Below are 106,865 nucleotides of genomic sequence, written 5' to 3'. Positions count from 1 at the left end.
GCACTCAGCGAGGCGCTGTCGGCTCCCTGGACGCGTTGGGCGTCCTGTGGTGGGACGTTGACGATGAGATCGGTCTCGCCGCCGAGGAGCTGGTTGACACGCGTACTCGACTCGCCCGCGGCCGTGATTGTGAGCGACTGGGCCGGTGCCGGCTCCTTCCAGTAGTCTTCGTAGCGGGTGTACTGAACGCTGACGTCCTGCTGATAGTTCGCGAGCATGAACGGCCCCGTCCCGTTCATGTGGGTGTTGATGTACCCCGAGTCGTGGTCCTGAATCCACTGACGCTGGACGATGTCACAGTACGTGGCGAACTGCTGGAAGACGATGGGGTTGATACCGTCGGAGGTGACCTCGACTGCCCGCTCGCCGTCGACGGGGGTCGCACCCGTGACGCCCGCGAGCTGGTCGCGCTGTGGGCTCGTGAGGCCACCGACGTCGTCCTTGACGATGCGGTTGATGGAGAAGGCGACGTCCTCCGGGGTGAGCGTCTCCCCGCTGTGGAAGGTCACGCCATCGCGGATGGTAAATCGAACCCGACCCGGCTCGACGCGCTCGTAGCCCGTCGCGAGTTGCTGCTGGATGGCGCCTTCCTTGTTCCTGCTCAGGAGCCCCTCGTACGACTGGAGGACGATGTTGTCGGTCGGCGTCTCGCGGTGGTCGTGTGGGTCGAGCCCGGAGTCCATCTGGCTCTGCGTGATGGTCACGGAGGTCTTGTTCCCCTGTGGGACGATAGTGTAGGCGTCGATTCGCTCGTCGCGCCGTGCCTCCCACTGGACGTCGGTGCTGACGCCGTAGACGCTGTACTGCCGGTTGAGGAACACCCACGGGGCCTCCTCGTGGAGGAGGAGGTTCGCCCGCTGGAGGTACTCCTCGCGCGTCTGCGGTTCGGGGCGGTCGGTCCCCTCGCCATCGCCGGACCCGTTACCGTTCCCGGACCCGTTGCCGTTCCCGGACCCGTTGCCGTTCCCGGACCCGTTGCCGTCACCGTCGCCGGCACAACCCGCGAGCGACGCTGCCGCGGCGGCACCGCCCGCGAGTCGGAGGAACGACCGCCTGTCGAATTCGTCGTCTGCCATGTCACGTCATCCCCCAGCGAGCCTAATAAAATAGTCGGGTTCCGTACCACTGGTTCGCCCACTACTGGTTCGTAAGGAAATAGCTCAGGGGTTCGAATCGGCTGGCCGACTACACCGGCCGGTCGAACTCGTCTGCGAAGTCCCGCTGGTCGCGGTACTGGTCGACGAACTCGCGCACGTCGAACTGCAGCATCTGCTCTTCGAACTCGGTCATCGCGCCGTCGTCGCTCGCGTGGCTCACGGCGTGTTCCATCAGTTCGACGAGCAACTCGACGACCACCTCGTGGAGCCGTCGGGAGTCGAAGTCGGCCGCCCAGACGAGGGCGAACCCGACGTGCCCGTCCTCGCTCGCGTCCACGCTGACGACCTGTTCGGGGAACTCCTCCAGTACCATCCCCATGACGTGCATCGTGTCGAACTCCGACTCCGTGGTGGTGTCGACCGCCTCGCGGAGCACCGCCACGAGGTCCTCGGGCACCCACCGCGACAGCGGGTGCATGTCCATCACGACGGCGTGGCGCTCCCCGCAGGGACACTCGTAGTCGCGCATCCCCATGTCGAGGTCGTGGAGGTCGACGGTCCGACCGCACGGGAGCGACAGTTCGCGGGGCGACCCGCCCGGCACGCGCGGCTCTGCCATACACGGGAGTTGCGTCGTCGCGCGGTTAAGTCGTCCGCTCTGGGACGCCCGTCAGGGGAGCAGTTCCTCCCACTCCTCGCGCTCCGCCTCCTCCCGGCCGAGGCCCCGCAACTGCCGGAAGGCGTCCGCAGCAACCGCGCTCGCGTACACGGAGACGGCCGCCCCGGCGACCAGTTCGACGACGCGGGTGGTCACCGGCGCGAACAGCCCCGCGACCCCGCCGACGAGCGACCCCACGAAGAGGTCGACGACGAACAGCCCCGCCGCGAGGCCGAGTACGGACAGCGGGGCGTCGAGCGCGAGCGAGACGCTCGACCGGAGCGCCCCGACCACCGACTCGTCCTCCCAGGCGACGAACTGCCGGGTGAAGAAGAACACCACCGCGACCAGCAGCGCCGGCAGGACGAGCGCCGCCCCGAGCACCAACAGGAGGCCGACGACCAGACTGGCGAGGACCCCGGTGAGCGTCGCTCGCCCGAGCCGTCGCGTCGGCTCGTGGAGCCCCGTCGCCGCCTCGGCGACGAACGTCCGGTCCGCGACGATTCGCGTCGCCTCTAGCGAGACGGCGACGGCGACGATGACCCCGCCGGCGACGGCGGGCGACACCGGCAGCGCGAGGGGCTGGGTCGACACCGTGGCGAGCATCGCCTCCGCGAGGTCGGGCCGGCCCGCCTCGCGGAGCGTGGTCACGACGCCGTCGACGAACGCGCTGTCGGCCAGCGAGAGCGCGAGCCGAGCCGTCGCTGCCGCGTTCAGGACGCTGAGGGCGGCGAAGGGGACGAGCAAGAGGAGGCCGCTCGGGGTCGCCGCCCGCTCGGCCCCCCGGCGGAGAGCCGCGCCGACGTCCAGACTCACGGCCAGTCGTCGCGCTCCTCGCCGCTGGCCGTGGTGGGGGTGTCCGGTTCGCCGAGCGTCCAGTCGGCCGCCTCGGCCGCGTCCTCGATGCCGAGGAACTCCCAGCCGACCTCGTCGGCCAGTTCCGCGTCCTCCTCGGTCGTCCCGACGAAGACGTGCCGGTCGGTGTCGAACTGGCGCTTGACGTTCTCCAGGCTCTCGCGTTTGCCCCGCGGCCCGGAGAAGAAGTCCTGACGGATGCGCTGTTTGCGCGTGAAGTTCGTCACCACGTAGGTGGGCTTCTCGCTGACGACGCCGACGTACTTGCTCCACTGTCGCGCGTCCGAGAACACCGAATCGGGTTCGGCCAGTCGCTTCAACGCCTCCAACTCGAAGGCGAGGGTCATGTCGCTGGAGCCGCCACTTTGCATGGTCGTTCCTTATACGCCCGCCGCTAAACCGCTTCGGTCCCACCGTTTACTGCGTTCGCGCGCGGGCGACACGCCTCGCTATCGCTCGTCGGCCCGCGAACTCGCTTTCCCCGCGGTGGGGTCGCTCGCGGCACCGCACTAGCTCGTGGAGTTCAGTAGTAGATGGCGTGCGTGCTGTTAGCAGTACTCGACGGTCCGGGAACGGGGGACCCGATATCAGGCCGCCTTACGCGACCGGGAGGTCTCCTCTGCGTCAGTCGGACGCTCGGACTCGTAGGTGTTGATGCCGAGCGCACGGTTGAGGGGGCACTGTTGGGTGGCGCCGGTGACGATGAGCACGAGGCTGACGAGACCGAACAGCGCGGCGACGATGCCCGTCGACAGGGGGCCGACCGCCAGACTGAGGTAGCCTGCGAGGGCGGCCAGGGAGACAGTACCGAGGACCGGACCGATCACGAGGCGAGCGATACGGTCGTACCCGCCGACGTTCTTTTCCATAGTAATCAGACAGTAATGGCGCTCTGAGGGGATAACACCTCCGCGCCCGCCGTCCTGTGACGAGCGATGCACACGCCGCACGCGTCTGACGGCCGTGTCACACTGACCCACTACGACCGAATCCGACACGCACGCGCGGACCACGACCGCTCTGCCACTCGTCCTCGAACCGCTCGGGTCGGGGCGGGCGCTGGCGGGCGTGCGAGAACGAGAGACGGAAGACGGGAGAACGGACGCCGGTTACTGTTCGGCTTCGATCGGTTCGAACTTCTCGAGGTCGATGGTCTCCTCCAGCAGGAACTCCTTCTTGTCGCTCACGTCGACCTGGTTGCGCGCGAGCTTCTTGAGCTTCGACTGCGGGGCGAGGTCGCCGATGAGGACGCCACCGACGACCTTGCCGTCCTTGATGGCGACGCGGCGCCACTCGGTGTCGGAGTACTTCTGCTCGACGGAGTCGTCGCCGAGGGTGGGGTGGCCAAAGGAGAGGAACGGGAAGTCGAAGTGCGTGATGGAGTACGAGGAGACCCACTCGAAGGTGGCCTCCTCGACGTCAGCACCCATGTCTCCGACCATGTTGCGCCCGGCGATGGAGCCCTGTTCCTTCGCGGACCCCCACGCGCCGTTCTGGGCCTGGTCGCCGAGGATGACGTCGTAGAAGTAGGTGAGGTCGCCCGCGGCGTACACGTCCTCGGTGTTGGTTCGCATGTGTTCGTCGACGACAATGGAGCCGTCGTCGGTGCGTTCGATGCCCGAACCCTGCAGGAACTCGGTGTTGTAGTTGAGGCCGATGGCGACGCCGACGAAGTCCGCGTCGTAGTAGTCGGCGTTGGGGTCCTCGACGCCGACGACCCTGCCGTCCTTTACGTCGAAGTGGTCGACGCCGCTCTCGAAGACGGGCGTGACGCCGTTCTCCCGGAGCGCGTCGTGGATGATTTCGGCGCCCTCCTCGCTGAGCGCGTAGCGCCACCAGGCGTTGCCCCGCATGAGGTAGTTGGCCTCGACGTCCTGCGCGCCGCAGATGGCCGCGAGGTCGATACCGAGCAGACCGGCACCGATGACCGCGCCCGTGTCGGCGGCTTCGGCGTGTTCGCGGATGCCCCGCGCGTCCTGAAACGTCCAGAAATGGTGGATGCCTCGCGCGTCGCTGCCGGGGACGGGGAGTTGTGTCGGCGTCCCGCCCGTCGCGATGAGGAGCGTGTCGTACTCGATGGTCTCGCCCTCGTGGGTGTGAATCTCGTGGGCGTCCGTGTCCACGCGGTTGACGTGGGTGTTCAGCTTGAGGGTGATGTCGCGCTCCTCGTACCAGTCCTCCTCGTGGATGGAGATGGGACCGGCGGGCATCTTGCCCTTGGCGAACTCCTTGATGAGGATGCGGTTGTAGAGGGCCTCGCCCTCGTCGGTGATGACGGTGACCTCGGCTTCGGCGTCGGCCTCGCGGATGGTCTCCGCGGCCGAACTCCCGGCGATGCCGTCGCCGATAATCACGTGCGACGCGCTCATGTTCCGAGGGTTGGATTCCCCCCTTAATGTGGGTTGCTATCTGGCGAACACGACACCCCGCGGGGGGCGTTCTGACCGCCCGCTACCAACATTGAAGGCCGTTCCTCCCCAACGCTCTGCCGATGAAAATCCGCCAGAACGTGCGCCACTGGGCCGCGAAGAAGGCGCTGACCACGCCGGTCGTGGGCGAGTTCGCCAACCGCAAACTCGTCGACCTCCACACCAGGATATTCCTCGGGAAGGCCGACGAGGCCCGGCAGGAAGAGCGCCGAGAGCACCTCGACGCGTTCTTCGACGCCACGATGGATGCCTACGTGGCCGCCCTCGAAGCCGGCTACACCGAGGCGCAGGCCCGCGAGGTGACTCACATCCAGGCCAACTTCGACTTCTTCAACCACGGCTGGACGGAGATGATGGAGATTCCCGCCGGGGAACTGGAGGACCACTACCGCCGCTACGAGGAGTTCTTCAAGCACTACGACGTGACCATCGACGACCCACTCGGCGCGTTCGCGCCCGTCAGCGGGGTCCCCGAGGCACCCACCACCCCCGAGAAACTGGAGGAAGGCGAGTTCGAGAACGCTGTCGCCGGCTTCGCGGACGACGTGTACGTCGAGGACGCGGCGGGCCAGATGTCCGTCGGCGGAGACACCGAGGAACCCGACGTGGACGTACGCGACGCCCCCGGCATGGGCGAGTACGACGACGATGAGGGCGCGAACGCGGACGACTGAGTATCGTTCCTCCACGGGGGACAGTCCCGAAACGTTATCGCACCGCCGACCGTTCGACCGTGCACAGCGATGGCTACGGGGTGGCTGCCCTCGGCGCTCGCGTCCCTCCTCTGGGGTGCCGTCGTCTGGGGTCTCGTCGTCGGTCTGCCGGCCAGGGCGTACCACGCGATGCGCCACGGCGGCGTCGAGCAGGTACCCGCGTGGGAGCGTCACTTGACCACCGCGGTGGGTGGGTCCCTGTTGCTGGTCTTCGCCGCCCAGACGGGCGGACGTCTCTCCGAGTCACTGATACATCCGCTCGCGGCCCTCGCACTCGGCGTCGTCCTGTTCGCCTACCCCGAGTATCGACTCAGCGGGGCCGCCTGAGGCGGGTCAGTCCTCAGCCTCGACCGACTGCCGAGGCCGGTCGTCGACGATGCCGTCCGCGACTTCGAACCCCGCCTCGACGGCGCCGTTGAGCGACCGTTCGGGGTACTGCGCCCGCGAGGCCATTCCCGCGTAGTACAGTCCATCCGCGACCGCCTCGCTCAGGTCGTAGGGCACGACCATGTCGAGGTAGCCGCGTTCGTACACCGGTGCGGTCCGGGGGTTGCGGGCGATTCTGACCTCCTCGACCGACGAGCGGTCGAAGTCGGGAAAGAGGTCGGCGATGCCGTCCAGCCACAGTTCTTCGACCGCCTCGTCGTCCATCTGCCAGAGGTCCTCGTCCAGCGACTGGACGTAACTCGCGACGTACAGCAGGTGGTCGCCGCCGTATCGCTCGGGCGGCACGAAGTTCGTGTGCTCGATGAGCGCCCCGAAGGGGGCGTCGTCGGCCACGTTGAGCCAGTAGGTGTCCGTCAAGGAGTCGTCCATCGTGACGACGGCACAGACCGACCCCTGAAAGTCGATGTCGCAGTCGTAGCCCGTCAGACCCTCGAGGACGTCCGGCATCGCGGCGACGACGCAGGCGTCCACGTCGTGGCGCTCGGTCCCCCCGGGCGTCTCGACAGTCATCGACTCGACGCGCTCCCCGAAGGCGACGTCGGTGACGCGAGCGTCTGTGACGACGTTCTCGCGACCCACCGCGTCCGCGAGGGCGTCGACGAAGGTAGCGAACCCGCCCTCGAAGTAGCCCAGTATCTCCCCCTTCGTCAGGTCGCGTTCGCCCCGGAACTTCACCCGGCCGAGGAGCCACGCCGCGCTGACGTCCTCTTTCCGGGAGCCGAACTTCGCGTCCAGCAGTGGTTCCCAGAAGTTCTCGTAGACGCCGCGAGTGGTGTGGGAGAGCAGGAACTCCCTGATGGGAACGTGTTCGAAGTCCTCGATGTCCTCGTAGGCGTTGAGGCGGGGTCGCCCCCCGCGCACGTCGACTTCGAACATCAGCATAGCGAGGCGGAACTTGTCGTACAGCGAGAGGTGTGGGTAGGCGAGAATCTGCCACGGGGTGTCGAGGGGGTGGACGACGCCGTCGACGTAGTAGGCGTTCTTGCCGACGCGCCACTCCACCCGGTCGCCGACGCCGACGTCCTCGGCGAGGTCGACGATGGTCCGTTCGTTCTTCGAGAGGTGGTGGTAGAACTGCTCGATGGGGTCGCCGCGCGTGGGGTAGGTGGCCGCGAGGCCGCCCACCTCGCTTCCGGCCTCGAACACTCGCACCTCGTGACCCGCACGCTGGAGGCGGTAGGCCGCCGCCAGTCCCGCGACGCCGCCGCCGACGATACCGATCATCGTCTTCCGTTCAGCGACCGCCCGGATGTGCCTTCCGCTCTCCGGCGGTCGCTGGGGCGCGGCGCTGAAGTTCCAGTCGCTAGCTTTTTCCGGGTTCTCTCGAAAGCGGGGGCAATGGTTACCGTCCGGGCGCCGGCGACGAGTGCGAACCTGGGTAGCGGGTTCGACGTCTTCGGCGTCGCCCTCGACCGCCCGGCGGATATCGTCAGCGTCGAACGCGCCGAGGAGACGACCATCGAGGTCACGGGCGTCGGCGCACGCTACATCCCCGAGGACCCGGAGCGAAACACGGTGGGTGCGGTCGCACGCGCCCTCGACGCCCCCGCCCACATCGAGGTCGACAAGGGCGTCAGACCCGCCTCGGGCCTCGGGTCGTCCGCCGCGAGTGCAGCGGGCGCCGCCGTCGCCCTCAACGAACTGTACGACCGCGGGTACACGCGCGAGGAACTCGTCCCCATCGCGGCGAAAGGGGAGGCCGTCGCCTCCGGCACCGCCCACGACGACAACGTCGCCCCCTCCATCCTCGGCGGGTTCACCATCGCGACGCCCGAGGGCGTCACGCGGGTCGACTCGGACCTCTCGCTGGTCGCCTGCCTGCCCGACATCGTCGTCTCGACGCGCGACGCCCGGAAGGTCGTCCCCGAGACGGCCACGATGGACCAGGTCGTCGACACCGTCGGCCACGCGGCCACCCTCGTCGCGGGGATGTGTCGCGGGGACCCGGACCTCGTCGGCAGCGGGATGGACGACCCTCTCGTGACGCCCGCCCGCGCTCGCCTCATCGACGGCTACGAGGCAGTCAGGGAGGCGGCCCTCGACGCCGGGGCGACCGGCGTCACCATCAGCGGTGCCGGTCCCGCCGTCCTCGCCGTCTGCCGGGACCGCACCCGGCGGACTGTCGCCGAGACGATGGTCGACGCGTTCGTCGCGGAGGGCGTCGACGCCCACGCCTACCAGACGCGCGTCGGCGCGGGCGCGACGCTCTACGACTCCTGAACGTACGACTCCAGAACGTACGACGCTCGAACGATTCGCGGACTACGCCGTCAGGAGTACGCCGTACGCGCCGCCGAGGATCGGCCCGTAGGTCATCGCGCCGACCACGCCGAACTCGACGAACGGTCCGCCACCGACGGCCAGCGCGAGGACGTACACGAACACCGCGAGCAGTCCGTAGGCTGCCCCGAGGCCGACGCCGACGGTGGCGAGCGCGGAGCGTTCCATCATCGGTTGCAGGGCGGCCCGCAGGTGGTCGTTGCGCGACGTCAACTGGATGGCCGTCGCCACGAAGTCGTTGATGCTCCGGGCGGCGACGGCCGCGAACCCCGCACCCAGACCGAGCGCGAGCGCCAGCCAGACCGCCCAGCCGACCGACAACGCCTCGGCCCCGACGAGCGCGCCCACCGACCGCAGACGCACCGGCCCCCCGAGGACGTAGATGAGCGCCCCCGAGACGAACCCCGCGACCGCACCCGCCGCGACTGCCGCCGCCACCTCCCGCCGCTCTGGTCGTGTCATGTGCTGCCACTCCACTGCGAGGTGGATTAACCTTGTCAAACGATGGTGAACGTTCCACGAGTGGCCGAACGCTTAAGCGAGGGACGCACATCGGAACGGGACACCGTATGGCACACCGATTTCCGAGCGAGGAGTGGATTCAGGCGTGGCAGGAGGCCGTCAACGACGACGAGGTGTACGGCGAGAGGGCCGCGGGGTGGGGCGTCGACTTCGACGGGGACATGCTCTTTCATCTGCAGGCCGACGACCGACTGCCCGAGGACCGCTACTTCTTCGTCGGACTGGAGGACGGCGCGGCCCACGACTGCCACGCGGTCGAGGACCCCGAGGCGGTCGACTACGGCTTCGTCCTCCGGGGCACCTACACCGACTGGGTCCGCATGACCAGCGGCGAGGTCGGTGCCATCGACGGCCTGATGAGCGGCGTCTTTGAACTCGGAGGTGACATGCAGAAGGTCCTCCGGTTCAGCGACGCCGCGGCGCGACTGGTCGACCTCGCCGCCACCGTCGACAGCGACTACGCCTACTGACCGTCCCGCCGCGCGCCCGGCGCTCCCCGATTCACCTCATCGTCGAGTGACCGCGCCATCACCCTGAGTCCGGGGTCTCCGTAGGTTCGGGCGTCGGCGTTGCAGTCGGTGTCGGTGTGGGAGTCGGCGTTGGCGTTGCAGTTGGTGTCGCAGTGGCCGTTGGTGTCGGTGTCGGCGTAGGTGTAGCGGTCGGAGTCGGTGTCGGGGTCGGTTCAGGCGTTGGGGTGGGTGTCGGCTCCGGAGTTGGCGTCGGCGTCGTAGTGGGAGTCGGGGTCGGCGTTGGGGTGGGCTCCGGTGTCGGTGTTGGTGTCGGCGCTGGCGTCGGCGTGGGAGTTGGTGTCGGCGTCGGCTCCGGCGTGGACGTCGGAGTCGGCTCCGGGGTGGGTTCAGGCGTTGGGGCAGGTGTCGGCTCTGGGGTTGGCTCGGGCGTCGGCTCTGGAGTTGGTTCGGGTGTCGGCTCCGGGGTTGGCTCGGGCGTCGGTTCAGATGTGGGCTCGGGCGTCGGTTCAGATGTCGGTTCAGGCTCCGCTGTCGGGTCCGTCGCCGGCGAGTCCGGGGACGTCGCGGGCGGCGACCCGGTCTCTACCGTCGTCGGGGTGGAGGTGGTCCCGTCCGGATCGGTGTCGGGCGGGTCGGACGCGGGCGGGTCGGTCGCCACCGGGGTGTCGGCGACGGTGTCGGTCCCGTTGGTCGGGCCGGGGTCGCCGGGGCCGGCCAGCAGGTCGCCGACCGCGCTGTAGGCGAAGTAGACCCCGGGGACGACGACGAGCAACACGCCGACCAGCACGACCGCCACGAACGCGTAGTCGTCAGAGTCCATCGTCGAGGTGCCTCCGCGTCTCGTTCACGTTCCCACACAGACCGGGGCTCCCCTTATACCCGACCCAACGGCCTCAAATTCGTGATTTTCCCACGACGAGACGTCCACGGAGGCGTCCCGACCGCGGGTGCGGGGCCCGCTGGACTGGACAAGCGTTATTGTCCGTCACCCAGATTGATGCACTGAGTGTCCCGAACGTCCCCCAACGAGCCGTGTACGGTGTTGATGTACCCGGACTACTCGGACAGCAACACCTACCAGCAGAAGCTCCGAGACGGGCTGACCGACCGCGGGTACGACGTCCAGCTGTGCCGACAACGAAACCCCCTTCCCCTGCTCGGTGCCGTCGTGGCACACGGGCGCCCGGACGTGTTCCACGTCCACTGGCTCCACCGCTCGTTCGTCACCGACTCCTCGGTGTTGACCTTCCTGCTCGGAGTCCGCCTCCTCCTCGAGATGGCCGTCCTCCGGGCGCTCGGCGTCAACGTCGTCTGGACGGTCCACAACCTCACCGACCACGAGGGCCGGTCGCCCCGCACCGAACGCGCCGTCCGGCACGTCGCCTCTCGTCTCTGTGACCGCATCATCGTCCACTGTCGGGCCGCCCGCGAGGCGGTATGCCGTTCCTACCGCCTCCCGCAGTCCGTCGAGGAGCGCATCGACGTCGTCCCGCACGGGCACTACGTCGGGAGCTACACCAACGACGTCTCGCGCGCCACCGCCCGCGACCAACTCGAGTTCGACGACGAGACCGTCTTCCTCTACTTCGGCCTCATCCGGTCGTACAAGAACGTCCCGGAGCTCGTCCGGACCTTCTCGACCATCGACGACGAGGACGCCCGACTGCTCGTCGTCGGCAACCCGTGGACCGACGACCTCGAGGCGGAGATTCGCGACCTGTGTGCGGCCGACGACCGCGTCCACCCGGTGCTGGAGTTCGTCCCCGACGACGACATCCAGCTGTACATGAACGCCGCGGACGTGACCGTCTTCCCCTTCTCCGAGGTGCTCACCTCGGGGACGACGATGCTGGGGATGTCCTTCGGGCGGCCCGTCGTCGCCCCGCGAGAGGGCTGCGTCGGCGAACTCATCGACGACGTGGGCGGATTCGCGTACGACAGCGCGGACCCGAACGGCCTCCGAGAGGCGCTCGTGGCCGCCCTCGAGGCCGACCTCGAGGGGATGGGCCGGCACAACCGCGAGAAGGTCGACCGCTTCGACTGGGGGACCGTCGCACGCAAGACCGACCGCACCTACCAGCGCGCCGGCTGTGAGCGCAACGAGTCGGTAACCCCGACGGCGCCGCGTTAGTAACCGCATATTCTTACCCGTTCCACTCCCTCGTCGGGACGATGGGATACACCGTTGCTATCATCGGCACTGGGGCGGACCCCGAGAAGAAAGACCGCAGTGGCTACGCGATGGCGTACCGACACGCACCGGGCTACCTCCGACTCGACGACTGCGAACTGGTCGCCTGCGCGGACATCGTCCGCGAGAACGCCGAGGCGTTCGCCGACCGCTTCGACATCCCCGAGGAGCACGTCTTCGAGGACTACGAGGCGATGCTCCGCGAGGCGCGCCCCGACATCGTGAGCATCTGCGTGCCCCCGAAGTTCCACGCCGACATCACGGTCGGCTGTGCCGAGAGCGGCATCCCGAAGGCCGTCCACTGCGAGAAACCCATGGCGACGACGTGGGCCGACTGCAAGCGGATGGTCGAAGCCTGCGAACGGAACGACGTCCAGCTTACCATCGACAACCAGCGCCGCTTCGGCGCGCCCTTCCGCGAGGCGAAGGACCTGCTCGACGACGGCACCGTCGGCGACCTCGTGCGAATCGAGTGGGCGGAGGACAACCTCTTCGACGCCGGCGTCCACGAGTTCGACCTCTGTCGGTACTACACCGACGACGCCCACGCCGAGTGGGTACTCGCGGGCGTCGACACCAGCGAGGAGAACGTCTGGTTCGGGTCGCGAAACGAGAACCACGGCCTCTCGCAGATCAAGTACACCAACGGCGTCTACTGTCTCGCCGCCACCGGCGACGGCATGGGCATGATCGGCTGTTACATGCGCCTCATCGGCGAGGACGGCGTCATCGAACTCGGCGTCGAGGACGGCCCCGCCCTGCGCTACCGCACCGACGGGAGCAAGTGGAAGACCGTCTCGACGAAGGACACCATCCACGCGCCCGACTACTCGCTGTTCCAGGCGGGGCTCCGGAAGGTCGTGAAGAAGGCGCCGTTCGTCTCGGACCGCACCATGGCCCGCCCGTCGTTCTACGAGCGGGCCATCGAGGAGGTCGTCGCCGCCCTCCGCGAGGACCGCGAACCCGAAATCTCGGGGCGCAACGCCCTCGCCGGGACCGAGCTGACCTATGCGTCCTGGGAGTCCGCGCGCCGCCGCGGGCGCGTCGACCTCCCGCTCGACATCGAGGACAACCCGCTGGACACGCTGTTCGGTGACGAGGACGACTCGGAGGGCGAGGCGGAGACGGTCGCTACGGAAGACTGACCGTCAGCAGGCTGTCGTTCTCTTCTTCCTCTCCCTCCGCTTCGTCGTCGTGGTCCTCACGCTCCGAGGCCGGGTCGTCGCTGTTTCCCCGTCCGCTGTTGTCGCTCCCGCTGATGTTCCCGTCACGGGGCGTCTCCGTCTCGGTGGGTGTCGCCGTCGCCGTCGCCGTCGGCGTCGGCTCCGGCGTGGGCGTGGGAGTCGGCTCTGGTGTCGCCGTGGGCGTCTCGGTGGGTGTCGCCGTCGCCGTGGGGTCCGGCGTCGGCTCCGGTGTCGCCGTCGGTTCGGGCGTCGCTGTGGGCGTCGCCGTCGGCTCCGGCGTGGGTTCCGGCGTCTCGGTGTCCGGTTCCGTCGTCGCCCGCTCCGTGGTCGACGGCGCGGCCGTCTCCGTCGCGTCGGTGGTCTCGGCGGACGTCGTCTCCGTCGCGTTGGTCAGGTCGGTGGAGTTGTTGCCCGGCGGCCCGGCGGGGGCGTCGGTGCCGGCCAGCACGTCGCCGAGCCCGGTGAGCGCGAAGTAGCCGCCGGGGACGACGACCAGTGCGACGCCGAGCAGGACGACTGCGAGAAATCCGAGGTCGTCTCTCTGCATGAGCTGGTCACGAGGACGGACTCACCGACCTTAGTTAGCCGACCGAAAAGCTCGGGAGATAGACGGAACGGTCGCGAAACGGTCGAAACGGTGTCGAACTGTCCGATCAGACGCCGCGGCCCTGGAGTTTCTCCTCCTCGGGCATCCCGGTGTTCGACTGACCCTTCATGCCGCGGCCGATACCGGTCGCGATCTCCGCGAGTCGCTCGGGGTCGTCCCAGTTGTTGACCGCCTCGACGATGGCCGACCCCATCGCCTCGGGGTCCTCCGCGCCGAAGATGCCGGACCCGACGAAGATACCGTCACAGCCGTGGTGCATCATCAGGGCGGCGTCGGCGGGCGTCGCGATGCCACCGGCCGCGAAGTTGACGACCGGCAGACGCTCCATCTCGGCCGTCTCGTGGACGAGATCCGCGGGTGCCTCGTGTTCGCGCGCCCACTTCTCGCGCTCCTCGAAGGTCTTGCCGACCAGTTCGCGGATGGCCGACTTGATGGCCCGCTGGTGGGTGACCGCCTGGTTGACGTCGCCGGTGCCGGCCTCGCCCTTCGTCCGAATCATCGCCGCGCCCTCGTCGATGCGACGGAGGGCCTCGGGGAGGTTGCGCGCGCCACAGACGAACGGGGCGGTGAACTCGCGCTTGTCGATGTGGTACTCGTTGTCCGCCGGGGTGAGCACCTCGCTCTCGTCTAACATGTCCGCGCCCGTCGCCTCCAGAATCTGGGCCTCGGTGGTGTGCCCGATGCGGCACTTGCCCATCACGGGGATGGACACCTCGTCGATGATCTCGCTCAGGGCCGCCGGGTCGGCCATCCGGGCGACGCCGCCGCGCTTGCGGATGTCCGCGGGGACCGCCTCGAGGGACATGACCGCCACTGCGCCCGTGTCCTCTGCGATGCGGGCCTGTTCGCGCGTGACGACGTCCATGATGACGCCGCCCTTCTGCATCTTCGCGAAGCCTCGCTTGACGAGGTCCGTCCCGCGCTTCAGTTCCTCGATGTCCGTCTCGTCGCTCATATCCCCTCGTCAGGACGGAACGCACTTAACGCGTGTCCTTCCGTCGTCGTCCGGTTCGCGACCGGAACCCTCCGCTCCGACCAGCAGGGTTTTGCCGCCGTCTTCCGACGCTCCCTCATGGCATCAGACGGCGCGCCGGGGGGCCGCCTCGCCGCCCTGCTCGACGGGCCGCTCCCCCCGCGCGAGTCCCTCCCGTGGTACGTCGCCCCCCTCCCGGACGCGCTGGAGGACTTCGGCCTCCGCCTCGCGTACCTCATCGCGGGCGTCAACATCGTCGGCACCGCGTTCGGTTTCTGGTACTACGGCATCCACCCGTTCTCAGACCCCGTCGTCGCCGGGCAGTTCGCCCGCACCCCCACCTACATGTGGCCGTTCGTCCCCGACAGCCCCGTCGCCACGCTGTTCATCGGTCTCTCGTTGCTGGGCTGGCGACTCGGCTGGGACGCCCCGTGGTTGGACGCACTCGCCTTCTATGGTTGTATCAAGCTCGGCGCGTGGACGCCGTACGTCCTCACCGTCTTCAGCGCCGACTTCCTCGCCACCACCGAACTGTGGCTCTACGCCTTCCTCTTTACGAGCCACCTCGCGATGATCGTCGAGGCCTTCCTGATCCATCGCTACAGCGACTTCCCCGTCTGGGCCGTCGCCGTCGCCCTGTTCTGGTACGGGCTGAACGACCTCGTGGACTACTTCGTCCCCGTCGCCGGTCTCCACCACACCGGTATCCCCACCGAGTGGACCGGGTCGGGCTTCGACCACACCCTCCCGGCCCACGAACTTGCCGCCGCCGGTGCCGTGGTCCTCACCCTGCTGGCGACGTTCCTCGCCCTCGCGACGCGCGTGAAGAAACTGGAGAACCGGTCGACGGGCCAGTAGCGAAGGTGGTGCGGGGATGCGGGGGACTCAGCGCTCGTCGCCGTCCGCGTGCGAGCGCACCCACAGGCTTCCGATTCGCGACAGGCGCGTCCGGTAGGACTTTCCATGCTCTTCCTGTTCGATGTACCCCTTCCCGCCCGGGCCCAGTCGGTCGACGTTGTAGATAACCTTCGACCGGAAGGAGTCGGTGTACTCCTCGCCCAGATCGCGGGCGAGCGTCTGGGCCAACTCGGAGACGGACTCGAAGACGCCGTGCTCCCCGAGGGTGAACAGGATGAGTTCCTCGAAGGGCTTGACGTTCGAGAAGGAGGCGACGGGGAGTTCGACGACGTGACCCCCCGCTATCTCCTTCGCGCCGATGGTCGTCCCGCGCTCGTCGAACTCCGAGAGCAGGTCACGTGCGCCCTCCAGCCACTCGTCGACGCGCTCCGAGTCGACGCTCGAATCGCGCACCTCCGCCAGCAGGTCCAGTCCCTCCCGCAACTCCTCGGCGAGTTCCGTCTCGAGGTACTTCTCGGGGACGGTGTAGTAGGTGTGCAGGCGGTCCCGGTCGCTCTGTCGCTCGACCATGATGGAGTGGGCGGCAGTAGCGAACGCGAAGGAGACGGTGCGGGGCATCGAGGAGACGTTCACCCACACTTCCCCCTCCTCGCGCCCCTCGCGGTCCAGTTCGGCGTTGACGAGGTCGTACGCCTGCTCGAAGGCCGTGTCGTAGTCGTAGACGTCCTCGATGACGAACCGCTCCGTCTCGGCACCGAGGAGGTTCCGGAAGTCCTTCTCCAGTTTCGTCGCGAGGTTCCGCGAGTACTCGACGTTGGCCTCGCTGCCCACCGCGCCCTCCAACAGGATGACGCGGTCCACGTCGAGTTGGTCCCGGACGAGCGGGGCGATGAGCCGGTCGTAGTCGAACCCGACCGGGACGATGTGCGTCTGCATACGTGACATGGCGGTCTGGTACTTATAAAAAGTACCAGACGCCGGACCACTCAACCACACATTACCGATGTTTGCCCCCGCGCCGTCGCGGGCTTCTGAGGAATCGATGTAGGCTGGTAGCTTAGTTTTTTGGCTGAGACGACCTGCCCCCACACCATTTGACCGTTATCGCACCGCGACAAGCTTGTCAAACGTGGTGAGCAACTGGCGGGCGTACCAGTTGGTTAGCTCGTTTGATAACCCATTTGAACAAGACGGGCACCCCCGGTCACACTCTTCAGCACATGGTCGGGCCACCGGCCTACGATGACAGTGGGGCCGGGGATTGACCCTTGGCCTTCCCTGCGCGCGGAACTATTAATTGGCCCTCGAAAATCCGACACCGGCCATTAGTCCTACAGACTATATTTATGTATTCCTCTAGCACACCATCTCTTACCTTGGCATTTATGAACCTCTACTAGTCATCGACTCATACAACAATGGCCACATGTCCACCCCCAGCGAACCCCTGTATGAGGGAGGCTGGCTATTGGAACGTACGTAACTGAGCATTGATGTACTCAGATGATGATAAAGCCTCCCCACCCCCTTTTGACACGAAGCGGATGCGTGCGTGCTCTGTAGTAGGTGACTCCGAGACAAAATTTCCAGTTTCAGCTACCAGTAACACGCTCATGATTTTGAGAATGTTGACGAGAAGTTGGGGGGTAGATAACTGCTGCTCAAATCTGCGGTGGCAGTACGGTAGCTGGAATGTGAGAAAGGAGTGAGCGACGTACTATTGTGGTGACGGTGGCGAAGTCGCTTGAGCGCATCTCTTGTTGTGTGTTATTATAGACGGGCAGGGTACAGACCAAAAGTGTAATGGTGGATTGTAACCCATGTCGAGAAAATTTTATTTGAAGGTAAAATTTCCGTATCGCTGGCAACTACTGGTTCAGTGATTCCTTGAGAGCCGTTTTGAGCAATTAGTAGTCAAAATATGATGTTTGGTACTAACCTAAGTAAGAAATACAATAGCGGCTAAACTGAGGAATCCTCAGCGATTTCAGGAATGCCTCAGTTCTGCCCATGTTGGTTGTAGAACTAACGCCATGGTCGTGACGATTCCCTACATTCCATCAGAAGTCTACGTAGACGTTTCTTTAGACGGTTTACGTAACCTATATTCCATCAGAAGTCTACGTAGACGTTTCTTTAGACGGTTTACGTAAGATTCTAAGTAAGACGGGCACCGGGTACCTGCGTCTCGTGCGGTGCGGTGCTGTTGCGGTGTTGTGCGGTGCTGTGCGGTGTGTTGCGGTGCTGTGCGGTGTTGTGCTGTTGCGGTCGCGTGCGTGGTTGCTGTGCTGTACGGTGCTGTGCGGTGCGGTGCTGTAGCCGCTGCTGGAGTCGTCTGGAAAAATTTGTTAATTCACACAGGCTGCACGAAAAGATGTTGTTTGTAAATTTCTATACATGGGTGCCATTCCCATGGACAGTTCAATTTCCCCAACGATTGGCACAGATTCGTTCATGAAATCATGATTCACAAAAATTCATATGTTGGCAAGTTGTTCATGGTAGGCAGCATCGACACGCGCCACGGCTTACCATGCAAGCAGGCTGACAAATTGTGTGCGTCACTGGTGCGGCAGAGTGTACCAAGTGTCTGCCTGCCCGTCACGAACAGATGTATGCGTCACTTGCTGCTTAGCGGAAAGCGAAAGCCCGCGTAGCGCCGGAGGCACGGGCACGAACGTGTAGGTGGGTGGGGATGTCGTCCGTCCAGTCACGTCTATAGCACACGGCGAGGCGTCTTACCAAACAACTTAATACATGTATCTTAGTTTATAGTACATACCATGCGCCAACTTAGCATGGACTCGATAAGCGAACAGGAAGCCATGTCAAGAAGTGACTCTGGTGAGCAGCCGCTATTCATACCCGATGAAACTCCGGTATTCTCAACAGACCCATCAAATATTGAGTATACATGTTACAACTGTGACAACGGCTTAGCTGAAGTATTTCCAAATTTTCACATACTTGCTACTATTCAGTGTCCTGACTGTGACTCGTACAATGAGTTTCCTCATAGCGCATAACAGTACTGTAGTCTCTCAGTGTATTTCATGGCTCTGTTGGGAGGCAATTCTGAGAGGGCTTCAAATCGGACTCACTGCCGTAATTGGACTTGTTGCACCATTGTATCCCCGGTTCTCACGGTATAGGCGTCAAGCGACAGATGGAATAGACACGCTGGAAGAAATCGTATTCAAATCCGGGTCGGTACGGGTAGGCGTAATCGAGACGGGAGAGGACGGATTCAAGGAGTTAGTAGAAGCGGTTGACTCGTATTATCCACTCTCAGGCGAGGTTCAGCGTATCAAGGTAGCAGTTGGACATCCCAAGTCGATAGAGAATCAACTAAATATGGAACTTGGGGCAATGGTTGGCCCTAATGCTATTGTGTTCGCTGAGTACAAAGACAGCGTAGAGCGAGAACACGATATAATCACATTCCACCCGTTTGACCCGGCCCAAACCCTGAAACTCACAGAACTACGGCGGTGGGTCCAGTCACGAACGCGGGACAAAGGTAATGCAATCGTAGTTGCGGCTACCCTTCTCTGGACCGTGGTATCAATGACTGTCGTAATTTGGCTATAAGCACTTCTCGTATAACGTTGTTAGCACACAGAACTGACGTTCAGGCAGCAGGGCTGGTCTACGCTGGTGGCTTTGACCAGTAGGGGCCAAGACAGGAATGCGAGCAGAGTGGGTGGCTGCTAAGCGGTGGCGGTATAGTGAAAGCTCACGCAGTCGGGTGAGCAAGACTGTGGGAGAGTATAAGCGGAGGTATCGGTAATGCCGAAATGTTTGATATACTGCTATATTAGACGTTTGAATGTACTGTCAAAGAGTACGTTCTCATGAATTAATGTTATCACAGATACCAATGAATCCGAGTTATGAACGTAAACAGACTTGCCATAGACACAATCCACCCGGTTCGAGGTGGTGCTATTGTCTGACTCCGATTCTGATTACTCTAAAATGTCGAAGGTGGATATGGAACGCGAGTACACGTCCTCAAAACGACCGTGGATGCTCTATATCCAGTACATTCTCTACGGGTCGTTCACAGTTAGTCTGGTTTTGGGCACTATTGGCCTCGGACTGTTGGGAATCATTAGTTTAGCAACTGTCTCTGGAATAGGAATTGCAATGTTCTTCGCATATGGCATTATATTCTCTCTTTCACTTGTACTGTCTTTCTACGTGGGAAAACATGTCGTGTCACGATTAGAAGCGCACCGCTTGTAAAAGAGATACAGAGCTGGCAAACTCGTCGTCAAAAGAATGTATGAGCCCTGCCCGTCTTGCTCAGGTTAGTGTGCTACAGCCCGTCCAAATACCCCCGCCTTTGCTCCACCTTCACCTCCTCTGACCGTCTATCGTAGTGCGCTTCCAGCACATCGGGACTCACGTTCATGCGGTCACTGACCACTTCCACCGGCACATCCTCGGTCAGATGGTGGGTGATAGCTCCTCGTCGCCATGCGTGTGGGCTACGTGACGATGGACACACGGACGGGGCCTTCTCAGGTGGGGTGAGAGCTTGGCAACTGTCCATGTCCCGACCATGCGGACACTCGCCACCGTTGAACTGACACGGGTGAGTCCACTTGTAGCAGGTTTCTCGAATCGTGGACTTGGACACCCGTCCGAACTGCGTGGTGAACAGCGGTTGCCGACCATGGTCGTCGGCAACTTGCTTGCGCGTGTGGTCTACGTAGTCGTTCAGCACTTGGCAGGTGTCCGGACTGAGCGCAATCAATCGCTCTCCCTTCTCTTTGTTCTTGAGGGGCGTGCCTTCTCGGTGGACAGCACGTAGCCATGCGTTTTCCGGGTCGTAGTCCTGCACGTCGAACGCCCGCACTGTCCCTGAGCGTGCCCCACATCGCCATAGGACGGTTAGTAGTGCGTGGTGCATGGAAGCGTGCTGGAATCGTCCGAGATGCGTCAGGACGTCTTCTGCTTGCTCCTTGGCTACCAGCACGTCACGTTCCCGGTCCCCTTGGCTCAGCGATGGGGAGAGTACCTTGTTGTGCAGGTCGGTTACCACCGCGTCGATGGATTCACAGAAACGGATGAACGACCGTAGCGTGTCCATCTGTCCCTTGAGAGAGACGGGTGCGAGGTGGGTTGCTCGGTCCTGCTTGAACTGTAGCAGCTTCCTCCCGGTTAGGTCGTTGAGGTTGCCGACGTCTTCCCGCTCGCACCACTCGGTGAAGTGACTCAGCTTGTATTCGTAGGACGAGAGGGTTTCCGCAGCAAGTTCGGCTTGCCGGTCGGTCAGGTAAAGCTCAACTGCCGTGTCGGGCGCGATTGGTTCGAGGGTTGCGTCGGTGTTTGCCATTAGCAGACTCCGAAACCCGCGCGGAGCGCAGCGGGGCGATGAGCCGGTCGTAGTCGAACCCGACCGGGACGATGTGCGTCTGCATACGTGACATGGCGTCGTGGTAGTAATAAAAAGTGCCAGACCCCGGACGACCGATACGCTTGACCCGGGACGCCGGGTGTGCCCCTTATGAACGACCAGGTAGACGACTCGGCGCGAATCGTGGACTCGGAGATCGGGGAGTCGGAGGTCCGCGAGTTCGTCACCGTCCACGACTCGACGGTCGGCGACGGCTGTGGCATCTACGAACGGACCTCCCTGAAGAAGAGCACCCTCGGCGACCGCGTGGTCGTCAACGCGGGGACGTACGTCGAGAACGCCAAAATCGGCGACGAGGTGCAAATCGGCCCGAACTGTAGCGTCGTCGGGGTCACCCATCCCCTCGACGAGGACGGGATGGCACACGGCAACGACGTCTTCGAGCGAGTCGTCCTCCGCGAGGGGGCGTTCGTCGGGGCGGGGTCGGTCGTCGCGCCGGGCGTCGAACTCGGGGCCGACAGCGTCGTGGCGGCGGGTGCGGTGGTGACCGAGGACGTCGGTCCGGGGAAGGTGGTCGTCGGGTCGCCGCCGAACCAGCGGGTCGTGGATTTGGACGCCTGGCTGTAGTGCCAGTGTAGGGGGCCATCCTATCGACTCGCGATACGCGACGAGAGCGTCTACTCCACTTCCCCCGCTCCCTCCGAAGGTGACCGAGTCCCGACCCCCGTGCTGACGGCTGGCCGCGCCTCGTGCGCGGCCGACGGAGTCGGGTAGGCGCGGTGCGGAACCTGGCGGAGTGAAGGGGCGTGACGGGAGGACGATGCACGGCTCGGCAAGCACTGGAGCGAGTGACGTGCGGGAGCGAGTGAAGCGCGCAGCGAGCCGCGCGAGTCGTCCCGTCGAGGGTGGGTGTTCCATACCGGGCTTACTCGTGCAACACCGAAATCTGCGGCTCCCGACTGACAAACCCTTTAGCCGAAACCGTCCCAGACACGCGCATGGAGAGTCTCAATCGGATGTCGTTGGAACTCGTCGACGAGGCGCTCGACTTCCTCGACGAACTCGCCATCGACGCGTTCGAACTCGACAACGGCGCGACGGTGATCGACTTCGGCGTCGACGCGATGGGGGGAGTCGAGGCGGGCATGTTGCTCGCCGAGATCCAGTCGGCGGGCCTGACGAGCGTCGCCAGTTCGGTCCGCCGACTCGCGGGCACCCCGCGGACCTACGTGAACGTGACGACCGACCACCCCGCGCTCTCGCTTTTGTGCGCCCAGAAGGCCGGCTGGGAGGTGTCGGTCGACGGCTACGAGGCACTGGGGAGCGGTCCGGCGCGCGCCCTCGTCGCCGAGGAGGAGGAGTTCGCCCGCATCGGCTACGCCGACGAGTTCGACTTCGCCGTCCTCGCCTTAGAGTCGGACGAACTGCCCACCGAGGCGACGGCCGAACACGTCGCCGACTACGCGGGCGTCGACGTGGGGAGCGTCTTCCTGCCCACCTACTCGACGGCGAGCATCACGGGGAGCGTGGCGACGGCCGCTCGCGCGGGCGAACTCGCCGCCTTCCGCCTCTCGGAACTGGGCTACGACCCCCTCGACGTCCTCTCGGTGAGCGCCGCCGCGCCCGTCGCGCCCGTCGCCGCCAGCGAGGAGGGCGCGATGGCCCGGACGAACGACGCCCTCGCCTACGGCGGGGAGGTCCACCTCGTCGTCGACAGCGAGTTCGACCGCTTCGACGAGGTGCCCTCGACCGCACGCGACGAGTACGGCACGCCGTTCGCCGACCTGTTCGAGCAGGCCGACTGGGACTTCTACGACGTGCCCGAGAGCGTCTTCGCCCCCGCGCAGGTCACTATCGACGTGGCCGGCGGGGACACCTACACCCTCGGGGCGGTAGACGAGGAGATGTTGGCCGACTCCTTCGGCCTGCGGTAGTGGGGGAGCGATGAGGTTCAAGGTCGTCCCCGAACCGCGCCCGCTGTCGTTCCTCGGACGGGCACGACTGGCGATGCCGCTCGTCCCCGGCAGCGAGGACGACTGCTGTGCCCGCCTCGTGGCGGACACGGACCTCGCCTCCCGGGACGCCGCCCGCGAGTGGATAACGTTCATGCAGGCGCTCGGCCTCGTCGCGGAGACCGACGGCCAGTACTACCAGACCGGCGAGGCCCCCGAGGACGTGGACCTCGCGCGCGCGTTCCGCGAACGCGTCCACCCCGTCGAGGCGGTCCTCACCGTCCTCGACGGCGCGGACGACCCCCTCGACGCCGAGGCGGTGTTCGACCGCGTCGTCGAGGAGGTCCCACAGTGGGAGCGCTCGCGGCGCACCGACTGGACGGACGTGTGGCGCGAACGGGTCGAACGAGTGCTGGAGTGGGCGGTCACCTTCGGCCTCGCCGAACGCGTCGGCGGGGACGAGGAGGCACACTACCGACCGGTCGAGGATGTCTGACTCACCCGTCCGCGCGGTCACGTTCGACCTCGACGGCACGCTCTGTACCTACTGCCGGAGCCCCGGCGAGGTCCTCGCCGTCGCCTTCGACCGGGTCGGGGTCGACCCCCTGTTCCCCGTCGAGGCGTACTACGAGCGCTTCGACGAGTTCGCCGAACGGGCCAACGGGATGGCCGACCTGCGCGAGCGGTGTTTCCGGGCGCTCGCGGCCGAACGCGGCTACGACTCGGAGACGGGTGCGGCGGTGGCGCGCGCGTTCGCCGCCGAACGCGACCACCGGGACGTGGTCGCACTCCCGGGCGCGCGCGAGGTGGTCGAACGGTTGGAGGGAGCGTACCGACTCGGCGTGGTGACGAACGGGCCGACGGACGCACAGCGGGCGAAAATCGAGGGGGTCGGACTGTCGGACGCCTTCGAGGTGGTCGTCTGTGCGGGCGGGGAGATACCGGCCAAACCGGCCGTCGAACCGTTCGAACGGGCGCTGTCGGCGCTCTCCGTGGCCGCGGGCGAGGCGGCCCACGTGGGCGACAGCGCGGCGGACGTCACGGGCGCGAACCGCGCCGGCGTCCGCTCGGTGCTCGTGGGCGACCCGTTCGAGGGGGGACCGACGCCGACCGACCGCGTCGACTTGCTCGACGCGATACCAGCGTGCTGGTCCTGAACGGCGTGTCTCGGGCGTCCGGTCTCAGACCGCCCGGCCGTTGATGCCGGAGGTGCCGACGGACAGCGTCCCGACGACGATGAGGAGCGTCCCGAGGAGGCCGACGACGACCTGTGCGGCCGTGGCCATCAAGACGAACGCGAGGACGGCGATGAGGACGGTGCCGAGGAGCAACAGGAGGCTCCCGCCGCCGACCTTCGTCTTGTCCGAGAGGTTCCTGTTCAGGTCCATGACCTGTTCCGAGACGTTCGACAGTACCATGGTCCCCCTTAGGAGTTCGACGTATTAAACCGTCGTGTTGCGATTTTGTGCAACGGTAGCTCCCCACAAAGCCGAGCGTCGAGGGGGGTCGAGTATTCCCCGTCGAATAACCGTCCGCCCCGACGACTAGTCGCCCGGCAGGACCTTCGTGATGGTGCCCACGCCCTTCGACTGTCCCTCGCGGAAGACGAAGCGCTGGCCCGCCTCGACGTGGTACGGGCGGAACTTGAAGCGAACCCGGGCACGGCCCGTGTCGCCGGGCAGGAGGTGGCCCTCCTCGGGGTAGACGGCCGCCGCCTCGCTCACCGTCTCGACGTGGACGACGGGTTCGTACCCCTCGCCGATGCGCGTCGGGTGGTTGAGCACCATCACCTCGGCCTCGAACTCCCAGACAGCGCTCGGGTCGGCGTCCCGCGGAAGCAGGACCATCCCGCGCTGGAGGTCGGCCTCGCGGACCCCCTTCAGGGCGATGCCGACGATGCGGCCCGCGCGGGCCTCGTCGACCCGGTGGTAGTGCATCTCGATGCTCCGCACCTCCACCTCGCGGAACCCGCCGTCCGCCATCGGCCCGACGAGCAGTTCGTCGCCCGCGGCGACGGTGCCCGACCGAATCGTTCCCGAAGCCACCGCGCCCACTCCCGTCACGGAGTAGGTGCGGTCGATGTACATCGAGAACGCCCCCGCGCCGTCCGCGGTCTTCGGCAGACGCTCGAACAACTGGTCGAGGACGTCGAGGCCCTCCATCGTCACGGCGCTGGTCGTCACGATGGGGACGACCTGTTCCGATATCTCCTCGATGGCCGTATCGACGCCGTGGCGCTCGATTCTGAGGGGGGTGCGGTCGGCGTTCCTGAGGAGGCGCTCGACCTCCCGCTCGACTTCCAGCAGGCGCTCTTCCTCGACCATGTCCGCCTTCGTGATGGCGACGATGGTGGGGAGGTCCGTCGCGAGCAGGATGCCGAGGTGCTCGCGAGTGGTCTTCGTCGGGCCGTCGTCGGCCGCGACCACGAGGAGTCCGTAGTCGAGTTTCTGGCCGACCAGCCCTCTGATGGTGGTGCGGAGCCACGGTTCGTGGCCCACGGTGTCGACGAACGAGACGAGGCGGTCGGCCTCCTCGACGACCCGTGCGCGGTCCTGCTTCCGGTGGGGGTTGAGCGTGTGGACCGGGCCGTCCTCGTCGAAGCCGTACACCCCGTAGGAGAGGTCCGCCGAGAGGCCGCGTTCGACCTCGTGGGGTTGCACGTCGAGGAAGCCGCGAGTGCCCCCTTCGCCGTCGTCTGGTTGGCCGGTGACGAGCGACCCGACGAGCGTGGACTTGCCGTGGTCGACGTGGCCCGCCGTGCCGACGACGATGTGCTGGTCGTCCACGTCGAGCATCGCCCCCTCGCGGACCGTAGCGACGCCGACGATACCCCGGTCCGCCCCGCCGTCACGACCGGGGACGCCCCACGTCTGGACGTCCTCGATGTGCGCGCCGGCCTCCTCTGCGAGCAGAGAGAGCACGTCCATGGACTCGGAGAACTCCGCGGGGGGGATACCGGCGAGGCCGCCGTCGTCGGTGACGCCCACGACGTAGGTCGCCTCCCCGTCGCCCGAGAGGACGCGGTGGCGCAGTTGCGCCGCGAGGCTCTCGAGACGACCGTCCGCGAGGTGGAGGTCGCGCGTGAGTCGTTCCTTGAACTCCACGCTGCCACCCTCCTGCTCGCCGCGTTCGAGCGCGCGCTCCAACACGGCCCGGTCAGGGCTCATTGGGACTCGGTAGCAGGCCACCCCGTAAAAGGATTCCCGACCGTGAGCACTATTGACACGCTAGGGTCAGTCGGTGTTCGGTCCCTCGGTCGGTTCGGCGGACTCCGGGGACTCCGCCGTGCTCGCGAGGTAGATGCCGACGAGCATCACGCCGCCGCTAGCGAGGAACTCCCAGCCGACCTGCTCGCCGAGCAGGAGTGCCCCCAGCGCCACCCCGACGACCGGTTGGGCGAAGAAGAACACCGCGATGGTGCCCGCGTCGGTGTACTCCATGCCCTTGTACCAGAGGTACCACGCCGCCGCCGTCCCGAACACGCCGAGGTAGCCCACCGCCGCCACGAGTGGGAGCGTGACCCGCACGTCGAACGCCCCGGGGAGAAACAGGACCTCGCCGAGGGCGAACAGGGCGAACAGCGGCATCGAGCACAGCGTCGCGTACGTCGCGGCTTCCAGCGCCGAGTAGCGCCGTATCAGCGGCTTCCCGTAGACGGTGTAGACCGCGAACGTGAGACTCGCCACCACGAGCATGCCGGACCCGAGGAGGCTCCCGCCGGCGTCCGCGCCCGAGCGCGCGAGGACGAGCGCGAACGTCCCGACCGTCGCGAGCGCCATCCCCGCCGCGCCGCGCACCGATAGCGACTCGCCGAGGACGGTCACCCCCAGCGCCAGCGTCGCCACCGGCGTCAGGATGGTCACGAGCGAGCCCTGCCCCGCGGAGGTAAGCGCAGTCCCCAGGTACTGCGTGGCGAGGGAGACGGCGACCCATCCCCCGAGCGCGGCGAACGACACCCATTCGCGCCGGGAGAACGACCGCCGGGGCTTGGTCGCCCGGACCACCGCGTACAGGACGGCGCTCGCGACGACCATCCGGAAGAACGCGAGCGTCAGCGGCGGGACGGCCTCGAACCCCCACGCGCTGACGACGTAGAGACCGCCCCACAGCACCGCCGCCAGCAGGGGGGCGAGGGCGGCGACGCGCTCACGCATCCCGGAGGGAGTCGAGGGCCTCGAGGAACCCGTCGCCGTAGCTCCCCTCGGTGACGTGGTCGGCGGCGGCCTTCGCCGTCTCGTCCGCGTTCGCCACCGCGACGGCCGTCCCCGCGAGTTCGAACGCCGCGGCGTCGTTCTCGGAGTCACCGACGACGGCGAACTCCTCGATACCGACGCCGAGACGGTCGCACACCGCCCGCAGGCCCTCGCCCTTGTCGACGCCGGGGCTGGTGACGTGGTAGGCGTAGCCCGTGTCGAAGACGTGCATCCCGTGGGCGGCGGCGAGTTCCTTCAGCGGTTCGAGCGGCTGGTCCAAGTTGACCGCCAGCTCCGTCTCGCGCCAGCGGTTCGTGAAATCCACCTTCCCGTACCCCACCTCGTGGCCCAGTTCGCGGTACTCCTCGACGACTCGCTGTGCGGCCTCCCGGTCGCCGTGGAACTCCAGTTCGTCGTCGTCCGCGAGGTACACCGCGCCGCCGTTCTCCGCGATGACGCGGACCGGGATGCCGAGGAACTCACAGAGGCCGACGGGGTACGGCAGGGCCTTCCCGGTGGCGACGACGACGGGTTCGGGCCACTCGCGGATGGGGTCGAGGACGCGCGGGTCGAGCGCCCGATTCGAGTCCGTGAGCGTCCCGTCGATGTCGACGGCGAGTGGCGGGGTCATGGTGTGGACTCCACGCGCCGGGCGCTTCAAGCCACCCGTTTTCGACCCGTTGGCTCACTCGCTCAGGCGCTCGTAGGCTGCGTTGACCCGCTTGAACTCCTCTTCGCTCCCCTCGGGCGTGTCCGGGTGGGCCGTCTTCACCCGCTCGCGGTAGGCGCGCTTGACCGCCCTCTGGTCTGCCTGCGGGTCCAGCCCGAGGATGTCGTACGCCTCCAGTCGGGTCGGCCCGCTCGCGGTCTGCGGTTTCCGGCGATCCCGCTGCCCGCTCGCTCCGGCGCGCCCGGTGCGGCGCCGGCCCTCGGGTCCGCCCACGCGCTCCCGACGCGCCCACTCGCTCGCCGGGTCCCACTCCTCGCGGGGGCCCGCACCGAACCCGCCGCGCCCGCCGCCGTTCGTCCGCGCGCGGGCGCGAGTCGTGTCGTCCACGCGGGCGGCCCCCTCGACGCTGGCGTAGACGCGTTCGACGAGTCTGCCCGACGCCTGGTACCACATGAAGTAGGTGACGACGCCGAACGGGACGGCCAACAGGAGGAGCAACGGCTCCACGACGAGGCCGAGGACGGCGAGGAAGGCCGCCAACGCCCCGAACACCGCCCCGAGCATCGCGACCAGCCGCGAGCGATTCACGCCCGTTCTAGTGGTGCCGCCGCCCTAAACCTCTCGCCGTACACTACGGAACACCGACGGCGGACCCCTCGGGTGCAGGCCGTGTCCTTAACAGCACTCCTGTGCTATCTGATGACATCATGAGCGTCTCGGGACTCTGTGAACTCTGCCAGACGAACGAAGTCGTCGACGGCTGTGATCGCTGCGGGCGACTCGCCTGCGAGGTGCACTTCGACGAGGAGACGGGCCTCTGTACGGAGTGCCTCCAGGAGGTGAAAGGCACCGGCGGCGAGGAGCGACGCCGCGACCCGGACGGCCCGGACGGGGTGGACACCTACCAGTTCTGACGACCACTTGCGGTCGCAACCCTTCGGCAAATATCTCCGCGGCACCATCGCCCGGGTATGGCTCCGACCACGGACGGCGGCCGGCGGACGGTGAGCGAGTTCGTCCCCTGTGGCAACTCCGGGGAGTTCAGCGGCTGTCGCAAACCCGTCCGGCTGACGCTGCGCCCGGACGGCGACGGGGGCGTGACCGTCGTCGACTTCGAACCGTACCGGGAGACGGTCGTGTGTCACGCCTACGTCTGTGACGCCTGCGGCCGGAGAGAGGAGTCCGAGGCGGCCATCCTCGACCACCTCGCGACCCACGGCGAGGAGTGAGCGGTGAGCGGGCGGCGGTGGAGCGTTACTCGCCCGCTCGATAGCGGTTCAGACGGTCCTTGAGTCGCTTCGCGGCCTGTCGCGCGGCGGCGTCGAAGCTCTCGCCCTCGCCGGCGAAGATGATGCTCCGCGAGGAGTTGACCAGCCCCACCCCGTCGGCGAGGCCGAACTCGACTGCGGCCTCGGCGTCGCCGCCCTGTGCGCCCACGCCGGGAACGAGGAAGGGCAGGTCCGGGACGAGTTCGCGCACGCCTTCGAGTTCGTCGGGGGCCGTCGCACCCACGACGAGGCCGACGTTGTCGTTCTCGTTCCACTCGGCCGCACGCTGGGCGACGTACTCGAACAGGCGCTTGTTCGGGCCGACCTCGAGGTTCTGGAAGTCAGCGCCGCCGGGGTTGGAGGTGCGACAGAGGACGAACACGCCCTTGTCCGCCCGCGAGAGGAACGGTTCGAGGGAGTCCCGCCCGAGGTAGGGGTTGACCGTGACGGCGTCCGCGTGGTCCAGCAGTTTCGCGTACTGCCGGGCCGTGTTGCCGATGTCGCCGCGCTTGGCGTCCAGCAAGACGGGAACGCCCTTCCCCTCGGCGTAGGCGACGGTCTCGCGCAGGGCGCGCCAGCCGTCGCTGTCCTCGTAGAAGGCCACGTTCGGCTTGTAGCAGGCGGCGTGTTCGTGGGTCGCGTCGATGATGCGGCGGTTGAACGCCCACCGGGGCAGGTCGTGGTCCGCGAGGTGGTCGGGGATGCGCTTCGGGTCCGGGTCGAGTCCCACCGAGACGACGCTGTCGACGCCGTCGATTCGCTCGGCGAGTCGGTCGAAGAAGGGGGCGGCCATTGGGGTCGCTGATTGCGCTACCCGTTAGAAGGTTACTATCGGTCCCCGGGGGCGTCGTACTCCCCCCGCTCCTTGCGGGCGGCCCGTTCCCGGAGCACGGAGGGGGTCCGACAGACGCCCTCCGCGCCCGCCGCCTGCGGGACGACGCAGTTGTTGCAGTTCCGGCAGGCCGCCCGCGCGTCCGGGTCGGCGAGCAACCGGGCCGCCAGGCGCGGTTCGGCGTAGAAGGGACGTCCGACGCCCACCATGTCACAGGCCTCGCCCAGCAGGCGGTCCATCTCCTCCCGTCCGCGGACCCCGCCCTCACAGAGGACGGGCACGTCCACGCGTCCGCGCACCTCGCGACAGAACTCGGCGTTCCACGCCGCCTCGAAGGGCGTCCGCCGGGTCGCGACCCGAGTGAGGAACTCGACGAGGCGCGCCCGGCGCGGCCCGCCGAAGGCCGCGGCGTACCCCGACTGGAACGCGGGGGCCTCCCACGCCCGGTCGGGGAACCGCCCGCGGACGATGCTCGCGTCCCAGAACGTCGAACTCTCGACGGGCACCACCGCGTCGTACCCGTACTCGGCCAGTCGCTCGGCGAGGCGCACTCCGTCCGCTCGCGAGAGGTACGTCCGGACGAACGGCGGTCGGTGGGTCTCCGCGGGCACCTTCGTCAGCAGCGGCACGTCGCCCGCGCGCTTTCGGACCTCGTCGTGGACGACTTCGAGGAAGCGCGCACCGTCGGCGAACTCGTCGTCACGCCGGTTGTAGTACGGCGAGCAGAACTGCTGGATGAGACCCATGTTCGCCCCCGCGAGGTGGACGCCGTCGTAGCCCGCCGCGACGGCGTGGTGGGCGGCGCGCCCGAAGTCCGCCGCGAGGTCGTACACCTCGTCGGTCGAGAGGACGTGCGCGTCGAGGGAGAGGACGCCGGCGGCAGAGAGCGCCCGGAGGGTGCGCGGCGGGCGGGAGACGGCCAGTTGCCGAAGCTCCGGGTGTTCGCGGCGGTACCCGTGGTGCCACGTCTCCAGACTGCGCAGGCCGCCGTGGTCCAACTGGACGACGATGCGTCCGCCGTGGTCGTGGACCGCCTCCGTGAGCGGGCGGAGACGCATCGCGCTCTCCCGGTCGTGGAGGCGTGTCATGTTCGGAGCGACACAGCCACCCTCAGGTCTGACGACGGCCGCCCCCTGGAAGACGAGGCCGCACCCGGCGGCGACGGTCGGGACCAGTTCGTCGACGAGGGCGTCCGCGGCGTCGGGGCCGTCGCCGGCGCATTCCAGCAGCGGGGCGCGATAGAGGCGGTTCGGGACCCGAAGGCCCCCTACGTCGAGGGGGGTGTCGAGCGCAATCGACATTGCGGGTGGCACGAGATGGACGGGTAAATACGTGTGCGGTCAGGCCGCGTCGAGTGCCGCCAGCGCCGCCTCGAAGACCGGGAGGACGCGCTTGACTTGCCCCGTGTCCTCGACGAACACGAGCGTTCGGGGGGGTTCGACCGCCTTCGGGCGGACGCGCAGGTCCGCCTCGCCGCCGGCCTCGGCGGCGACCGACTGGGCGCGCCGGAACTCGACGCGGCCCCGGTCGTCGTGGACGTAGACGTCCGCGAGGTGGTCGCCCCCGCCCTCGGCCTCGTCGTCCCCGTCTCCATCCTCCTCGCCGGCGTGGACCGCGTAGGCGAACGCGCCGAACTCACCCGGTTCGAGCGTGTCGGCGTCCCGCACGTCGCGCAACGAGCAACGTGCGAGCGGGCCGTCCTCGCGAGCGACGAGTTCGCTCGCCAGCAGTTCGGCGATGCGTCGGCCGTCCGCGCCCGGCGTCGACTGTGTCACGCGACCGGGTAGCCCGTCGCGGCACATCGACCTGTCGCTCGGAGTCGCCGGTCCGCAGGTCGTGTAAACAGTTTTGGGTGTGTGGTTCCCACTCACGATCCCGTGACCGTCGGTTTCACGCCGCGCGGGGGAGCCACACCACATGACTTCGACAGAATCCGTACTCGACCACCACCTGCGGGCGTTCGGCGCACAGGACATGGAGGAGAACCTGAAAGACTACGACGAGGACTCGGTCCTCATCACCCACGACAGCGTCTTCCGCGGCATCGACGAGATAACGGGCGCGTTCGAGGCGTTCTTCGAGGAGTTCGACGACCCCGAGACGGAACTCACCGTCGACCGCAAGGTCATCGAGGGGGACGTCGCGTACATCACCTGGCACGCCCGGACGCCGGAGAACGACTACGAGTTCGCCACCGACACGTTCCTCGTCAGGGACGGGACCATCGAGGTCCAGACGCTCGGCGCGGTGGTCTCGCCGCGAGAGTAGCCGCCCCGCTCGTCCGTCGACCTACCCCGAGAGCTCCTCGCGCGCCCGTCTCGCGTGGTCGGTCACGTCCACGCCGCGGCGGTGGGCGTAGAGGACGGCGGCCGCCTCGATGGTGACGCCGAGGTCCGACTGGAGGGCGTTGATGCCGGCGACCGTCTCCTGTTTCGACTCTCCGGTCTCCACGACGGCGTCGAGAACGCGCTGGAACGTGGTGCGCGTCTGGATGACCGACTCGTCGGGCCGGAACTCCTCGGGGACCACCTCGTCGTCCGGGTCGAAGGTCACTGCGAGTTCGCCGTCCTCGCGCGCGAGGAGGCCCTCGCTCACCGCCACGTCGACGAGGCGCTTCGCCTGGTCGGGAGAGAACCAGTCGCGGTCGAGCGACAGCGCGACGACGAACTCGCTCTCGGGGATGCTGTCGCGGCCCTTCGCGCGGTAGGGGGCGGCGACGGCGCTGCGGAGACTCATCCACCGGGAGCGGCGGCGCGCGGGGCATGAGTCTGTCGGACCGCATCGAGCCTTTCAAGTACTTCTCGCGGCCACGTACCCGTATGAAATTCCAGGGACGCTCCCGCACGAAGCGCACCGGCGGTCGACGCCGGCCCATCCGCAAGAAGCGAAAGCACGAACTCGGCCGGCAGGCGACCGAGACGCGCGTCGGTGACGCGAAGCTGAAGGTCGTCGAGACGATGGGCGGCAACACGAAGGTCCGCGCCATCCAGCAGGACACCGCCAACGTCGCCACCGCGGACGGCGTCGTCAGCGCCACCATCGAGGGCGTCACCTCGAACGACGCCAACCCGAACTACGTCCGCCGGAACATCGTCACGCGCGGTGCCATCATCGAGACGAGCGAGGGCACTGCCCGCGTCACCTCGCGCCCCGGTCAGGACGGCCAGGTCAACGCCGTCCTCCTCGACGACGAGTAAGCGACCTCACCACTACTCTCGACGCCGACCCGGAGCGACTGCCACGCCGGCCGCGTCGCTCGGGGGCGGGTCGACCGCGAGAATCGAAGCGTGACCGCGGAGGCGAGTCCGCGCTACGGTTTGGGGGCGGCCTTCTGCATCGCCGTCTCGGCGATGTTGCCGCCGTAGTCGGCACTGCGCGACAGGGAGTCGACGACCAGCCCGAGTAGCTGTGCCTGCTGTGGGTCGAGTTCCCGGACCTGCTTGTCCACCTCGCGGGCCTGCCCGTCGATGACGTCGACGCGCTCGCGGGCGCGGTTCGCGAGTCGGGAGGCGGCGTCGGCGTCGTCCTCGAGGAGGGCGTCCATCGCCGTCTCGGCGACGTCCTTGGCCTCTTCGAGCAGGTCCTCGAGGGCGGCGGCGGCTCCCTCGGGAATCTCGTCGAGTTCGAGGGCGAGTTCGGCCACCTTCGTCGCGTGGTCCGCGATGCGCTCCAGTTGGCGGGCGCTGGAGTGGTAGTCGAAACACGTCTCGCGGGGGAGACCGACTTCCGTGGCCGTCGAGGGGTCCCGCAGGACGCCTCGGAACACCCGCGAGGTCATGTACCAGAGGCGGTCGACGTCGTCGTCGCGCTCGATGACGTCGGTCGCGAGGTCGTCGTCGTCCTCGACGAGGGCGGTGATAGCGTCCTCCAGCATCGAGAGGGCGACGAGGCGCATGCGCGTGATGGCGTTGACGATGGAGAGTTCCGAGGAGTCGAGCAGGTCCTGCAGGATGACGTGCTCGCTGGTCTCGCCGATGACCTCCAGACCGACGAGGCGCTGTGCGCCGTTCCGGATGGCACGGCGCTGGGCGGCCGTCACGCGCGCCGTCTCCAGGTTGATGATGTCGAAGCCGCTGACGTACATCGTCACGACGGCGCGCATCAGCTCCTCACCCTCGAGGTCGGTGATGTCGAGGGTGCCCTCCGTCCGGTCCTCGTCGCTGCGCGGGGTCAACAGCAGCGAGTCCTCCTCCGGGTAGAACTCGACGACGCTCCCGGCGCTGATGCCGTTGTCCGTCGCCCACGTCTTGGGCAGCGACACCGTGTACGTCGAGCCGCCGGTTACCTGGACTTTCCGCGTTTCCATGACCGACGGTCGCAATCGCGGGGCAATAAAAGAACCCATTTCTATATACTACGCCGGTGTCTCCTGTCCGTCGCGGCCCGAGCCCTCACCGCTCCCGTCCGGCGTTCCGGTGGTCCGTGGGCGGGTCCTATGCCGGCGACGATGCGACCGGTTGGAACCGGCTGGCTCGCCGAACTCCCGACGATCTATTGTGACGAACGTTGTCACGTATCTCAATCAGTAGCGTGGGGATAGGTATTTGTGTCTCGGCCGTCCGTCACCTCGTATGCACTCGATTCGTGGGGTGGGTCGCTGATGGCCCGCAACAGCTACCAGGAGATGCTGGTCGAACTGCGCGAGAACGTCCTCTACATGAGCGAGGTGGTCGCAGAGCGCCTCCGTCTGGGGCTCTCGGCGCTCGAACAGAAGGACCACGACCTCGCGCGAGAGGTCATCGAGGGCGACGACGAGGTCAACCAGTTGTACCTCGACCTCGAAGGGGACTGTATCGACCTGCTGGCCCTCCAGCAACCCGTCGCCAGCGACCTGCGGTTCATCGCCTCCTCGTTCAAGATCATCACCGACCTCGAACGGGTGGCCGACCTCGCGACGAACCTCGGGGGGTACGCCGAGGAGGCCGACCAGGACGTGTTCCCGGAGGTCGACGTCCAGGAGATCGGCGACGCCACCCTCGCCATGCTGGAGGACGCGATGAGCGCCTACGCCGAGGAGGACGCAGAGGCCTGTTTCGCCATCGCCGAACGCGACGACGACATCGACGCCATGTGCGAACGCGCCTCCGGCATCGTCGTCCGCGACCTCATCGAGACGGAGTTCGACGACGGGGCCGAGGAGGGCGACATGGAGGCCATGCTCCAGGACGTCTCGCGCCTCCTGCTCATCATCCGCGACCTCGAACGCGTCGGCGACCACGCCGTCAACATCGCCGCGCGAACGCTGTACATGGCCGAGAACAGCGACGAACTCATTTACTAGGACCCCCCACCTTTTTCTTCGTCGGGTCGCGCGAAGCGCGACCACTCCTCGAAAAATCTGGACCAAAAAGGCCGGTCCTCCGTGCGCGTAGCGCACGGAGGACCGGTGAACCGCTCGCTCCGCTCGCGGACAGTCGTGTTCGATAGCCAGAGGCCACTAGAAGCTCAGTCAGCGTCCCCGAGCGAAGCGAGCGATTCACGCGGAGGCGGGTCGAGACGCGACAGCGCGAGACCCACCGGAGCGCAGTTTTTCTGCGCGTTTTTGCAAGGGAGTCGACCGATCGAGGGAGGCCCCGCAGGAAAAAGAGGCGCAGAAAAACGGTGGAGGTGTCTATTGGAAGCCGATGCGGCCGCTGGACTGGCGTTCCATCCCGCGCTGGCCGCCGCGGAACTGGTCTTCGATCTCCTCGTAGTACGACCGCAGGTCGTCGTTGATGGTCGGGCGGACCGACTCCATCGCGCTCCGGAAGTGACGCATCTCGACCTCGTCGGCCTCCTCGTCCTCGCGCAGGGCCTCGATTGCGGCCTCGCGGGCGATGGACTCCAGATCCGAACCGACGTACCCCTGCGTGACCTCCGCGAGTTCGCGCAGGCTCACGTCGGGGGCCAGCGGCGACTTCTTCGTGTGGATGCGGAGGATCTGTTCGCGGCCCTCCAGTTCGGGTTCGCCGATGTAGACTAGCCGGTCGAAGCGACCCGAGCGGATGAGCGCGGGGTCGATCATGTCCGGGCGGTTGGTCGCGCCGATGACCATCACGTTCTCCATCTCCTCCAGCCCGTCGAGTTCGGTGAGGAGCTGGTTGACTACACGCTCGGAGACGTTCGAGCCGACGTCGCCGCCACGGCCGGGCGCCAGCGAGTCCAACTCGTCGAAGAAGATGACGGTCGGGGCGACCTGCCGGGCCTTGCGGAACGTCTGGCGGATGGCCTTCTCGGACTCACCCACCCACTTCGAGAGCAGTTGCGGGCCGCGCACCGAGATGAAGTTCGCGTTCGTCTCGTTGGCGACGGCCTTCGCCATCAGGGTCTTGCCCGTCCCCGGCGGGCCGTAGAGCAGCACCCCGGAGGGCGGGCTGACGCCCATGCGCTCGAAACGCTCGGGGGAGTTCATCGGCCACTCGACGGACTCCTGAACCTGCTGTTTGGCGTGGTCGAGGCCGCCGACGTCGTCCCACGATATCTTCGGGAGTTCGACGAGCACCTCGCGCATCGCGCTCGGGTCCACCTCGTTGAGCGCACCGCGGAAGTCCTCACGCTTGATGATCATCCGGTCGATGAGGCTCGGCGGGATGTCCTCCTCGTCGAGGTCGATCTCGGGGAGGTACCGGCGCAGCGCCTTCATCGCCGCCTCCTTCGTGAGACTCTCGATGTCCGCACCCACGAAGCCGTGGGTCTCGTCGGCGAGGTGGTCGAGGCTCACATCGTCCGACAGCGGCATCCCCCGGGTGTGGATCTGGAGGACCTCCTTCCGGCCGTTCTCGTCGGGCACGCCGATCTCGATCTCGCGGTCGAACCGACCCGGACGGCGGAGTGCGGGGTCGACGCTGTCGACGCGGTTCGTCGCGGCGATGACGATGACCTGCCCGCGCGATTCGAGGCCGTCCATCATCGTCAGCAACTGAGCGACGACGCGGCGTTCGACCTCGCCGGTGACGTCCTCGCGCTTGGGCGCGATGGAGTCGAGTTCGTCGATGAAGATGATAGACGGCGACTCCTCGCTCGCGTCCTCGAATATCTCACGAAGCTGTTGTTCCGACTCCCCGTAGTACTTCGAGATGATCTCGGGGCCCGCGATGGAGAAGAAACTCGCGGACGTCTCGTTGGCCACGGCCTTGGCGAGGAGGGTCTTGCCGGTGCCGGGTGGGCCGTGGAGGAGGACCCCCTGTGGCGGCTCGATGCCCAGTTTCTTGAATATCTGGGGGTGCTTCATCGGCAGTTCGACCATCTCGCGGACGCGCTGAATCTCGCCCTGGAGACCGCCGATGTCCTCGTAGGTGATGCCGCCGCCGGTCTTCTCGAACCCGCTGATTGGCTCCTCGCGGAGTTCCACCTCGGTGTCCTCGGTGACGAGAACGACGCCCTCGGGGTCCGTCTCGACGGCGATGAGCGGGATGGCCTGTCCCGGCGAGCGCATGAACGGGTGGTTCGTACTCGACATGACAGGCACGATGTCGCGTTCGACGACCGGGCGCTTCAGAATCTGGCGCTTGACCATGCCCGCGGCGTCGCTGCCGAACTGGACCGACGCCTCCTCGGGCGGCGCGAGGACGAGTTTCTCGGCTTTCGTTGCCTCGGCCTTCCGGATGGTCACGCGCTCGCCGATGCCCACGTCGGCGTTCTGGCGCGTGAACCCGTCGATACGGACGGTGTCCGTGTTCCAGTCCTGGCGGTCGGCGCGCCAGACCTTCGCCGCGGTCCGGTCGCCGCCCTCTATCTCGATGATGTCGCCGGGGCTGAGCTTGAGATGCAACAGCGTGTCCGGGTCGAGGCGCGCGATACCGCGGCCCGAGTCGTTCGGGTACGCCTTCGCCACCTCCAGTTGAACTTCGTTCATGCGGGGTTGCCTAAGACTCCGACGGCGCCGGACATATCCCTTTTGCTCATGTCTGACACACGTACGCGGCGACGGGCCCGTTCTCGGCTCCCGCCGGTACCCGAACGTCCAGTGTGACGAGACTGTCCCCCCGATAACTGCACGCACGTTCGGGTCCTCCGCCCCCGGACGGCACGGACGGCCGCGACTCGTATCGAACTCCCTCGACGCCGGGTTAAACGACCGTTCATGCGAGCGTCAACCCACATCCGTCCGCCCGCCGACGGGGTTGGCATGTCCGAGCACGGCGAGTGGTTCCCGTCGGCGGAGTGGCTGGAGGCCTACGGGGAGACGCTGAACGACGACGAGACGTACCGGACGGAGAGCGAGGGGTGGGGCGTCGACTTCGAGGGGGACTTCCTCTTCGCAATCACCGACCTCCCCGTCGAGGAGCGGACGGTGGGGGACCTGCCGGAGGCGCTCTCCGCCGCCGTCCGGGAGTCGCTAGAGAGCCTCTCCGAGGCGCGGTGTCGTGCCCTCCGTCAGTCGGCACCACCCGCCTTCGAGGCGCGACTCGACGCGGCCTCGGGCGACCCCTGTGACCGCCTCGCGGCGGCGTTTCTCTCGACGCCCCTCGCCGAGTGCCCGGACGTGACGTGGCCCGCCCTCCGCGCGGAACTCTCGGAGGACGTCCGGACCCTGCTCGACCAGTTCGACCGGTACGTCCACGGGGACACCGTCTACGCCTATCTGGACCTCCGCGACGGGACCTGCGAGGCCGTCGAGGTCCTCGAGTCCCCGTCGGCCCGTGACCCCGGGTTCGCGCTGACCGGCCCCTACGAGGAGTGGCTGGCGCTCGTCGAGGGCGAGGACGTCCTGGAGTCGGTCCTCGGCGACGACCTGTCGCTCGACGGGTCGGTGACGACCGTCATGTCCTACGCCGGGGCGGCGGAGGCGATGGGCGACGCGGCCGGGCGCGTCGAGACACGGGCGCTGTTTTGAACGGCCTCGTATCGGCGGCCCAACCCCCAACCGTCGCAGCACGCTGTGTGTACCCGTATGTCACAATCGAGCGCGCCGCAGTTTCGGGGCCAGCGCGTCGACACCGGGAGCAAGTGGTACGACCTCTTCCAGAAGGGCGTCGAACTGGGGACGTGGAACGTCGAGCGCCTCTTCGAGGAGGTCGGGTTCGAGGAGGACCGCGAGGTCTGGCAGTCGCTCGACGACCGCGAACGCGACCAGATCCGCTACCTGCTGTCGGGCTTTCTCGACGGGGAACGCGAGGTCGCCGGCGACGCCGCGACGAACCTCCAGCGCATCATGGGTGCGCCCTGCCTCGAGGACAACGAGGCGAAGGAGATGTACATGACCATGCTCACGCTGACCGAGCACAAGCACACCCAGTTCATCGACGTCTACATGCGCGAGGTGATGGACGACCGGGACAACTACGCCGAACTCGACCCGCGACGCGGGACGCGCATCCCCATCGTGCAGGCGACGGGCCTCGGCGAGGTGTTCGAGAACCAGGGCCTCCAGACGGCGAAGGCCGCCCAGACGCTCGACCCGGTGGACATCGCAAAGGCCGCCACGGTCTACCACCTCAACGTCGAGGGCATCCTCGCGCGCGTCGGCGGGTTCGCCATCAACCGCCTCTCGCAGGAGGCGTACCTGCCCCTGCTGAACCACGGGTTCAAGTTCGTCAGCACGGACGAGGGCCGCCACATCACCCACGGCGTCGAACTCCTGAAGGAACTCGTCGCGAAGGAGGAGGCCGGCGAACCGGAGTTTCAGGGCGTAAAGCGGGGCATCGTCCGGACGCTCCACCACGACGTGCCCTACATGGCGGATTTCGCGTACATGTTCACCGACGCCGTCGGCGACCCCCTCGGTCTCGACATCGACGACATCCTCCTGCGCGGCGGCCATCTCATCGACGGGATGTACAACGAGACGCTCGGCCTCGACATCGACTACGTCGAGATGCTCGACCGGGTCAACGACCGCTATCAGGAGATACGCGAGTGGGACCTGGAGGACGTCGTCGAGGAGGAGGAGTCGCACTACCGGCGCCGTCGCGGCGTCGCGACCGACGGGAGGGGGGACCGATGACGGCCGACCGCGACCTGCGGGAACTCTCCCGCGGGGCGTCGTTCACCGCCTCGGAGGAGGAAGTCGAGGCGGCCATCGAGGAGGCCGCCGACGAACTCGACCAGTCCTTCGAGGAGGTCCGCGAGAACGTCGCGTACATCATCGACTCGACGTTCGAGGAGGAGGGCGTCAGCACCTCGTTCAACGAGATGGTCAGCGGGGCCGGCCTCGACGACGACACCGAGAGCACGGGCGACCCCCGACTGGAGGCGCTGAAGATGTACAAACTCCGCCAGCGCCTCTGAGTCACGATGCCCACCTACGACGTCACTATCGACTGGGAGACGGGCGGGACGGCGGCCCTCGCGGTCGACGACGACGAGTACGTCCTCGACGCCGCCGAGGCGGCGGGCCTCGACCTCCCGTACTCCTGTCGGGAGGGCAACTGCACCACCTGCGTCGGCGAACTCGTCGAGGGCGAGGTGGACCAGAGCGAGGGGATGGCCCTCGAACCGGACCAGCGCGAGGACGGCTACGCCCTGCTCTGTGTCTCCTACCCCCGCTCGGACTGCCGCGTCCGGGCCGGCGAGGGCCTGCAGGAGGAGGCGCTGGGTCTCGACCTCTTCTAACCGCACGGCTTTTCGCCGGCGCGACGCGACGTCTGCCATGCACACCCTCGCGTTCGACGGCCGGATGGGCGCAAGCGGGGACATGCTCCTCGGCGCGCTCCTCGCGGCGGGGGCCGACCGTGACGCCCTCGCGCCCGTCGAGGCCGCCCTGCCGGTCCGCTACGACGTGACCGAGACGGTCAAAAACGGCATCAGCGCCACCCGCGTGGTCGTCCGCCTGACCGACGGGGACGACGGTTCGCACGGCGACGGATCACACGACCACGGGGACGCCCACGGCGACCACGAGGACCACCACCACGACCACCCGCACGACGACGACCACCCGCACGACGACGACCACCCGCACGACGACGACCACCACGACCACCACCACCACGGCCACCCGCACGACCACGCCGAGGGGCACGGACCACAGCGAACGTACCGCGAGGTGGTCGACCTCGTGGAGGGGATGGGCCTGCCCGAGGCGGTCGAGGCCGACGCGACGGCGACGTTCCGAATCCTCGGCGAGGCGGAGGCCCGGGTCCACGACACCGACCTCGACGACACTCACTTCCACGAGGTGGGCGCGGACGACGCCATCGCGGACGTAGTCGGCGTCTGCCTCCTGCTGGCGGACCTCGGTATCGAACGGGTCCTGACCACGCCGCTCGCCACCGGCGGCGGGGAGGTGTCGATGAGCCACGGAACCTACCCGGTGCCCGCGCCCGCCGTCCTCAACATCGCGGCGGCGGCGGCCGACTGGGACCTCCGCGGCGGGCCGGTGGAGGCGGAACTGCTCACCCCGACGGGGGCGGCCATTCTCGCGCACTTCGCGGAGGGCGTCCCGACCCTTCCGACGCTCTCGGTCGAACGGGTCGGCTACGGTGCGGGCGGATACGACTTCCCGGACCACCCGAACGTCCTCCGTGCGGTCCTCGGCGAATCCGAGGGGAGTCTGCGCCGCGAGTCGGTGCGGGTACTGGAGACGAACGTGGACGACGTAGCCCCCGAGGTACTGGGGAACCTCCACGACTCGCTCGCGCAGGCGGGCGCGCGCGACGTCTCGGTCCTACCGACGACGATGAAGAAGTCCCGCCCCGGCCACCTCGTGAAGGTGGTGGTGAGAGCCGAGGACGCCGAACACGTCGCCCGGCGCCTCGCCGAGGAGACGGGCACCCTCGGCGTGCGCGAGACGGGCGTGCGCCACCGGTTCGTCGCGGACCGCGCCTTCCGGACGGTCACCGTCGACGTCGGCGGCGAGTCGTACGACGTCTCGGTGAAACTCGCGAGCGACACCGCTGGAGAGGTGTTCGACGCCAGCGCGGAGTTCGACGACGCCCTCGCCGTCGCTCGCGAGACGGGCCTTCCGGTGCGAGAGGTGATGCGCCGGGCGGAGGCCGAGGTGGACCGGACCGACGGCGAGGACTAGTCCAGTCCGGCGAGGAACTCCCGCATCGCGTCGGTCAGGCGGTCGCCCGCCTCCTCGGCGACGTAGTGACCCACGTCGTCCAGTTCGACCGTCTCGCACTCACGAAAGAGCGCCTCGAACGTTCTGAGTGCCGCCGCGTCGAACGCGGGGTCCTTCATCCCCCAGACCAGCAGCGCCGGGTGGTCGGCGATGGCCCATCGGCGCTCCCACAGAGAGCCGAGCCAGTCCGTCTCGCCGACGATTTCGCGGGGGAACACCCACGTCCCGGTTCGGTCTGCCGGGTCGTCGTGCGGGTGGCGGTACTGCGCTCGGACGCGTTCCGGGAACCGCGAGCGGTCGGCGAACGCGAGTGGCATCACGACGCGCGTGAAGGCGTCGTAGCGCTCACAGAGCCGTCGGCCCAGCGGCCCGCCCGCCAACCACGAGAACGCCCGACTCCACAGGCGGTCGTCCACGGGCCACACAAACGTGTTCTGGACGACGAGCGCCCGGACGTTCTCTGGGTTGTCGAGGGCGTACGAGAGACCGATGGGGCCGCCCCAGTCGTGGACGACGAGAATCAGGTCCTCCAGTCCCAGTTCCTCGACGAACTCGGCGAGGACGGCGGCGTGGTCCTCCGGGCGGTACGGGAACTCCTTCGGGTCGGGTTTCTCCGACAGGCCGAACCCGAGGTAGTCCGGCGCGACACAGCGGTACTCCCCACCGAGCGCGCGAATCGGCTCACGGTAGAGGAACGACCACGTCGGGTTGCCGTGGAGGAAGAGGAGCGTCTCCCTGCCCCCGTCGGCCGGCCTCTCGTCGACGTAGTGGACGCTCCCCGCCGAGAGGCCGACGCAGTGCGTCTCGAAGGGGTACTCGGTGCGGTCGACCCAGGAGGTGTCGCCGTGGGCGTCCGCCGTCGGTGCGTCGCGAGTCGCGTCCGGAGCTGACATACCGGTGATAGTACCGCGAGGGCGATAAGCTACTCCTCGTCTTCGGCCATGTCTCCATCGACCGGTCCGTCGTTCCGGTGTTCGTCGAGTGCCTCGTCGATGCTCAACTCCCCGCGGGCGACGCGGCGGGCCAGTCGCTCGTTTATCGTCCGGTTGTCGTCGCTCCGTTCCCGCGAGCGGGTCTTGATAACTTGAATCTCCCCCGCCGTGGGTTCGATGGTCCGCCCGTCGATGCGCTCGCCGGGTTGGCGGGCGATGTTGACCGCCGCGAGCACGTCGCCCATGCCGCGTGCCCCGGCGCCGAGGTACGGCGTGGTCCCCGTCTCGTCAACGAGTTCGACGGGCACGTCCGACAGGTCGTCGATGATGCGCGCGCCGTTGAGGCGTGCCCCGTCACCGACTCTGACCACCGGGTCGACGGCGTCCGCGAGTTCCCGCCGGACCACCTCGCCCGCCTCCGAGAGCGGCACCTGGAAGGCGGCAACGACGACGCCTCCCGAGAGGACGGCGATGCCGGGCCGTTCGCCGGGGTCGACGCCGATGACCACGCGGCCGCTCTCCCCGCGGAGGACGGCGAGCGCTGCCTCCACCGCCCGGCGGGGGTCGTCCGGGTCCGCGCGGACCACGTCGACGGCCAGTTGCTCCTCGTGGACTTCGTCGTCCGCGCCGGTGACGAGGAGCGTCGTCTCCTCGGGCAGGTCGTCGTCGACTTCGCGGGTCGTGAACTCGACCCCGCGGTCTCGCAGTTCGTTGACGACCCCGTGGTAGACCTCGAAGTCATCGGTGGCGACGACGATCACACCACACCCTTCCACGCCGTCCGGTTTAGCTGTCTCGCCCGCGGGCTGGAGGGGCGCTCGACGAGTGGCTCAGGGCTCCTCGCTCGCGACGAGGCCCTCGTCGGCGATGCGAAAGCGCACCGTCCCGCCCGCGGGCTTCGAGCGGTGTTTCTCCAGCGTCGCCCGGCGGTTGCCCCCGCGGAAGCGTTCGAGGCGGAGGACGACCGCCGACCAGTGGGCGAGGGTGTGCCCGCCCAGCCCCCGCGTTCGGTCGCTGTCGGGGTCCGAGTACACCTGATTGGTGATGACGACGGCGAGGTCGTGGCGGCGCGCCAGCGAGAGCAGGTGGGTCACCTGCCGGACCACGTCGCGGAGGGCCGCGCCCTCGTCGTCGTTGTCGCGTTCCAGTCGGTAGAAGCCCGTGGCGCTGTCGAGGACGACGAGGTCGACCTGCGAGGCGACCCCTTCGGCGTCCTTGACGGCCTCGGCCTGCTCCTCGAAGTCCAGCGCCTCGCTGATGATGAGGCGGGAAGCGAGGTCGTCGACGGCCGCCTCGACGTCCCCGTCGTCCCCGCCCTCGCCGTCGCCGAAGGCGTCGCGTCCGGCGTCGCCGCGCTCGGCCCGGACCTGCGCGCGCGCGAGTTGCTGGAAGCGGTCGACCGACAGCCCCTCGGTGTCGATGTAGAGGGCCTGCCCGCCCGCGGCGGCCACCGAGACGGCCGCCGACAGGGCGACGTTCGTCTTGCCGGAGGCCGGCGGGCCGTACACCTGACTGACGGCACCGCGCTCGAACCCGCCGCCGAGGAGGTCGTCTACCGGCCCACAGCCGGTTGGGATGGCGTCGCTCACTACCGGGGGGTCGGTCGCCATCGGATAAAAACGTCCGCGAAACCCCACCGATTTACCGTCGGCTCCCTCCGGGGGGACATGGACCCGCGCCGGACGCTCGCCCAACAGATCGCCGGGGAGGTCGTCCTGAGCGACGACCCCGGCGGGACGCTCCGCAAGTGGCGCACCGACTTCGACGTCGCTCAGACGACCCTCGCCGACCGCCTCGACGTCTCCCCGTCGGTCGTCTCCGACTACGAGAGCGGCCGCCGGCAGAACCCCGGCATCGGCGTCGTCAGACGCACCGTCGACGCCCTCCTCGACATCGACGAGGAACGCGGCGGCGGTCGCATCCGTCAGCACGCGCGCGTCCTCTCGGCGGGGTTCGAGAGCGACGTGGTGTACGACCTCCAGGAGTACTCGACGGGGATCCCCCTCGCGCGACTGTACGACGTCGTCGGCGCGACGGAGGTGTCGCCGGGCAGTGCCACGACGGTGGCGGGCCACACCGTCATCAACTCCATCGAGGCCATCACGCGCCTCTCCAGCGAGGAGTTCTACCGCCTGTACGGCCAGTCGACGAACCGCGCGCTGGTGTTCACCGGCGTCACCCGCGGGGAGTCCCCGCTGGTCGCCCTGCGCGTCGTCACGCCGACGCCCACCGCCGTCGTCCTCCACGGACTCGGTCCGGACGACCTCTGGGAGTACGCCCCGGAGATGGCGCGTGCCGACGGCTACTCGCTTGCCGTCGCCGACGGCGACCTGAACGAGATGCTGGACGCGCTTCACGACGTGGCGTGAGGGGAGTCGTCGTGCTGAAGATGGCTAGGTGCCAAAATAATCGGTTGACACTGCGTTTGAATCGGTGTGAAAAAGCGAGAAATCAACTGCCTATGGCGAGCTGCTGTCCTCCGTTGTCAGAATCGAACGCTCACCCGCTGAAAAGAACACTAGCTACACACAGCCGCTGCTCACCGCGCTGCACGCACACAGAACCGCTCTCAGTCAGTCCGGGGGGTCCCACCCGTAGTACTTGTCAGTCACCGTGAGGAACAGGTTCGCATCAATCGTCGGTTCGTACGTCGCATACTCGCCCTTCAACGCGAGCGTCACCAACAGGTCGACCAATCGCCACACGTTGTACAGCACACACGCGAACACGAAGTTGAAAAACCGGTACTGCTGGCGCTTCGACGTCGTCTGCACCATAAAGTGCTTTAGCTTCTTGAAGCCGTTCTCAATGCCCCACCGATGTCGATACCAGCGGACCGTTCGCGCTGCCATCTGGATGAACGACATCCCGTCCATCTCGTTCGGTCCCTCGCCTTGCTCCGTGACTGCCGGATGACTCGTATCGAACACGACGATATCCGACTCCTCTGCTGTTCCAACAATCTCACTCGCCCGTTCGTCTTCATCTTCACAAATCTCTGCGAGAACCTCACCGACCGGCGAAAGACGCGCCTCGTCATGCCCCGAGGTCTCATCGTCATCAAGAGCGACGCCCCATCGGTTCATCAGGTCGTCTCTGATAGCAGAGGAGTCTCGCTCTGACTGCGCAGTGTCCCCATCGCAATCGTCGTCAGCGCCATTCTCGTTCTCGTCTGCGTCCTCGTCGACCGTCGATTTCGGAACGAAAATCTGCTTTCGCGTGGGCATGCCCTCCGGGGTCTCACGTTCAACAACGTGAATATCGATGTTGTTGCGTTTCATCCAGCGAATGATTCGCATCTCCTCACCGTTCGCGTGGAGTTTCGCGGGGTTCAGATTGTGAACGCCATGTGCCGCGCAGACATCCTTGACACCGTCTGAATCGAACTCGCTGTCCATCAGCACGAGTTCCACCCCGTCGGTGAGGTCCAACGCGGTCGTGAGAAGTTCGTCGACGATTTCGGCTTTCGTCTGGCCCTTCACCCGGGGAATCACGTCAAGGATAATCGGGACATCGAATCCGATGATTTTGATGACCGCCCACTGGAAGTAGCGTTTCAGGTCCTTGTATCCGAGAATCTCGTCTTCGTACCCCTCGATATCACCGAAAAATTCGCGCCCTTTTGTCACGTCGATAGCGACCCAGAGCTTGCCGACGAGTTCGGAATCGTAGCGCGCGAGTCGTACGATTTCCCGGGCCGTGTTCTGAAACATCGCTCGAATCCCGGCGATAGTGAGCTTCCCTATCTGGTGACGGTGTGAGGAACCGGTCGGGGGTCGCTCGTGCCGCCGGTCTGTAGCGGCAAGGAACGATTTGTGCCCGCTTTCGGCGTACATGTCCTCGCGGCTCCCCATGTACGCATGCTGTTCGAAGTACCGATTTTCGTGAATCTGCCAGTTCGGACCGCGGTTGAGGCTGAACTCTTGTGTGATGATTGGCTTGGCTTGCCCCCACACCTTCTCAAGCGTCTCGACATGCAGCTCCGCTTTCGTTTGCTTCCTGCCCGTCTGTTCGACGGGTTGGAATGCCTCGTGAGGCACGGGGATACCGTGGTCACGCGCGATAACAACAACTTCTGAGAGGACCGCACGGCAGACCGCTTTCGTCACCTCGGGCAGCGACTCGTTCCACAGCTCCCACAGTCGCGACTGTTTCATCGGAGCGGCGTCGAGCGTTCCATCGTCTGCTGGTTCGACGAAGCCATACTGGTAGGCGACCTCCGGGTTCGTTTCGAAGAACTGCGCGAGTCGCTTCTCCCGCCAGCCCTTCGCGAGTCGGAGGACGTGTGCTCTCAGTATCGGTTCGAGTGGCCCGGTGTTGCGATGCCACGGCGCTCGGTCGTCGGGCAGCGAGTCGTTGAACACAAGCTCGCCGATGAGGTCTTCAAGCGTCGAAGTCCCCTCGGCTGGATGGTCGTACCAGAGACTGACTGAGAACGGTGCGTCCTCGTGTGGCACCGACACGTACAGGTCGTAGCAGATGTCGAACGAGTGGTCATCCACCTCGTACGCCCAGACCTCAGCCTCCTCACGAGCCTGCGACTCGTCTGTGACCGCAGGGCGTGACTCATGAGGGGGGTCTGACTCTCCGTGTCTCATCGCGCGTTATTAGAGCAATCTATGCTCAGTTTCTGAGTTAAGTGTCAGCGTCTGGTTTCCGCGTTTCCATCAAAAAACCACTCAAACGTCCCCCTATTGAATCTAGGGTGTCAGAACTGTCTCTCGGGCGAGGTGACGTATGGTCCAATGTATACTCAGTTCCTGACTCAACTCAGCAGTTATGCCTGCCGCTGACAAACTGAGGGTCGTATGCCCGACCCTACTCTTGAGTATCTCGACCGCAAAGGTGCTATCGAGCTGTTATGCGAAGTGAAGCCCGGGGGGTCCCGGTTCTCAGAATTGGATGACGCACTGCCTGTGAGTCACCAGACGCTTTCCCGGCGATTGGAAGAAGGGCGCGACGCGTCGTTACTCGAACGGAAAGCTATCAGCGGCCACCGTGGGACGACACACACGCATTTGCTCACCCCTCGGGGAGCGAAGCTTCGGCTCTGGTGGGAGGAACGGGGCCTGACCGCGAGTTACCAGTTGTACAAGAAAGCCCGCCAACAGTTTCTCGATGAGGCCGCAGCCATGCGCGATGAACTGGAGGGTGACGACGATGACACGACGCCGCTGGTCGCAGACGAACCGACGACCTCCTTCGAGGTGGAGTTCCACCGTGGCTTCGGAACGAATCAGGATTCGAGCGGCTGAGTGAACGCCCGACACGACCAATTTGTCTCGCAACCTTACCGGTACGGTGAGAGCGCATGCGGTCTCGCTTCGCTGCGTCGACCCCCTACCGGTCTGGAGGACTGAGGTTCTTCATACGGAAGTCGGACTTCGCGACGAACCGCCCCGCCAGTAGCGCGAGGTCACGGGTGCGTTCGATGTCCGCGAGGTTGTGCAACAGCAGGTCGAGCCACTCACCGCAGTCGTGGGCCGCGACCGCGCTCCCGCTGTCGTCGAATGGGTCGCAGTCCTCCTCACCCACGAGTGCATCGTACACCCCGACGAGGTCACCCACGTCGCCCGTGTGGAACCGGTCGACGATGGTCATCGTATCGGCGAACGCCATATCAGGGAATGGCCAGTCGACGTCCCGGCGCACGCATGCCGAGCGGACGAACGGGAGGTCGAACCCGCCGCGCCACGTCTCGCCGTTGTACGCCGTGAGGTAGTGGCGGTCGCCGTTCAGATGCTCACTGGTGAACGCGTCGAGCCCGCGGAGTAGGTCGGCTTCTGAGTGGTAGACGGCGACGCGGACATTGGAGTCCGCGGCGTGTTCGAGGTCGGCTTCGAGCCGGTCGGAGGCTGCCTCGCGCCCCGTGGTGTTGAGTGCGAGCCACGACCCGAGCGGGAGCGCGATGCCCGCGACGGTCACGACCGCGCTGGGGTCGAGGCCGGACGTTTCGATGTCGAACGCGATGGGAGTCAAGTCACCCATACCGGAGCAGGAGATGGACTACGTGATACGAGTAGGTGTGTAGTCGCCGTTTTTCCGCCCGGGCCGCTGGGTTACCGCGGTGAACGGCGAAACAGGCCGCCGCATCGATTGCCGGTATTGTTAGACTTAGAGCGTGGGTGTATCAGTGGCACGTAGCCTTGAGACAATCTGAGTTGGTCTCATCATACAGACTCGGGAAAAAGACTACAAGTAAGAACTCTAATTTCAGTGATGTGAACCTCGCATACCTGCTCGCGTTTGGTCTGCTTGTCGCACTGCCTGTCGGCGCATTCGTATACCGAGATTCGGCATCGCTCGACGAAAGAAGCCGACTCCCGTGGGCACTGGGAGCGGCCCTCGTCACCGGAGCTGGGGCAGCATTGTCGTTCGCCTACTCCAGCCAGTTGGTCTTCGCCGCAACTCACATCGTTCGAGGTGAGGCCGCAGTCACAAATCCGTGGACGGTTCCGTTCACCTACGTAATGTTGAGTGCACTCCTCGTCGTCCTGACTATCGCCGGATACCGGTTCGGCGTCCGCGCGACCGCGAAGCCAAGTAGAAACGCTACATAGTCTGGTCTGTTGGGTGGGGAACGACCGCTCAACCTGTGTTTTGGCACGGTTCCCGCGATGGACTCGCGGCACAACTCAGGCAGTTACGTCACTCCGAATTAGCGTGAAATCACACTTGCTCGTCGATGCCGATAATGATTGACAGAGAGTGTGGGTCTATCAGTTTGTTACCGTGCTGACTCGGCGTTATCGGTGGGGTCTTCGGTAGAATTGGTCTCTGCTGTCGAACATCCAGAGGGGTCATCCAATCGTTGGAGGAACGTGATTTCGTCGCCGTCTTGGTCGTACCCTCCGACTCGACCCGTGAGTTCGACCACGCGCGACGGTTCGAATGTCTCTGCAAAGACGACTGTAGCCCATCCGTCGGACGACTCGTGCCGGGCACGAACGACGTACGGCCCGTTCGTGTTCTGGCAGGACCACGGAACCGACTCAGAGTCAATAAATTGCTCGTCACGCCCATCAAGCTGGACGGATTCTTCCGTGACTACTGTTCCTGCTGCTTCTATCTGCGCTGTTACAGTATGCGGGTTCGTATCCTGATTCTCGATAGTGAGGGCTGCGAGTTGCGCATGGCGTTCCCCGCCAATAACATCCGAGAGTGCTGAACAACCGGCGAAACTACTGGCAGCGACTGCGCACATTGTTCCAAGGACGGTTCGACGAGAGGGCATGACTTTCAGTTAGTACTGGCAGCGAAATATGTTGTGCAACGACTGGTACACTCGCGGCACGTGTCTAACAGTTGAATCAGACGAGTCACGGTGAAAGAAAGAGGTGGCAAGTATCGGAAACCCGGAAACGACCCCATCACGCTCTTAGCACGACACACCGTACCACGCGCGCATGATACGCGACGCACGGGTGCTCCAACCCGAGTTCGTCCCACGGGACGTCGTCCACCGCAACCACGAGGTGACGACGCTCTCCGCCGCACTCGACCCCGTCACCGACGACCGCGAAGGCGAAACGACGTTCCTGTACGGGCCGTCCGGCGTCGGAAAGACGTGCATCGCGAACGTCGTCACAGAGCGGCTGAAGGCGACCGTCCCCGACCTCACCGTCCAGTACGTCAACTGCTGGGAGGACTACACCCGCTTCAAGACGCTCTACCGACTACTCGAAGGGCTCGACCAGACCTTCGATATCCACCGCCAATCGACACCACGGGACGAACTGGTCGAACGCCTGCGCGAGCATACCGACGCGTACGTCGTCATCCTCGACGAGGTCGACCAGCTCGACGATAAGCGCGTGCTGTACGAACTCCACCGGACGTCGGGCGTGACGATGGTGCTCATCGCCAACCGCGTCGAAGAACTGTTCGACCCGCTCGACGACCGCCTCGCCAGTCGCCTCCGCACGGCAGTTCAGATTCATTCGCGCGCTACACCGTGGATGAACTCGTCTCCATCTTGGCCGACCGCGTCCTGTGGGGACTGCGTGACGGGGCGGTCTCGGATGGGCAACTCGAACGGATAGCCGACGCCGCCGCGGGGGACGCGCGGGTCGGGCTCGAAGTCCTACGGATGGCCGTCGAACGGAGTGAACGGGAGGGTCACGAGACGGTATCGAACGCGGTCATCGACCGGGTCGTCCCTGAGGCGCAGTCGGTCGTCCGCCAGCGCAACGTCGAGACGCTCACGGACGACCAGCGGGTCGTCTACGACATCATCGCCGAGCGAGAGGAAGTCGCGCCTGCCGAACTGTACGACGCGTACCGCGGGCGCGTCGACGACCCCCGGTCCGAACGGATGGTCCGCAACTATCTGGCGAAGATGGTCCAGTACAACCTCGTCACAGCGACCGGGCGTGGCCAGCAGCGACGCTACCAGTGCGTGTGAGCGGGATGACAGCCACTTTCTTTCATACCGGTTCGTCGTGATTCAGCTGTTAGACGTGTGCCGCGAGTGTATCACTGTAGGTTGGAGCCAGCAGAAGGTACTTGTCACGTGTGAACAACTCCCTGTATGAAGCGCCGTGCCCTCCTCGCAGTGCTCGGTACGACTGCGACTGCTGGCTGTTCGACCGTCTCGGGACTGTTCGGCGGCGAGCAGCACGTCGGCCTCGGTGGACTTGAAGTCGGGAACTGGGACGATGAGCCACACATCATCACCGTGCAGGTCGATGCTGACGGCGAGACGGTGCTCGACCGAACGCTGGAGACCGAAGCCATTGGCGAGAGTGTCGTCGACGGTGGGGGACTCCCCTGTGTCTGGCGCGACACGACCGGACCGTACGTCGTACGGGCACGCCATGAGTCGTCTGATGGGTGGGTCGAGACAGCTCTCGACGACGGACGGTACCAGTCGGGCCTCGTCAAAGCCTCCGTCCGTGTCGGATACCCCGACCAGAGCAACGAAATCGAAGTGCTCTGGCTGATGGGCGACGTGGAAGACTGTCGGGCCGTCACGCCGACCACTACTTCTGGCTGAGCCGAGACGAGTGGTCGTGATACACACGCTCTCTGTCTAACAAAAGCGGCAATTCATGCACCCTCGGTTTGCTAGTCTCTCTCACCCGTCACCGCAATCACTCGGTACGGGCGGCCTGAGCGACCGACCACCGAGTTGTTGAAGCGCGAGGCGAACGAGCGACTCGCCGATGTTCGGCTTGTCTGACCCCATTATATCGAGTGAGAGCACTCGCATGTCGTTGTAGGTGGCTGAGTGACCATGTCGCGCGTCAGTTCGTTCGGCGTGATTGTGTCCCCCGAATAGTCGATTGTGTGTCAGTGTCTTCGCAGTCGTCAGTTCAGTAGTTCTGACGTGAGGGCACAACACGCCAATCCAAGCAATTATTCGCTACATCGCCATCTTCAGAAGTCGTGGATTCGATATCGCGATAAGCAGTTTATTACACGTCGGCCTGGTCGCCCAGACGCGTCGCTGGCGGGGTGAGGAGTTCGAAAAACGACGGGTTCGGCCTACTCGATCTGGTCGCGGTACTCGTCGGGCGAGAGGAGCGATTCGAGGTCGGCCTCGCTCACGTCCTCCAGTTCCAGCATCCAGCCGTCGCCGTAGGGGTCGTCGTTGACGAGTTCGGGTTCGTCGAACAGCGCCTCGTTGACGGTCGTGACGGTCCCCGACACCGGGGAGTAGAGGTCGGAGACGGCCTTGATGGACTCGATGACGCCGAACTGCCCCTCCCGGTCGAGGGCCTCGCCCTCGTCGGGGAGTTCGACGAACACCACGTCGCCCAGTTCGTCCTGTGCGAAGTCGCTGATGCCGATTCGGGCGGTCCCGTCGTCGTGACGGACCCACTCGTGCGTTTCCAGGTAGTACAGGTCGTCGGGTATCTCGAAGCTCATTTGAACGGTGTCTCGGTGATTCGGGCGCTCTTCTGCCGGCCGCGGACGACGACGCGTATCGCCGTCCCCGGGTCCGTGTACTCGCGGGGGACGTACCCTAGACCCACCGGCTTGTCGAGGGTGGGGCTCATCGTGCCGCTGGTGACCCCCCCGATGACCATCCCCTCGTCGTTCGTGATGTCGTAACCGTGGCGCGGGACGCCGCGCTCGGTGAGTTCGAACCCGACGAACCGCTCGTCGGGGTCCCGCGCGTCCGTGAGTGCGTCGCGGCCCACGAACTCGGTGTCCAGTTTCACGACGAAGCCGATGCCGGCCTCGAAGGGGGTCCGGGGTTCGTCGTCGGGGTCGAAGTCCTGTCCCGAGAGGAGGAACCCCTGCTCGATGCGGAGGGTGTCGCGCGCGCCCAGCCCACAGGGCTGGCAGTCGAACGCGTCCCAGACCGTCTCCGCATCGTCCCACGGCAGGAGGAGTTCGAAGCCGTCCTCGCCGGTGTAACCCGTGCGGGCGGCGAGCAGGTCGACCCCCTCGACGGTGGCCTCGGCCACGTCGAACCGGGCGACGTCGCGGACCTCTTCGCCCGCCGCGCGCGCGAGGAGGTCCTCCGCGTCCGGCCCCTGCAGGGCGAACATCGCGTAGTCCTCGGTGGCGTTCTCGACGGTACAGTCGAGGCCCCACTCGTCGCGGTGGGTCGTCCAGCGCTCGTGCATCTCCGTGTCGTGGCCCGCGTTCGGGACGAACAGGTAGGCGGTCTCGTCGTCGGCCTCCGGTTGCCGGTCCGCCGGGAGACTGTAGACGACGGTGTCGTCGAGGACGACGCCTCGCTCGTTGGTGATAGCCGAGTACTGTCCGTCGCCCGGCGCGAGGCACGTCACGTCGTTGGTGGTGAGTCGCTGCATCAGGCGCGTCGCGTCGGGGCCGGAGACGACGATTTCGCCCATGTGCGAGACGTCGAAGATGCCCGCGGCCTCGCGGACGGCGACGTGCTCGGTCCGGATGGAGTCGAACTCCACCGGCATGTCCCAGCCACCGAACTCCGTGAACTTCGCGCCGCGGTCCGCGTGCGTCCCACGCAACGGCGGCTTCCGAAGGGCCATACCCGTCCCCTCGGGTGGAACGACGTAATAATTGGGTATTCGCGCGTGCGGGGGTTGCGCGAGGTGATAAACCGAATGGCGCAATACAGAATCAGGAGTGCCCCGACGCGGGTGGCGGAACCGAGTCGGGGTCCGACCGCTCTCCTCGATTCACCAGTCGGCGGGGTGGTCCTCGGCCCTATCGTCTCCGACGAGGGACGTCGACTCCTCTCCCGGGGAGACGCCGACGTGCGCGCTCTGTGCCTCGTACCCGCCTCCCAGAAGAGAGTGACAGGCGACCGCTACCGCCCGATGGTTCCTGTCCGCGAGGTAGGCGGGGTCGTCAGTTGACTCCTGAACGACGACGAACGCACCCGTCTCGTCACCGAAATCGTGTCCATCGGCCAGTTCGCGGACGTCGGTGACGCCCTTCGGGACGTCCTCGTTCAGCGACTCGACGTCGTCGGCGCTCGCGATACGTTCGGCGACGCTCCTGACGTCGTTGTCGCCTGCGACGCCGCGCCACCCCTCCCCGTCCGGGCCCTCGACGACCACCAGTCCTCGGAGTTCCGCCTCGGTGAGCGTGAGTCGGTACCACGCGAGGTCCCGTTCGAGGAACACCGACTCGGCGAGTCGCTGTGGGTCCTCGAGCAGTTCGGCCAGTTCCTCGACCGACCGGTCGTCCAGGTCCACCTCGTCGATATCCTCTACCGACTGCTCGTGTCGCACCCACTCGCGCAGGACGTCCTCCGGGGGGACCTGTTCGACGGGTCGGTCGCGGTCGTCGACTTCGAGTGGGTGAATCTCGGTCACCCGTGGAGCTTCTCCACACCGCATTAGCAGACTCGGCGTGGCTCAGGCCGGGGGGGCCGGTCGGCCACCTGTATCACGGACGGCGTTCGAGCAGGGGCGGGGGTCGGCTCAGGAAGTGGACGCACATTCCGCTGCCCCGAGGAACGACTCCATCCAGTCGTAGATGTCGTGTTCGCGCACCTGGCGGCGCAGCGAGCGCATCCGCCTGCGGCGCTCGTCGGCGGGCATCGTCAGCGCCGTCTCGAGGCTCGCCGCCAGCGACTCGGGGTCGAAGGGCGTGGTGGTGAGGACGCCCCGGTCCGCGAACCCCTCCGTCGCGCCCGCGAGGTCCGAGAGGACGAGGACGCCGTCGTCGTCCACCTGAGCGGCGACGTACTCCTTGGCGACGAGGTTCATCCCGTCGCGGACGGGCGTGACGAGGCCGACGTCGCTGTGGCGGTAGAGCGCGGCGAGTTCGTCCTCCGAGTACAGTTCGTCGGTGTAGACGACCGGCGTCCACTCGTCGGTGCCGAAGCGGTCGTTGACGCGGTCGATGGCGTCGAACACTTCCTCCTGGTGGCGGGCGTACGCCGGGATGGACGACCGGCTCTCAGAGCCCTTCTGAACGTAGGTCACCTCGCCACGCCACTCCGGGCGCAGTTCCCAGAGCTTCTCCAGCCCCGCCAGCCGCCGGGGGATGCCCTTCGTGTAGTCGAGGCGGTCCACGCCGAGTGCAACCGTCGTCTCCGGCGCGATGCCGTGCTCGCGCCGGAAGCGCTCCCAGAACTCGCCGGTCGCGGCCGCGGCCCGGCGTTCGATGTCCTCCGCGTCGACGCCCATCGGGAACGCGCCGACGGTGGTGACGTGGCCGTCGTACCGGACGCGGTTGCGCCCGCGGGCGACGACGGCGTCGTCGAGTTCCGCGTCCACGCAGTCGAGGAAGTTGTCGCGGTAGCGCTCGGTATGGAAGCCGAGGAGGTCGTTCGCCAGCAGGCCGGCGAGGACGTCGCGGCGCTGCGGGCAGGTACGGAACACGTCCGGGGCGGGCCACGGGATGTGCCAGAACTGCATGAGGGAGGCGTCCGGTCGCCGCTCGCGGACCATCCGGGGCGCGAGCGCGAAGTGGTAGTCCTGAAACCACACGCGCGGGTCGCTCCCGGACTCCTCGACGACGGCGTCCGCGAAGGTCCGGTTGACCGCCCGGTAGTCCCGCCAGTCGGCGGCGTCGAACGTCATCTTCCCCGTCGCGGCGTGACAGAGCGGCCAGAGCGCCTGGTTGGCGTAGCCGCGGTAGTACCCGGCCACCTCGTCGTCGGTCAGCCAGAGTCGCCGGAGCGTGTAGGCGGGGTCCTCCGGCGGGACGCCGACGCGGTCCCCGTCGTCGACCACCTCGCGATCGGCGTCGCCGTCGCCCCAGGCGACCCACGTCCCGCCGGCGTGCCGCATCACGGGATCGAGACCGGCGGTCAGCCCGCCCGCTGGCCGGTCGACGACGACGCGGTCGCGCTCCCCCTCCCCGTCCTCGTAGTCGTGTCGGTACGGCTGCCGGTTCGAGACGACGGTCAGGCCGTCGAGCGTCGGCGGGCGGGCCGCCTCAGCCTCCCGTCCCCCGACCTCGGGTCCTCGCATTACCGGAGTCGAAGGGGGGCGCACACCTGACGCCTGAGCCTGCGTTCGCAACGCCACTCCGAAACGCGAACGCACCGACTCTTCGGGCGGTTCAGCGCCTCTTCGTGGGGAACAGTGGTCGGGAGGGCGAGCGGCTCCAGACGGCCGACCGTCGGTCGCGTCAGTTCCTCACGAGCGGGGGCGGCTGTTCGCGACGAGCGCAGCCCGGTAGCCGTCTCCTCGGGCCGCACTCGACGTTCCGTGTACGGTGTCCTCGACGTCGGGGCCTATCGGGGACTCGCCGTCCCGCGTCTCTCGACAGAAGTGGGGCGCAGGCCTCTCGGACGGCCTGCTACGCTCCGGACGGCCCGCGGGCGGTTTCGCTCTAGCTCTGGAACGGTTCGTCGTCGCGGTGGTTGTCGATGTTCTCCTGTTCCGCCGCCTCCTCCTCGCGCATCTCGGACTTGCGCTCGGCCTCGTCCTCGGCGGCCTCCTCGCGGGCCTCGCGGGCGCCCTCGTTCTGGAGTTCCTCGGCCTCGTCGATGTCCTCGGCCTCCTCCTCGTCTTTCTCCTTTGCGAGTTCGACGTCCCGTCCGTGTTCGTCGTCGTCGGACATATCGCGTCGTACTCGACCCGACCCAATATGGCTGGTGGTGGCAGCGGCAAGTACCGCTAGTCCATCATGGCCCGTCGGTCGCCCTCCGCTTCCACGTCGAGGCCGAACTCCTGGGCCTGCGAGCGCCAGAACTCGGCGTACCCCTCCTCGTCGCGTTCGACCGTCGTCTCGCCGTTCCGGACCTGTTCGAGTTTGAGGTTCACCTCGTTGAGCAGTCGGTCGCCGACGTCGTCGGTGATGACGCCGGCCCGTATCGCGTCCATGAGCGCGCTCTTCTCCTGCTGGAGGACCTGTCGCTCCCCGACGAGCAGTCGCTCGCGACGGAGTTCGGGGTTCGAAGAGAGCAGGGCGGCGATGGCCTCCTGCAGGTCCTCCTGCTCGCGTTCGTACTCGCCGGTGAAGTCCTCGTACACCTCGCGGGGCAGGTCGCCGCGGCGCTTGAGGCGTTCGGCGGCGTCGAGTGCCTCCTCGACTGCCCGGCGACGCCCGATGAGCAGTTCGTACAGTTCCTCGGCGTCGCTGCGCGTGACGATGTCCAGGCGGTCCATCAGATTCGACATCGTCAGCCCCTGAACGACCAGCGAGAAGGCGGCGACGCCGAACACCATCGCGCGCAGTTCCTCGCGGAGGGGGAAGGCGGCGCCCGATTCGAGCGTCGGCGGCAGGCCGAGCACCAGCGCGATCGGAATCGACCCGTGGAGACCGCCCCACCACATGACGTGCTGGTACTTGCGGGGGATGGCCGGGTCGATGAACCGGTTGACGACGGCCGTGATCGGGTAGACCGCCACCGCGCGCGCGAGGAGGACGAGGACGATGGCGACGACGATGAGTTCGGCGTTGTCGGCCACCTGGTCGATGGGCGTCGTGACGCCGATCATCAGGAAGATGAACGTGTTGACGAGAAACGCCATCGTCTCCAGCGCGTTGAAGACCGATATCTTCGTCTGGGGGCTCATCGCGTACTCGGTGCCGCGGTTGCCGATGAACAGGCCGGCGACGACGGTGGCGATGACCCCCGAGACGTGCAGGTAGTGCTCGGCGAGGAGGAAGCTCCCGTAGGTGAGGATGAGCGTGAGGACGATCTCGGTCATGTGCTCGTCGAGGTTAATCATCACGCTGTAGACGGCGTACCCCGCCACGAGGCCGACGAGGAGGCCGCCCCCACTTACGACCAGTATCTCGACGGCGAGCGACCCGAGCCCCGACGCCGAGAACAGCTCGCTCGGGGCGGTCTCGCTGGCGACGAACCCGAGGAACGCCGTGAAGATGACGACGCCGACGCCGTCGTTGACGAGGCTCTCGCCCTCGACGAGCACCGAGAGTCGGTCGGGCGCGCCGAGTTCCTTGAACAGCGCGAGGACGCTCACCGGGTCGGTCGGGAGCGCCATCGCCGCGAACAGCAGGGCGAGCAGGATGGTGAAGTCAGTCCCGACCAGGCTGAACGCCCAGTTGCCGACGAACCCGACGACGGCCACGGAGGTCACCAGCCCCACGGCGGCCAGCGCGAGGATGGGTGCGAGGTTCCGACGGAGGCGTTCGAGGTCGGTCGTCGCCGCCCCCTCGAACAGCAACGGCGGGAGCAAGACGAGCAGGATGAGGTCGTGTGAGAGCGCTATCTCGATACCGAACTGGCCCGTCGCGAAGCGGATGATGGAGACGCCGATACCCGCGAGCAACAGGGCGATGGTGTAGGGGAACTTTCCGACCTTGGCGACGAAGACGCCGACGCCCGCCGCGATGAGCGCGATGGGCAGGAGGTCGAGCAGGATCTCCTGGATGGTGGCCCCCTGCTGGCCCGACTGGACCGCGAGGTCGGCGAGAAGGGGCTCGATACCGGTCATACGGGTTCCACAGAGGGAGTCCTGATAAGCGTGGTCGCTGCCTGTCGGGGCGGCCATTCCGGCGAACCGGGACGGCTCGGACGGGACCGCCCGTCGGGCCGCGGTCAACCTACTGGTACTCGGTTATCGTCAGCGTGTAGCTCCCGCTCCCGCTGTAGGAGTCGACGAGGAGGTGGAGGGCCGTCGACGTGTCCGGGTCGTCGACGGTGATGGACTCCTGACTGTTCGTGGTCCACGACCGGTGGTCGTAGCTCGACGTGCTCGGACAGCTCTCCGTCCCCTCGTTCGCGTAGAGGTCGAAGTCGGCGTTCGACGGCCCGTCGAGTTCGACGACCACCTTGCTCGGCGAGGCGTAGGTGTACGCCCACGTCCAGCAGTCCTCGTCCCAGTAGCCCGACAGCGAGTCGTCGACGGACCCGGTGGTGGTCTCGCTGCTCCCGCCGTCGTCGCCGCCGCCACCGCCCGACCCGCTTCCGGGTTGCGTGGTGACGGCGTTGCCGGCGTCGACGCGGCCGCCCCCCTGTTCGTCGCTCGCGAGGCCGACGTCGACCGCCGTGGCCTTCAGGTGGTCGCGCAGTTCCGCGTTCGTCAGGTCCCACGCCGCGAGGGTGAGGCCCGCGACGCCCGCGACGACGGGCGTCGCCATCGAGGTGCCCGATATCTTGTCGTAGCCGTCGTCGGTCCACGTCGAGAGGACGTTCGTGCCGGGTGCGGCGAGTTCGATTTCGGAACCCACGTTGGAGTACGAGGCGAGGCTCTCGTCCGGGTCCAGCGCCGAGACGGCGAGGCACTCGCTGTAGGCGGCGGGGTAGGAGACCGGCTGGCCGTAGTCGTTGCCCGCGGCGGCGACGACGAGTGCGCCCTGATTGGTCGCGTAGGAGACGGCGTTCTTCATCGTGTTCGTGTAGCCGCCACCGCCCAGCGAGAGGTTGATGACGTCCGCGCCCTCGTCGGCCGCCCACTGGATGGCGTCGGCGATGTCGCTCGTGGACCCGGTGCCCTGTTCGGAGAGCGCCCGGCCCGCGAGGAGCGTGGAGTTGCCGATGCCGGAGACGCCCTCGCCGTTGTTCGTCTCGGCGGCGGCGATGCCCGCGACGTGGGTGCCGTGGTACTCGTCGGCCAGCACGTCGGGGTACGGGTCCGCGTCGTCGTCCACGAAGTCGTAGCCGGGGGCCGACCGGACGTTCCCGTCGAGGTCCGGGTGGTCGTACTTCACCCCGGCGTCGACGACGGCGACGGTGACCGAGGCGTCGCCGAACGTCGTGTCCCACGCCGTCGGCGCGTTCACCTGCTGGTCTGCGTACTGGTCGCCGTAGCGCGAGTCGTTCGGGACGACGAGGGTCTCGAAGGTGGCGTTCTGCTCGCGGTACTTGACGAAGTCGAACTTGTCGATGCGCTTTCGAGCCTTCCGTCTGGCCTTCTTCGACCCGTTCGAGAGGTCGATTGCGACGTACCGGAGGATGTCGTTGCGGTGCCGGAGGTCGACCGTGACGTCGTACTTCTTCTCCAGTTTCCGCTTCAGTTTCACCGCGCGCTTCTCCACTTTCTTCCCGTCGTTCGAGATGCCGACGAGCAGTTCGTCGGGCTTCGGGCCGGGGGTGCGCCCCGGCGTCGCCCCCGCGACTCCGGCGAGTCCTGCGGCCCCGGTGGCCCCTGCCAGTCGGAGGAACGTACGACGCGCGACCGTGTCCTTCTCTGTCATACGAATTAACCCACCACGAGTGTATATTTTAATCTTAGTATTTATATGATTGAATCAAGATTATTATGCGTCTCGAAACGGTCGTGGCGAACCACCACGGCTATGCCGGTCGGTCGGTCAGTGGTGGTATGCGCGGGTTGTTGCGGCGCGTCGTCGGCGGGTCCGCCCCGGGGGAACCACGGGTGGGCCTGTTCGTTGACGGCCCGAACGTCCTCCGCTCGGAGTTCGACGTGGACCTCGACGACGTCAGCGCGGTCGCCCGGTCGAGAGGGCAGGCCGCACTCGTCCGCCTCTACGTCGACGAGCACGCCACGCCGGGCCTGATTCAGGCGGCCGAGGCCCACGGCTTCGAGGTGTTCACCACCAGCGGGGACGTGGACGTGAAACTCGCCGTCGACGCCACCGAGGCCGTCGTCGCCGACGACATCGACGTCCTCGCCATCGCCTCCCGCGACATGGACTTCAAGCCCGTCCTGGAGACGGCGGCCCGCTACGGGGTCAAGACCCTCGCCATCGCCCCCGGGACGTACGGCCGGTCGGACGCCCTCCGGTCGGTCGCCCACGAGGCCGTCACCCTCGGGGAGTGAGTCGCCGGGGGGCGGGCGACTATCCCGCTGGCCCGAGTGGAGGGCGTATGGCCGACTACCGCCTCGGACTCCGCACCCTCGACGAGGAGGTCACGACCACCCTCCCGGTCGAGGGGTCCCTCCCGCCGTGGCTGTCGGGGACGCTGTTCGTGAACGGTCCCGGTCGCTTCGACGGCGGCGAGGACGCCCTGAACCACTGGTTCGACGGCCTCGCCATGCTCCGGCGCTTCGAAATCGAGGACGGCACCGTCGCGTACGCGAACCGCTTCCTCCGCAGCGAGGAGTACGAGCACGTCGTCTCGCGGAACCGCCTCGCACGCGGGCAGTTCGGGACGAACCCCGATCTGTCGCTGCGCGACCGCCTCGGGTGGTTGACGGGACCGACGCTGACCGACAACGCCTCCATCGGGGTGGACTGGGTCGGCGGCGAGTTCGTCGCCGTCACCGAGACGCCCCGGCAGGTCGCCTTCGACCCCGAGACGCTCGCCACCCGCGGGACCCGGACGTTCGCCGACGCCCTCGACGTGACCGGCACTCTCGGCCACCCACACTGGGACCCCGTCCGCGACGAGATGGTCAACGTCGGCGTGCGCTACGGCCCCCGGAGCGAGTACGTCCTCCACCGCCGGGACCGGGGGAGCGCGACCCGCGAGGAACTCGGGCGGGTCGGTGTGGACCGCCCCGCGTACTTCCACTCGTTCGCGCTCACGGAGCGATACGCCGTCCTCGCGGAACCGCCCCTCGTGCTCTCCCCGTGCGCGTTGCTGGCGGGTCGCCCGTTCGTCGAGTCCTTCGAGTGGGTCCCCGAGCGCGGGACCCGGTTCACCGTCTTCGACCGCCAGACGGGGCGGGTCGTCGCCCGCCCCGTCGCGGACCCGTTCTTCGTCTTCCACCACGCCAACGCCTACGAGGCGGGCGACACGCTCGTGGTGGACCTCGTGGCCTACGAGGACGCGAGCGCCGTCTCCGACCTCTCGCTGTCGAGACTGCGCGACCCGGACGCCGAACTCCCCGCTGGCGAGTTCCGGCGCTACCGCATCTCGCTCGGCGCGATGGGGGCCACCGTCGAGAGCGAGACGCTCCACCCCGGCCCGGTGGAGTTCCCGACCATCGACTACCGGGGTCACAACACCCGCCCCTACCGCTACGCCTACTTCGCGGGCAACCGAGAGCGCCCGCCCACGACGACGCAGGACCGCCTCCTGAAGGTGGACATCGAGGCGGGCGAGGAGGTGGCGTCGTGGGCCGAGTCGGGGTGTTATCCGGGCGAGGCGCTGTTCGTCCCCGACCCGGACGGGGCGGCCGAGGACGCGGGCGCGTTGCTCTCGGTCGTCCTCGATGCCGACGCCGAGCGGTCGTTCCTGCTGGTCCTCGACGCACGGACGCTGGACGGACTGGCGCGCGCACCGCTCCCGCACGCCCTCCCGTTCGGCTTCCACGGCCAGTTCGTCCGGGACCTCGCGGACCCGACGCGCTCGATGGCGTAGTCAGTCGGGGAGCGTCGTGAGTTCCGTCGAGTCGCACGCCGGGCAGGTGAGCGTCCCCTTCTCCGGCGACGCCACCTCGCGACGCGGGAAGCGCGCGCCGCACGCGCGACACTCCATCGTCGTGCCCGCCCCCGGTTCCGGTGGCTCGGCCCGGGGGAGGCTGGTGTCTTCCTCGAATCGACTCATCGCCGTGCTAACGTACCCCGCGACAATAAGCGCTGGGCAGGCCGACGGGTCGGACGCGACCGACTTTTGACCCGTGGCGGCCCACTCCCACCTATGCGACCGATACTCGACGACCACCTCCACCTCGACCCGGTCAACGGCCGCGGCGTCGACGCCGCGAAGGAGTTCGCCGACGCGGGCGGCACTCACCTGCTCGTGCTCAACAAGCCCTCGTGGCACTACGGCGTCGACGTCGAGGACGTCGAGGACTTCCGCGTCGCCTACGACCACACCCTCGACGTGGTCCGGGACTCGCAGGACGTCCTGCCCGGGCGGGCGTGGCCCGTCCTCGGCGTCCACCCGGCGCTCGTCTCGAAACTGGTCGAACGTGACTACACGCCCGAGGAGGCCCGCGACCTGATGTGCGCGGGCCTCGACGTGGCCGCCGCGTACGTCGCCGCGGGCGACGCCCTCGCCATCAAGTCCGGACGGCCCCACTACGACGTCGACAGCGAGGTGTGGGAGGCGTCGAACGCGGTGATGCGCCACGCCTTCGAACTGGGCGCGCGCGAGGAGTGTGCCGTCCAGTTGCACACGGAGGGCGGCGAGGACTTCACCGAGGTGGCGGAGTGGGCGGAGGACGCGGGGATGGAGCGCCGACACGTCGTCAAGCACTACGCGGCGGGGCGGTGTGTCGGGCCGACGCCGAGCGTCCTCGCCGACAAGGACGAGGTGAAACGGGCCGCCGAACGCGACGACCCGTTCATGCTGGAGACGGACTACATCGACGACCCGGACCGGCCGGGGGCCGTCCTCGGGCCGAAGACCGTCCCGCGCCGGACCCGCTGGCTCGAAGAGGAAGGCTACGAGGAGGCACTGGAACGGGCGCACGTCACCACCCCACGGATGGTGTACGGTATCGACACCCGGTCGTCTCTCAAGTAACGAAAAGGCATATCAGCGGTCGCTCGTACCTTCGGGTATGAGTACGCCGGAGGGCGAGTATTACACCGCAGAACGCTGGCAGAACTGGCTGGACAGGCTCGACGAGGAGAGCGTGGACTTAGAGGACGAGGACTCCGCGCGCCTCCGACTGAACCTGCAGGACGACGCGGTCATCGCGGTCGCGAAGATCGTCTCGGGGTACGAGGAGGGCGACCTCGAACAGGAGGCGGCCCTCGAGGAACTGGCGGGCGTCCGCGACATCGTCCTCTCGGACATCGAGGGACAGTTCGAGGACGAGGACACCGTCATGCTCGTCGACGCCGTCCAGACCTCGCTGGTCTGCGTCTTCTACGCCGCCGAGGAGTACGTCGCGGGCGGTCCCGTCGAGGAGGGCACCGTCGAGGCGTACGTCGAGGCGGCCGTCGACGCCGAGGACGAGGAGGACTTAGACGCCGCCCTCGGCTACTGCGCGCAGGCGGGTACCCTCATCATCGACGGCCACGACCTCGACATGGCCGTCGCCGAGGACATCGAGTACGGCCTCGTCGCGGAGTGGGTGAACGGCCTCGACAGCCTCTACGAGGCCATGCGCGACCCCGAGGTCGTCGAAGAAGAGGACGACGAGTAGCCCCCGGCACTACGTACATAGACGCGGGACTTTTTCGCCATCTGTCTCTTTCCAGGGGCAATGAGCTTCTGGGCCGACCGGCGCGGACAGTCGATGCAGATCGGGGCGATGCTCCTGTTCGGGATGGTTGTCGTCTCGATGGCGACCTATCAGGTGACGGTCGTCCCCGATCAGAACGCCGACGTGGAGTACAAGCACAACCAGCAGGTGCGCGACCAGCTACTTGAGGGCCGGGACGCCCTCCTCCGAACTGCGACGACCGGCACCTCGCAACCGGTGACCGTCGACCTCGGGACGCAGTTCCCCAGTCGGACGATGTTCGTCAACCCCCCGCCACCGTCCGGGACACTGGAGACGACCGAACTCGGGACCGTGACGATAACGAACGCGGAGGGGACGGGCGAGACGGCCGACTACTGGAACGGTGACGACAGGACCTTCACCACCAGCGGGTTCTCCTACACGCCGGACTACTCGGAGTTCCAGACGCCGCCGACGACCGTCTACGAGCACTTGGTGCTCTTCGACCGACTCTCGGACGGGACCGTCGTCCCGAAGACAGACCAGAACCTCATCGACGGTCGGCGGATCAACCTGGTGACCCTCGACGGGGAACTCTCGACCACGACGAGCGAGGCCGTCTCGCTCGACTTCCGGACGGCGACGACGTCGACGCGGACCATCGTCGTGGAGAACCGTGACCCCGCGCCCATCGTCCTCACGCTCCCGACGTCGCTCTCCGCCAAGCAATGGAAGGACATCCTCGCCGACGAGATGGACGCCGACGGCCACGTGAAGGTGGTCGAGAGCGGGGCGGACCCCGGAACGGTCGACATCCGACTCGACGGGGATGTGACCTACGAACTCCGCGTGTCGGAGGTCCACCTCGGGAGCGGGGCCGACGAGGAGCCCGCACAGTACGTGACGTCGGTCGGCGGGTCCACGAGCAACGCCGGCATCGGCGACCCGGCGACGCTCACCGTCGAGGTGCGCGATACGTACAATGCCCCGAAGTCGGGGGTCGATGTCACGTTCGAGGACACGAACGGGTTCGGCGTCTACACGGACGGTGACGGGAACTCGCTCGGGGAGGGGCCGGTGACGGTGACCACCGACGATGACGGGCGCGCGACGCTGACGTTCAGGAAGGCCGAACAGACCGGGACGGTGGCGGCGACAATCGACGGGGCGACTGGTGACGAGCCGAACCCGAAGAAGACGACGTTCACCTTCACGCGCGCCAGCGGGGACGGCGGTAGCCTCAACCCGCTGTCCGGCTTCGTGCTCCGGAGCACGAATACGACAGATGCGACGGTTACCATGACGTTCGAGAACACCGGGAACGACGACCGAACCGTCGAGGAGGCTCGCGTGAACTTCTACTACGCGTATAAATCGGGGACGAACACAGCGCCGACGACTGCCACCCTCGAAAAGGGCGACCCGTTGGTTAGCGGTGATACGATGACCATTGGCGGTGGATACGCGGATGCGGTACCGTTCTCTGTCGATTCTTGGGATTCTGATTCTGTCAACATCACGTTCTCCGGTGACGACTATGACTCCAACAACAACGCAGGGGGATTCTTCATCCTCTCCCTCAGGTTCGCGGACGGGACGACGTCGACGTATCTCGTCACTCACGAACTGAAAGCAACGGGTGTGGGAGGGAACAACGGCAACGGCTAGTCTTCGACGACCGTCGAACTCATCGTCGTCAAACACTTATACCCGACCGACCACCCTACGCCCATGACGAAAGTCGGCATCGACGCCATCGAGATACACACCGGGAAGCTCAGACTGGATCTCGCGAACACGTTCGCGCCCGCGAAGGGCGACGAACCGGAGAAGTACACGAAGGGACTGGGACTGGAGAACTCCTCGTTCCCCGACACCTACGAGGACATCGTGACGATGGGCGCGAACGCGGCCCGACGGCTGATGGAACGTCGCGACCTGACGCCACAGGACATCGGCCGCATCGACGTCGCCACGGAGAGCGCCTTCGACAACTCCAAGCCCGTCTCGACGTACATCGCGGGCTGTCTCGAACAGGTGTTCGACGGCGACTTCCACCACGCCAACAAGGGCGAACGGAAGTTCGCCTGTATCTCCGGCACGCAGAGCCTCGACGACGCCTACAACTGGATTCGGGCGGGTCGCAACCGGGGTCGGAGCGCGCTGGTCATCGCCACCGACACCGCCCTCTACGCTCGCGGTGACGCCGGCGAGGCGACGCAGGGCGCGGGGGCCGTCGCCATGCTCATCAGCGAGGATCCGGACCTCGTCGAACTCTCGACCGAACAGGGATACGGGAGCGCCGACGAGACGGACTTCCTCAAGCCCAACCAGCAGTTCCCGAGCGTCGACGGCAAGCGCTCGGTCCAGGTGTACCTCGCACGCATGCGCGAGGCGCTGGAGGACTTCGAGAGCGTCGCGGGCGACACCCACCCCGACGACTTCGAACTCATCCCGTTCCACACGCCGTTCCCGGGCATGGTTCGCAAGGCGGGCCTGCTCGGCTTCCGGCACATGATTCGCGACACGAACGTCGAGGAGGACCTCGCTGGCGACATCGGCCGCCAGCCCCGTCGCGAGGCCTTCGACAGCGACGATGCGTTCCTCGACGCCATCAGCGAGTACACCGACCGCCTGAAGGAGACCGACACCTACCGCGAGTGGTACGCCGAGACCATCGACCCCACCCTGAACATCGCCCGACAGGTGGGCAACTGGTACACCGGATCGGTCCACGTCGCCCGCGCCAGCGGCCTGAAACACGCCTACGAGAACGACGTCGACCTCACGGGCAAGCGACTGCTCGTCGGCTCCTACGGGAGCGGCGCGCAGGCCGAGATTCACGCCGAGACGGTCCAGGAGGGCTGGGAGGACGAGATAGCCGCCATCGACCTCGACGAACAGCTCGCCGCCCGCTACGACATCTCCTTCGAGGAGTACGAGCGCGTCCACGACGTCCACAACCACGACAAGCAGGCCGAGGACGCCGAGGAGTTCACCAACCCCGAAGACGAGTTCGTCTTCGACGGCTGGGGCCGCATGGGCGAGCGCAAGTACCGCTACGTCGAGTAATCGACCCCGCCACGCGCACGGTTTCTCCCGGCTCGGCGGCCGTCGAACCCCTCCCCCGGGGCGCGAATCGAGGGTATGATATGCGGCCTCTCGTAACGTAGCACTACCCGATGTCCAGCCACCGGACACCCCTCTCACCTATCCATGAGCAGTGATGACACCCCCGTCGGCAGCCCCTACGCGCCGCACACGCCGGAGGAGACGGCGGCGATGCTCGACGCCGTCGGCGTCGACAGCGAGGAGGACCTGTTCGACATCCCGGACGCCGTCCGGTTCGACGGCGAGTTCGGCATCGACGCCCGCGGGGAGCGGGCGACGCGCACCCACCTCGAGACGCTCCTGAAGCGCAACACCGACCTGACGGCGTTCCTCGGGCGGGGCCACTACGACCACTACGTCCCGTCGCTGGTCGACCACCTCTCCCAGCGCTCGGAGTTCCTGACGAGTTACACGCAGTACCAGCCGGAGGTGGCACAGGGCTTCCTGCAGGCGCTGTTCGAGTACCAGTCGATGCTCGTCGAACTCACCGGGCTGGAGGTCGCCAACTGCTCGATGTACGACGCCGCGACCGCCCTCGGGGAGGCGGCGACGCTCGCGAACCGCGTCCGCTCGGCCTCTGGGAACGTCGTCCTCGTCCCCGAACTGCTCCACGAGGGGCGACGGGGCACCCTCGAGAACTACGTCGCCGGGTCGGACCTCGACGTGGAGACGTACCCGATGGACGCCGCGAACGCCGACGTCGAGGCCATCCGCGACCGGATGGACGACGACGTGGTCATGCTGTACGCCGAGTCGCCCACCGTCCGCGGGACCATCGAGGAGAACCTCTCGGCCCTCGGGGGCCTCGCGGACGAGCACGACGCCATGTTCTGTCTCGGCACCGACGTCCTCGCGCTCTCGCTCCTGCAGGAACCCGCGAGCGTCGGCGCGGACGTGGTCGTCGGCGAGGCCGGGTCGCTCGGCCTCGGAACGGCCTACGGGATGGGCCTCGGCCTGTTCGCCTGCCGCGAGGAGTTCCTCCGACAGGTCCCCGGCCGACTCGTCGGGGCGAGCGAGGACGCACAGGGGCGACGCGCGTACACCCTCACGCTCCAGACGCGCGAACAGCACATCCGCCGGGAGCGCGCCACCTCCAACATCTGTACGAACCAGGCGTGGGTGGCCCTCCGGACGGCGATGCACGTCGCCTCCCTCGGCCCCGACGGCCTCGTCGAACTGGCGAACGACTGCGTGACGGGTGCGCGTGACCTCGCCGAGCGACTGGACGACGTGAAGGGCATCAAGGCCCCCGTCGACGACCGCCACCACTTCCGGGAGTTCGTCGCTCACACGGACCAGCCGGCGGCGGCGGTCGCCTCGGACCTGGAGACGGAGGGCTTCGCGGTGACGCCGGTCGGCGAACACGAGATTCAGGTCTGTACGACGGAGACGAACGCACATCGGCGCGATGCGCTGGTCGAAGCACTGGGGGAAGTCGCATGAACGCGAACACACGGTTCCCGCGTACTCGCGGACGTAGTCCGCTCGCACGGAACGCGGCGCGTAGCGCCGCGCGGACCACGGGGTGGTCCGCGTGATATACGACCAGGCACGCTGGGTCGACGACTCCGACGAGGTGTACGAACCGCTCCTGAACGAGAAGCACTCGAAGGAGGTCGAGGCCGATTCCGCCCTCCCCGACGACCTGACGCGCGACTCGCTCACCCTGCCGGACCTCTCGGAACCGGAACTGGCCCGCCACTACACGCGCCTCTCGCAGATGAACTACGGCGTCGAGTCGGGGCCGTTCCCGCTCGGGTCGTGTACGATGAAGTACAACCCGAAGTTCACCGAGGACGTGGCGGCCCACCCGAAGGCGGCCGTCCACCCCGACCGCTCGACGGAGAGCGTACAGGGTACCCTCGAACTGCTCTACAACCTGCAGGACTACCTCGGACGCATCGGTGGGATGGACGCCGTCACCCTCCAGCCACCGGCCGGTGCCGCGGGCGAGTTCGCGGGCATCCTCGTCGCGAAGGCCTACCACGAGGCGAACGGCGAGGACCGGAGCGAGGTCATCGTCCCCGACTCGGCGCACGGGACGAACTTCGCCAGCGCCGCCCTCGCGGGCTACGACGTGGTCGAACTCCCCGGCGCGGAGGACGGCCGGGTCGACGTCGAGGCCCTCGAAGCCGCCGTCGGCGAGGACACCGCCGCGCTGATGCTCACCAACCCGAACACGCTCGGCCTGTTCGAACGCGACATCGAGCACATCGCGGACGTGGTCCACGACGCGGGCGGACTGCTCTACTACGACGGCGCGAACCTGAACGCCCTGCTGGGCCGGGCGCGCCCCGGCGACATGGGCTTCGACATCATGCACTACAACGTCCACAAGACGTTCGCCACGCCCCACGGCGGCGGCGGCCCCGGCGCCGGACCCGTCGGCGTCACCGAGGAACTGGCCGAGTTCCTCCCCGACCCGCAGGTCGGCAAGACCAACGGGAAGTTCGAACTGTTCACGCCCGAACGGTCGGTCGGAAAGGTCCACGGCTACGGGGGCAACTGGCTGGTGCTGGTGAAGGCCTACGCGTACATCGCCCGTCTCGGCGACGCCGGCCTGTCGGACGCCAGCGCGAAGGCCGTTCTCAACGCCAACTACCTCGCCTCGCAGATCGACTACGACATCCCGTTCGGCCCGTTCCACCACGAGTTCGTCGCGAGCGCCGACATGGACGCGGCGGACGTGGCGAAGCGGATGCTCGACTACGGCGTCCACCCGCCGACGACGAAGTGGCCGGAGGCGGTGTCCGAGGCGCTGATGACCGAACCGACCGAAGTGGAGAACAAGCGCTCGCTCGACCAGTTGGCGACCGCGTTCGACCGCGTCGCCGCGGAGGACGAGGCCACTGTCGAGGCCGCCCCCGAACGCACCGCCGCCGGTCGCATCGACCAGGTGAGCGCCGCCCGGAACCCGCGGCTCTCGTGGCAGGCACTCGACGGGGCGGACGAGGAGTAAGGGTCCGCCGACGGGTGCATCCCGGTCGGCGACAGGTCCCGATTCGGGTCTGTTGCGGCCTGCAACCGTCGAGAACGATAGAAACCTACGGCAACGGGGTTCGGTGCTTATCCTTCTCGATGGCGTCAGTATAGACGCTATGGGATTGCTCGCACGTGTCATGGGGACCGATGACGGTAGACAGAAGTACCGGTGTTCGGCCTGTCAGGAGATATTCACCCCGGACGGGGACACCGCCGAGTCTGCCCTGCGCTGTCCGGTCTGTGGCGACCGGAACGTCACCCAGTTCGACTGAAACACCCCTTTTCGCGTCGTCCGGTCCGCTACTGGTCGGTCCTGATGGAGTGTGCGCCTTCGCGTTCGCGCGCCCCCGCGCCCACCTCGACGAACTCGGCGTTGCGCCGGGCCTCCGCGATGGTGTGCCCGCCGCAGTACGACAGCCCCGAGCGGATGCCCGCGAGGAACTCCTCGACGTGGTCGGCGAGGGGGCCGCTGTAGGGGGCCAACCCCTCCACGCCCTCGGCGGCGTCGGGCGTGAGGTCCTTGTCCGACCGGGCGTCGTTGGCCTCGGAACTCGCCATCCCGCGCGTGCGCTTGTATCGCTCGTCGCCCACGTCCACCACGTCGCCGGGTGCCTCCTCGGTGCCGGCGAAGAACCCACCCATCATGACGGTGTCCGCGCCGGCCATCAGCGCCTTCACCGCGTCGCCAGAGGTGCGGATACCGCCGTCGGCGACGACGGGGACACCGTGGGCGCGGGCCGCCTCCGCGCAGTCGTCCACCGCCGTCAACTGGGGGACGCCCGCGCCCGCCACCTTCCGGGTGGTGCAGTGCGACCCGGGGCCGATGCCGACCTTCACGCAGTCCGCGCCCGCCGCGGCGAGGTCAGTCGTGGCCGCGGCCGTGGCGACGTTCCCCGCGACGAGGGGCGCGTCGAACTCCCGGTCGATGCGCGAGACGGCGTCTATCGCCCGCTCCATGTGCCCGTGGGCGACGTCGAGGACGACGGCGCTCGCGCCCGCGTCGAGGAGCGCACCGGTCCGGTCGAGGTAGTCCTCGTCGATGCCGACGGCACCCCCGCAGCGTTCGCCCTCGGCGACGACCTGCCGGACCTGGTCCGCCTGCTCCTCGATGCTCAGGAACCGGTGGACGGTGCCGAACCCGCCGACGCGCGAGAGGGCGAGTGCCGTCTCCACCTCGGTGACCGTGTCCATCGGCGCGCTCAGCAGGGGCACGTCGAGTTCCACCTCGGGGGTGAGTCGCGTCGAGAGGTCGACGTCGCTGCGACTGTCGACCGCCGAGCGCTGTGGAACGAGTAGTACATCGCCGTACGAGTGACCGGTCCTGACGTCCATCGTGAACCCTCACAGAGGAGTCGGTCTCCCGCAATAGTCGCTCTGGTTTCCCGTCGTATCGCGGTTTCTGACGCCTTCGGCGTGGTTTAGTAGTCGAGTGGTCCCGCTATCCCGCAGTCCAGAAGGCGTCCGGGCCGTGGTCGTCCTGCCACGCGAAGGCGAACAGGCGCCGAGCGGGCAGGCGCTCAAGTTCGCGGCCGTCGGCGGCCCGCCCGCTCGCCGGGTCCCACGTCGTCCCGTCGGCGCGGAACTCCTCTTCGCCGTCTCGCCCCTCGCGCGAGAATTCGATTCCCGGGTCGCTGAAGGCGTGGACGCCCGCGTCGCCGGCGAAGACGACGACGGACTCGTCGCCGGCGGTGGTCTGCACGACGCCGCCCGCCGCCGCGACACGTTCGAGCGGGAAGCCGAGGGCGTCGTCCGCGAGTTTGCCGGAGACGCCCAGTTCGGACTCGCGTCCCCCGACCACCGTCTCGTAGACGACGGCGCTTCCGCAGAGCAGACACCACGTCACGGCGACGGCGCGGTCGCCGATTCGGTCGTTGACGACCTGTGGTAGTGGAGGAACCGGACGGGGTACGCCCGCGTCTCCTCCCCGACCGTGAGGACGACGACCTCGTCGTCCGGGTCGCCACCGTAGTCGGGACCGAACTCGGGGTCGTCCACGCTCGGGATGGCGTCGCGCGGGACGACCTGTCTGACGTTCATGCACGGTGCGTGGGTGCCGACCGACAAAACCCCCACCCTCGGTGTGTCCGCGGCGCACGGACGCGGGGTAGTCCTATGTGGGGCCCGCGAGTGGTGGCCGGACGCATGAGCTTCGACCCCGACCGCGTCTCGACGGTGACCTTCGACTCCTACAGCACGCTGGTGGACGTGGACGCCGCCGAGCAGGCGTTGCGCGAACGCGTCGAGGACCCGGAACCCGTCTCGCGGGTCTGGCGGGCGCGCTCGCTGGAGTACACGATGGTCGCCAACCACATCGACGCCTACCAGCCGTTCTACGAGATGAACCGCGACGCCCTCCAGTACGCGCTGGACGCCCACGACGCCGACGTCTCCACGGAGGAGCGCGACGAGATACTCTCAGTCTACCACGAACTCGACGTGTTCCCGGACGTACGCGAGGGCATCGAGCGCATCCGCGAGGCGGGCTACGACTGCTACGTCGTCTCGAACGGCGACCCCGAGATGCTCGACTCGATGGTCGAACACGCCGACATCGGGGACCTCTTGGAGGACACCATCTCGGCCGACGAGGTGGAGACGTTCAAACCCTCGAAGGAACTGTACCGCCACGCCGCCGCCCGGACCGGGACGCCCATCGACGAGATAGCGCACGTCGCGGCTCTGTGGCTCGACGTGCAGGGCGCGATGCACGCCGGGATGCAGGGCGTCCGAGTCGACCGGAAGGGCGACCCGTGGGAGCCGTTCGACGGCGAACCGGACCTGACCGTCGAGACCCTCAACGACCTCGCGGACGACCTCGCCTGAGCACACAGTCGGGCGGCCCGACCGGTCGTGGGGCTGTCAGACACGGCTATATCCGTGCGGATTCTTCACACGCACACGATGGCACGGAGCGATACGACCACCACCGCCGAACTGTACGTCCGCTCGCTGGCTCCGAGCTACGAGTTCCAGTCACAGGAGCGCGTCCTCTCGTTGCTCGACGAACTCGTCTCGCGGGGACGACTCGCGGGGTACGACGTGTTCGTCTGGGGCGACGCCATCTGTCCCGACGGCACCGGGGCGCACACCCCGACGGGCCGGTGGGTCCTCGACAGAGTGGAGCGTATCGAGCGGTGGGCGGTCGACTCCGGGTCGGCCATCGCCGCCCTCCGGTCGGACGAACACCGCTCGGCCATCACCGGGGAGTGTCGCGCCGTGACCCACCTGCCGTCGCTGGCGCTGGCGGAGTTCGACGGCGACGACCTGGTCCACTTCGCGCCCTGCCTCGCAGCGGGCGAACACGTCACCGTGCTCCGCCGCCTCGGGTCGCTCGCCAGCGCCCCCCTCGGGAAGCGCGCCGCTACCGACTCCGAGGACGGCGACGACGGGGCGGACCGCCCGGTCGCCGAGAAGTCCTCGCGGCTCTGAGGCCAGCCCGCTCAGTCGACCAGTCCCACGGTGTGGACGTGGTCTTCGAGTTCCTCCTCGCTCTCGAACTCCTTCCCGCACGCCTCACAGCGGAACGTGTCGCTCATGCCGGGCCGTACAGCGTCACCCGGGATAACGGTTGGCGTGGTCGTCGGTCGGATTTCTCTGGAATGCACGCCTGAACAAGGTACTTGTGTGCGCACGAGTACCACACATCACGGAGAGCGTCATGCCAGAGCACAGCCGAGGGGGACGGACTGTCGAACTGTACGTCCGGTCGCTGGCGCCGCGGGAGGCCCACCAGCGACAGGAACGGGTCATCGAGTCGCTCGGCGACCTCGAGGAACGCGGCGTCATCGACGGGTTCGACGTCCTCGTCTGGGGCCGGGCGCTCTGTCCGGGGTCCGCGGGTGCCCACACCGGAGCGGGTCGGACGGTGAGCGACCGACTCGACCGCATCGAGCGGTGGGTCGAGGGGACCGCACGGTCCATCGCGCAGGTCTGTCGCTCCGAGCGCCTCGAGTCGGCCATCACGGGCGAGTGCCACGAGGTGGTTCGTCTGCCGTCGCTCGCGCTGGCGGAGTTCGACGGCGACGAACTGATTCACTTCGCGCCCTGCCGGGCGGACCGTCGAGTCGACTACGCCGACGTCCCCTGAGCCTTCAGAGGGTCTCTTTTGCCTCCCGGAACAGGCCATCGAGTATCTCGGGCGTCGTCGGGTGGTAGGCCCGGTCGGGGACCGACCGCACGTCCACGGCGTTCTCGACGAGCACCTGCATCGTCTTCGCCATCACGTCGGCGTGGAGGTGAAAGCCCTGGTAGCCGAGAACGGTGCCGTCCGCCCCGACGACGAGGCGCGCCAGCCCCTCGGGGTGGTTCTTCGTCTTGAATACGCCGTCCTGACTCGCCTCGCGCGTGAAGACGTGGTGGTCGACGCCGGCCTCCCGTGCCGACGTGGCGGAGTGGCCGACCCGGGCGTAGGGGTAGACCGCCAACCCGGAGAAGATGACGTGGTGGTGGACGTTCTCGTACTCCACGAGGGTGTCTCCGCGACGGTGACGGAGGACGTTCTCGGCAGCGACGTGGCCCTGCTCCTTCGCGACGTGCAGGATGGGTTCCCGGCCGTTGACGTCGCCGACGACGAACACCCGGTCGTCGTCGCGGGCCTGCATCGTCGCCCCCACCCAGCCGTTCTCGGCCTCCAGCGGCGTGTTCTCCAGCCCGAGGCCGTCCGTCGCGGGGCGGCGGCCCGTGAACAGGAACAGCTGGTCCGCCTCGATTTCGTGCTCCTCGCCGTCGTGTTCCGCGGTGAGACGAACCCTGCCGTCGTCGGTGGGCGAGACGGACGTCTCGTCGGTGTTCGTCAGGACGTCGATGCCGAACTGCTCGCGGTAGACGTCTATCAGCGCGTCGCCGAACTCGTCGTCGGCCTCGTCCAGCGGCCGGTCGTCGTGTTCGACCACGGTGACGTCCATCTCCCCGGCTTCGGCGAGGTAGGGGGCCATCTCCACGCCGATGTACCCGAAGCCCATCACGACGGCCGAGTCGCCGAACTCGGTCGCGTCGAGGACGTCGTCGCTGGTCAGGTACTCCACCTCGTCGAGCCCCGGCGTGTCGGGGACGTTCGGTTTCGACCCCGTGGCGACGACGACGTAGTCCGCCTCGATGTCACGGTTGCCCACCCGGACCGTGTGGTCGTCGACGAAGTAGCCCGTCCCGTGGAGGAACTCCACGTTGTCGCGCTTCGAGAGGCGCTCGACGGCCGCCCGGCGGTGTTCCGCGAAGTTCGCGATGTGTTCGTCCTTCTGGGCGACCACCGCGTCGAGGTCCACCTCGGGGGTGCCCTCCACGCGGTGGTCGTGTCGCGTCTGGAAGCGGTGGGCCGCGGCGGAGAAGACGTCCTTCGATGGCATGCAGCCACGGAGGATACAGAGGCCGCCGCCGGGTTCGCCATTGTCGACGAGTGTCAACTCGACGTCGTCTTCGTCCGCCAACTTGTCCGCGACGGCCACGCCTGCGCTCCCGTACGCCCCGATGATGGCCACGTGCGTCATACCCGAGACGCGGCCGGAACTCGCTTATCCCTTCCCCCGCCGTGGGCCGTCGTCGCCCACCCGCGCGGCTGTCGAACCCGACGACGACGGCGCATCGACCCGGAACGGCACGACCCGCACATCGTCGGGCGCACCTTATCACCGGGGGATTACCGAGAGTAACGTATGAGCCAAGCCGAGCGACTGGAGGTCTGGTGTGCGGGCGAGGAGTGGTGTCCGGTCACCACGACGGCCACCGTCCTCGGACCGAAGTGGCACCCGGTCATCGTCCACCGCCTGCTCGTCCACGGTCCCTGTGGGTTCAACGAACTGAAGCACGCGGTCGACGGCATCTCGAGCAAGGTTCTCTCGGACAGCCTCGAACGCCTCGGCGAGTACGGCCTCGTCGACCGCGCCGTCATCGAGGACCGACCCATCCGGGTGCGTTACTCGCTGACGGACCGCGGGCTGTCGCTGGAACCCGTCATCACGGCGATGGCCGAGTGGGGCCAGGACCACCTCACCGCACCCGCCGAGTGATACCCCCGCTCGGGACAGTCGGTCCCCACCTCCCGGTTGGCACCGCCTCACGGTTCGAGGGCTGTGCTAGCGGGTCGAAGCGGCGTGAGAAGTCGGTCGCGGTCGGTGCAGGGTCCCTCCCGGCGGGGAGGTCACCCGGTGGTGTGGACGCTCCCGGTCGCCGGGAGAGTGACGTGGACGTCGGACTGAATCCACGCCCCCGTCTCCGCCGGGTCGTAGAGGATGACCTGTCCGTCCTCCAGGTCGAGGGCCACGCAGTCGTGCGCGTCGGTCCCGTGCCCGCCAGCCGCCTCGTCGTAGGTTCGTGTGCTCATTCTGGGAGTTTATCTAGAGTTTACTGTCAGTACTACCCACGACACTATGTCACGTAGTAGCATAAGCTTTGTAGTGCCGTCGACCCCCGTCGCGGCGAGCGGTCCGGGGGGCCGGCCGCCGACTCAGCCCTCCAGAACCCGCTCGCCGACGGTGTTCCGGTGGAGGTCGTTCGGCCCGCCCGCGACGGTGAGGAGTTTCGCGTCCCGGAGGTAGCGCTCGACCGGTCGCTCGGTGGTGTAGCCGATGCCGCCGTGAAGGTCCATCGCGTCGCTCGCGGTGTCGACGGCGGCCTCGGTGGCGTACACCTTCGCCATGCTCAGTTCGCGAGCGACGTCCCCGCCCTCGTCCGCCCGGTGTGCGGCCCGGAACGTCAAGAGGCGGGCGGCGTCCACCCGCTGGGCCATCTCCGCGAGTCGCCAGCGCACGCCCTGAAAGTCGCCGACCGACTGGCCGAACTGCCGGCGGTCGCGGACGTACTCGCGCGTCTCCGCGAGGGCGGCCCGGGCGATGCCGACCCCACGCGCGGGGAGGTTCACGCCGTTGGGAACCTCGCCGCGCCGGACGTAGGCCTCGCCCTCCTCGCCGACCATCGCCTCGTCGGGGACACGGACGCCCGAGAGGGTGACCTTCGGCGACTTCACGGCGCGCGCCCCGAGGGTGTCCCACACCGTCTCCACCTCGAACTCCTCGGCCGGGACGAGAAAGGCGCTGACGCTGTGCGGCGCGTCCGCGTCCGGGCCGGTCTTCGCGTACGTGAGGACGTAGTCGGCGTCGAGGAAGTTCGTCACCCAGCGCTTGTGGCCGTCGATGACCCACTCGTTCCCGTCGTGTTCCGCCCGCGTCTCCATCGCCAGTTTGTCGCTCCCGGCGTTCTCCTCGCTCAACCCGAGGGCACACACCGTCTCGAAGCGAGCCATCTCGGGGAGGAAGCGCTCGCGTTGCTCGTCGGTCCCGAAGCGGTCGAGTACGGCCGCGACGCCGTGGTGGAGGGCGAGTGCGCTCGCGACGGGCATCATCGCCGCCGACAGTTCCTCGACGACGACCGCGAGTTCGACCCAGCCCTCGTCGCGCCCGCCGAACCGTTCGGGGAGGGTGAGGCCGGTCAATCGCCGCTCGCCCAGTTCGGCCATGACGTCGGCGGGGTACTCCTCGTTCGCGTCGAGGGCCGCCGCCCGCGGTTCGATGGTCTCCTCGGCGAACGTCCGCACCTCGTCCCGGAGGGCGGACTGCGACTCGGTGAGGTCGAAGTCCATGCGGGACGGTACCGAGGGATTCGTGATACCTCTTGGGACGGCGTGTCGCACCCGTACGAGCGAGTCGCACGTTCGGGTTCGTATTAATCGGTGGACTGCCATCCTCCCGGTATGAGCGAACGGGTATCGAGACGTAGCTTCCTCGGGGGTGTCGCCGGGGCCGGGACCGTCGCCCTCTCGGGGTATCTCGGGTTCGGCGGGGGGTCCGTCGTGGGCGGGGCGGACGACCTGCCCCTCGCGGACCGGCGACTCCCGATGGCCTACGACGCGGCTACCCTACGGGAGGCCACCTCCAACGGCGGGCCCGGGAAGGACGACTCCCCTCCATCGACGACCCCTCGTTCGGCGGCCCCGGGGACGCCGACGAGTTCCTCAACGGGAGCGACGTCGTCTTCGGCTCGTCGCCGCCCTCGTCGGGGTGAACCTCGCGCTCTCGTACCTCGCCGGTCAGGGAACCGGCGGCGTGCGGGCTGACGCCGGCCTCGGGCGTCTTCGCGGCGCTCCCCGGCCTGCTGTGGCCCGGCGGTCCTGCTCGTCTCGGCGTTCAGGCGTCGGGACTGGCGCTCTCGGGGTTCAGCGTCCTCGTCCCCCTCTCGGTGCTGTTGCTGGTCGGGAGCCTCCTCCTCGTGGACCGTCGGGTCGCACCGACCTGAGTCGATTTCCTATCGTGGCATGCGGTGTACGGTCCGGGTGTGCCGGGGGGGTACGCCACCCGAGCGAGCGACGAGAGGGTTCTCCGGCGTGCGATGGGCACCGTTCGGGAAGTTGAGCCGGGAGACGACCCGCTCGCAGCGAAGGGACTTAATCGGGACGACTGTTCAAGCCCAACCGACGTTCCCCGTGGACGGCTCGGTGACCACGATGGCGACACAGACTAGCTACTCCGGGCAGTCGCTGGACGGTGAGGCGATACGTGCGTACCTCGACGAACACCGCTGGGTCCACCTGAGCCTCGGACTCCTCGGGAACCTGCTGTTCTTCGGGGGGAGCGTCCTGTTCCTCTTCGAGGGGCGACTCCAGACGTTCGGCGTGTGGGCGTTCGTCGTCGGGTCGTTCCTCATGTTGGTCCGGGCGGTGGGCGAAGGACTGGTCACGTACGTCGAGCGAGAGGACGACTCGGGGAGTACGTCGGGGTGAGAACGAGTCGGCGCGGCGGAGAATCAGGCCGAGACGTCCGCGTCGCTCTCGATGTCCTCGCCGATGCGGACGAAGCCGTAGTCGCACTCGGTACAGCGCCACTTGGTCTTCAGGCCGAGGTGGAGTTCCGTGCTGGCCGTGCGGTAGAACGTGGTCTCCTCGCCGCAACTCGGGCAGTAGTGTTGGGTCTCGAGGCTCATGTCACCCGATGGTCGCGGACGGCACTTCACGCTTTCCACCCGCCGATGTATAAGTCGCTGGCGGGGCTATGGGGCGTATGAAGGTCTACACGGGTCGAGGTGACGCCGGCGAGACGGACCTCCGGAACATGGAACGCGTCTCGAAGAGCAGCGCCCGCATCGAGGCGTACGGTACCGTCGACGAAGCCAACTCAGTCATCGGGATGGTCCGCCCCTCGGGGTACGACGACGTCGACGAGTACCTCCGGGAGGTCCAGAACCACCTCCACATCATCCAGGCGGACTTCGCGGACCCGGACGACGACAGCGACGCCCCCCGCATCGACGAGGAGGAGGTCGACCGACTGGAGGCGTGGATGGACGGGTTCGACGACGAACTCGAACCGCTCCAGTCGTTCATTCTCCCCAGCGGGAGCGCCGCGGGCGCGCACCTCCACCACGCCCGGACCGTCGCCCGCCGCGCCGAGCGTCGGGCCGTCGCGCTCGCGCGCGAGGAGCCCGTCAACGAGCACGCCATCGCCTACCTGAACCGCCTCTCGGACGCGCTGTTCGTCTTCGCGCGCGTGGTCAACCAGCGCGACGGCGTCCCGGAGGAGTCGCCCACCTACTGACGCTGGAAGGCGGTACGGTCAGCCCCTATCGACCACTCCGCCGTCGATGGACTCCGGCCGGATCGACCGAACGGCGAGTCAGTGGCGACGGAGCGAACACCTCTGTGCGTCGATTTGTTCACCGAAAAACACCCAGTACGCTAGTACGGCTAGCAAACCTTTATCATCTGACAATAGCATTTCTTCCCCGGGCCATTCGGAGGCGAGGTGTCGCTCGCGGCGGGGGTGGAGTCGACGGATTCACTTCGGACTCGGCGATACTGACGGCGTCGTTCTTCCGAGGTGGCTCGCCGCTCGCCACGGTTCACCACTGTGGACACGGGCGAGCGACTCAACAACCATGAGCGAACACACCAATCACTCGGGCAGACGAACAGTTCTGAAGGCTATCGGCGGTGCGGGCACGATGCTGGCGGGAGCGGGGCTCACGAGTGCGACGGTTAGTGGAGAGACCGACGGGGTCGACAACGAAAGCGACGAAAACGGGGAGGCGTTTGTCCGGTTTGGCAATCAGGTCACGGACGGGTCGTACGTGATCGTCGAGAAGGTACGGTTCACGACACCGGGGTTCGTCTCCATCCATCTCGGGGCGGAGTTCATCGGCGACAACGGGGGACCGGTCGAGCCACCGACGAACATCATCGGCTACTCGGCGTTCTTCGAACCGGGGACGTACCACAACGTCGAAGTTCCGCTATTCGTCGACGAGTTGCTTCCAGCCGTCGACGGAACTCAGTCGCGACTCCAAGAGGCGACCGTCCTCGTCGCGCTTCCCCACGAAGACGTCAACGGAAACGAAGAGTGGGACTTCTACTCGGTAGAGGACCCGGACAAGGCATACGGCTTCGGCGACACCGACTTCGCCCCGCCGCTGAACCGAACGACCGACATTGCGGCGGTCGTCCCCCTCACAGAGAACCTCGGCGCGTTCGACCTCTCGTTGGTGACTCGGGACATCATCGCACGGGCGAAGTATGACCGCGACTTCGACGAATTGAGTGAGGAGACGACCAGAGAGGTCGAGGACATCTACGACCGTCAGCCGTTCTCAGACGGGGTCACAGCCGAAAGCGTCCAGACCCTCGACGAACTCGCCCAAGAGCGCTACAATCGGGACTTCGAGGCGCTGAGCGAGCGGACGAAAGGGGAAATCGAAGCGGTGTACCTCGCGCAGTTCGCCGACACGGACTGCCCCGACGACGAGAGCTGAGGCCGCGAGTCGTCGTGATGGGGCCCCCGAACGGATCCGCTTCCGCGTCCAGACAGACCGCACCAGCGGCGACCGAGAGGCGGGAGTAGTCGGCCAGCGGGTAGTGGCACACCCGGACACGTCACCGTCGTCCGTGCGGAGTCCTCGTAGGGTGGCACCACGTCTCCACGCCGGTGACATCACCGCTGCCGAATACGTACCGGTGGGCGAACTTACACCACTGTAGAATCGTACGAAATACAGGATTATCTCCGGATATTTGTGTATTTATTTTCATTCTTTGGACAGTCACCGGCCAGAATATAAAATTATATCCGCGGTTCAAGAGCATCCTCGACCGAGGCATCTCGACGAACGTGGCACACCTACAACCCATCGAGCGGCTCAGAGGAGCCGCCACTACTATCGACAGGCGACTCGGCTCCCTCGAGGAGTACTATGCCACCGGTGCACTGCGGTACTCGCTCGCAGTCGTTTTCTTCTGGTTCGGCATCATCAAGCCGCTGGGGGTGACTCCGGCCACGATGCTGGTCAGTGAGACACTCGAGGCGACACCGATACTGCGGGCTCTGATCTCATTTCCCGTCTTCATGTCGGCTCTCGGCTGGTGGGAGGCGATCGTCGGCCTCGGCTTACTCCACTACCGGACGGTGAAGCCTGCTGTCGCCTGCATGATGGTACAGATGGCCGCGACCTTCGTCCCCCTTTTCGTAGTGCCGGAGATAACGTTTCAGTCCTCTCTATTCGTTCCGACGACCCCCGGATTGTACATCGTGAAGAACTTCGTGTTGCTGACGGCGGGGCTTGTCGTGGCCAGTTCCTACGGCGACAGCGACTGGCGGGCCAGGGACGTCAGTGGGATCTCGACCGCCTCGTGGTCGGGTCGGGCGATCGAGCGTTGGAGGGCCGCACTCGCCACTATTCAGCGGTCAAGTCTGCCGCTCCTGCGTACCGGCCTAGTGCTGGTGTTCCTCTGGTCGGGGCTACTGACGATACTCGGCCGGGCCGAACCGGGCGACTGGATGGCCGCAGCCGTCGCGGTGTTCGTCTCCCCAGGTCTCCTCGAACCGCTGATCGGGGCGCTCGAACTGGCGATTGGCCTCTACCTCGTCACAGATCGGACAACCCACATCGCTGCCTATCTCGTCGTCGTCTACCTCTTCCTTTCGCTGCTTCCCATCGTCGCACTCCCCGCCGTCGTGTTTCAGGCGTTTCCGGTGGGACTCTCGTTCGAGGGTGCTTACCTGGTGAAGGACTGGGTGCTGGTGAGCGCCGTTATCGTCGTCGACTACCATGCGACGGACGGCTGATGGCCGTCGAAACACGGTGAAGGCTCCCTCTCAGTCCCGGAACCTGTGAACTCTCTGTCTGGTTCGCTCCGAAAGGAGGGGCCCATCGTCGATAAGTGGTATTTATAGGTTTTCTTTTCGCTGTGTTCTTATCTCAGAGTGGAGTATGTGTGCCATGAACAAGCACTTCGAAGACGCTCAGTACTACCTCCGACGCGCCGGTTCGACCGTCCGGAAGGGCGTGCGCGAGGAACTCGACCCCATCCAGCGCCGCGTGCAGGGGATGGTCGGCGGCGAGGACCCCGAACCCTCTCGCGTCGACCAGTTTCGGTCGGACCTGAAGGAGATACAGGGGCGGGCCGAGGGTGAGGCGCGCGAGGCAATCGGTGTCGCCAGGGGCCGGTTGGGCGAGTATCGCCCGCGCCGTGCGGCGAAATAGGGAACCGTTAAGTGGAATCGCCCGCTCGTTCGAACTGCGGGTTGGTGATCTAGTCCGGTTATGATACCTCCTTCACACGGAGGAAGTCGGCAGTTCAAATCTGCCCCAACCCACTTCTGGTGGCGCAACGCGACGAGCGACGCGTGGTCGCGGAGCGACCACGGATGCGAACGGTGAACGGAGTGAACCGTGAGCAAAGCGAGGAGCAAGCGCCACCGAATGGTAGTCCCGCGAGGCTGAGGGCGAGGAGTGCGACGACGCCGGCCACCGTCCCCGGCGACGGAAAGAGAAACGGGTGGGTCGGGTGCATGCGGGCGGGGAGTGGACGTTCGACATAACATGTTCGTCGATGGAGGTGTTCGACGGCGTGGGCCGCGCGTGCGTGCGGACCCACCCACCCCTCGTGTCCGCATAATTCTCGTCGAGGGGGTGGGGTTCGCGCTGCCGGGTTCCGAATCCCGCGATGTGTGGGAAATATTTGCCGGTAAAGTTCCCACTAGACTGGCGCGAACCGATTATGCGGACACGAGGGGTGGGTCCCTCCCGCCTCACGACCCCGATGAGGACGTTCGAGACGTTGAAGACGTCGGGTATATGTGCGAGGTCCCCATCGTCCGGGTATGCCCTCTTTCCGAACGCAGACGGACATTATCGAGAACGACAAGGTACTCGGGGAGGACTGGGTGCCGGCTGACCTCCCCGAACGGGAGGAGGAACTCAAGCAGATGTACGAGGCGCTCTCGCCCGCGACGAGGGGGTACACCCCGGACAACATGTTCCTCTACGGGAAGGCGGGACAGGGGAAGACGGCGGCGACCCGGTACGCCCTCAACGACCTCGGGTCGTTCTTCGACGAGGACCGGGACGAGGAGTTGACGCCCGTCTACGTCTCGTGCAACGAGTTGAGTTCCTCCTACCAGTTGACGGGCCAGTTGCTCGTCGAACTCACCGACGATGTCACGGAGCGACCGAACGGCCACGCCCCCGACATCCTCTACTCTAGACTATTCTCTAGACTAGAGGAGATCGGAGGAACCATCGTCCTCGTCTTCGACGAGATCGACGCCATCGGCGACGACGACCAGATCCTCTACCAGATTCCCCGCGCACACTCCAACGGGAAACTGGAGGAGGCGAAGGTGTCGTTCATCGGCATCTCCAACGACTTCTCCTTCCGGGACAACCTCTCGCCGAAGGTCAAGGACACCCTCTACGACTACGTCATCGACTTCCCCTCCTACGACTCCGCCCAGCTCCAGGACATCCTCCGCCGCCGGGCCGACATCGCCCTCGCCGACGACGTTCTCGCGCCCGGGGTCATCGAACTCTGTGCCGCCTACGCCGCCAAGGACGAGGGGTCCGCGCGACAGGCCATCAACCACCTGTACAAGGCGAGCAAGATGGCCCAGACCGACGGCGCGGACAGCGTCACGACGACGCACGTCGAGACGGCCCACGAGGTGCTCAAGCGCAACCACGTGATGGAGGGTATCCGTGGCCTGACGCCGCAGAACAAGTACGTGCTGACGGCCGTCACCCTCCTCGAGGTGCGAGACGAGACGCCGGCCCGGACCGGCGAGGTCTACCCCGTCTACCGCGACATCGCCGAGAGCGTCGGGTCAGAACCGCTCGTCCAGCGGCGGATGCGCGACCACCTGCAGGAACTCGACTTACACAGTCAGATCACGCTCACCACGCAGACCGGCGGCATCCAGGGCGGGACGTACTACACCGCGGAACTGAACACCGACCTCGACGCGACCATCACCGTCCTCGGGGAACTGGACGAGTCGATGTGGGAAATCGCCAACGAGATTAGACAGATGGCGGAGAAAAGAGGGAAGATATAGAACTATCTGCACCCTAATAGCAGAGAAATATCGGATTATTCGGACAAGAGGGGTGGTATCGGCGAACAGTGTCCATTTCACACTAGCGACCCTCCGATTTCAACCTTCCTATCCGCACCGCTATTCTATCCCCACCTCCCGGATTCCAGCCGTCACTCCATCCCGTCCGTCACCCGTCCCATCCGTCACTCGTCCCACCCGTCACTCGTCCCACCCGTCACACCGACGCCGCTCGCGGGGTCGTGAAGGCGCCTCACCGTGAAGACTGTTCGCACTCGACATCGAACACGGTCGTTCGGAGGGATTGCGCGGCCATCACACGGACGGTTTTGGCTCTTCCGTCTCCCTCTCCAAGGACCGACACCGATGTCAGAGGACACGCTGTTCGACGAGGTCACGCTGGACGGTCACACGCTCGCCAACCGCGTCGGTCTCGCGCCGATGACCCGGACGAGCGCGACCGACGACGGCCGCGCGACCGAGGAGATGGCCCGGTACTACACCAAGTTCGCCGAGGGTGGCTTCTCGTTTCTCCTCACCGAGGGCGTCCACACCGACGAGGCGCACAGCCAGGGGTACGACAACCAGCCGGGACTCGCCACGGACGAGCAGGTCACCGCGTGGCGGGACGTCACCGAACGGGTCCACGACGTCGGGGCACCCATCTTCGCCCAGTTGATGCACGCCGGCCCGCTCGTACAGGGCAACCGCTACACCGACGAGACGGTCGGCCCCTCCGCCGTCGAGCCGAAGGGCGAACAGCTCGAACTGTACGGCGGCAGCGGCGAGTTCGCGACGCCGACGGCGCTCTCGACGGAGGGTATCGAGGCGGTCCGCGAGTCGTTCGTCGCGGCCGCCGAGAACGCCGTCGAGGCCGGGTTCGACGGCGTCGAGGTCCACGGCGCGAACGGCTACCTCCTCGATTCGTTCATCACGGACTACACGAACCGGCGGGACGACGAATACGGTGGGAGCGTCGAGAACCGCGTGCGGTTCCCCGCGGAGGTCGTCGCCGCCGTCCAGGACGCCACGCCCGAGGACTTCGTCGTCGGCATCCGCCTCTCCCAGACGAAGGTCAACGACCCCGAACACGCCTGGGGCGGCGAGGAGGAGGCCGCCGTCGTCTTCGAGACGCTGGTCGAGGCGGGCGCGGACTACCTCCACGTCACCGAGGAGGACGTCACGGCCCCAGCCGTCGAGGGCGGCCCGACGCTCGCGAAACTGGCCGCCCGACACGACGCACCGGTCGTCGCCAATGGGGGGCTGGAAGACCCCGACCGCGCCCGGAGCGCCGTCGAGAGCGGGGCGGACCTCGTCACCCTCGGTACGGGGGCGCTCGCCAACCCCGACTGGCCGCGCCGCGTCGCCGCCGGCCGCGACCTCGACGACTTCGACTTCGAGCGGACGCTCCTTCCCACCGCGGAACTGAACGACCACGAGGTCCCGGAGTCCGCCGACTGACCCCTCCGGTTGACCGCGCCGACCGCGCCGACCGACCGCCTCGACTAACCGCGCTGCCCCGTCGACCGACGCGGTGACCGAGAACGCCAATCCAACGCGCCAGCCGAGTGCGCCGACGGTCGACCCGCCGGAATCGGGTAACCGGTCGGTAGCCCGATTCCCTCCCGTAACCCACACACAAGTCGGTTACCGGACACTTATCTCCGCCCGATCGAAGAGAGGGTCGTAGGACGACTTCGGCGGTGTCGCCGGGACCTCACGCCGCACGCCATACCTGACTCGCGGCGGGTGTCCCCGGACAGCATCCCCAGGCTGCCTGCTCAGGTCACCGCCCCTGTTCTTCCTCACAGCACCTCCGACAGCATCGCCGCCGTCCGGCCCGCCGGGTTCGATTCCCCGTCGACCCTCGGGTTCGATTTCCCGGGTTCGACTTGCCGGGGTCGACTCCCTGAGTTCGACCCCGGGGCGGTCCCACGGGCGGCTACAGCGCGGCCCACGCGGGAGCTAGGGGACGGTAGCGACTCGGAGCGTGCCGTCCCGCGTCAGGGTGACGCGATAGCCACAGAACTCGAACTCGACCGTCGCCATTCCGGCGTTCGCCGGGTCGACCAGCACTTGGTCGAGGGCGTCGGGGTCCGTCACGGTGAACAGGCGCTCCGGAAGGTCGTTCGCCGAGCACTCCTCTACCTTCGCTATCGCCTCGACGACGGCGACGCTCGGTTCCTCCTCGGGGTCCATATCCGTCTCGTAGAGGAGCCGACCGGTCGGTCGGTCGTGTTCCTCAGACTCCATCGTTCGGCCAGCCTGTCGTTCCCGCGGAGCGACGAGTCGGTTTGCCAGTATATCCCATTGCTGGCGACAGGACTAATCGAGTATACATCACATTTGTCATGGATTTGATTAACATTCTTCAGATTCGATATAGTTGGAGTAAATTTTTCACACGAGTTTCGGGATGTGGCAACGGACGCGATGGGACGGCCTCTCCCGCGCCCGTCGCGAGGTGGTGCCCGTCGGAACTGCTCTAGTTCAAGTAGTTTCCGCCGAGGCCGCATACGGACGATTTATCTGAGGTTGTCGATATGTACATCCTGTAACGGCAATGGGCTACCGTCCGACGCTGACGACGGACGTACTATTCGAGATTCTCTCGGATGAACACCGTCGCGCGACCATCCGTGTGTTGCTGGACGCGGATCCCTCTCGATGCCCGCTCGAGGCCAGAGAAGTGGCACGTCGCGTCACGAGCATCATCGAGGGCGTCCCGGTGAGCGACGTGGCCGCCGGCGACATCGCGCCCAGTCTGACCGTCCTCCTGCACGTCCACTTCCCCAAACTCGCCCGACACGGCGTCATCGAGTACGAAGAGAGCGACCGACTGGTCGGTGTGGGCCCGAACTGCGAGCAGTTCCGGGCGCCCCTCGAGTCCGTCGGCGAGTGAACCGCCCGGCCCAGTGCCCACGGCAAGAAATTCACTAATTCAACAATTTAAACATTCGGATAACGTTGCAGAAAGAGTTTATGCTTCGTTGACGATTGGTACGTATGAGCATCGCAATCCGACCGCCCGAACGCCGGTCACACCCGCTGGTCAGGACCGCCGCCCTCGGTGCCGCCGCGTGCCTCTACGTAGCACTCGCCACCATCGCGACGATACGCGAACCCGACGGGCCCGAACCACCCTGCTGGTACGAGTAACCGCCCGGACGCTCTCTCGGACCGTGACACCGACTACCCCGGGTTCTGCGCGGTCACCACGAGGCGACTCCGGTCGTCCTTCCCGTGTCCACCCCGGTGGTCCGGGGGGTGTGAACCCGACTCGTGGCTACACAGATAGGCGAAAGAGACACACGGGAGCGCCGTCTCCGTCTCTCCGGGAAGGCCGGTGTGCCACTTCGGCTGATCCCCGCTGGCGTTCCGGCCCATCACTCGGTGATTTCTGGCCAGACTCGTGAGCGGCCCGAACGGGCAGAGCGCACGCGGCCGCGGGCGCCCCGACCCCCGGAGCGCAATCAGTCGTCGGGTCCGGACCGGGAGATTCGCAGTCCCGTCTCGTCGAGAACGACCGTCAGTCCCCCGACGGTCCACGTCCCGTGCGGGAGGCCGGTCGCGGTGGACTGTCCCGGCGCGGACTGCCTCGACTGCGATTCGGACGCGGACGTACCGGTGGTCCCGTTCTCGTCGTCTCGCGCGGCGGCGAACCGGCCGTCGGCGAACGGGTCGGCGACGACCGGGTCGGCGATGGTCTCGACGAACTCCAGGGTCGCACCTTCGGGGACGCGGACCTGTCCGGTCCCCTCCTCGACGTGCTCTCGAACCCGCTTCCCGTTGATGGTGCACGCGTCGTCGAATCGGGCGGTCCCCGAGAAGTTCGTCCCGACCCACACGGCGGGAGCGTCCGTCCGTTCGTGTTCGACGGTGAGGTCGACGAAGTCGACGTCGCCGGCGTCCATCCCGTCCTTGTCGTGACCGAGTTTCAGGCTGTAGCGGACGCCGTTCGCGTGACAGCAGTGCTCGATGGTCGCGTTCTCGACGACCTGCATCCCGATGGGGTCGCCCCCCTCGAACGCGGCCTCGTTCTCGATGGCGGCGATGCCGACCGCGTCCCGCTGGTGGCGGTAGTCCCCGTCGAGGACGACATCGACGTTTCTCACGTAACTGCGGGTCGGCAGCCTGAGGTTCGTGCTCGCGCAGTTCCTCGCCCTGAGACCGTCGACGTGTATCCGCGAGGAGTTCGAGAGGTAGGCACCGTGTCCACCGGCGTTCTCGACGTCGACGTCCCGGAGGACGGTCGGTCCCTCCATCCCCTCGGAGAAGAAGCCGAACGCGGAGTTGCGCCCCGTCGTCGGCGTGGACATCCCCGCAACCGAGAGGTCCTCGAAGTAACTCGGCTGGTCGTGGCTCGCCGGGGCGTGGTTGTCGTGCCTGAAGTAGAGCGTCTCCCGCGTCGCCTCATCGGCCACCCGGACTCCCGTCACCTCGGCGTGCTCGAAGTGCATGATGGCGAACCCGGGGCAGTTCGCGTCGCCCTCGCTCACCAGTTCGATGGGCCCGTCGACGTAGAGGCCGGCGAGCGGGCTCCACCCGGCGCCGAACCGCCCCAACTGGGAGGCAACGAGGTCGGTGTCGTCGTGACAGACCCACGTCGCCGGACCGTCGCCCACCACCTCGATACCGACCGTGTGGCCCTCGGCGACGTACTCGAGCGCCGAGTCCGCCCGGTATCGACCCGAATCGATCCGGACGAGCGTCCCGTCTGCGAGTCGGTCGGCGACGTGGCCGGTGACGTCGTCCGTCTCGGCGGGGTCGACGCGCACCGCTCGCTCGAACCGGAACTGTCCGTCCCTGCCGCGGACGAGCGAGTCGTCCGCCGGAGTTTCGTCCGTGATGTCCGTCTCCACGTCGGGGACTCACCAGTGTCTTTCGGGGCGCGCCCCGCGAGGGACGCTCTCCGGGAGAACTATCGAGGTCGAGGGTCGGTGCCGAGGGTCGTCGCTATCGGGTTCGAGGGTCGGCGTCGAGCGTGGGTCGCGCGGCTGTCGAGTCGGAGTGTGGTGGTAGAAGGCGGTAACGCTGGGGACGCTACCGCCACGAGTGGGGGGTGCCAGCCCCCGCAGTCGGTGCCACCCGACTGCATCCGGGGAAAGAGGCCGTGCCATGCCGGTCGTGTGCCAAGTCCGCTCGTCCTCCTTCCGTACTATCCGGTTTGCGGTAGGGAGGATAGTTCTCACGTCTATGCATGTTTAGTTCACGGGATAGAAGGCGAACACAACGGTGGCTGGTGCTGTCTGAAAGAGAAACGACGGCCCCGGGCTTGGCATGGCGCGGGGCCGAAGCACACGATCCGGACGGGACTGGCAATCCCGTGTACCTGAACACAGGAAGTTGGGGACCATATCCGCGTCGCCTAATCGTTTCGGGAATGTCACGTGGTACCACGACACGATTCCCCGTGACCCCGACCGTACTGTCCGACGAAGGCACCGCTAGTGCCGGGGCGGACGGCCCGCTGGTGGACGGTCGCGACCTGTCGAGGGCGGTCGTCCAGCTTCACACCCCGTCGTCCCGTCCGCCCGTCCGTTCGTTTTTGTTTCAACTTCCGCACACTATAATTCACCGTTCAATACCGTCGAGTAGCCACCCCTGCAAGGGGCAGTGTCATTCTTTCGGACGGCTTGTAGGCGAGCCATGGCCGAGCAAGAGGTCTGCGACGAACCCGACGGTCCGTTCACCTACGTCTGCAACGACTGTGGGAAGCGAATCGAGGCGGACAACTCTCCCGGGAAGTGCCCGGAGTGCGGTGGGGAGTTGGAGAACATCAGCAAGCCGAGCAACGAATAGACGCTCGTGTCGGTGTGGGCCGTTCGACTCCGGGCCCGTCGCGGGGACTCCGGGAGATGCACCTCCTGTCGAGCGAGCGGAGAGCCAAGGGTGGGATTCTAGCCGGAAGCTTACATCCCACGACCACAACTCCCCGTTCATATGACTGCTCGCCAGAAGCTCATCCGTCTGAAAGAGCGCATCCGCGATTCCGAGGACCTCAGCGACGACGACCGCGAGGCGCTCCTGGACTTCTCGCGCCAGATGGACCTCCTCCAGACCGTCTACTCGGACCACCGCCACGAGAAGCTCCTTCGCCACTGTACGATCATGGCCGAGAACGTCGGCGGACTCGCTGACGCACGCGAAGACCGTGACGCTGCAGAGCGACTCGTCGAGTGGATCAACGACTCCTACTCCAACGAGGAGACGAACAGCGACTACCGAGGCGCCCTCCGAAAGTTCGGACAGCGCTCGCTCCGCCTTGACGAGATTCCCGACTCGCTCGCCTGGATTCCCACGGGGACCAGTCGCAGCTACGACCCCTCGCCGAACATCGAGGAGATGCTGACGTGGGACGACGTCCAGGCGATGATCAGCGCCGCCCAGAACACTCGCGACAAGGCACTGTTCGCCCTCGCCCTCGAGGCCGGGCCGCGCGGCTACTCCGAACTCTATCCGATGACCGTCGGCAGTCTCACCGACACCAGCATCGGGATGCAGCTCACCGTCGACGGGAAGACCGGCGAGCGTCACCTGACGCTCATCTACTCGGTCCCGCATCTCCGGCGATGGCTGTCCGATCACCCCGACCGAAGCAACAGCGACGCGCCACTGTGGTCGAAGCTCTCCGGAGGTGGACTTCCGAGCAACCCCTCGTTCCTGAATCAGTTCAAGAACGCCGCTGAACGGGCTGGTGTCGAGAAGCCGGTCACGCCGACGAACTTCAGAAAGTCGAACACGCTGTTCCTTCGTCGACTCGGTGCCGATCAGTCGCTCATCGAGGACCGACAGGGCCGCTCCCGTGGCAGTAAGCACGTCGCGCGCTACATCGCTGCCTTCGACGAGTCCAACGAGCGCGCCGCGTACGCCGGCCTCCTCGGCCACGATGTCGTCGAGGATGACGCCCCGAACCCAGAGGACCTCACGCCGGTCATCTGTCCTCGGTGTGACAAGCAGACGCCCCGCGAGAAAGACTTCTGCATGTGGTGCGACCAGGCGCTCGACCCGCTCGCAGCCAAGGAGTTCGAGGAGACCGAACAGACGGTCAAGCGCCTCACACTCCGCCGTGTCCGCGACGACCCGACCGTCCTCGACGACGTCGAGGAGCGCAACACAATCATCAACGCCATCGCCGACGACGACGACCTGCTCGCCCGCGCGCAGGCGCTCGTCGACGAGGATCGTCAGTAGGGTCACGCGTCCACACCTCGCTGGTTCCGCAGGGTGTCGAGTTCCTCGGCGAGCGTGTCGAGGTCGGCGTCATCGCTGTACTTGTCGAGAAGCACCCAGGCGCATGCGCGGGCGAACTCGTCCTCGCTGTGCTTGATGACGGCCTTGATCTGTTCGCGGTTCTCCCTGACGTACGTCTCTTCGTCGATGTCGTCGATGTCGATCATTCGCTCCTCCGTGTGCTGCTGGTCGGTGCTTCGAGGCCGGTACACTCGTGAGTGCTATACGAACCCATCAGCTGCTCACCCGTGGCGAGACGAGATACTGGACGTCGTGCGCGCCGTCCTCGTCGTGGAACTTGAGCTTCACCGGGTACTCGTCACCCACGGTGAGGCGAACGTCCGTCTCCGACGGGATGGGAGAGACGACGTCAGCGAGGTAGTCGAGGCTGAATAGCGACCGGACGTCAGCCGCTGTCGAGACCGCGACGAGGTCGTCGCGGGGGATCTCGTAGTGCATCCGGTCGGTGTCGCCCTCGGCGATCGCGATGAACTCCTCCTCGTCGAGCCGGTAGCCGAGTCGGACGCGGTCGGCCTCGTTGACGGACTTCGCCGCCTTCACGATCATCGTGAGGTCATCGGAGTCTGCGACGAGTTCCGTGCCGTCGATGTCCGGGAAGTCGGGTTCCTGGCGGACAGCATCAGGATCGATCAGTGCGAAGCGGTAATCGAGTCGTCCCGCGCGGACGTCGAGCGTCCGCGTGTCCTCGTTCAGGTCGAGGTGGACGAGCGAGTCGTTGTCGGCGACCGAGAGCATGTCGTCGAGCCGGCCGAGGTTGAGGGCGATTCGGCCACCGTCGGCCTCGTAGGACTCGAAGGTGCTGGCGTCGAGGCGGACATCGACCATCGCGACGTTCGCGGAATCGACGGCCGTCGCGACGAGTCCCTCAGGGGTGAGCTGGATGCGGGCTTCGTCGACGAGTGCGCTGAGGTAGTCGACGAACGATGCGAGACGCTTCGTGGTGGTGATGGCGGAGAACATTATGGCCCTCTGTAGACGCCTCCGACACCGCTGTCGAAGTTAGTGCCGCGCTGGTCGGTATCGGGCGATTCGAACTGCTCGCGGACGTCGTCGACGTGGACGATCTCGACGTCGTGGCGCTCGGCGACGGTCATGACCCCGGCCACGCCGAAGTCGGTCAGTCGAGTGTGGCCGTCCTCGGAGATGATCAGGCGGTCGAACCCGGTCCGGTCACCGGCCTTGCGTCGGATGAGCCACGTCTGGGTGTCGTCCTCGGCGCGGCCGACGAGGTCGCGCTCGGCGAAGAGGACGCGCTTGACGTCCGAGGCGCTCGGACTCGCCTGCATCCCGAGGTGGTTGCGAAGGACGCGCTCGGCGTGGGGCTGGTCGATGCCGGCGAGGAGGCGGGCGACGGCGACGGCGTCGAAGTCACCCTCCTGATCGGTGAGGTCGTCGGCGAGGCTCATGCTGAGTCCTCCGAGAGTGACGACAGCCCGAGGTCTTCGGGCTTGGATTCGAGGAGTCGCTTCTGCATCTTCCGGCCGTCTCCGGCGGCGTGTGGGCGATAGTCTCCCGAGCAGAGGCGGCAGTGCTTCGTCCTCGCCGATAGCGTCACGCGGGGCTTCTCGGCGACGCGCTTCGCCGACTTGAGCCCGCTACAGTTCGGGTCGGTGTGATACGAGCGCTGGGCGCTGTTCGACCGCCCGCCGACAGCGATCCACACCGTCTCATGCTCGCTCATCGGTCTGCCTCCCCGTGCTGGTAGACACGGATCTGGCCGTCGTCGACGACGATGCACGCCTCACCGCCCTCGCCGGGGAAGCGCCCGGAGACGCCGATGTCGTCGGCGACGCCGATGGACTTCCCGCCCGCCGACGGGAGTTCGGTCCCGCACGCCGGGCAGAAGCGGTCGGAACTGAGTTGGTGGAGGCTCACTCCTCGTCACCCCGACCGAACTGTTCGGCTTCGTGGAGCTCTCGGGCGGCGTCGACGAGGTCCGGCGGGAACCACGCGTTCCCGGCGACGGTGAGTAGCTGATCGACCGCACTGGAGTCGTCTAGGGCTGCGGCCGCGTCGAGTAGCTGGCTGAAGTAGTGGATGAACAGCCGCTCCTGTACCGGCCATTCGTCGTCGGTCGCCGCCTCGGGTTCGAGCCGCAGGAGGCGGGATTCCGGGAATGCGTAGGTCTTCGACGGCTCGGAGCGCGCATTGTTGACGTAGACGCAGTCGTAGACCGTGTCCATCGGGCTCGTACCGAGGCGCTCGTTCGCGTAGTTCTCGGTCAGGTCGTAGCCGTTCTGTTCGGACCACTCAGCCGCGTCCTCGTCGAGGACGTCCATGACCTGGACGGGCCGCCCCTGTGCGAGGTCGAGCGCGACGTCGCCAATGTGCAGTGCACGGCTCATCGGTAGTCCTCCAGTTCGACGCCGTGCGTGTCGACGAGGCGCTTCAGTCCGCTCTCCTCGCGGTCCGGATCGCGCGTCTGCCCCGCGCCGGTCACGGGTGGCTGGCGGTGCTCCGGTCGGTTGGTAGGCCGCGAGCCAACCCACCAAATGAGCAGCGGCGTGGCGATGAGCGTCACCGCACAGCCGGCGACTGCTCCGGCGAGGAACGCCCACCCGGTCGCTCCGAAGACCGTCATCGTCCCTCCTCGCTCTTGCTCTCGCGGTGTGCCCGGACGTACTGTGCGACGGCCTCCTCGACCTCGGCACGGTCAAGCTTCTTCGCGATGCCCGCGCCGGGATGGCTGGCTCGGAGACCGAGTTCCCCGGCGAGGTGCTTTGCCTTGTGTCGGGGGACGCGGAGGTCGCGCTGGACTTCGAAGATGGTGCTCGCGCCCGTGAAGGCGTTGACCACTGCGGTCGGCGTGACGTGCGTGTCGACATCGGCGAACGGGTTGTTCGTGAAAGCGGTGCTACTATCGTCGGCGTCTGCGTGCGTGCTCATGCTCTCGTGTTTGGGAGCTGCGAGGCGGCCCCGGCCGTGTGTTGGTGAGAGAGCCGCGGTCGGGGTCGGCCGTCGCAGGTGGTCGTCGTCTGTCCTACCGTCAGCGGAAGTCGATGCGTGACCAGGGAATCGTCTCGCCGGTCTTCGCGTCGTGGAGCTCCCAGTACTCGGGTGTGATCGAGTCGTCGTGCTGGGCGGCGTCCGCACAGGACTGGCAGTAGACGTGGTTGTTCGTCGGCGACCAGCGGGTGTGCCCGGCCGGGCAGCGGTAGCGCATCCGGTCGATCTCGTCGTTGCTGTCGATGATGACGCACTTGCGTGCATCGGCCGCGCTCGACCCGTCGCCGAGGAGTCTGTGGTCGGTCTCGTGGATGGCGGACATCCTGTTCCGGTCTGATGACCTGTCCACACATGAATCGGTTTACACGCCAGAGCGGAACTGAAAGTGTCCCACAGTCTGGCTTTCGCCGCTGTCGGTTCGACTCGCGGGAGGCTCACGCCAACTCGGGGATTAACCGCCGAGTGGAAGTGTAGCCTCGGGTTTCCGGCAGGCTCTTGGGCCTGCAAATTGGACTGTAGCATGGTCTTACTGTTATTTCGCGACGGCGAGCGCAGCCCATGCCAATATCCACGAGCGACAGCGACCCCTCTGACAGACCGTCCACATTAACAGCAGATTGACATCTGCTAATTCGTGAGTACTTAAGCCGCGTCGGGACGTGGGTGTGCATGGACTGACTCTACCGTTTTCGGTAGACGACGCCCGACCGCGGTGGCACGCGGTCGTAAACGCCCCATCACTGGGGGCACCTTTTGAGGGGTACCGAAGTGGGGCGAGAGCGTCGTCTATCAACGCATTGTACGGGTGTAACAAATAAGTTTCTGTGTGCGGCACAGATTGAGCTGTGGATGCCACAAGTTCTATAACGACGCACACAGTATCTATCAAACATCGGAGGTACTATGTTATCCACAGATGGAAGTGGGCGTACGATGCGCAAGGAGGCGGAGTGGATGAGCAGACCTGCCGACGACCAGGTGCTCGAAACACTCCGCGAGAAGGGGACACAGACTCCTAAGAAGCTCCACGAGAACACGGGCCTTGCGCAGAACTACGCCGGCGAGAGGGTCCGCGAACTTGCGCGGTATGGCCTCGTCGACCGAATCGCTCGCGGGGTCTACATCATCACCGACAAAGGCGAGTCGTGGCTCGACGAAGAACTCGACGCGGGTACCCTTGAGCGTCGAGAGTTCGGAGACGAGGAGTAACTATTCGCTTCCAGTGCCGCGCCCACGCACATCGCCGATGAGCGACCGGACAGCGACGTACAGAACGTAGAACACGGTCACGGCGAGGGTGATTGTGAGGACTCCGGCGATGAAAAACGGCACTGCGTCCTCCCGACCGATGCTTTGGCTGGCCTGTGCGAGTGGTTGCACGACGAGAAAGAACACGAGGAGTGCGCCGACTGCGATGCCGCCCTTCACGCCCGCCGATTTGTCCCGAATCCACCCACCAAGCCGAGCGTATCTGTCCCGTATCATATCATGTTGTCACATCACCCGCCGTGTAATAAGAATATGTGCGAAATACGTGTCGGCCAGAGTCTTAACCAACACAGCTTGGTCTTTTCAGGTTACACTGAGAGAGCGACGTTTGATACCCTGTTTCCCCCACCGTCGCCTCATTCGTCGACAAGCGGCCTGTCGCATTCCTCCTGAAAAGACCAAGCGTAGGATAAGCACCACTCCGTTGGTTAAGATCAACAACGAGGAGTAACTACTTGTAGAACGGGCTGATTGTCAGGTCGTATGCCAGCCAGAGTCGCAGGTATCACCCTGCTTGACGGCGAGGACATCCAGCATGATCTCCGGCCGCGATGGAGCAAGTGGTTCTGGTCGCTCATCATCGGGCTTTGCACGCTCCCGGTCGGCATCGGAATCGTCCCGTTGTTCTTCGTCTATCGCGCCCGGAAGAAGACGCGGTATCTCATCACGACCGACCGCGTCATCGTCAAGAAAGGTGGGTGGACGGGCACCAGTACCGAGGAGTTCCAGATCGACCAGATCAAACGCGTGAAGTCGAGCCGTGGGCTCGGCGAACGTCTCCTCGGCGGCGGGACGCTTATCTTGGACATGGGGGCCGACGAGCTGCGCCTCGACGCGCTGCCGAACTTCTCGACGGTGAAGACGTCGATCCAGAACGCGCAGCGAGCCTGACGAGGAGTACTCGTCGCGCGTCCTTCAGACACTCGAAGTTCCGGAGTAGCGCGAGCGAGTCTTAACCAACATACTTTGGTCTTCCCGGGCTATAACGAGACGCCCACTGTGAACACCTTCGAACCCTGTCCACGCACGCTTAGCGGGGTTCTCTTGATAGTGCATTGTTGACGGAAAGACCAACTATAGGATAAACACCACTCCGTTGGTTAATGCCAACGACGAGGAGTAGCTATTTGTAGGACCGCCAATTTGTCAGGCTGTATGCAACGACGGACCTTCTTGACGGTCACGAGCGCATCACTAATTGCTAGTATAGCGGGCTGTGCGAGTGAGGATGGTGGTAACGGCTCGGGTGATACCGATTCGAATGAGGACTCGAATGCTAACGGGAGTACGACAACCCAGACACAAACCACGACGAAGAGCGAGACCGACTCGGGTTCCAGCGGTGGTAGTGACGATCTCCGCGTTCGCATCCAGACAGAAGGGGCGTGGTCGGGATCGGTCGGAAGCGCTGGCTCGAGCAGTTCGGTCGAAGGAAGCGGCAACGAAGTTGTCGACGTTGAGGATTCGGCGGACATCATCTCGGCGACCATCCAGAAAGAGGCCGACGATTCGAGCAAGCTCACCGTTCAGATCCTCCGCGGCGAGGAAGTCCTCAAAGAGTCCTCGACATCGAGTTCCTACGGCGTCGCTTCGGTCTCGTCGATGACCAGTGGGAGTGGCAGTAACTCAGGTGACTCCTCGGATGGCGCGAACCTCGAAGTCCGCATCCAGTACGACGGTCAGTGGACAGGTTCTATCTCGGCTGGCGGGTCGGCGCGCAGCGTTGACGGCAGCGGGACTGAGACTATCGACATCGATGATTCGGCGAGCATTGTCTCGGCGAACGCACAGAAGCAAGACGACAGAAGCGGGACGCTCACGATTCAGATTCTCTCGAACGGTGAGGTTCTCAAGGAGTCCTCGACGAGCGCGGCGTACGGCGTGGCGAGCGTGACCGCCTCAGGATAACGAGCCAGTCCTCATTCGATTCACGTCAGTTTCGGCTTCAGACGGGCCCACGCTTTTCGGATGAGCGCACCCGCTTGGTGTGTGTTCCATCCGCAGTTCGGACACTCCCAGAGCGTTGCGACGTAGCCCCCTCGCCGGAAAATGAAACTATCGGAGACGGAGACGACGCTGCTGCATGAGTAGCAGTATACCGCCGTGTGTGCCATACTTTCCATCGTCTGATCCCCTGATATCCGAAAATCGGATACCACGTGGGTAGATACCATTGGTCAGAGACCTGATAAAGTCGTTTGCGTTGCAACAATAGCTGCGTCATATCTCTCTGAGTGAGTCGCCGAGTATCGAGCGTAATCAGCCGCCTATGCTATCATTCCGAACCTATATCCATAGACAAAAAGAACACATGACAGCGTCGTTATCCACGTTCTGGGAAGGCGCGTGTGACACTACGGCAGGTCCCCGCTGGCGTCTCGGCTTATTCACTCTCTGCCGTTTATTATTCTCACTAGATGAATTGCTCCGCCGACACCGATTGTAGGAGTGAGATGTATTCTACATACTAATACCGGAACTAAAGACGATGGGCGCTTATCGGGTATTGTGGGGTGGCAATATTTACCTGATGACGTGTAAGTGATATACATGAACGGGAAATGCGAGCATGATACGTTTCAGTTGACGGAGGAGGAGCGAGCGGCAGTCTTCACCGCACTCGACCGGGGATATTTCGCGGTTCCACGGCGAGCATCACTATCCGAGATCGCCGACGAGCTGGGGACGACTGACGTTGAGGCATCCGTGCGGATTCGAACTGGCGTCGACACCATCTTGAAGACCTACTCATGTGAGTGAACGCGGGAGTCACCTTTCGATGAACATAATTACTATCGTGATTGATGGTGAATTATTTTACGTGTAGAAATTGGAGTGGTATCTAGGAACAACTGTCCGCTGCTGTGAGCCCCCTTTGACTTTCTTCTCGAGGTGTTGCCCCCTCGTGGAAAAGGTTCCTATCGTTGGACGGGCCTTCACACACCACTGGCCACACGTTCCACCCTGTCAGAGGCATCATGATATCCACACCTGGCGATTCAGGCAACCCCGCCACCGAGGAAGAGTTCCACGACCAATTACGACAGCTCGTCCATCGCGCAGAACGCAACGATGTCGACGTTGCGGGGGGATGGTTCTGTCGGGACGCCCTTACCGACCAGTCGAACTGGGACATTGAGGTAGTCGAAGTGCGAACTGAGTAGGCCCTCTCTTGGGCCAGTCGGCTCCCCGTGTCGAATTGTAGTGGAAAATGAGCGACAGCGCTGGAGACGCTATCGCCGTGAATTGAGGGTGCCAGCCTCCGCAGTCAGTGCCACCTGACTGCATCCGCGGAAGAACGTGCCAGACCGATCGTGTGCCAGATACGGTTTTTCTTCCGTACCCTCCAGTTCGTAGTATCAAATATAACTCTCTAGTCTACATGTATTTATCTAGGGTAGAATCGGAACGATTTCAAGATGGTTGGTACTGTCTTGTGTAGAGTCGAGGCCCCCCGGAGTTGGCATGGCCGGGGAGCCGAAGCACACGATTGGAACGGGACTGGCAATCCCGTGTGAATCAATCATCAACGTAGGGGCATATAACCACTCCCCCTGATTATTTTGGGACATGGCAGATTCGGACAAAAGTGACTTAATTTCCTGAAGGTGCCGCTTGGCGATTATTCATCACCGTGCTGGACGTCGTACTGATCGTGGCTCGTTCAAATTGATCTGTACCGCCCGTCGACCTTGACGTGCTCTTCCGCCGTTTCTACCTCATACATCTCCGCTATTTCGTCTTGTATGCTCATTGTGGGTTAGATTCGTCGGTCAGATTCGTTATCGTCAGTTCTGCTGTTCGTCCCCCTCGGGGCGGCGGTACGGCGTCACCGCGAAGAACGCCTCGTTGTATTCGAACGCGCGCTGCAGGCGCATCACCTCGGCGTGGATCTCCTCGAGGCGAGGTCCCCCGAACACAGTGTCGTCGTCACTCATCTCCACCCCCCACGACCTCGATGTCAATCCCGCTGAAATTCTCCCAGTAGGACTCTGAGAACACGAACTTGGTCTCGCCTTTGGGGCCGTACATTCCCGAGTCGTCGTTCGCGAGTCCGACAATCGCAATCGCCAGCAGGTGTGAGAGGTCGCCGGTATTGACGAACATCGCAGATGACCCTCTGACCGGCGTCCTGATGGCGAGCCGGTATGGATTGACGTGTTCTCGTCCGTTGAACACGCGAACGTCGTCTTCGGAGAGCCGCCCCTGTGCGAGATACGAGTCAGCGGCGGGGTCGAAATCGGGGCGACCGTTCGGCCACAACACCTCGTCGCTCGGAAACGGGTAGAGCGGAGGCTGTTCGTTCTTCGACTGTCTGGGTCGTCTCTCTGGTGTCTCACTCATTATCCATCTCCTCAATCGTAATCGCTTCGTCGACCATCGCGTCGACGAGTTCGGTCGTCGACAGCGGGAGCGCGTCGAGAACGGTCCGGAAGTGCGAGCCGAGCATCTCGATCTGGATGACGCCCCATGCCACGCTCTCGTCGAGGATGACCGACGTGCTGTAGTCGGTCTGCCCCTGTCGGTGCGCGATGACGAAGAACGCCCCCAGGTCGTCGGCGTCGAGGAGCGCCTGCGCCGAGACCGTGTGGTCGTTGAAGTCCTCGACGATGTCGTCGGTGTCCAGGCCGACCGTGTAGCCCTGGTTCCGGAGTGTCGTGATGAGCTGGTGGGCCGCTTGGACTTCCGAATCGCTATGTGCCATCTCTGGGGTCTGATACGAGTTCGTACAGCCCCTCGTACACCTTCCTCGCGTGACCGTGCTCGACGAGTCGGCCGAGGACGTCACGGGTGTATTGAAGACTGTAGTCTGTTTCATCTGCCGCGTACGGGGCGGTGACGCGCCCCTCGTGCAGAAGGTCGAGCATCGCTCTGTCCGCAGGCCCGAGATCGTCGGCGTCAATCATCGGGCGGTCTGTTCTCACGTCCACGCTTTAGACCATGTGGTGTAGCTACTAAGCACTTAGGGACTATGCCATAGGGAACAAGCCATAGACCATAACCCTTAGACCCTAAGGATTAAGTAGCCCCCACTCTACAGTGTAGATATGGCTCAGCGTGCGACGGTCGCAGAACGCGGCCCGGTGCTAGAGACACCGAGCACGCTTGTGCCATGGAATCACCCAATGGCGAGTACACAAACGCGACTCGGCGACTTGAACGGTACGGACGAAGACGACCACCCCGAAATCCCCGCGGGCATCCCCTGGACGGAGTGGGAGGACATCCCGACGCCGGTCCAGCAGAACATCCGGAACTCGGACGGCAGCGTCCACGAGGCCATCGGCGACCTGTTCCGCGTCGAGGACGAGGAGGCCGACCGATGAGCGCCCGCCCACTGACGACCGACTGGCGAGCACTCCCCGGCGACCTGCGCTTTGAGCTGCGGACGACGACCGAGCGCTTCGACCGGACGATGCTCGACGACGTGGAGGGGCAGCGATGACCGAGAAAGTGGTGGCGCTCCCGACGGTACTGGGTGCCGACATCATGGTGTGGGACTCCGGACGGGCGACCGTCTGTCCGTGGGACGACTCAACGTCGTCGCAGAGTCCTGCGGCCCGTGACTTGGCGAAGGCTGTGGAGGGCGGCCGATGAGTTCCGCGAGCCTCCCGGACCGCTACCGGCGGGCGATGACCGAGGACTTCTCGGTCGACCGGCGGATGGACGGCGACTTCGAGGTGACCAACGGCAGTCACGAGACGCCCGGCCGACACGTCTACACGGTCGCGATGGAGGACGAGGCGATCGTCGACTGCTCGTGCCCGGATTCGACCTACAGGCGCGTCGTCTGCAAGCATCAACTCGCCGTCCAGCAGCACCTCATCGACGAGGGCGGGCGATGACGCTCACCTGCCCGGACTGCGGAACGGTCGACGTCGAACTCGTGGGGAGCAACGGGGCGGAGTACCCCGAAACGCGCGTCGAACGGTACGAGTGCTGTGAGTGCGGGCGGTCGTTCACGAAGACGCTCACGGCGTAACGCCACCCGGCGCCGGGCTCGTCCCCTGGCGCGAGGCTGTCAGAGGCCGTTTCGTCTGTTTTCGCAGTCCAGTGTTGCCACTCGGCGGGGCTATCACCGAGAGAAGAGAGCGGGGTCGCTACTTCTGCGAGACGAACTCGCCGTCGATGGAGAGCTCGATGCCGTCGGACACCCACACCTCCTCGAGGTCGCCCTGGACGCGGAACTCCTGGGACCAGCCCTTCTGCATGTGCCCCACCACTCCGCCGTCGCCGGTCTGATCGAAACTTCCGGCGTCCTCGGGCGTCACCGACTCTGAGACGCGGAACCGGTAGTGGCGCCGGCCGGACAGCGAATCGGTCCCTCGGACGGTGAGGACACGGCCCGGTGGCTGGGCGGGTTCCTCGCCCGTCTGGTCGCCCTCCTGTGCCGGCTCGTCGGTCGTCGTTCCGAGCGTCGACGGGTCGACCGTCTCGCCGTTCCACTCGACGGTCGCGTCGCCCTGGACGATCGTCGCGGAGAGGACGGCTCCCGCGATGACCCACTCATCGTCTCTGCCGTCCGAGGACCAGCCTTCGACGTGCGTGACCCCCTCGCCACGCTTCGTCGTGTCCCAGTCGTGCTCGCCCGTGCCCTGGTCACCGGGGAAGACGTCGCCATCGATCTCCAAGACGTACTCGACTGTTGAGCCGGCGGCGGCGACGATGCGGAGGACGTCGCCGTCCTCATGCTCCCCACCGAGCGAGTCGACCTCCCCAGCCGCACGGCGCTCGGCAGGCGTCGGCGTATCGCTCTGCCCGCCCTGCTCGGAGTCGCCAGCGTCGTCGGGCGTCGGAGTGGCCCCGCCGTCGTCCGCAGGGACCGTCACCGGTCGGACTTGGAGCGGGTCGTCGACGGCCTCGACGAACTGAAGGTCGTGATGGTCGAGGCGCCGCACCTGCTCGGAGTCGGCGAGCTCGCGGATGGGCGTGCCGTTGATCGCCGACGCGCCGTCCACGCGAGCAGTCCCCGAGTAGTTCGCCCCGACCCACATGGCGGGGGCGTCCTCGCGCTCGTGTTCGACAGTGAGCCCGCAGATGTCGACGTCGCCGGCGTCCATCCCATCGACGTCGTGCCCGAACTTGATCGAGTAGAGGACACCGTCTTTCCGACAGGAGTGCTCGACGGTGCAGTCGACGAGCGTCTGGCCGCCGATAGGGGCACCGTCCTCGAACGCGCCCCGGTTCTCGTTGAGCGCGATGCCGACCGCATCGCGGTCGTGATGGAAGTCCTCGTCGAGCGTCGCGGTGAACCCTTCGACGTAGCTCCTCGTGGGGGCGCGAAGGCCCGTGTTCGGCGTGTTGTGACTCCACGAATCGAGGACGTGAATGTTCGAGGAGTTCGCCAGGTAGTAGCCGTGCCCGCCGCTCGCTCGGACCCCACAGTCGGCCATGATCGTCGGGCCCTCCATCCCCTCGGAGAAGAAGCCGAACGCGGAGTTGCGACCGCTCGTCGCCGGTTCCATCCCCGTCTCGACGACGCAGTCGCGGATGTACGACGGCTGGTCGTGGTCGGCGGGCGAGTGGTTCTCGAAGCGGAAGTAGAGCGTCTCGCGTTGCGAGGCGTCGACGATGTGGACGCCGTTGACCTCGAACTCCCTGGCGTGCCAGATCGCGAAGCCGGGACAGTTGGCGTCCCCCTCCGAGGAGATCTCGATAGGGCCGTCGACGAACAGTCCGTCGAGCACCGCCCACCCCGCGCCGAGATACCCGAGCTGTGAGACGACGAGTTCCGTCCCGTCGTGACAGCGCCACTCGACGGGCTCGTCGCCCACGACCTCGATGCCGATCGTGTCGCCCCCGACGGTGTGCTTCAGGGTCCGCGTCGCTCGGTAAACTCCACTGTGCATCTGGACGAGCGTCCCGTCCTCGAGGTGGTCGGCGAGCCACCCCGTGATGTCGTCGACGTCCTCCGGTCGGACTTCGAGGACGCGGTCAAACTCGAACTGGTCGTCACTACCTCTGATCGTTGTCATGGATGCTGTGTCTGGAGGGGTTTTCACTCGCGGCGGGGGGTGGCTCTCGCTATGCGCCACGAACATCGACGTCTCCCACTCGGCGGCGACGTCGAGGAGGGGCCGAAGGTCGCCGGGGGGCTCGACGTAGCTCTCGGTCGCGGCCACCCCTTTCTTTCACTGAACCGGCTGCGAGTCAGCTGTTCGACGTTGGCCGCCTGTGTTACACTTTATACCCGAGCGATTCTAATCTCTGATTCACTTCCTTACTGGTCACGTTTGTTTCGTCTGCCTCTGAAATTTCAACTGTGTGGGTCCGTTCATCCGTTGCTTCTGTCTCGGCCCACGGGACTTTTCGGACGACAGGGTGAGGCATTCCGGTAGGGTGTGTCAGAATCCCCCACTCCCCAAACGCTTCCCCATGGTCTGCGGTGATTATCACTCGCGGCGCGTCAACATTCTCAAGCAGTATCTTGACATCCTGCAGAACGAGCCGAAGATTGTCGATATAATACTCCCACGCATCCTCGATCTCCATCTCCCCACGTCTGAGTTCTGGCCAATATGTTCGAGCCATCTCCCCGTCTGGCCGTTCGAGATAAGGTGCGTGTGGTTGCCCGTAGTGAACCATTAGGCGGGAAGCGTCAGATTGGCGATGGGCGTGGATTGCTCGGTCGGTCACTGGGCGCGGTTGGACCGTATTCACTTCGTCGTCCCAGGCGTCTCTCCAAACTTCATCGATAAGGCCGAAGTCGTCTGTGTGGAGTGTTTTCCAGTTGGTCCACTGGGGGACTGACTTTGTGACGGGTGGTCGCTCACCATTTCTCAGAACCCGCTCAGTGAACGTATTGTAGGTGACATATGCAGTTTGTCGTATCTCTTCTCGATGAGGTTCGGTAAATGTATTCGCCATCCACTCCTCGGAGCTGCTTCCCACAGACCAAATTGAACTGACGTCATCGATGAAGTCGAACTCTGGAGCCACTTCCCGAAGCGCATCAACACGGCAGGCGTCCAGAATAATCAATAAGTCCCACTCTTTTGAATAGAAGTTTGTACCGATTTCCCTCCGAGAAGAGACGCTCATGAGTCCGCCAAGGTAGACATCGTATAGTGTTTTAGCGACTGCCCCTGGGATACTATCGTCTCTGAATCGTTTGTATGTCTGGTTGAGCCACCCTTTTGTTCCCATACCACTCCCAATTGTTCCTAAGTTAAACCACCTCTCTTAGTTGGGGCCGAATACCGTTCCATCAATGAGTGAGCGCCAGTTCCCCGCGCCCGACGCCAGCGACGTATCCCATTCGGCATACCCCGAGGGGTTGGTATCGTTGCCGTTGTGCCGTTTTAACTCACCGTCGAAGTTCCCAGGAGTTGCGGAGAGGTCCTCTTTCGACGTTTTTCCGAACCCCCGCGAACTTGTCACCCGAAAGTCTCCCTGCTGTAGTTCGACGGTGCTGGTTGGCTGAAGTCGGATGTCTGCGCCAGGGAGCAGGTTTAGCGTGCCGGGATTCTCGAAATAGATATTGCCCGTGTCGAACCACGACGTGAACACGTCGTCTGGGTTACTCCCGTGAATCCGATACACGTCCTGCTCGGGGAGTTCCATCGCCATGCGACCCGTCTCCTGCCCGTATAGGCGTCCGTGGTCGAACGACCCGACTTGCCACCCACCTTTTGCGTGTCGGAGGGTATCGAACGGTCGCCCCCACTCCGCCCCGCTCTGGTTGTTGACGTGCTCGATAACGTCGATAATCTTCGAGTCAGCGGTGTCCAGGTTCCCCTCATCCGCCCGTGTCCCGTCGATTATCTCATGACCGTAGAAAACCAGGCCGCTATTGTTCGATATGGCGGTGTCTACCTCCCCCGTGAGAGTGGACAAGTCGGTGTTTTCGGCACGCTGCCGTGACGTTTCAAACGGCCCGTATTTCCCATCCATCGCTCCGCCAACGGTGCCAAACGCATACTGGTACACCTCGGAGACAATACCCTGGCCGTCTGCGGGGTCATCACCACGCTGCCCACCGACGTAGACGTACCCTTTGGGGAGCAGGTTCGGGTTGCCGTATTCCTTGGCCTTTGCGACGAAATCGGCCATCGAATCATACACGTCCGTCTCTATCTGCTCATTTGTCTTCCCGTTGAATCCCGTGTTAGTGTAGCCGTGCGACAGGATTTCCCAATTATAGGGGTCTGACGATATTTCGTCCAATTCGTCCCACGTCATGAACCCCGAGGTGCCGACCTTGCTCGTTGGGACGGCGATGGCCGCAGGAACGTCGTAGTTCTCGAACACGTCCCGAAACTGGTACTGAGAGCGGCGTGCATCGTCCCATATCCATGAGACGACGGTTTGGCTGGACCGCATCCCGAACGATTGGGATATGTCTCGCTCCTGAGCTACGCCTGCGTTCACCAGCCCCGTTCGGTTACTCCTGATTTCAAACGGAATTTCGGTAGACCCACGCGCTGTGTCTAACGAATCGGCCGTCGCCGTATCGACATCCAGCGTCTGGACCGTGACGTCGTCGAACGCACCGTCCGGGACGACCACCTTGATCGTCTCCGAGTCGGTCATGTCGCCGTAGTAACTGCCTGGAGTGGAGGGCGCCGATCCGAGCTTCGAGATGGAGTTGACGTTGTTCGCGAGCAGGTCAGCGACGTCGTCGCCGACCTCGGCGTAGCCGTTGGTCGTGAACCAGATGTCGCTATCCATGTTCGAGATTTTGATTCGCCGGGTGACCGGCGTGCCGTCCTGCTTGAGTCGTGAGGTCTCTATCCACGTTGTCATGTCTAAGGGGGTAAGGGGCTGGTCAGTAGCCGATCAGAGCAGTCCGAGGGTGAGCGCGTCCCACGACCCGGTTCCGAAGTGGACGAAGCCGATGCCACGCCCTCGGTGGGTTGTGTCGTTCACTTCGAGCGTGTCGACGAGATCGGCGCGGACGCCGTTGCCCGCACCGCCACTCATGTCGACACGGTAGAGTCGCACGACGTGCCCGCCGACGCCGTTTTCGTCGATCGTCACGGCGACGATGAACCAGTCGCCGTCAGCAATCGACACCTCTGTCGAGCCGATCGTCTTAGTCACTCCCGCCTCGTCAGCGCGCTGGACCAGGAGGTCGTCGTAGTAGGTGTCGATGTCGAACGTAACCCAGTAGCAGCCGTAGCCGTCGGTTTCGTGCCCTGGGGCGTGGCAAAACGAGAGCCGGACGTAGTTGTCCC

At 65.9% G+C, this 106,865-nt stretch carries 123 protein-coding genes, 1 tRNA gene and 2 pseudogenes (2 of these 126 only partly in view); 64 read left to right on the top strand and 62 right to left on the bottom strand.

Annotated features, from left to right (window positions below; all coding sequences use genetic code 11):
- The 6 genes from NKG96_RS12930 to NKG96_RS12905 form a co-directional block, all read right to left on the bottom strand.
- Window positions 1-1,076, bottom strand: partial view of an ABC transporter substrate-binding protein gene (locus tag NKG96_RS12930; RefSeq protein ID WP_254535384.1) — the 5' portion only. It extends 652 nt beyond the left edge of the window; the window shows 1,076 of its 1,728 coding nt (coding positions 1-1,076); its start codon is at window positions 1,074-1,076; the stop codon falls past the left edge of the window.
- Between the two features lie 109 nt (window positions 1,077-1,185).
- Window positions 1,186-1,716: a DUF5815 family protein gene (locus NKG96_RS12925; RefSeq protein WP_254535383.1), complete on the bottom strand. Its 531-nt coding sequence runs from the start codon at window positions 1,714-1,716 to the stop codon at window positions 1,186-1,188.
- Window positions 1,717-1,767: 51 nt separating this feature from the next.
- Window positions 1,768-2,571, bottom strand: coding sequence for a DUF7847 domain-containing protein (locus NKG96_RS12920; protein ID WP_254535382.1), 804 nt, complete (start codon window positions 2,569-2,571; stop codon window positions 1,768-1,770).
- The gene (locus tag NKG96_RS12915) at window positions 2,568-2,981 is read right to left on the bottom strand and encodes a DUF7124 domain-containing protein (RefSeq protein ID WP_254535381.1); all 414 of its coding nucleotides are present in this window, start codon (window positions 2,979-2,981) and stop codon (window positions 2,568-2,570) included. Before NKG96_RS12915 ends, NKG96_RS12920 begins: the two co-directional genes overlap by 4 nt.
- A gap of 216 nt (window positions 2,982-3,197) precedes the next feature.
- On the bottom strand, window positions 3,198-3,479 hold the full coding sequence (locus tag NKG96_RS12910; protein WP_254535380.1) for a YgaP family membrane protein: 282 nt from the start codon (window positions 3,477-3,479) through the stop codon (window positions 3,198-3,200).
- A 240-nt stretch (window positions 3,480-3,719) separates the two neighbouring features.
- The gene (locus NKG96_RS12905) at window positions 3,720-4,979 is read right to left on the bottom strand and encodes an NAD(P)/FAD-dependent oxidoreductase (protein ID WP_254535379.1); all 1,260 of its coding nucleotides are present in this window, start codon (window positions 4,977-4,979) and stop codon (window positions 3,720-3,722) included.
- 122 nt (window positions 4,980-5,101) lie between these two features.
- On the opposite strand from NKG96_RS12905, the gene NKG96_RS12900 reads away from it, so the two are divergent.
- The gene (locus NKG96_RS12900; protein ID WP_254535377.1) at window positions 5,102-5,713 is read left to right on the top strand and encodes a DUF6149 family protein; all 612 of its coding nucleotides are present in this window, start codon (window positions 5,102-5,104) and stop codon (window positions 5,711-5,713) included.
- Between the two features lie 69 nt (window positions 5,714-5,782).
- Window positions 5,783-6,079 carry a hypothetical protein gene (locus tag NKG96_RS12895; RefSeq protein ID WP_254535375.1) on the top strand — a complete coding sequence of 99 codons (297 nt, stop codon included), beginning with the start codon at window positions 5,783-5,785 and terminating at the stop codon, window positions 6,077-6,079.
- 6 nt (window positions 6,080-6,085) lie between these two features.
- On the opposite strand, the gene NKG96_RS12890 is transcribed toward NKG96_RS12895, so the two are convergent.
- Window positions 6,086-7,423, bottom strand: coding sequence for an NAD(P)/FAD-dependent oxidoreductase (locus NKG96_RS12890; protein ID WP_254535374.1), 1,338 nt, complete (start codon window positions 7,421-7,423; stop codon window positions 6,086-6,088).
- A gap of 114 nt (window positions 7,424-7,537) precedes the next feature.
- Between NKG96_RS12890 and NKG96_RS12885 the strand changes: the two genes are divergently transcribed.
- On the top strand, window positions 7,538-8,419 hold the full coding sequence (locus tag NKG96_RS12885) for a homoserine kinase (RefSeq protein WP_254535373.1): 882 nt from the start codon (window positions 7,538-7,540) through the stop codon (window positions 8,417-8,419).
- 42 nt (window positions 8,420-8,461) lie between these two features.
- On the opposite strand, the gene NKG96_RS12880 is transcribed toward NKG96_RS12885, so the two are convergent.
- Entirely contained in the window at window positions 8,462-8,941 is a 480-nt protein-coding gene (locus NKG96_RS12880) for a hypothetical protein (RefSeq protein ID WP_254535371.1), read from the bottom strand.
- Between the two features lie 107 nt (window positions 8,942-9,048).
- Between NKG96_RS12880 and NKG96_RS12875 the strand changes: the two genes are divergently transcribed.
- The 4 genes from NKG96_RS12875 to NKG96_RS12860 all read left to right on the top strand — a co-directional run bounded on the left by NKG96_RS12875 (window position 9,049) and on the right by NKG96_RS12860 (window position 12,807).
- Window positions 9,049-9,471 carry an SCP2 sterol-binding domain-containing protein gene (locus NKG96_RS12875; protein WP_254535369.1) on the top strand — a complete coding sequence of 141 codons (423 nt, stop codon included), beginning with the start codon at window positions 9,049-9,051 and terminating at the stop codon, window positions 9,469-9,471.
- 488 nt (window positions 9,472-9,959) lie between these two features.
- Window positions 9,960-10,211, top strand: a complete 252-nt coding sequence (locus tag NKG96_RS12870) for a hypothetical protein (RefSeq protein WP_254535367.1) — start codon at window positions 9,960-9,962, stop codon at window positions 10,209-10,211.
- 266 nt (window positions 10,212-10,477) lie between these two features.
- Complete coding sequence (locus NKG96_RS12865; protein WP_254535366.1) at window positions 10,478-11,602, top strand: glycosyltransferase family 4 protein; 1,125 nt, start codon at window positions 10,478-10,480, stop codon at window positions 11,600-11,602.
- A 41-nt stretch (window positions 11,603-11,643) separates the two neighbouring features.
- Complete coding sequence (locus NKG96_RS12860) at window positions 11,644-12,807, top strand: Gfo/Idh/MocA family protein (RefSeq protein WP_254535365.1); 1,164 nt, start codon at window positions 11,644-11,646, stop codon at window positions 12,805-12,807.
- Here the strand turns inward: NKG96_RS12860 and NKG96_RS12855 are convergent.
- On the bottom strand, window positions 12,794-13,393 hold the full coding sequence (locus NKG96_RS12855; RefSeq protein WP_254535364.1) for a hypothetical protein: 600 nt from the start codon (window positions 13,391-13,393) through the stop codon (window positions 12,794-12,796). The two genes, NKG96_RS12860 and NKG96_RS12855, sit on opposite strands and share 14 nt — an antisense overlap.
- A gap of 106 nt (window positions 13,394-13,499) precedes the next feature.
- On the bottom strand, window positions 13,500-14,408 hold the full coding sequence (gene pdxS / locus NKG96_RS12850; RefSeq protein ID WP_254535363.1) for a pyridoxal 5'-phosphate synthase lyase subunit PdxS: 909 nt from the start codon (window positions 14,406-14,408) through the stop codon (window positions 13,500-13,502).
- Between the two features lie 117 nt (window positions 14,409-14,525).
- On the opposite strand from pdxS, the gene NKG96_RS12845 reads away from it, so the two are divergent.
- Window positions 14,526-15,284 (top strand): DUF1405 domain-containing protein, encoded by a 759-nt coding sequence (locus NKG96_RS12845; protein WP_254535362.1) that lies wholly within the window; start codon window positions 14,526-14,528, stop codon window positions 15,282-15,284.
- Between the two features lie 27 nt (window positions 15,285-15,311).
- On the opposite strand, the gene NKG96_RS12840 is transcribed toward NKG96_RS12845, so the two are convergent.
- Window positions 15,312-16,220: an HFX_2341 family transcriptional regulator gene (locus NKG96_RS12840; RefSeq protein ID WP_254535359.1), complete on the bottom strand. Its 909-nt coding sequence runs from the start codon at window positions 16,218-16,220 to the stop codon at window positions 15,312-15,314.
- 2,067 nt (window positions 16,221-18,287) lie between these two features.
- Between NKG96_RS12840 and NKG96_RS12835 the strand changes: the two genes are divergently transcribed.
- Window positions 18,288-18,875 (top strand): hypothetical protein, encoded by a 588-nt coding sequence (locus NKG96_RS12835; RefSeq protein WP_254535358.1) that lies wholly within the window; start codon window positions 18,288-18,290, stop codon window positions 18,873-18,875.
- Window positions 18,876-19,605: 730 nt separating this feature from the next.
- Here the strand turns inward: NKG96_RS12835 and NKG96_RS12830 are convergent.
- The gene (locus NKG96_RS12830; RefSeq protein ID WP_254535356.1) at window positions 19,606-20,628 is read right to left on the bottom strand and encodes a tyrosine-type recombinase/integrase; all 1,023 of its coding nucleotides are present in this window, start codon (window positions 20,626-20,628) and stop codon (window positions 19,606-19,608) included.
- 171 nt (window positions 20,629-20,799) lie between these two features.
- On the opposite strand from NKG96_RS12830, the gene NKG96_RS12825 reads away from it, so the two are divergent.
- From NKG96_RS12825 to NKG96_RS12810, 4 genes are all read left to right on the top strand, one after another.
- Window positions 20,800-21,276: an acyltransferase gene (locus NKG96_RS12825; protein WP_254535355.1), complete on the top strand. Its 477-nt coding sequence runs from the start codon at window positions 20,800-20,802 to the stop codon at window positions 21,274-21,276.
- Between the two features lie 371 nt (window positions 21,277-21,647).
- A complete protein-coding gene (mch, locus tag NKG96_RS12820) occupies window positions 21,648-22,583 on the top strand; it encodes a methenyltetrahydromethanopterin cyclohydrolase (protein WP_254535354.1) in 936 nt (311 codons plus the stop codon).
- Window positions 22,584-22,593: 10 nt separating this feature from the next.
- Window positions 22,594-23,097: a double winged helix-containing putative transcriptional regulator gene (locus tag NKG96_RS12815; protein WP_254535353.1), complete on the top strand. Its 504-nt coding sequence runs from the start codon at window positions 22,594-22,596 to the stop codon at window positions 23,095-23,097.
- The gene (locus NKG96_RS12810) at window positions 23,090-23,758 is read left to right on the top strand and encodes an HAD family hydrolase (RefSeq protein ID WP_254535351.1); all 669 of its coding nucleotides are present in this window, start codon (window positions 23,090-23,092) and stop codon (window positions 23,756-23,758) included. The genes NKG96_RS12815 and NKG96_RS12810 overlap by 8 nt, the downstream gene beginning before the upstream one ends.
- A gap of 24 nt (window positions 23,759-23,782) precedes the next feature.
- On the opposite strand, the gene NKG96_RS12805 is transcribed toward NKG96_RS12810, so the two are convergent.
- From NKG96_RS12805 to NKG96_RS12785, 5 genes are all read right to left on the bottom strand, one after another.
- Complete coding sequence (locus NKG96_RS12805; RefSeq protein ID WP_254535350.1) at window positions 23,783-24,019, bottom strand: hypothetical protein; 237 nt, start codon at window positions 24,017-24,019, stop codon at window positions 23,783-23,785.
- A 126-nt stretch (window positions 24,020-24,145) separates the two neighbouring features.
- Window positions 24,146-25,768 (bottom strand): GTPBP1 family GTP-binding protein, encoded by a 1,623-nt coding sequence (locus tag NKG96_RS12800; RefSeq protein ID WP_254535348.1) that lies wholly within the window; start codon window positions 25,766-25,768, stop codon window positions 24,146-24,148.
- Between the two features lie 66 nt (window positions 25,769-25,834).
- Entirely contained in the window at window positions 25,835-26,755 is a 921-nt protein-coding gene (locus NKG96_RS12795; RefSeq protein WP_254535347.1) for a DMT family transporter, read from the bottom strand.
- Complete coding sequence (locus NKG96_RS12790) at window positions 26,748-27,425, bottom strand: phosphoglycolate phosphatase (RefSeq protein WP_254535346.1); 678 nt, start codon at window positions 27,423-27,425, stop codon at window positions 26,748-26,750. Before NKG96_RS12790 ends, NKG96_RS12795 begins: the two co-directional genes overlap by 8 nt.
- Window positions 27,426-27,479: 54 nt before the next feature.
- Complete coding sequence (locus tag NKG96_RS12785; RefSeq protein ID WP_438267421.1) at window positions 27,480-28,028, bottom strand: J domain-containing protein; 549 nt, start codon at window positions 28,026-28,028, stop codon at window positions 27,480-27,482.
- A gap of 143 nt (window positions 28,029-28,171) precedes the next feature.
- Between NKG96_RS12785 and NKG96_RS12780 the strand changes: the two genes are divergently transcribed.
- Window positions 28,172-28,378 (top strand): hypothetical protein, encoded by a 207-nt coding sequence (locus NKG96_RS12780; protein ID WP_254535344.1) that lies wholly within the window; start codon window positions 28,172-28,174, stop codon window positions 28,376-28,378.
- Between the two features lie 57 nt (window positions 28,379-28,435).
- Window positions 28,436-28,693, top strand: coding sequence for a hypothetical protein (locus NKG96_RS12775; protein ID WP_254535343.1), 258 nt, complete (start codon window positions 28,436-28,438; stop codon window positions 28,691-28,693).
- Window positions 28,694-28,718: 25 nt separating this feature from the next.
- On the opposite strand, the gene pyrF is transcribed toward NKG96_RS12775, so the two are convergent.
- From pyrF to NKG96_RS12760, 3 genes are read right to left on the bottom strand one after another with little or no spacing between them, the layout of a single operon-like run.
- A complete protein-coding gene (pyrF, locus tag NKG96_RS12770; RefSeq protein WP_254535342.1) occupies window positions 28,719-29,525 on the bottom strand; it encodes an orotidine-5'-phosphate decarboxylase in 807 nt (268 codons plus the stop codon).
- A 35-nt stretch (window positions 29,526-29,560) separates the two neighbouring features.
- Window positions 29,561-30,865 (bottom strand): oxidoreductase, encoded by a 1,305-nt coding sequence (locus NKG96_RS12765; RefSeq protein ID WP_254535340.1) that lies wholly within the window; start codon window positions 30,863-30,865, stop codon window positions 29,561-29,563.
- A 39-nt stretch (window positions 30,866-30,904) separates the two neighbouring features.
- Window positions 30,905-31,339, bottom strand: coding sequence for a DUF7993 family protein (locus NKG96_RS12760; RefSeq protein WP_254535339.1), 435 nt, complete (start codon window positions 31,337-31,339; stop codon window positions 30,905-30,907).
- 142 nt (window positions 31,340-31,481) lie between these two features.
- On the opposite strand from NKG96_RS12760, the gene NKG96_RS12755 reads away from it, so the two are divergent.
- The gene (locus NKG96_RS12755) at window positions 31,482-31,832 is read left to right on the top strand and encodes a nuclear transport factor 2 family protein (RefSeq protein ID WP_254535338.1); all 351 of its coding nucleotides are present in this window, start codon (window positions 31,482-31,484) and stop codon (window positions 31,830-31,832) included.
- Window positions 31,833-31,853: 21 nt separating this feature from the next.
- On the opposite strand, the gene NKG96_RS12750 is transcribed toward NKG96_RS12755, so the two are convergent.
- Complete coding sequence (locus NKG96_RS12750; protein ID WP_254535337.1) at window positions 31,854-32,300, bottom strand: DUF2240 family protein; 447 nt, start codon at window positions 32,298-32,300, stop codon at window positions 31,854-31,856.
- Window positions 32,301-32,383: 83 nt separating this feature from the next.
- On the opposite strand from NKG96_RS12750, the gene NKG96_RS12745 reads away from it, so the two are divergent.
- On the top strand, window positions 32,384-32,761 hold the full coding sequence (locus NKG96_RS12745; RefSeq protein ID WP_254535335.1) for a 30S ribosomal protein S8e: 378 nt from the start codon (window positions 32,384-32,386) through the stop codon (window positions 32,759-32,761).
- A gap of 113 nt (window positions 32,762-32,874) precedes the next feature.
- On the opposite strand, the gene NKG96_RS12740 is transcribed toward NKG96_RS12745, so the two are convergent.
- Window positions 32,875-33,870, bottom strand: coding sequence for a phosphate signaling complex PhoU family protein (locus NKG96_RS12740; protein ID WP_254535334.1), 996 nt, complete (start codon window positions 33,868-33,870; stop codon window positions 32,875-32,877).
- A 294-nt stretch (window positions 33,871-34,164) separates the two neighbouring features.
- Between NKG96_RS12740 and phoU the strand changes: the two genes are divergently transcribed.
- Window positions 34,165-34,845 carry a phosphate signaling complex protein PhoU gene (gene phoU / locus NKG96_RS12735; RefSeq protein ID WP_254535332.1) on the top strand — a complete coding sequence of 227 codons (681 nt, stop codon included), beginning with the start codon at window positions 34,165-34,167 and terminating at the stop codon, window positions 34,843-34,845.
- 330 nt (window positions 34,846-35,175) lie between these two features.
- On the opposite strand, the gene NKG96_RS12730 is transcribed toward phoU, so the two are convergent.
- Window positions 35,176-37,398, bottom strand: coding sequence for a CDC48 family AAA ATPase (locus tag NKG96_RS12730; protein ID WP_254535330.1), 2,223 nt, complete (start codon window positions 37,396-37,398; stop codon window positions 35,176-35,178).
- A 273-nt stretch (window positions 37,399-37,671) separates the two neighbouring features.
- Between NKG96_RS12730 and NKG96_RS12725 the strand changes: the two genes are divergently transcribed.
- Genes NKG96_RS12725 through larC form a run of 5 tightly spaced genes read left to right on the top strand, consistent with a single transcriptional unit; the run spans window position 37,672 to window position 41,511 of the window.
- Window positions 37,672-38,379 (top strand): SCP2 sterol-binding domain-containing protein, encoded by a 708-nt coding sequence (locus tag NKG96_RS12725; protein ID WP_254535329.1) that lies wholly within the window; start codon window positions 37,672-37,674, stop codon window positions 38,377-38,379.
- Window positions 38,380-38,436: 57 nt separating this feature from the next.
- Complete coding sequence (locus tag NKG96_RS12720) at window positions 38,437-39,489, top strand: ferritin family protein (protein WP_254535328.1); 1,053 nt, start codon at window positions 38,437-38,439, stop codon at window positions 39,487-39,489.
- Window positions 39,486-39,773, top strand: a complete 288-nt coding sequence (locus tag NKG96_RS12715) for a hypothetical protein (RefSeq protein ID WP_254535327.1) — start codon at window positions 39,486-39,488, stop codon at window positions 39,771-39,773. Before NKG96_RS12720 ends, NKG96_RS12715 begins: the two co-directional genes overlap by 4 nt.
- A gap of 6 nt (window positions 39,774-39,779) precedes the next feature.
- On the top strand, window positions 39,780-40,097 hold the full coding sequence (locus tag NKG96_RS12710; RefSeq protein WP_254535326.1) for a 2Fe-2S iron-sulfur cluster-binding protein: 318 nt from the start codon (window positions 39,780-39,782) through the stop codon (window positions 40,095-40,097).
- A gap of 37 nt (window positions 40,098-40,134) precedes the next feature.
- A complete protein-coding gene (gene larC, locus NKG96_RS12705; protein WP_254535325.1) occupies window positions 40,135-41,511 on the top strand; it encodes a nickel pincer cofactor biosynthesis protein LarC in 1,377 nt (458 codons plus the stop codon).
- Here larC and NKG96_RS12700 read toward each other — a convergent pair.
- The 3 genes from NKG96_RS12700 to NKG96_RS12690 form a co-directional block, all read right to left on the bottom strand.
- The gene (locus tag NKG96_RS12700; protein ID WP_254535324.1) at window positions 41,508-42,443 is read right to left on the bottom strand and encodes an alpha/beta fold hydrolase; all 936 of its coding nucleotides are present in this window, start codon (window positions 42,441-42,443) and stop codon (window positions 41,508-41,510) included. The two genes, larC and NKG96_RS12700, sit on opposite strands and share 4 nt — an antisense overlap.
- Window positions 42,444-42,472: 29 nt before the next feature.
- Window positions 42,473-43,243, bottom strand: coding sequence for a hypothetical protein (locus tag NKG96_RS12695; protein WP_254535323.1), 771 nt, complete (start codon window positions 43,241-43,243; stop codon window positions 42,473-42,475).
- Between the two features lie 69 nt (window positions 43,244-43,312).
- Window positions 43,313-44,092 carry an AAA family ATPase gene (locus NKG96_RS12690; RefSeq protein ID WP_368409257.1) on the bottom strand — a complete coding sequence of 260 codons (780 nt, stop codon included), beginning with the start codon at window positions 44,090-44,092 and terminating at the stop codon, window positions 43,313-43,315.
- 57 nt (window positions 44,093-44,149) lie between these two features.
- Between NKG96_RS12690 and NKG96_RS12685 the strand changes: the two genes are divergently transcribed.
- Window positions 44,150-44,851: a helix-turn-helix domain-containing protein gene (locus NKG96_RS12685; RefSeq protein WP_254535321.1), complete on the top strand. Its 702-nt coding sequence runs from the start codon at window positions 44,150-44,152 to the stop codon at window positions 44,849-44,851.
- 204 nt (window positions 44,852-45,055) lie between these two features.
- Here NKG96_RS12685 and NKG96_RS12680 read toward each other — a convergent pair whose 3' ends face one another.
- Window positions 45,056-47,080, bottom strand: coding sequence for a transposase (locus NKG96_RS12680; protein WP_254535320.1), 2,025 nt, complete (start codon window positions 47,078-47,080; stop codon window positions 45,056-45,058).
- Between the two features lie 210 nt (window positions 47,081-47,290).
- Here NKG96_RS12680 and NKG96_RS12675 point away from each other — a divergent pair, with 210 nt between their 5' ends.
- The gene (locus tag NKG96_RS12675; RefSeq protein ID WP_254535319.1) at window positions 47,291-47,737 is read left to right on the top strand and encodes a winged helix-turn-helix transcriptional regulator; all 447 of its coding nucleotides are present in this window, start codon (window positions 47,291-47,293) and stop codon (window positions 47,735-47,737) included.
- A gap of 85 nt (window positions 47,738-47,822) precedes the next feature.
- Here NKG96_RS12675 and NKG96_RS12670 read toward each other — a convergent pair whose 3' ends face one another.
- Window positions 47,823-48,470, bottom strand: a complete 648-nt coding sequence (locus NKG96_RS12670; RefSeq protein ID WP_254535318.1) for a 3'-5' exonuclease family protein — start codon at window positions 48,468-48,470, stop codon at window positions 47,823-47,825.
- A 233-nt stretch (window positions 48,471-48,703) separates the two neighbouring features.
- On the opposite strand from NKG96_RS12670, the gene NKG96_RS12665 reads away from it, so the two are divergent.
- The 5 genes and pseudogenes from NKG96_RS12665 to NKG96_RS12655 all read left to right on the top strand — a co-directional run bounded on the left by NKG96_RS12665 (window position 48,704) and on the right by NKG96_RS12655 (window position 51,477).
- Entirely contained in the window at window positions 48,704-49,042 is a 339-nt protein-coding gene (locus NKG96_RS12665; RefSeq protein ID WP_254535317.1) for a hypothetical protein, read from the top strand.
- Between the two features lie 846 nt (window positions 49,043-49,888).
- Window positions 49,889-50,524, top strand: coding sequence for a Cdc6/Cdc18 family protein (locus NKG96_RS21070; RefSeq protein ID WP_368409256.1), 636 nt, complete (start codon window positions 49,889-49,891; stop codon window positions 50,522-50,524).
- Window positions 50,482-50,571 (top strand): annotated as a pseudogene (locus NKG96_RS21180) (hypothetical protein); the annotation flags it as partial. The gene NKG96_RS21070 and the pseudogene NKG96_RS21180, both read left to right, overlap by 43 nt.
- Complete coding sequence (locus NKG96_RS21065; RefSeq protein ID WP_368409255.1) at window positions 50,572-50,886, top strand: Cdc6/Cdc18 family protein; 315 nt, start codon at window positions 50,572-50,574, stop codon at window positions 50,884-50,886.
- A 126-nt stretch (window positions 50,887-51,012) separates the two neighbouring features.
- The gene (locus NKG96_RS12655; protein WP_254535316.1) at window positions 51,013-51,477 is read left to right on the top strand and encodes a hypothetical protein; all 465 of its coding nucleotides are present in this window, start codon (window positions 51,013-51,015) and stop codon (window positions 51,475-51,477) included.
- 491 nt (window positions 51,478-51,968) lie between these two features.
- Here the strand turns inward: NKG96_RS12655 and gcvH are convergent, their stop codons facing one another.
- The 7 genes from gcvH to NKG96_RS12620 all read right to left on the bottom strand — a co-directional run bounded on the left by gcvH (window position 51,969) and on the right by NKG96_RS12620 (window position 59,987).
- Window positions 51,969-52,352: a glycine cleavage system protein GcvH gene (gcvH, locus tag NKG96_RS12650; RefSeq protein WP_254535314.1), complete on the bottom strand. Its 384-nt coding sequence runs from the start codon at window positions 52,350-52,352 to the stop codon at window positions 51,969-51,971.
- On the bottom strand, window positions 52,349-53,446 hold the full coding sequence (gcvT, locus tag NKG96_RS12645) for a glycine cleavage system aminomethyltransferase GcvT (protein WP_254535313.1): 1,098 nt from the start codon (window positions 53,444-53,446) through the stop codon (window positions 52,349-52,351). Before gcvT ends, gcvH begins: the two co-directional genes overlap by 4 nt.
- A gap of 150 nt (window positions 53,447-53,596) precedes the next feature.
- Window positions 53,597-54,238, bottom strand: a complete 642-nt coding sequence (locus NKG96_RS12640) for a hypothetical protein (protein ID WP_254535311.1) — start codon at window positions 54,236-54,238, stop codon at window positions 53,597-53,599.
- A 108-nt stretch (window positions 54,239-54,346) separates the two neighbouring features.
- Window positions 54,347-55,846 (bottom strand): alpha,alpha-trehalose-phosphate synthase (UDP-forming), encoded by a 1,500-nt coding sequence (locus tag NKG96_RS12635; protein ID WP_254535310.1) that lies wholly within the window; start codon window positions 55,844-55,846, stop codon window positions 54,347-54,349.
- Window positions 55,847-56,210: 364 nt separating this feature from the next.
- Window positions 56,211-56,441: a hypothetical protein gene (locus tag NKG96_RS12630; RefSeq protein WP_254535309.1), complete on the bottom strand. Its 231-nt coding sequence runs from the start codon at window positions 56,439-56,441 to the stop codon at window positions 56,211-56,213.
- Window positions 56,442-56,497: 56 nt separating this feature from the next.
- Window positions 56,498-58,285, bottom strand: coding sequence for a Na+/H+ antiporter (locus NKG96_RS12625; protein ID WP_254535308.1), 1,788 nt, complete (start codon window positions 58,283-58,285; stop codon window positions 56,498-56,500).
- Window positions 58,286-58,394: 109 nt separating this feature from the next.
- Window positions 58,395-59,987: a S8 family peptidase gene (locus NKG96_RS12620; protein WP_254535307.1), complete on the bottom strand. Its 1,593-nt coding sequence runs from the start codon at window positions 59,985-59,987 to the stop codon at window positions 58,395-58,397.
- Window positions 59,988-60,115: 128 nt separating this feature from the next.
- Between NKG96_RS12620 and NKG96_RS12615 the strand changes: the two genes are divergently transcribed.
- Both NKG96_RS12615 and NKG96_RS12610 read left to right on the top strand, forming a co-directional pair.
- Window positions 60,116-60,574 (top strand): NYN domain-containing protein, encoded by a 459-nt coding sequence (locus NKG96_RS12615; RefSeq protein WP_254535306.1) that lies wholly within the window; start codon window positions 60,116-60,118, stop codon window positions 60,572-60,574.
- 47 nt (window positions 60,575-60,621) lie between these two features.
- Window positions 60,622-62,061 carry a carotenoid oxygenase family protein gene (locus NKG96_RS12610; RefSeq protein WP_254535305.1) on the top strand — a complete coding sequence of 480 codons (1,440 nt, stop codon included), beginning with the start codon at window positions 60,622-60,624 and terminating at the stop codon, window positions 62,059-62,061.
- Here NKG96_RS12610 and NKG96_RS12605 read toward each other — a convergent pair whose 3' ends face one another.
- Window positions 62,062-62,247: a hypothetical protein gene (locus NKG96_RS12605; protein ID WP_254535304.1), complete on the bottom strand. Its 186-nt coding sequence runs from the start codon at window positions 62,245-62,247 to the stop codon at window positions 62,062-62,064.
- A 93-nt stretch (window positions 62,248-62,340) separates the two neighbouring features.
- Here NKG96_RS12605 and NKG96_RS12600 point away from each other — a divergent pair, with 93 nt between their 5' ends.
- The 7 genes from NKG96_RS12600 to NKG96_RS12570 all read left to right on the top strand — a co-directional run bounded on the left by NKG96_RS12600 (window position 62,341) and on the right by NKG96_RS12570 (window position 70,185).
- The gene (locus NKG96_RS12600) at window positions 62,341-63,171 is read left to right on the top strand and encodes a TatD family hydrolase (RefSeq protein WP_254535303.1); all 831 of its coding nucleotides are present in this window, start codon (window positions 62,341-62,343) and stop codon (window positions 63,169-63,171) included.
- Window positions 63,172-63,208: 37 nt separating this feature from the next.
- Window positions 63,209-63,799, top strand: coding sequence for a DUF2150 family protein (locus NKG96_RS12595; RefSeq protein ID WP_254535302.1), 591 nt, complete (start codon window positions 63,209-63,211; stop codon window positions 63,797-63,799).
- A gap of 60 nt (window positions 63,800-63,859) precedes the next feature.
- Window positions 63,860-65,488 (top strand): Ig-like domain-containing protein, encoded by a 1,629-nt coding sequence (locus tag NKG96_RS12590; RefSeq protein ID WP_254535301.1) that lies wholly within the window; start codon window positions 63,860-63,862, stop codon window positions 65,486-65,488.
- A gap of 63 nt (window positions 65,489-65,551) precedes the next feature.
- Window positions 65,552-66,892: a hydroxymethylglutaryl-CoA synthase gene (gene hmgB / locus NKG96_RS12585; RefSeq protein ID WP_254535300.1), complete on the top strand. Its 1,341-nt coding sequence runs from the start codon at window positions 65,552-65,554 to the stop codon at window positions 66,890-66,892.
- Window positions 66,893-67,036: 144 nt separating this feature from the next.
- Complete coding sequence (gene gcvPA / locus NKG96_RS12580) at window positions 67,037-68,374, top strand: aminomethyl-transferring glycine dehydrogenase subunit GcvPA (protein WP_254535298.1); 1,338 nt, start codon at window positions 67,037-67,039, stop codon at window positions 68,372-68,374.
- Between the two features lie 91 nt (window positions 68,375-68,465).
- The gene (gene gcvPB / locus NKG96_RS12575) at window positions 68,466-69,890 is read left to right on the top strand and encodes an aminomethyl-transferring glycine dehydrogenase subunit GcvPB (protein ID WP_254535297.1); all 1,425 of its coding nucleotides are present in this window, start codon (window positions 68,466-68,468) and stop codon (window positions 69,888-69,890) included.
- A 139-nt stretch (window positions 69,891-70,029) separates the two neighbouring features.
- On the top strand, window positions 70,030-70,185 hold the full coding sequence (locus NKG96_RS12570) for an endonuclease Q family protein (protein ID WP_254535296.1): 156 nt from the start codon (window positions 70,030-70,032) through the stop codon (window positions 70,183-70,185).
- Window positions 70,186-70,213: 28 nt separating this feature from the next.
- On the opposite strand, the gene NKG96_RS12565 is transcribed toward NKG96_RS12570, so the two are convergent.
- A complete protein-coding gene (locus tag NKG96_RS12565) occupies window positions 70,214-71,245 on the bottom strand; it encodes a guanosine monophosphate reductase (RefSeq protein WP_254535295.1) in 1,032 nt (343 codons plus the stop codon).
- A 106-nt stretch (window positions 71,246-71,351) separates the two neighbouring features.
- A pseudogene (locus NKG96_RS21060) lies at window positions 71,352-71,950 on the bottom strand (DUF3179 domain-containing (seleno)protein).
- A 105-nt stretch (window positions 71,951-72,055) separates the two neighbouring features.
- Between NKG96_RS21060 and NKG96_RS12550 the strand changes: the two are divergent.
- The 3 genes from NKG96_RS12550 to NKG96_RS12540 all read left to right on the top strand — a co-directional run bounded on the left by NKG96_RS12550 (window position 72,056) and on the right by NKG96_RS12540 (window position 74,000).
- Window positions 72,056-72,736: a haloacid dehalogenase type II gene (locus NKG96_RS12550; RefSeq protein WP_254535294.1), complete on the top strand. Its 681-nt coding sequence runs from the start codon at window positions 72,056-72,058 to the stop codon at window positions 72,734-72,736.
- 78 nt (window positions 72,737-72,814) lie between these two features.
- Complete coding sequence (locus NKG96_RS12545) at window positions 72,815-73,342, top strand: HTH domain-containing protein (RefSeq protein ID WP_254535293.1); 528 nt, start codon at window positions 72,815-72,817, stop codon at window positions 73,340-73,342.
- Window positions 73,343-73,571: 229 nt separating this feature from the next.
- Window positions 73,572-74,000 (top strand): HTH domain-containing protein, encoded by a 429-nt coding sequence (locus NKG96_RS12540; protein WP_254535292.1) that lies wholly within the window; start codon window positions 73,572-73,574, stop codon window positions 73,998-74,000.
- A 4-nt stretch (window positions 74,001-74,004) separates the two neighbouring features.
- Here the strand turns inward: NKG96_RS12540 and NKG96_RS12535 are convergent, their stop codons facing one another.
- Window positions 74,005-75,396, bottom strand: a complete 1,392-nt coding sequence (locus NKG96_RS12535; RefSeq protein ID WP_254535291.1) for a dihydrolipoyl dehydrogenase family protein — start codon at window positions 75,394-75,396, stop codon at window positions 74,005-74,007.
- Between the two features lie 165 nt (window positions 75,397-75,561).
- On the opposite strand from NKG96_RS12535, the gene NKG96_RS12530 reads away from it, so the two are divergent.
- Complete coding sequence (locus NKG96_RS12530; RefSeq protein WP_254535290.1) at window positions 75,562-75,915, top strand: winged helix-turn-helix transcriptional regulator; 354 nt, start codon at window positions 75,562-75,564, stop codon at window positions 75,913-75,915.
- Window positions 75,916-76,046: 131 nt separating this feature from the next.
- Here the strand turns inward: NKG96_RS12530 and NKG96_RS12525 are convergent, their stop codons facing one another.
- Both NKG96_RS12525 and NKG96_RS12520 read right to left on the bottom strand, forming a co-directional pair.
- Complete coding sequence (locus tag NKG96_RS12525) at window positions 76,047-76,229, bottom strand: DUF7331 family protein (protein ID WP_254535289.1); 183 nt, start codon at window positions 76,227-76,229, stop codon at window positions 76,047-76,049.
- A 123-nt stretch (window positions 76,230-76,352) separates the two neighbouring features.
- The gene (locus tag NKG96_RS12520; protein ID WP_254535288.1) at window positions 76,353-77,483 is read right to left on the bottom strand and encodes an acyl-CoA dehydrogenase family protein; all 1,131 of its coding nucleotides are present in this window, start codon (window positions 77,481-77,483) and stop codon (window positions 76,353-76,355) included.
- 861 nt (window positions 77,484-78,344) lie between these two features.
- On the opposite strand from NKG96_RS12520, the gene NKG96_RS12515 reads away from it, so the two are divergent.
- A complete protein-coding gene (locus NKG96_RS12515; protein WP_254535287.1) occupies window positions 78,345-78,620 on the top strand; it encodes a YrhK family protein in 276 nt (91 codons plus the stop codon).
- Window positions 78,621-78,643: 23 nt separating this feature from the next.
- Here NKG96_RS12515 and NKG96_RS12510 read toward each other — a convergent pair whose 3' ends face one another.
- Window positions 78,644-78,820 (bottom strand): DUF7838 family putative zinc beta-ribbon protein, encoded by a 177-nt coding sequence (locus NKG96_RS12510; RefSeq protein WP_254535286.1) that lies wholly within the window; start codon window positions 78,818-78,820, stop codon window positions 78,644-78,646.
- 77 nt (window positions 78,821-78,897) lie between these two features.
- Here NKG96_RS12510 and NKG96_RS12505 point away from each other — a divergent pair, with 77 nt between their 5' ends.
- From NKG96_RS12505 to NKG96_RS12475, 7 genes are all read left to right on the top strand, one after another.
- Entirely contained in the window at window positions 78,898-79,431 is a 534-nt protein-coding gene (locus NKG96_RS12505; RefSeq protein WP_254535285.1) for a cob(I)yrinic acid a,c-diamide adenosyltransferase, read from the top strand.
- Window positions 79,432-79,477: 46 nt separating this feature from the next.
- Window positions 79,478-80,641 carry a DUF7282 domain-containing protein gene (locus NKG96_RS12500; protein WP_254535284.1) on the top strand — a complete coding sequence of 388 codons (1,164 nt, stop codon included), beginning with the start codon at window positions 79,478-79,480 and terminating at the stop codon, window positions 80,639-80,641.
- Window positions 80,642-80,997: 356 nt separating this feature from the next.
- Window positions 80,998-81,951 carry a hypothetical protein gene (locus NKG96_RS12495; protein WP_254535283.1) on the top strand — a complete coding sequence of 318 codons (954 nt, stop codon included), beginning with the start codon at window positions 80,998-81,000 and terminating at the stop codon, window positions 81,949-81,951.
- A gap of 154 nt (window positions 81,952-82,105) precedes the next feature.
- Window positions 82,106-82,369, top strand: coding sequence for a DUF7553 family protein (locus tag NKG96_RS12490; protein WP_254535282.1), 264 nt, complete (start codon window positions 82,106-82,108; stop codon window positions 82,367-82,369).
- A gap of 38 nt (window positions 82,370-82,407) precedes the next feature.
- Window positions 82,408-82,482, top strand: a tRNA-Val gene (locus tag NKG96_RS12485).
- A 507-nt stretch (window positions 82,483-82,989) separates the two neighbouring features.
- Complete coding sequence (locus NKG96_RS12480) at window positions 82,990-84,219, top strand: Cdc6/Cdc18 family protein (protein WP_254535281.1); 1,230 nt, start codon at window positions 82,990-82,992, stop codon at window positions 84,217-84,219.
- A gap of 366 nt (window positions 84,220-84,585) precedes the next feature.
- Window positions 84,586-85,680 (top strand): oxidoreductase, encoded by a 1,095-nt coding sequence (locus NKG96_RS12475; RefSeq protein ID WP_254535280.1) that lies wholly within the window; start codon window positions 84,586-84,588, stop codon window positions 85,678-85,680.
- 504 nt (window positions 85,681-86,184) lie between these two features.
- On the opposite strand, the gene NKG96_RS12470 is transcribed toward NKG96_RS12475, so the two are convergent.
- Complete coding sequence (locus tag NKG96_RS12470) at window positions 86,185-86,472, bottom strand: HalOD1 output domain-containing protein (RefSeq protein ID WP_254535279.1); 288 nt, start codon at window positions 86,470-86,472, stop codon at window positions 86,185-86,187.
- A gap of 310 nt (window positions 86,473-86,782) precedes the next feature.
- Here NKG96_RS12470 and NKG96_RS21175 point away from each other — a divergent pair, with 310 nt between their 5' ends.
- Together NKG96_RS21175 and NKG96_RS12460 are read left to right on the top strand one after the other, a co-directional pair.
- Window positions 86,783-87,121 carry a DUF7344 domain-containing protein gene (locus NKG96_RS21175; RefSeq protein ID WP_438267354.1) on the top strand — a complete coding sequence of 113 codons (339 nt, stop codon included), beginning with the start codon at window positions 86,783-86,785 and terminating at the stop codon, window positions 87,119-87,121.
- A gap of 104 nt (window positions 87,122-87,225) precedes the next feature.
- Window positions 87,226-87,378, top strand: a complete 153-nt coding sequence (locus NKG96_RS12460; RefSeq protein WP_254535277.1) for a hypothetical protein — start codon at window positions 87,226-87,228, stop codon at window positions 87,376-87,378.
- A 314-nt stretch (window positions 87,379-87,692) separates the two neighbouring features.
- On the opposite strand, the gene NKG96_RS12455 is transcribed toward NKG96_RS12460, so the two are convergent.
- Window positions 87,693-89,081: a hypothetical protein gene (locus tag NKG96_RS12455; protein WP_254535276.1), complete on the bottom strand. Its 1,389-nt coding sequence runs from the start codon at window positions 89,079-89,081 to the stop codon at window positions 87,693-87,695.
- Window positions 89,082-89,868: 787 nt separating this feature from the next.
- Here NKG96_RS12455 and NKG96_RS12450 point away from each other — a divergent pair.
- Complete coding sequence (locus tag NKG96_RS12450) at window positions 89,869-90,021, top strand: rubrerythrin-like domain-containing protein (protein ID WP_254535275.1); 153 nt, start codon at window positions 89,869-89,871, stop codon at window positions 90,019-90,021.
- A gap of 141 nt (window positions 90,022-90,162) precedes the next feature.
- The gene (locus NKG96_RS12445) at window positions 90,163-91,413 is read left to right on the top strand and encodes a tyrosine-type recombinase/integrase (RefSeq protein ID WP_254535274.1); all 1,251 of its coding nucleotides are present in this window, start codon (window positions 90,163-90,165) and stop codon (window positions 91,411-91,413) included.
- Window positions 91,414-91,415: 2 nt separating this feature from the next.
- Here the strand turns inward: NKG96_RS12445 and NKG96_RS12440 are convergent, their stop codons facing one another.
- From NKG96_RS12440 to NKG96_RS12400, 9 genes are all read right to left on the bottom strand, one after another.
- The gene (locus NKG96_RS12440) at window positions 91,416-91,619 is read right to left on the bottom strand and encodes a hypothetical protein (protein WP_254535273.1); all 204 of its coding nucleotides are present in this window, start codon (window positions 91,617-91,619) and stop codon (window positions 91,416-91,418) included.
- A 67-nt stretch (window positions 91,620-91,686) separates the two neighbouring features.
- The gene (locus tag NKG96_RS12435) at window positions 91,687-92,433 is read right to left on the bottom strand and encodes a DNA polymerase sliding clamp (protein ID WP_254535272.1); all 747 of its coding nucleotides are present in this window, start codon (window positions 92,431-92,433) and stop codon (window positions 91,687-91,689) included.
- Window positions 92,433-92,879 (bottom strand): hypothetical protein, encoded by a 447-nt coding sequence (locus NKG96_RS12430; RefSeq protein ID WP_254535271.1) that lies wholly within the window; start codon window positions 92,877-92,879, stop codon window positions 92,433-92,435. Before NKG96_RS12430 ends, NKG96_RS12435 begins: the two co-directional genes overlap by 1 nt.
- On the bottom strand, window positions 92,876-93,154 hold the full coding sequence (locus NKG96_RS12425) for a hypothetical protein (protein WP_254535270.1): 279 nt from the start codon (window positions 93,152-93,154) through the stop codon (window positions 92,876-92,878). The genes NKG96_RS12430 and NKG96_RS12425 overlap by 4 nt, the downstream gene beginning before the upstream one ends.
- On the bottom strand, window positions 93,151-93,348 hold the full coding sequence (locus NKG96_RS12420; protein WP_254535269.1) for a hypothetical protein: 198 nt from the start codon (window positions 93,346-93,348) through the stop codon (window positions 93,151-93,153). The genes NKG96_RS12425 and NKG96_RS12420 overlap by 4 nt, the downstream gene beginning before the upstream one ends.
- On the bottom strand, window positions 93,345-93,818 hold the full coding sequence (locus tag NKG96_RS12415; protein WP_254535268.1) for a hypothetical protein: 474 nt from the start codon (window positions 93,816-93,818) through the stop codon (window positions 93,345-93,347). The genes NKG96_RS12420 and NKG96_RS12415 overlap by 4 nt, the downstream gene beginning before the upstream one ends.
- Window positions 93,815-94,054: a hypothetical protein gene (locus NKG96_RS12410; protein WP_254535267.1), complete on the bottom strand. Its 240-nt coding sequence runs from the start codon at window positions 94,052-94,054 to the stop codon at window positions 93,815-93,817. Before NKG96_RS12410 ends, NKG96_RS12415 begins: the two co-directional genes overlap by 4 nt.
- Window positions 94,051-94,359: a hypothetical protein gene (locus NKG96_RS12405; protein ID WP_254535266.1), complete on the bottom strand. Its 309-nt coding sequence runs from the start codon at window positions 94,357-94,359 to the stop codon at window positions 94,051-94,053. The genes NKG96_RS12410 and NKG96_RS12405 overlap by 4 nt, the downstream gene beginning before the upstream one ends.
- 100 nt (window positions 94,360-94,459) lie before the next feature.
- Window positions 94,460-94,741: a hypothetical protein gene (locus NKG96_RS12400; protein ID WP_254535265.1), complete on the bottom strand. Its 282-nt coding sequence runs from the start codon at window positions 94,739-94,741 to the stop codon at window positions 94,460-94,462.
- Window positions 94,742-95,352: 611 nt separating this feature from the next.
- Between NKG96_RS12400 and NKG96_RS12395 the strand changes: the two genes are divergently transcribed.
- Window positions 95,353-95,628 carry a winged helix-turn-helix domain-containing protein gene (locus NKG96_RS12395; RefSeq protein ID WP_254535264.1) on the top strand — a complete coding sequence of 92 codons (276 nt, stop codon included), beginning with the start codon at window positions 95,353-95,355 and terminating at the stop codon, window positions 95,626-95,628.
- Here the strand turns inward: NKG96_RS12395 and NKG96_RS12390 are convergent, their stop codons facing one another.
- Window positions 95,629-95,904: a hypothetical protein gene (locus tag NKG96_RS12390; protein WP_254535263.1), complete on the bottom strand. Its 276-nt coding sequence runs from the start codon at window positions 95,902-95,904 to the stop codon at window positions 95,629-95,631.
- A 267-nt stretch (window positions 95,905-96,171) separates the two neighbouring features.
- On the opposite strand from NKG96_RS12390, the gene NKG96_RS12385 reads away from it, so the two are divergent.
- From NKG96_RS12385 to NKG96_RS12375, 3 genes are all read left to right on the top strand, one after another.
- The gene (locus NKG96_RS12385) at window positions 96,172-96,579 is read left to right on the top strand and encodes a PH domain-containing protein (RefSeq protein WP_254535262.1); all 408 of its coding nucleotides are present in this window, start codon (window positions 96,172-96,174) and stop codon (window positions 96,577-96,579) included.
- A 264-nt stretch (window positions 96,580-96,843) separates the two neighbouring features.
- A complete protein-coding gene (locus NKG96_RS12380) occupies window positions 96,844-97,596 on the top strand; it encodes a hypothetical protein (protein WP_254535261.1) in 753 nt (250 codons plus the stop codon).
- Window positions 97,597-98,238: 642 nt separating this feature from the next.
- Window positions 98,239-98,448, top strand: a complete 210-nt coding sequence (locus NKG96_RS12375) for a helix-turn-helix domain-containing protein (protein ID WP_254535260.1) — start codon at window positions 98,239-98,241, stop codon at window positions 98,446-98,448.
- A 1,028-nt stretch (window positions 98,449-99,476) separates the two neighbouring features.
- Here NKG96_RS12375 and NKG96_RS12370 read toward each other — a convergent pair.
- From NKG96_RS12370 to NKG96_RS12355, 4 genes are read right to left on the bottom strand one after another with little or no spacing between them, the layout of a single operon-like run.
- Window positions 99,477-99,626 (bottom strand): hypothetical protein, encoded by a 150-nt coding sequence (locus tag NKG96_RS12370; RefSeq protein WP_254535259.1) that lies wholly within the window; start codon window positions 99,624-99,626, stop codon window positions 99,477-99,479.
- Window positions 99,619-100,032 carry a hypothetical protein gene (locus NKG96_RS12365; RefSeq protein WP_254535258.1) on the bottom strand — a complete coding sequence of 138 codons (414 nt, stop codon included), beginning with the start codon at window positions 100,030-100,032 and terminating at the stop codon, window positions 99,619-99,621. Before NKG96_RS12365 ends, NKG96_RS12370 begins: the two co-directional genes overlap by 8 nt.
- Window positions 100,025-100,393, bottom strand: coding sequence for a hypothetical protein (locus NKG96_RS12360; protein WP_254535257.1), 369 nt, complete (start codon window positions 100,391-100,393; stop codon window positions 100,025-100,027). Before NKG96_RS12360 ends, NKG96_RS12365 begins: the two co-directional genes overlap by 8 nt.
- A complete protein-coding gene (locus NKG96_RS12355) occupies window positions 100,383-100,595 on the bottom strand; it encodes an ArsR family transcriptional regulator (RefSeq protein WP_254535256.1) in 213 nt (70 codons plus the stop codon). Before NKG96_RS12355 ends, NKG96_RS12360 begins: the two co-directional genes overlap by 11 nt.
- A gap of 219 nt (window positions 100,596-100,814) precedes the next feature.
- Between NKG96_RS12355 and NKG96_RS12350 the strand changes: the two genes are divergently transcribed.
- Genes NKG96_RS12350 through NKG96_RS12335 form a run of 5 tightly spaced genes read left to right on the top strand, consistent with a single transcriptional unit; the run spans window position 100,815 to window position 101,671 of the window.
- Window positions 100,815-101,015 carry a hypothetical protein gene (locus tag NKG96_RS12350; protein WP_254535255.1) on the top strand — a complete coding sequence of 67 codons (201 nt, stop codon included), beginning with the start codon at window positions 100,815-100,817 and terminating at the stop codon, window positions 101,013-101,015.
- Window positions 101,012-101,134 (top strand): hypothetical protein, encoded by a 123-nt coding sequence (locus NKG96_RS20925; RefSeq protein WP_256558089.1) that lies wholly within the window; start codon window positions 101,012-101,014, stop codon window positions 101,132-101,134. Before NKG96_RS12350 ends, NKG96_RS20925 begins: the two co-directional genes overlap by 4 nt.
- On the top strand, window positions 101,131-101,286 hold the full coding sequence (locus NKG96_RS12345) for a hypothetical protein (protein ID WP_254535254.1): 156 nt from the start codon (window positions 101,131-101,133) through the stop codon (window positions 101,284-101,286). The genes NKG96_RS20925 and NKG96_RS12345 overlap by 4 nt, the downstream gene beginning before the upstream one ends.
- Window positions 101,283-101,534 carry an SWIM zinc finger family protein gene (locus NKG96_RS12340; protein ID WP_254535253.1) on the top strand — a complete coding sequence of 84 codons (252 nt, stop codon included), beginning with the start codon at window positions 101,283-101,285 and terminating at the stop codon, window positions 101,532-101,534. The genes NKG96_RS12345 and NKG96_RS12340 overlap by 4 nt, the downstream gene beginning before the upstream one ends.
- Window positions 101,531-101,671 (top strand): hypothetical protein, encoded by a 141-nt coding sequence (locus tag NKG96_RS12335; RefSeq protein WP_254535252.1) that lies wholly within the window; start codon window positions 101,531-101,533, stop codon window positions 101,669-101,671. The genes NKG96_RS12340 and NKG96_RS12335 overlap by 4 nt, the downstream gene beginning before the upstream one ends.
- A 118-nt stretch (window positions 101,672-101,789) precedes the next feature.
- On the opposite strand, the gene NKG96_RS12330 is transcribed toward NKG96_RS12335, so the two are convergent.
- The 4 genes in view from NKG96_RS12330 to NKG96_RS12315 are tightly spaced (at most 55 nt apart) and all read right to left on the bottom strand, a layout consistent with a single transcriptional unit that may run on beyond the window.
- The gene (locus NKG96_RS12330) at window positions 101,790-103,811 is read right to left on the bottom strand and encodes a hypothetical protein (protein ID WP_254535251.1); all 2,022 of its coding nucleotides are present in this window, start codon (window positions 103,809-103,811) and stop codon (window positions 101,790-101,792) included.
- 55 nt (window positions 103,812-103,866) lie between these two features.
- Window positions 103,867-104,835 (bottom strand): alkaline phosphatase family protein, encoded by a 969-nt coding sequence (locus NKG96_RS12325; protein WP_254535250.1) that lies wholly within the window; start codon window positions 104,833-104,835, stop codon window positions 103,867-103,869.
- Between the two features lie 36 nt (window positions 104,836-104,871).
- A complete protein-coding gene (locus NKG96_RS12320) occupies window positions 104,872-106,434 on the bottom strand; it encodes a polysaccharide deacetylase family protein (RefSeq protein ID WP_254535249.1) in 1,563 nt (520 codons plus the stop codon).
- Window positions 106,435-106,467: 33 nt separating this feature from the next.
- Window positions 106,468-106,865: the 3' portion of a hypothetical protein gene (locus NKG96_RS12315; protein WP_254535248.1), read on the bottom strand. 328 nt of this gene lie beyond the right edge of the window; the window shows 398 of its 726 coding nt (coding positions 329-726); its start codon lies beyond the right edge, outside the window; it ends in the stop codon at window positions 106,468-106,470.

Origin of the sequence: Halomarina litorea, from assembly GCF_024227715.1 — an archaeon.
In the GTDB taxonomy this organism is placed as follows: domain Archaea; phylum Halobacteriota; class Halobacteria; order Halobacteriales; family Haloarculaceae; genus Halomarina; species Halomarina litorea.
Note: the sequence above shows the minus strand (reverse complement) of the source record. Positions and strands in the feature narration are given on the sequence as shown.

What these genes read in the sequence shown, in the direction of transcription:
- NKG96_RS12845 (WP_254535362.1), top strand. Translation starts at nt 14,526, where the DNA reads ATGGCATCAGACGGCGCGCCGGGGGGCCGCCTCGCCGCCCTGCTCGAC.
- NKG96_RS12825 (WP_254535355.1), top strand. Translation starts at nt 20,800, where the DNA reads ATGAACGACCAGGTAGACGACTCGGCGCGAATCGTGGACTCGGAGATC.
- NKG96_RS12525 (WP_254535289.1), bottom strand. Translation starts at nt 76,229, where the DNA reads ATGAGCACACGAACCTACGACGAGGCGGCTGGCGGGCACGGGACCGAC.
- gcvH (WP_254535314.1), bottom strand. Translation starts at nt 52,352, where the DNA reads ATGAGCTTCGAGATACCCGACGACCTGTACTACCTGGAAACGCACGAG.
- NKG96_RS12690 (WP_368409257.1), bottom strand. Translation starts at nt 44,092, where the DNA reads ATGGCGACCGACCCCCCGGTAGTGAGCGACGCCATCCCAACCGGCTGT.
- NKG96_RS12670 (WP_254535318.1), bottom strand. Translation starts at nt 48,470, where the DNA reads ATGGGTGACTTGACTCCCATCGCGTTCGACATCGAAACGTCCGGCCTC.
- NKG96_RS12700 (WP_254535324.1), bottom strand. Translation starts at nt 42,443, where the DNA reads ATGTCAGCTCCGGACGCGACTCGCGACGCACCGACGGCGGACGCCCAC.
- NKG96_RS12880 (WP_254535371.1), bottom strand. Translation starts at nt 8,941, where the DNA reads ATGACACGACCAGAGCGGCGGGAGGTGGCGGCGGCAGTCGCGGCGGGT.
- NKG96_RS12540 (WP_254535292.1), top strand. Translation starts at nt 73,572, where the DNA reads ATGCCAGAGCACAGCCGAGGGGGACGGACTGTCGAACTGTACGTCCGG.
- NKG96_RS12855 (WP_254535364.1), bottom strand. Translation starts at nt 13,393, where the DNA reads ATGCAGAGAGACGACCTCGGATTTCTCGCAGTCGTCCTGCTCGGCGTC.
- NKG96_RS12460 (WP_254535277.1), top strand. Translation starts at nt 87,226, where the DNA reads ATGAGCATCGCAATCCGACCGCCCGAACGCCGGTCACACCCGCTGGTC.
- NKG96_RS12390 (WP_254535263.1), bottom strand. Translation starts at nt 95,904, where the DNA reads ATGATACGGGACAGATACGCTCGGCTTGGTGGGTGGATTCGGGACAAA.
- NKG96_RS12490 (WP_254535282.1), top strand. Translation starts at nt 82,106, where the DNA reads ATGAACAAGCACTTCGAAGACGCTCAGTACTACCTCCGACGCGCCGGT.
- NKG96_RS12860 (WP_254535365.1), top strand. Translation starts at nt 11,644, where the DNA reads ATGGGATACACCGTTGCTATCATCGGCACTGGGGCGGACCCCGAGAAG.
- phoU (WP_254535332.1), top strand. Translation starts at nt 34,165, where the DNA reads ATGGCCCGCAACAGCTACCAGGAGATGCTGGTCGAACTGCGCGAGAAC.
- NKG96_RS12405 (WP_254535266.1), bottom strand. Translation starts at nt 94,359, where the DNA reads ATGAGCACGCACGCAGACGCCGACGATAGTAGCACCGCTTTCACGAAC.
- NKG96_RS12415 (WP_254535268.1), bottom strand. Translation starts at nt 93,818, where the DNA reads ATGAGCCGTGCACTGCACATTGGCGACGTCGCGCTCGACCTCGCACAG.
- NKG96_RS12595 (WP_254535302.1), top strand. Translation starts at nt 63,209, where the DNA reads ATGAGTACGCCGGAGGGCGAGTATTACACCGCAGAACGCTGGCAGAAC.
- NKG96_RS12510 (WP_254535286.1), bottom strand. Translation starts at nt 78,820, where the DNA reads ATGAGCCTCGAGACCCAACACTACTGCCCGAGTTGCGGCGAGGAGACC.
- NKG96_RS12725 (WP_254535329.1), top strand. Translation starts at nt 37,672, where the DNA reads ATGTCCGAGCACGGCGAGTGGTTCCCGTCGGCGGAGTGGCTGGAGGCC.
- NKG96_RS12435 (WP_254535272.1), bottom strand. Translation starts at nt 92,433, where the DNA reads ATGTTCTCCGCCATCACCACCACGAAGCGTCTCGCATCGTTCGTCGAC.
- NKG96_RS12775 (WP_254535343.1), top strand. Translation starts at nt 28,436, where the DNA reads ATGGCTCCGACCACGGACGGCGGCCGGCGGACGGTGAGCGAGTTCGTC.
- NKG96_RS12680 (WP_254535320.1), bottom strand. Translation starts at nt 47,080, where the DNA reads ATGAGACACGGAGAGTCAGACCCCCCTCATGAGTCACGCCCTGCGGTC.
- NKG96_RS21070 (WP_368409256.1), top strand. Translation starts at nt 49,889, where the DNA reads ATGATACGCGACGCACGGGTGCTCCAACCCGAGTTCGTCCCACGGGAC.
- NKG96_RS12765 (WP_254535340.1), bottom strand. Translation starts at nt 30,865, where the DNA reads ATGTCGATTGCGCTCGACACCCCCCTCGACGTAGGGGGCCTTCGGGTC.
- NKG96_RS12345 (WP_254535254.1), top strand. Translation starts at nt 101,131, where the DNA reads ATGACCGAGAAAGTGGTGGCGCTCCCGACGGTACTGGGTGCCGACATC.
- NKG96_RS12335 (WP_254535252.1), top strand. Translation starts at nt 101,531, where the DNA reads ATGACGCTCACCTGCCCGGACTGCGGAACGGTCGACGTCGAACTCGTG.
- NKG96_RS12430 (WP_254535271.1), bottom strand. Translation starts at nt 92,879, where the DNA reads ATGAGCCTCGCCGACGACCTCACCGATCAGGAGGGTGACTTCGACGCC.
- NKG96_RS12915 (WP_254535381.1), bottom strand. Translation starts at nt 2,981, where the DNA reads ATGCAAAGTGGCGGCTCCAGCGACATGACCCTCGCCTTCGAGTTGGAG.
- NKG96_RS12475 (WP_254535280.1), top strand. Translation starts at nt 84,586, where the DNA reads ATGTCAGAGGACACGCTGTTCGACGAGGTCACGCTGGACGGTCACACG.
- NKG96_RS12635 (WP_254535310.1), bottom strand. Translation starts at nt 55,846, where the DNA reads ATGCGAGGACCCGAGGTCGGGGGACGGGAGGCTGAGGCGGCCCGCCCG.
- NKG96_RS12375 (WP_254535260.1), top strand. Translation starts at nt 98,239, where the DNA reads ATGAACGGGAAATGCGAGCATGATACGTTTCAGTTGACGGAGGAGGAG.
- NKG96_RS12620 (WP_254535307.1), bottom strand. Translation starts at nt 59,987, where the DNA reads ATGACAGAGAAGGACACGGTCGCGCGTCGTACGTTCCTCCGACTGGCA.
- NKG96_RS12370 (WP_254535259.1), bottom strand. Translation starts at nt 99,626, where the DNA reads ATGAGTGACGACGACACTGTGTTCGGGGGACCTCGCCTCGAGGAGATC.
- NKG96_RS12810 (WP_254535351.1), top strand. Translation starts at nt 23,090, where the DNA reads ATGTCTGACTCACCCGTCCGCGCGGTCACGTTCGACCTCGACGGCACG.
- larC (WP_254535325.1), top strand. Translation starts at nt 40,135, where the DNA reads ATGCACACCCTCGCGTTCGACGGCCGGATGGGCGCAAGCGGGGACATG.
- NKG96_RS12780 (WP_254535344.1), top strand. Translation starts at nt 28,172, where the DNA reads ATGAGCGTCTCGGGACTCTGTGAACTCTGCCAGACGAACGAAGTCGTC.
- NKG96_RS12535 (WP_254535291.1), bottom strand. Translation starts at nt 75,396, where the DNA reads ATGACGCACGTGGCCATCATCGGGGCGTACGGGAGCGCAGGCGTGGCC.
- NKG96_RS12480 (WP_254535281.1), top strand. Translation starts at nt 82,990, where the DNA reads ATGCCCTCTTTCCGAACGCAGACGGACATTATCGAGAACGACAAGGTA.
- NKG96_RS12545 (WP_254535293.1), top strand. Translation starts at nt 72,815, where the DNA reads ATGGCACGGAGCGATACGACCACCACCGCCGAACTGTACGTCCGCTCG.
- NKG96_RS12715 (WP_254535327.1), top strand. Translation starts at nt 39,486, where the DNA reads ATGACGGCCGACCGCGACCTGCGGGAACTCTCCCGCGGGGCGTCGTTC.
- NKG96_RS12400 (WP_254535265.1), bottom strand. Translation starts at nt 94,741, where the DNA reads ATGTCCGCCATCCACGAGACCGACCACAGACTCCTCGGCGACGGGTCG.
- NKG96_RS12900 (WP_254535377.1), top strand. Translation starts at nt 5,102, where the DNA reads ATGAAAATCCGCCAGAACGTGCGCCACTGGGCCGCGAAGAAGGCGCTG.
- NKG96_RS12720 (WP_254535328.1), top strand. Translation starts at nt 38,437, where the DNA reads ATGTCACAATCGAGCGCGCCGCAGTTTCGGGGCCAGCGCGTCGACACC.
- NKG96_RS12350 (WP_254535255.1), top strand. Translation starts at nt 100,815, where the DNA reads ATGGCGAGTACACAAACGCGACTCGGCGACTTGAACGGTACGGACGAA.
- NKG96_RS12675 (WP_254535319.1), top strand. Translation starts at nt 47,291, where the DNA reads ATGCCCGACCCTACTCTTGAGTATCTCGACCGCAAAGGTGCTATCGAG.
- NKG96_RS12885 (WP_254535373.1), top strand. Translation starts at nt 7,538, where the DNA reads ATGGTTACCGTCCGGGCGCCGGCGACGAGTGCGAACCTGGGTAGCGGG.
- NKG96_RS12425 (WP_254535270.1), bottom strand. Translation starts at nt 93,154, where the DNA reads ATGAGCGAGCATGAGACGGTGTGGATCGCTGTCGGCGGGCGGTCGAAC.
- NKG96_RS12365 (WP_254535258.1), bottom strand. Translation starts at nt 100,032, where the DNA reads ATGAGTGAGACACCAGAGAGACGACCCAGACAGTCGAAGAACGAACAG.
- NKG96_RS12835 (WP_254535358.1), top strand. Translation starts at nt 18,288, where the DNA reads ATGAGTTTCCTCATAGCGCATAACAGTACTGTAGTCTCTCAGTGTATT.
- NKG96_RS12790 (WP_254535346.1), bottom strand. Translation starts at nt 27,425, where the DNA reads ATGACCCCGCCACTCGCCGTCGACATCGACGGGACGCTCACGGACTCG.
- NKG96_RS12470 (WP_254535279.1), bottom strand. Translation starts at nt 86,472, where the DNA reads ATGGAGTCTGAGGAACACGACCGACCGACCGGTCGGCTCCTCTACGAG.
- NKG96_RS12795 (WP_254535347.1), bottom strand. Translation starts at nt 26,755, where the DNA reads ATGCGTGAGCGCGTCGCCGCCCTCGCCCCCCTGCTGGCGGCGGTGCTG.
- NKG96_RS12600 (WP_254535303.1), top strand. Translation starts at nt 62,341, where the DNA reads ATGCGACCGATACTCGACGACCACCTCCACCTCGACCCGGTCAACGGC.
- NKG96_RS12625 (WP_254535308.1), bottom strand. Translation starts at nt 58,285, where the DNA reads ATGACCGGTATCGAGCCCCTTCTCGCCGACCTCGCGGTCCAGTCGGGC.
- NKG96_RS12745 (WP_254535335.1), top strand. Translation starts at nt 32,384, where the DNA reads ATGAAATTCCAGGGACGCTCCCGCACGAAGCGCACCGGCGGTCGACGC.
- NKG96_RS12685 (WP_254535321.1), top strand. Translation starts at nt 44,150, where the DNA reads ATGGACCCGCGCCGGACGCTCGCCCAACAGATCGCCGGGGAGGTCGTC.
- NKG96_RS12615 (WP_254535306.1), top strand. Translation starts at nt 60,116, where the DNA reads ATGCGCGGGTTGTTGCGGCGCGTCGTCGGCGGGTCCGCCCCGGGGGAA.
- NKG96_RS12890 (WP_254535374.1), bottom strand. Translation starts at nt 7,423, where the DNA reads ATGATCGGTATCGTCGGCGGCGGCGTCGCGGGACTGGCGGCGGCCTAC.
- NKG96_RS12655 (WP_254535316.1), top strand. Translation starts at nt 51,013, where the DNA reads ATGAAGCGCCGTGCCCTCCTCGCAGTGCTCGGTACGACTGCGACTGCT.
- NKG96_RS12550 (WP_254535294.1), top strand. Translation starts at nt 72,056, where the DNA reads ATGAGCTTCGACCCCGACCGCGTCTCGACGGTGACCTTCGACTCCTAC.
- NKG96_RS20925 (WP_256558089.1), top strand. Translation starts at nt 101,012, where the DNA reads ATGAGCGCCCGCCCACTGACGACCGACTGGCGAGCACTCCCCGGCGAC.
- NKG96_RS12875 (WP_254535369.1), top strand. Translation starts at nt 9,049, where the DNA reads ATGGCACACCGATTTCCGAGCGAGGAGTGGATTCAGGCGTGGCAGGAG.
- NKG96_RS12385 (WP_254535262.1), top strand. Translation starts at nt 96,172, where the DNA reads ATGCCAGCCAGAGTCGCAGGTATCACCCTGCTTGACGGCGAGGACATC.
- NKG96_RS12630 (WP_254535309.1), bottom strand. Translation starts at nt 56,441, where the DNA reads ATGTCCGACGACGACGAACACGGACGGGACGTCGAACTCGCAAAGGAG.
- NKG96_RS21175 (WP_438267354.1), top strand. Translation starts at nt 86,783, where the DNA reads ATGGGCTACCGTCCGACGCTGACGACGGACGTACTATTCGAGATTCTC.
- NKG96_RS12840 (WP_254535359.1), bottom strand. Translation starts at nt 16,220, where the DNA reads ATGCAGACGCACATCGTCCCGGTCGGGTTCGACTACGACCGGCTCATC.
- pdxS (WP_254535363.1), bottom strand. Translation starts at nt 14,408, where the DNA reads ATGAGCGACGAGACGGACATCGAGGAACTGAAGCGCGGGACGGACCTC.
- NKG96_RS12515 (WP_254535287.1), top strand. Translation starts at nt 78,345, where the DNA reads ATGGCGACACAGACTAGCTACTCCGGGCAGTCGCTGGACGGTGAGGCG.
- NKG96_RS12410 (WP_254535267.1), bottom strand. Translation starts at nt 94,054, where the DNA reads ATGACGGTCTTCGGAGCGACCGGGTGGGCGTTCCTCGCCGGAGCAGTC.
- NKG96_RS12360 (WP_254535257.1), bottom strand. Translation starts at nt 100,393, where the DNA reads ATGGCACATAGCGATTCGGAAGTCCAAGCGGCCCACCAGCTCATCACG.
- NKG96_RS12905 (WP_254535379.1), bottom strand. Translation starts at nt 4,979, where the DNA reads ATGAGCGCGTCGCACGTGATTATCGGCGACGGCATCGCCGGGAGTTCG.
- mch (WP_254535354.1), top strand. Translation starts at nt 21,648, where the DNA reads ATGGAGAGTCTCAATCGGATGTCGTTGGAACTCGTCGACGAGGCGCTC.
- NKG96_RS12605 (WP_254535304.1), bottom strand. Translation starts at nt 62,247, where the DNA reads ATGAGTCGATTCGAGGAAGACACCAGCCTCCCCCGGGCCGAGCCACCG.
- gcvPA (WP_254535298.1), top strand. Translation starts at nt 67,037, where the DNA reads ATGAGCAGTGATGACACCCCCGTCGGCAGCCCCTACGCGCCGCACACG.
- NKG96_RS12355 (WP_254535256.1), bottom strand. Translation starts at nt 100,595, where the DNA reads ATGATTGACGCCGACGATCTCGGGCCTGCGGACAGAGCGATGCTCGAC.
- NKG96_RS12500 (WP_254535284.1), top strand. Translation starts at nt 79,478, where the DNA reads ATGGACTCCGGCCGGATCGACCGAACGGCGAGTCAGTGGCGACGGAGC.
- NKG96_RS12755 (WP_254535338.1), top strand. Translation starts at nt 31,482, where the DNA reads ATGACTTCGACAGAATCCGTACTCGACCACCACCTGCGGGCGTTCGGC.
- NKG96_RS12440 (WP_254535273.1), bottom strand. Translation starts at nt 91,619, where the DNA reads ATGATCGACATCGACGACATCGACGAAGAGACGTACGTCAGGGAGAAC.
- NKG96_RS12925 (WP_254535383.1), bottom strand. Translation starts at nt 1,716, where the DNA reads ATGGCAGAGCCGCGCGTGCCGGGCGGGTCGCCCCGCGAACTGTCGCTC.
- NKG96_RS12910 (WP_254535380.1), bottom strand. Translation starts at nt 3,479, where the DNA reads ATGGAAAAGAACGTCGGCGGGTACGACCGTATCGCTCGCCTCGTGATC.
- NKG96_RS12785 (WP_438267421.1), bottom strand. Translation starts at nt 28,028, where the DNA reads ATGCTCGGGGCGGTGTTCGGGGCGTTGGCGGCCTTCCTCGCCGTCCTC.
- pyrF (WP_254535342.1), bottom strand. Translation starts at nt 29,525, where the DNA reads ATGGCCGCCCCCTTCTTCGACCGACTCGCCGAGCGAATCGACGGCGTC.
- NKG96_RS12750 (WP_254535337.1), bottom strand. Translation starts at nt 32,300, where the DNA reads ATGAGTCTCCGCAGCGCCGTCGCCGCCCCCTACCGCGCGAAGGGCCGC.
- NKG96_RS12565 (WP_254535295.1), bottom strand. Translation starts at nt 71,245, where the DNA reads ATGGACGTCAGGACCGGTCACTCGTACGGCGATGTACTACTCGTTCCA.
- NKG96_RS12530 (WP_254535290.1), top strand. Translation starts at nt 75,562, where the DNA reads ATGAGCCAAGCCGAGCGACTGGAGGTCTGGTGTGCGGGCGAGGAGTGG.
- NKG96_RS12710 (WP_254535326.1), top strand. Translation starts at nt 39,780, where the DNA reads ATGCCCACCTACGACGTCACTATCGACTGGGAGACGGGCGGGACGGCG.
- NKG96_RS12740 (WP_254535334.1), bottom strand. Translation starts at nt 33,870, where the DNA reads ATGGAAACGCGGAAAGTCCAGGTAACCGGCGGCTCGACGTACACGGTG.
- NKG96_RS12800 (WP_254535348.1), bottom strand. Translation starts at nt 25,768, where the DNA reads ATGAGCCCTGACCGGGCCGTGTTGGAGCGCGCGCTCGAACGCGGCGAG.
- hmgB (WP_254535300.1), top strand. Translation starts at nt 65,552, where the DNA reads ATGACGAAAGTCGGCATCGACGCCATCGAGATACACACCGGGAAGCTC.
- NKG96_RS12520 (WP_254535288.1), bottom strand. Translation starts at nt 77,483, where the DNA reads ATGGACTTCGACCTCACCGAGTCGCAGTCCGCCCTCCGGGACGAGGTG.
- NKG96_RS12340 (WP_254535253.1), top strand. Translation starts at nt 101,283, where the DNA reads ATGAGTTCCGCGAGCCTCCCGGACCGCTACCGGCGGGCGATGACCGAG.
- NKG96_RS12610 (WP_254535305.1), top strand. Translation starts at nt 60,622, where the DNA reads ATGGCCGACTACCGCCTCGGACTCCGCACCCTCGACGAGGAGGTCACG.
- NKG96_RS12805 (WP_254535350.1), bottom strand. Translation starts at nt 24,019, where the DNA reads ATGGTACTGTCGAACGTCTCGGAACAGGTCATGGACCTGAACAGGAAC.
- NKG96_RS12895 (WP_254535375.1), top strand. Translation starts at nt 5,783, where the DNA reads ATGGCTACGGGGTGGCTGCCCTCGGCGCTCGCGTCCCTCCTCTGGGGT.
- NKG96_RS12730 (WP_254535330.1), bottom strand. Translation starts at nt 37,398, where the DNA reads ATGAACGAAGTTCAACTGGAGGTGGCGAAGGCGTACCCGAACGACTCG.
- gcvT (WP_254535313.1), bottom strand. Translation starts at nt 53,446, where the DNA reads ATGGCCCTTCGGAAGCCGCCGTTGCGTGGGACGCACGCGGACCGCGGC.
- NKG96_RS21065 (WP_368409255.1), top strand. Translation starts at nt 50,572, where the DNA reads ATGGCCGTCGAACGGAGTGAACGGGAGGGTCACGAGACGGTATCGAAC.
- NKG96_RS12570 (WP_254535296.1), top strand. Translation starts at nt 70,030, where the DNA reads ATGGGATTGCTCGCACGTGTCATGGGGACCGATGACGGTAGACAGAAG.
- NKG96_RS12505 (WP_254535285.1), top strand. Translation starts at nt 78,898, where the DNA reads ATGAAGGTCTACACGGGTCGAGGTGACGCCGGCGAGACGGACCTCCGG.
- NKG96_RS12320 (WP_254535249.1), bottom strand. Translation starts at nt 106,434, where the DNA reads ATGACAACGTGGATAGAGACCTCACGACTCAAGCAGGACGGCACGCCG.
- NKG96_RS12395 (WP_254535264.1), top strand. Translation starts at nt 95,353, where the DNA reads ATGCGCAAGGAGGCGGAGTGGATGAGCAGACCTGCCGACGACCAGGTG.
- NKG96_RS12380 (WP_254535261.1), top strand. Translation starts at nt 96,844, where the DNA reads ATGCAACGACGGACCTTCTTGACGGTCACGAGCGCATCACTAATTGCT.
- NKG96_RS12445 (WP_254535274.1), top strand. Translation starts at nt 90,163, where the DNA reads ATGACTGCTCGCCAGAAGCTCATCCGTCTGAAAGAGCGCATCCGCGAT.
- NKG96_RS12325 (WP_254535250.1), bottom strand. Translation starts at nt 104,835, where the DNA reads ATGGGAACAAAAGGGTGGCTCAACCAGACATACAAACGATTCAGAGAC.
- NKG96_RS12830 (WP_254535356.1), bottom strand. Translation starts at nt 20,628, where the DNA reads ATGGCAAACACCGACGCAACCCTCGAACCAATCGCGCCCGACACGGCA.
- NKG96_RS12450 (WP_254535275.1), top strand. Translation starts at nt 89,869, where the DNA reads ATGGCCGAGCAAGAGGTCTGCGACGAACCCGACGGTCCGTTCACCTAC.
- NKG96_RS12590 (WP_254535301.1), top strand. Translation starts at nt 63,860, where the DNA reads ATGAGCTTCTGGGCCGACCGGCGCGGACAGTCGATGCAGATCGGGGCG.
- NKG96_RS12815 (WP_254535353.1), top strand. Translation starts at nt 22,594, where the DNA reads ATGAGGTTCAAGGTCGTCCCCGAACCGCGCCCGCTGTCGTTCCTCGGA.